The following is a 115343-nucleotide window of genomic DNA, read 5'->3' as shown; positions in this document are numbered from 1 at the left end:
TTGTAGCCCAGTAATAAACTCGTAGCATTTATAATAAAGTCGCTACTATCCGACCGCACCAAGTTACAATAAAGTCTTTACTCTCTATCCCTCCCCAAGTCTGCCCCATCAACGATTTGGGGAAAACAAGAGTATTAAATCTTTATTATAACTGGAGAAAAACGTGAGAAAAAACGTGGGGAAAAGCCTGAGAAATCGGTCAAAATGAGACGATAATCGTGCGGAAATCGTGATTTGTAGCAAGACTTTTTTTAACGGGCAACGGTGGAATGCGGGTTCGCGGGGTGTGAAGTAGTAGTGAGTTTATTATTACTGGACAGATGAAACAGTGTAGTAAAATCATTGTTTTCATCGGATTCTTTGATATGGTACAGACTTTAAAAGTCAATGTAACAGCCGCCGAAAAACAGGCTTGATGTAAATATAGGCCGTATTACTGCCTAATTGAACAGAAGACGCCGGGATGTAACACCCAAATAAACCCGTGCTATAACAAATAAACCCCTGCTAAAATCGTAATAAAGTCGTGATAAGACAGGGTGAAGGTATGAATCAAGAGCTTGAAATATCAAAGAAACAGCCCTCTAAAGCATAAAATTAACCGAGTGAGATCCCTGGTAACATTTCAGATCTGACTCGGTTTTTCCTTATAATAAAAGTCAGAGCTAGGAACGTTTCAAAGTGCGGCGATGAATCTCCGCAACACCTGAAATCCCTGCAATTACCATTATTTCCCCAATTGTAATCCGACCCAATAAAAGATTTAGCAAACTTCACTTCTAAGTTCATTACAAAATATGAGGATATTGACTCTACATATATTAACGAAGATCGTGTTCTTGGTTTAGATACAACAGCTCTAGAACTAAATATGAAGTATGGAAGTCAGAATAGAATCAGCATAAATCAAATAAGTAAGCGGAAATTAATGGGTTTCATTGATTATGCGACGTCATTATATCAAGAAGATGATAAGCATGAGTAGTAGATGCTCTTTAAGAATTGATAAGAAATAAACACAAATCCGACACGAATAATCTTGGCGTGTTGCTTATTTATACGCTCGTTAATTTTTTATGGAACCTGATAACTGGACGACAATTATCGAGACAGAAGAATAATTTGGAACAGAGTCAGAATTAAAAAAGCTTGGATCTTTTATTTGTAGAATTAAGTCGTTATATGGAAGGGAACAGAGACCTCTTTGGAGAATATTTACTTATAGCTGTTAATCGAACTTTAGGAGAACATTGCTAGAAGTTCTGATCGGGATTGATCAGAGTCAAGTGAAGGAAAACCTCAAGTTCGCTTTGATGAAGATGAGTTGAAGGGTAAATAGAGTATATGCACTCTCATCGATTTTTCGTTTAATTATGGTCAATTCGTCGAGGAGGAATTTAATGATGATTAAAGAATTACAGTTATGTGATCCAGAAATAAAAGGATTACAATATCACGCATATCCATTATCAATAATTGGTATGCACAAACAGTTTAACCCTTGGTTTTATTCTCAATATATACAACTATATTGTAATGATAATATGTCGAATGAGTTTTTTCTTGATTTTTTTACATATACATATTATGACGCCTCCAATGTGTTGATGGATATCTATAAAATTCCTCGAGAGTTTACGAGTAATAATGATCAAACTATTATAGACTTTCTTGAAGAATCATTAAAAAATGATTATTACATTACTCTTCATTTAGATGAATATTACCTAAAAGATAGGTTTGTTTATGGAAAAGTGCATAATTGTCATGATATTCTTATAAGTGGTTTTAATAATAAGGATAAAATGTTTAAGGTTAGTGGTTACGATAGAAATATGATTTACAAACATACACATGCTAGCTATCTTGAGATTGAATTAGGATTCAGTAACGTCCAGTTTATAGATTGGCAGGATCAATCAAAATTTAGGGATATCTTTTTATTAAAACTTAAAAAAAATGAGAATATAGTATCTGATGATGTCCTTAATCTTAATTTATTGAAGATATACTTGAACGATTATTTAAATGGTTACAATTCATCTGAAAGAGGATTATTATTTGATAAACCTATTACAGGATTTAAGTTTGGTATTGATACTTATACTGAATTAAAAAAAGTATTACTTGCCTTTCTAGAAGATAAGCCTGCAACAGATATGCATTCTGTTATTAAAGCTGTATATCTGATATATGAGCACAAGAAAATAATGAAGAATAGAATAAAGTATTTAGAAGACTTAACTATCTTGCCATCTAGCTTTAAACTGTCTGAACAATACGCAGTAGTGGAAAATAAATCACTCATAATAAAAAATTTGATATTAAAATATCATTTAAAAAAACAAAAAGAGATTTTAATGAATATTTTAAACCTTTTAGATCAATTATTATCACAAGAGGTAGTTTTGTTATCCAACCTGCTTTACCATTTAGAAAAATAATATAAAGCAGTCATAAATCAAAGTTTATTTTTCACATCATAAACTGTAAGGATAATGCCTAGTAGAGCATCAATCCTTAATATGTAGTAAAGGCGCTAATTTTTAAGCGGTCTGAAAAAAGGAAAAAAAGAGCATCCAAGAAGTGATATGCTCCCCTTACGGTAGACAGGTGAAATAATGAAACCTGCTACCGTAAGGGGAGATTTTTTTGCCTAATAAAAAATATAGTGCTTCAGAGAAATTCATTATCCTTCATGAGATTGAAAGTGGCGAAATTGGTGTTAAGGCTGCAGTCAAGAAATACGGTATCCCTAAAACGACTTTGACGAAATGGCGTCGACGTTACAAGGTGTATGGTTACGAGGGCTGGAAAAGCGTACTCATAATCGAAGTTTGGATACCGTCAATTAACTTTGCACATGCGCAGCCAAACGGGGAAGACGATTAACCAAAAACGTGTGTACCGACTGATGAAGTTAAAGGGAATCCAGTCCGTCATCCGGAGGAAGAAAAAGAGATATGCAAGATCCACTCCACAGTAGGTAGCTGAGAACGTGCTAAACCGCAAATTCACTGCAGAGTATAATTTTCCGGGAATCTAGGATACATCGTGAAATAAAACTACAAAGATTCTTCGATTACTGGGATTACTTCTTACAGAGCTGCATGCGATAAAAAAAGGATGTTTTCTACAATTATCGATAAAAAAGTTTAAATAGAGACATATTTCATAAGAAAATAAAAAAATATGATATATAATAATATTATGAAAGATAGGTATTCAATTTTCTTTATGAAAGCGGTTTCGAAAGAGTGGAAGCTGAAGTCGTCATATTAAGGAACATCATGATTAAATATTCGATCAAAGGAAATAAAGACGATCTTCGCTTGATTATTTCTAGGCTATCCAAGGTTGCGGAAGAGTAGTTTCCGCTAACACGGGTGCATCGCAAGTGTTGAACGCATGGAATCGAGGAAAACAGAGGGGGAAAAGAGCTTCGTCGCTATACTTAATGGCTTAAAGTCTAAGTCATAGAAAATAGTCAATACTGCTCAGTAATACGTTAATAGGAGCGGATTGATGATGTGGAACTCTGTAAGCAGTAATGATAACTTGATCATGGACATGTTTGAAGTGGCTTTGCAATTGGAAGAACCATAGAAGCTGACGCATCTTGAATTTAACAATCAGGATCAAGCTTGGCACCTGCATTTGGATTTTGAATGAGGCGCTGTGTTTGCATGCCCCTTGTGTAGCGCTGAGTGTAAAGCCTCTGACAGCGATATAAAGCATTGGCGGCATCTGGATTTCTGGGACTGGAAAACCTTTATGCATACCAGAATGCCAAGGGTGAAGTGTACTTCTTGCAACAAAGCAACCCAGATCCGTCGCCGATAATGCTCAGTTTGCAGGTATCGCCAAGCAGGCCTTTGTAAGCTCGTTATCCGTGTGCTTCGTGACGGTAGTCAGCATTATTCGCCCAAGGAACATGATCTGCTGCAGCAACTGTTCCAAACCCTATTTGTTCTCCCACCAGCAGGGAACGTGAATAAAATCACAAATTTGTCAAAGAGTTTGCATTCGTTACTATTTTGCAGAGGTGTTTTTGAAATTATTTTGATAGATGAAGAGAGGGTATAAATATGGAGAATTTGCAATTGTCGATTGAAGATCAAATTAAAAGAATGATCGTTACAAAGATGGGATTGGATATTGCGCCAGAGGATATTGACGATAATATCCCTCTTTTTGATTTGAATGATGAAGGTAAAGGACTGGATCTTGATTCCGTCGATGCTTTGGAAATGGCTGTGGGCATTAAGGAAACCTTCGGTATCAAGCCGCAAAGCTCGGATTTGTCGGTATTCAACAGTGTAAGCAGCATGGCTGAAATGGTCCGCAATTCTATTGGTGAGAGCAGCCGATGACTAAACCGCGTGCAGTTGTTACCGGAATGGGAGTCATCGCACCCGGCGGCTTGGGCAGGGAAGCTTTCTTCCAGTTGCTGGTGGAGGGAAGAAGCGGCCTTCACAGCAATGAATTGCTGAAAAGGTTGGGTGCCAGAAGCAATGTGGCCGGAGGCATCGACAAGCCGTATAAGGAGACAGAAACGCCGGAGGATGACGAGAAGCTGATGTGCATGGCCTATTCAGCGATTGATGAGGCGCTGGCGGATAGCGGCTTGGGCAGATCTGAGCTTGAGGCGCTCGGGGCAAGAGGCGGTCTGTCTTTTTCCGCATCTGTAGCCGGTCATACCAGATTTATTAAATATGTTCAAAATAAAAGGGAGCAACGGGAGGACAGTCCTGACTGGCTGATTGATGTTCCCTCCTGTACAGCCATGATTGCTTCGCATACCGGAATTAGAGGACAGGCATACGCGACGATGTCTGCTTGCGCCGCCGGGACCGCCGGGGCGGGAATTGCGCTGGATGCGATACGAAACGGAAGCGCCGACTTGATGATTGTAATCGGGACGGATGCTATTCTGGAAAGTTCTGTAGCGGGATTTCATAGCCTGCAGTCCATGAGCATCAATGGCTGTACGCCTTTTGATACGGACAGGGACGGTCTTACACTGGGCGAAGGAGCTGCTGCCTTTATTGTGGAGACACTTGAACGAGCCGATTCAAGGGGAGCGCACATCTATGGCGAGCTGTTGGGATATGGACTGGGCAACGACGCCTATCATATCACAAGCCCTGATCCGGGGGGCGAAGGAGCCTATCGGACCATGAAGATGGCCTTGCAGGATGCCGGTCTGCAACCAGGCGATATTGATTATATCAACGCCCATGGGACAGCCACCGAGCTTAATGATGTAATGGAAATCCGCGCAATAACCAAGCTTCTTGAATCGGAAGAAGAACGTGCCCGAGTGTTGATTTCATCGACCAAATCGATTACAGGTCATTGCCTGGGAGCAGCCGGAAGTGTGGAGCTGGCTACGGTACTGCTGGCGGTAGACCGCGGTTTCGCACCGCCAACCGTTGGACTTAAGCAACCTTCGGAAGAATTTCAAGGATTCCAAATTCTTAAAGACGAGGGTGTCAAGCGGGATATCCACTATGCGATGTCCAACTCTTTCGCTTTTTCCGGCAATTCGGCCTGCATTATCGTTGGAAAGATGGGGGCAGTATAAGGATGACGACCATTGACATTGCCAAAGGACTGCCTCACCGGTTTCCGTTTGTAATGGTAGATAGAATTGTGGAAGCGGAATATATGAGACGATCCAAAGGTTACAAGAATATAAGCTCCAATGAACCATGGGTAACCGGCCATTTTCCGGATGAACCCGTCTATCCCGGGGTGCTCATGATCGAAACGATGGCGCAAGTAGGCGGTTTTATTTTTCATAACCCCGAAGAGCCGGAAATAAGCAGACGATTGTACTTATGTGCGGTTAACAACGTTAAGATTCTTCATTGGGTAGTGCCCGGGGATGTTCTTATGGTGGAAGCCGAGCTTTCGGAAACAATCGGACACTTTCACCACATTAAATGTACCGCCAGCGTGGATAACCGGGTAGTCGTTAAAGGAGTTGTGACATTGGCCGAGACGCGCTAAGGAGATGAAATTCAGCGGCGGACTGTCAGAAAAGCAGGCATGTTGTCCGGACAGATTTCATAAAATTGGGAGGGCTATATGATAAGAACTTTTGTTACGGCCGTAGGTGCCATAAGTTGTGCCGGTTCCAGCGCGGAGGAGTATTGGGAGGGAATTAATGCTGAATCGGGAATAAGCCCGGATCAACTTAAGTTGCCGGTTGAGATCCCGCCAAATATTGAAAGCAGGATGTCCAGGCGGATGGACCGCTTTTCACGGTTAACCTTAAGCGCTTCCAAACAAGTGTTGGAAAACTATTCAATGGAGCCGGAGGAAGTTAAGCAAACGCGGACAGGAACGGTTTTTACAACCGGATATGGTCCGGTGAACTCAATCCTTGAATTCTCCAACCAGTTGCAATCCAATGGAGTTGATTTGGTCAGCCCTACCGTCTTTACGAATACGGTGCTTAATTCGGGGCTCGGCCATACTTGCCTGAATTTGAAGTTAAAGGGCGCAAGCACACTGTTGATGGGAAGCAATGCGATTGCCGTGGCCTGCGACTTGCTCAGAAGCGGCAAGGCGGATGCTGTCATATGCGGCGGAGTGGAGGAGTACTCCAAGGATCTGAACGAAAGTTACCAGTTGAAAGAGTATATTTCTAAGGATAACGATTATTTGTGCCGACCGCTCGACAGAAGCAGAAGCGGAACAAGGATGACGGAAGGCGCAGGAATATTGATGCTTGAGAACGAGCATGCCCTAAATCAATATCCGGAGCGTATCATATGTGAAGTTTTCGGGTATGCAAGCCTTGCTACCGAATTTTATCCTGCAAAAGATCGTGAGCCTGCAGGTATGGCTGCTGACTTTATTTCGATTATGCGCACCGCACTGGATCATGCCTCTCTGCCTGCGGAGGATATAGACGGACTTCTGATGGCAGCCGGAGGAGGACGGAATACCGATAAGGCCGAAGCCGTGGCCATCCATGAAGTTTTCGGACAGCGGGCCGCTTCTATTCCCGTATCTTCAATTAAGGGAGCGATAGGTGAAACTATGGGTGCTTCGTTCATGATGAGTGCGGCAGCAGCCTCGCTGGCCGTTGGCAAGGGCTGCATGCCTTTGACCGCAGGCTGTATGGAACCGGACCCTGCTTTGGAACTGGACGTTGTTCATGGACAGCCTCGTCCTGGAAATTATCGATATTTAATGGTCAACGGTTATGATGTGAGCGGTTGTTTGTACAGTGCCATTCTTGGCCGGGTGCGGAAATGAGAGGAAATATGAGGTTTGAAGGGAAAGTCGTCCTAGTTACTGGTGGAGCCAAAGGAATTGGATTGGCTATAGTCCAAGCTTTTGCAAGTGAAGGGGCAACTGTGCTCTTTACGTACAAACGCAGCGAAAGCGAAGCAGCCCAACTGACAGCAGGGTTGCGGGAACAGGGCAGGCAGGCAAAAGCCTATTCGCTGGATGTATCGAAGCACGAACAGGTCATTTCAGTGATGGACGAGGCTGTACGGGAATTTGGCGCTGTAGATATTTTGGTTAACAATGCAGGTGTTACGGAAGACGGCTTCCTGATGCTGATGGACGAATCTTCCTGGGACAATGTATTGGATACCAATCTTAAGGGTACCTACAGCTGCTGCAGGGCAGTACTTCCCTCCATGATCAGTCGCAAATCCGGAGTGATCGTGAATATATCTTCCGTATCGGCCGTGGTCGGTACTTCCACCCAAACGAATTACAGTGCTTCCAAGGCAGGCATGATCGGATTGACCCGCGCGCTGTCCAGAGAAGTAGCCTGCAAGAATATTCGTGTAAACGCCGTCGCTCCCGGATATATCGTCACAGAGATGCTGGACAAAGTCCCCGAACGAAAACGGAGCCGTTTTGTCGACAAAATTCCTTACGGCCGGTTAGGAGAAGCGATTGAAGTAGCCAATGTGGTCATGTTTCTGGCCTCGGATGAGGCCAGCTATATTCATGGGCAGGCCATCGTAGTCGATGGCGGAATGATTTAAACAATACGGAATGACCGACAATTTACGCACAGGAAGGGGAATAAGTGTTGCAGGGGCAGTCACAGCTTGCCGACGATTTTGACGTCAGATTTCATCGGGTACTGGAAGAGACAGTGGAACAAACGGTAGACAGAAGTGTAATGGAAGTGGATCTTCCGAATTTGGGCTTCAACTAGCTGTCTTTCGTCAAGCTGATTGTGGCCATTGAGAATGAATTTGATGTGGAGTTTGAAGATGCGGTTCTGGATATAGGTAAGTTTTCGACTCTGCAGCAGCTTAAAAACGTGTGTGATAAGAAGTGGTTGAATGGACAGGACCATACATCCGAAAGTTAATGTACGTTGAAACCGAACTTTTTAAAAATTCATTATGACCGAATAGGTGACGGGATATGGCAGTTGATAAAAAGAATTCTACATTTTCTGAGACACGACGGCTCTTTGTTTTTCTTAAGCCTTATAAGTTTTGGATATCGGTTAAATTGTTCAGTACCGTTGTGAATGCGGCAAATGATATCTTCCTGGTGTATCTGATTAATTTGCTGGTCAATTCCTCATTAGCGGGCGATAAGAACGAATTAATCAGATTCATCTATTTAATGGTCGTGTTCATTGCCATCGGAATTATTGTTAACTTTCTGGACACCTATTCATCGGGCCGGTTTAGCGCATACGCAGCCAGGGATATGAAGAACGAACTCAGCTCGCATATTGACAAATTACCGGTCTCTTATATAGAATCGCACCACTCAGGGGATATCATCTCCCGGGTAACCAACGGTATAAACGCTATCGAAAATTTTTTGAAGGACGATCTTGCAGCTATTTTGTTTCATACGATCCGCTTAGTCGCTTGTATTGGCATATTGCTGTACATGAACTGGCAGTTAATGCTGGTTTGTATGCTTGCATTTCCGGTTATGGCCCTGTTGACGGGGAGAATCAGCCGTCCGCTTAAGGAGTATTCTTCCAGGCTTCAACGCAGTATGGCAAGAACAAACTCAGCGGTCCAAGATACCATAGGCGGAATTTACATCATTAAATCCTACAATTTAATCCGGATTTTATTGCGGAAATTTGAAGCCGTGAATCATGAGATGCTGGAGGATTCCATCGTCATTGAGAAACGGAAAGCTCTGATAGGTTCGGTGGGTGTGATTGTCCGAATGGTTCCTTTTTTAATTTTTTTCCTGTTTGGCAGTTATCTGGTTTTGCACGGGCATTTTACAGCCGGCGGCTTCGTGGCTTTTGCCCAGCTTATTGATTATCTCGTAGAGGGTGCGGGAAACCTGCCCAGATATATCGGTAATTTTAAAGTTGCAGCCGGAGTTTCGTCACACTTGTTCGAAATATTGGATGAACCAACCGAAAGAGCCGGAGGGATCCGTCCAGATTATATCTCTCCAGAGTCTCCAGCCTTGGAGCTCAGGAATGTTTCTTTTTCGTACGATGGGCAAAAAAAGGTGCTGGACGATATCAGTTTCACATTGCCGCAGGGTAAGACAGTGGCGCTGGTTGGGGCAAGCGGTTCCGGTAAAACAACCCTGTTTAAATTGTTATTGGGATTTTACGACTATCAAGAAGGGGATGTGCGTTTGTTTGACAGCTCTTTAGCTGATTGGGAGCTTTCAAATGCGAGGTCCATGATATCGCTGGTATCGCAAGACACATTCTTGTTCACCGGCAACATATTGGACAATATTACCTGCGGGAAAGAAGATATCAGCGCTGAGGAAGTAGAACGGGCCACCAGGATAGCGAATATTCATTCATTTATTGAGTCGTTGCCGGAAGGCTATCAGTCGATTGTCGGCGAGCGAGGGACGAAACTGTCAGGAGGCCAGCGGCAGAGAATATCGATTGCGCGTGCCATCGTAAAAGATGCTCCTATTCTTTTGCTCGATGAGCCCACATCCGCACTCGATGCAGAGTCGGAAATGCTGATTCAGGAAGCACTTAACCGGATAATGAAGTTGCAGACCGTACTTGTTATTGCACACCGGTTGTCCACCATTATCGAAGCCGATCAAGTTATCGTCTTGGAAAATGGACGGATTGTCGAGATTGGCACCCATGATGAGCTGCTGTCCAAAGACGGCGCGTATAGAAGGCTGTATCATAAGCAGTTGAACAACCTCGGGGATTCCCCGGCATTACTTGAAGGGGAAGGGGCATAACGGGCATGAGCCAGAAGTCGGATATTTCAAGGTTGTTCCAGTTAATCAAGCCGAGGAGAAAATCATATCTGTTCGGGTTGATCGGGTGCAGCCTGGTTGATGCTAGTGTGCCTATTGCCATGGCCCTGGTGTTGAAGAAAGTGCTTGATGCCATTACTGACAACAGCATGGGTACCATCTGGACGATCAGTATTCAGTTTACCGTTATCATAGTTGTTCTGTGCCTTCTTAATCCTTTCTTCAATTACTTGCTGGGCGTAACCGTCAAACGAATAATGACAGACCTTCGGCAGTCTGTCTTTTATCACATGGAAAGCCTGCCGGTCGCCTACTACGAAAACACGCATAGCGGCGACAGTATTTCAAGAGTCAACAATGATGTAGGAACCGTAGAGTATGCATTTACCGGGCATATTCGCCAGCTTCTGACTTTGGTGGTTACCGGGATTTATTCTTTGGCTACTATGTTTTTTCTGGATTGGCGGTTTGCTTCCGCCATGACATTAATGGGCCTAATTTCAAGCTATATTAATTCCCGTTTTGCCAAGCCATTGCGGAAGATCAGTGATGACATCCAAAGTTATGCCGGCAAGCAAATTGAGCGCTTGAGCGACTTGATATCGGGTACACAGGTAAGCCGAATTTTTCAAATACTGGACCGGATGAATCAAAGCTATAGGGAAGCGAACGAGCAGTCAACCAAGCTGTCTCTCAAACGCACGGTCAGGTTGGCGGTACTTGGGAGCACTAATTATTTTTTGCTGTGGATCAATAACGGCGGTGCCTTCATTCTCGGTACGTTAATGATTATCAATGGACAGATCACCCTCGGCACTTTGATTGCCCTGGTTCTGCTGTTGAAGGAAGTCACGAACATGTTCCGCTATCTGGGCAATATGTGGGCGAATCTGCAGGTGTCGCTAGCCGGGGCAGCCCGTGTGTTTGAGCTGCTGGACTATGCCAGTGAGCCTGAAAAGTACCTGAGAGAAGAGGCTCATGCCGAGGAACAAGCAAACAGCTTCATAGAAATTCGGAATGGAGCGTTCGGTTATGCCAAGGACAGCATAGAGATTGATCAATTAAGCTTTAAGGTGGAGGAAGGACAGGTAGTGGCATTGGTAGGTCCAAGCGGCGGCGGGAAAAGTACGATTCTCAAGCTTCTGCTGGGTTTCTATCCTCTTAAGGAAGGGCAGATGTGGGTAGCAGACCAGAGATTTGAAGACAGTACTTTGCCTGAAATGAGAAGCAAGATGGCCTATGTGTCGCAGGATGCCTATTTGTTCGAGGGGACCATTGAAGAGAACATCCGTTACGGAAGGATGGACGCTACCTTTGAAGAAATTGTGGCGGCTGCCACCGCTGCCCATGCCCATGAATTTATCGTAAATCAACCCGATGGTTATGGAACAATGGTGGGGGAGAGGGGAACCAAACTTTCCGGTGGTCAAAAGCAACGAATTACAATTGCCCGAGCGTTGCTGAAGGATGCGCCCATTCTGTTGCTGGATGAAGCGACTTCTGCATTGGATTCGGATTCAGAGCAGGCAGTCCAGCAAGGGCTTGAGCGCTTAATGGAAGGCAAAACAACTATTGCGATTGCCCATCGGCTGTCCACGATTATGCAGGCGGATGTTATCTATGTAATTGAAAACGGACGAATTGTGGAGCAGGGCAAACACGATGAGTTGCTGAAAGCCGGAGGAGTTTACAGTTTCCTACACAACACACAGGCAAGAAACAAAGAGCCGAAACAGTTCGTCTCCTGAAATAAAATTCGCGGCACAGTTAGTGGTCTTCCTATCAAGGGGTGAATATTGAGTTATGGATAGAATCAGGCTTTTTTCCTTTCCATTCGCCGGAGGTTCCTCTCTTTACTACTTTAAGTGGAAAAGAGAACTGAGTGACTTCATCGAGTTCATACCCGTTGAGCTCACGGGAAGAGGAACCCGGCAGAATACACCTTTATATGAGACATTTGCGGAAGCAATTGATGATTTATATGGGCAGATCGACAAACAGGTAGGCGATGGCCGGTATGCTTTTTTTGGCCACAGCATGGGAAGCCTGCTGGCGTATGAACTGTCATACCTGCTGAAGGAGCGGAACCGAAGAGAGCCTGAAGTCATGTTCATGTCGGGCAGATGGCCTCCCCATATTAAGAGAACAGACCTGGTTGATCCCGAAACTCCGGATGAGCAGCTCAAAGAACGGCTCCTGGAACTTGGGGGCGCGACACCGGAACTATTCGAGAACAAGCAGTTGACGGATATGTTTATCCCTATTCTGCGTGCGGACTTTAATCTGATGGAATCGTACGTATATACCTATAACCGTGAACCTCTATCGTCGGCAATCAATGTGATGACAGGAATGAAGGACTGGGATGTTAATCAGCGGGATTTAATGGAATGGAACCGGCATACGAACGGCACATTCTCGCTCCACAAGTTCAAAGGGGGGCATTTCTACATTAATGACAGCTTTGAAACGGTCATTCAGCATATCAATCGTGTTCTTGGCGCGGCCGTGCAATAGAGAGACCCGGGGATGCGGGGCTGCCTGCAGACTGAAAATCCATTAATGATTTGGGGTAGAGTCATGAATAGCTATCGTCATTTGTATGATATCTTTATGGCGAATAAGGATATTGACGAACGAGGAGTTACCTTTATTAATGATATTGATCAGGAACCGTTTGTATCATACAGCAGGCTTTATGAGCGTTCCATGAGTCTGCTAAAAGGCTTGCAGGAATTAGGGATTCAGCCCGGGCAGGAGCTGTTGTTTCAGCTTGAGGACAATCAGTTGTTTCTTGAAGTGTTCTGGGCCTGCATCATGGGGCGGATTATCGCCGTTCCGGTTACGGTGGGGAACAACGACGAAACGAAGCTGAAGGTATGCAAAATTTGGCGGAAATTAAACCATCCGTATTGGATTGGGCCTGGGAATATCCTTGAGGGTTTGGTCAAGTTCGCTGCAGACGTACCTGAATATGTCGTAGAAGTTGAGGAAATGAAGAGTCGATATGTGAATCCTGTACAATTGAAGGGCAAGGGCATGGCGGTTGGGCAAGAGCCAGACCCGGAGGACATAGCGTTTATACAATTCTCTTCAGGCTCGACGGGTGATCCTAAGGGAGTTGTCCTCACCCATTTTAACCTGATCTCCAATTTGAAAGCACTGGAGCGGGCTTTGTTCATGAAATTGGGCGAGAGAGTCTTAAGCTGGATGCCGCTAACCCATGATATGGGGTTAATAGCTGTGCATCTACTTCACTCCCTTACTCAGGCCAGTCAGTTTATTATGCGTACAAAGCTGTTTATTCGAAATCCGATCATGTGGATAGAGAAAACGCATCAGCACCGGATCAGCAAGCTTTTCTGTCCTAACTTCGGATACAAGTATTTTCTAGCCTTTTACGAACCGGAGCATGATTACAAGTGGGATTTATCGGGTGTGAATTATATCTGCAACGGAGCAGAGCCCATTTCCACGGAGTTATGCGAGAAATTTATAGAGCAATTGCAGGGATATGGTCTGAATTTTTCTTCCATGAAGGCGGTATACGGACTCGCGGAAGGGACAGTCGGTGTTTGCGTCACGCCCAGCAACGAATCATTCCAGCATGTAGCGCTGCACCTTGATTCGCTGCAGGTGGGCAGTCCTGTCCGGTTCCTGGAGCGCAATGATCCGGACAGCCTGCTGTATGTCGATGTTGGCTATCCAGTCGAAAGCTGCGAGCTGCAAATTGTCGGCAATGACGGCGAGAAGCTCGGAAGCGACTCGGTCGGCCATATTCAAATCAAGGGGCCAAGCGTTACCGCTGGTTATTATAATGATCCCGAAGCTACGCACCGAGCCATGGCACCGGATGGCTGGCTGAGCACAGGTGATTTGGGATTTCTACGGGAAGGACGGCTTGTTATTGTCGGCAGGCAAAAAGACATTCTGTTTATCAATGGACAGAATATCTTTCCTCATGATATTGAAAGGCTTGCGGAAGAGGTGGAAGGGGTCAGAGCTTGGAATGCGGCGGCTTGCGGGGCACGGCATCACTCCAAGGATACGGAAGAAACTCTCCTGTTTCTGCTTTACAGAAGCAAGGATCTGGAGGAGTTCAACATACTTGCGGAGCGGGCCAAGCGGTATATTCATCACAAAATGGGCGTATTCATTGACCAGGTTATTCCCATCAAGTCGATACCCAAGACCACCAGCGGTAAAGTACAGCGCTTCAAGCTGGGAGAACAGTATGCGGCAGGAGAATATGATCATTTGATCTATACTCTTGAGAACTTAAAGGATGAACAGAATAACCTTCTGTCTACAGAGCAAATACTGGGCCGGATTTGCCATGATATTCTTGGTCGGGAGATGACCGGTGATGATCATTTTCATGAAATCGGAGGAAATTCCCTGCTTCTTACCAAAATAACGGATGAATTATTGAAAAGACACCATATTGAGGTGGCTGTTGCCGATCTGTTCAAATACCCGACGATTTCAAAGCTGAGTAGGTTTATTGATCGAGGCGGGGAGCGGACTCTGCCGACCATAGGGTTACCAGCAGAATACTTTGCAGCTGAAGGAAACCAGAGTGAAAGCTATGAAACTTCACTTAACAAGTATGATAGTGATGTTTTGAAATTAATATCCGCAGAGACGGGGACGGATATACAGCATGTTATGCTAGCGGTCTTGCTCCATTTATTGAAGGAAATTTCCGGAGAAAACCCTGTCTCCGTACAGGTTGCGGGAGAAGATAAACGCTTTGTTTCCATTGAGATTGATTTTGCATCTCTGGATACGCTGGAAAGTCTGGTCCGGTTGGTTAAATTCAGAGCTGATACGGCTATAGAATCTGCTGAATGGTACACGATCAGAGATCTCGAGGATGCTCTGCCTGCTCGGGATAACCGAATTGTTCCACTTGTCTTGAGTTACCGGGTGGAGGTTAAGGATCGCCGCCGCCTGTACGAGAGATTTGATCTTGTGCTGGAGTTCACGGAACAGGATGGGCATATCGACGTGGCTTGTGACTTTAACCGCCGACTTCTGAGTGAAGAGAAAGTCAGAGAAGTATGTGCCCAGTATGTTATGCTGCTGGCCGCTATCGCAGAAAATTACCGGAATGTCTCTGTCTAAGCGTAGAAGAGGGGGATGAAGTTGAAGACGAATTTATTGAACCTGACTCAGTTGAAGCTTAAAAGCCAGGATGAACTATCCAAGACGGTGATTAAAGAAGTTTCCAATCAAGACATCGCCATCATCGGCATCCATACTCGCTTTCCCATGGCCCGGGATACGGATGCTTTCTGGCAAAATATTATTAACGGCGTGAGCTGCGTCTCCGAATTTCCGGAAATACGGCGGCAGGATGCCGACGGATACCTGCATTTGACGGACAAGCAGACTGATTCCGGCACTTATTTAAAAGGTTCCTATCTCGAAGATATCGATACGTTTGACTATTCTTTTTTTAATATCCCCCCCAAGGAAGCGCTGCTGATGAACCCCCGTCAGCGGTTGTTTCTGGAGGCGGTCTGGAATGTGTTCGAAGATGCCGGATACGGTGCGCAGCATTTAAACGGAAGTGATACCGGGATTTATGTAGGCTATATCGGCGACGTGGAAGGTTATGCCTATCGGGAAATGATCAAGGAGATCGACCCTTCCCTGCTGCCGGCTTCAGTACCGGGGAACTTGCCCTCGATAATCCCAAGCCGGATTTCCTACCTCCTTAACCTCAAGGGCCCTAGTTTAACAGTTGACACTGCCTGTTCATCATCCTTGGTGGCTGTCGATTTGGCCTGCCATGCCCTACGGAGAGGGGATTGCGAAATGGCAGTGGCGGGAGCCGTCAGGATCAATTTGCTCCCGCAGGACGTAGAACATGCGAAACTGGGTATTGAATCTACTGATTATGAGACCCGCACTTTTGATCAGACGGCTGACGGCTCAGGCATGGGGGAAGGTGTAGCCGCCGTGCTGTTGAAGCCGCTGAGCAAGGCTAAGAGGGATGGAGACCATATTTACTGCGTGATCAAAGGCAGTGCGTCCAATCAGGACGGTGCCTCCATGGGAATAACGGCCCCCAATCCTTCTGCGCAAACCGAAGTAATGCATCGAGCCTGGCAAAATGCTGGAATCGACCCAGCCTCCCTGGCGTATATTGAGACGCATGGTACAGGAACCAAGCTGGGCGATCCTATTGAAATTGAGGGAATCAACAAGGCTTTTGAAAAATACACGGATAAAAAGCAGTTTTGTGCCATCGGTTCAATAAAGTCCAACATAGGCCATTTATATGACTGTGCAGGCTTGGCCGGGCTGATCAAGGCGGCGCTTGCGCTAAAACACCAAACGCTTCCTCCAAGCATTCATTTTATGAATCCCAATAAACAAATTCCTTTTACCCATTCTCCGATTTATGTCAACACTCACCTCAAGCATTGGGAAGCAGGAGATGCACCCAGGCGCAGTGGTGTAAGCTCTTTCGGATTATCCGGTACGAATTGCCATGTGGTCCTGGAGGAATATCTTGAACAGCCTATAATACTTGAACCCAATCCATCTCCAATGGAGCGTATTATTCCCATCTCGGCCAAAAGTGAAGATGCACTGCTTAAGCTTTTGCAGCATTATCGGGAGTATCTCTCCACGGACAGTCCTGCAACCTTCAACGATATTTGCTATACCCTGGCAAACGGGCGGGACCACCATTCTATCCGGATTGCGGTTACGGCTGAAGGAATAGGAGATTTGCTGTGCAAGCTTCAACAACTGGGCAGCACAGCACCTGACCGCTTCTCAGCTCCTTGGTTCTTCTATGGGACAGCAGCACATGTTCGCAATGCTGATCTGGATAAGAACGCAGATCTGCTGTTGCAGCAAATGATCTCCGCGGGTGATACGGAGCGTTCCGATCTTCTTAAACAGCTTGCTGGAATGTATACAGCCGGCGCTGAAATGGACTGGTCCCTCCTCTTTCGCGGTACCAGAGCCAGAAGAACCAACCTCCCGGTCTATCCGTTTGACCGGAAACGTTGCTGGCTGCCCCTGCCGGGAAGTAAGGCATCCGGTGCTGAAGACGAGCTTTATTACGCCATGGAGTGGATTGAAGAAGCTGCCGGAGCATCTGTCCGTTCCTTGAGCGGTGAGACGATTATGGTTATCGGCGAATGGGAAGAATTGGCCTGGAAACTCGAAGAAGAAGGAGTCAGGTGTATTAGGGTCACACTGGGGGCGGAGTATCGTGTTCTCGGCCCGCAATCCTTCCAGATTGGCGGCGGAGAAGAAGATTACCTGAGGCTGATGAAAGATATCGGGCATTTATCGTATACGAGAGTAATCCATTTGTTGTCGCACGGTCTATCCGGCGCAGTCCGTTCAATGGAGGAACTGGCGGAGAGCCAGAGGCGCGGAGTGTATAGCCTCTTCCATCTGACGAAGGCACTTCTGAAGAGCAACCGTATCGGACAAGGGTTGGAGATGATGATCGTAGCCGGTTGCGTGAATCGGGTTACCGGTGCGGAAAAGCAGTTGAAACCGGAGCACTCGCCGCTGCTTGGACTTGGCAAAGTGATTGGAATTGAGTACCCGGAAATTATCTGCAGGGCACTTGACCTGGATGAGTGCGCAACCGCCACTGAAGTCGTGTCGGAACTTGGAAGTAATAAACAAACGTACCAGATTGCCTTCCGCGACGGTAAACGGTATGCGGAGAAGATGAAAGCTGCTGATCTGCATCATGCCCCAGACAAGCCTATTGTCCTGAAGGAAGACGGAGTATATGTCATTACGGGAGGAACCGGCAAGCTGGGACTCCTGACAGCACAGCATCTGGCCTCCAAGGCAAAGGTCAATCTGGTACTACTCAACCGGACGCCGCTGCCGGAACCTTCTGTATGGGAGGATATCCTTGCAGGAGATGGAAATTCCAGGCTGCAGGAGAAAATAGGCAAACTGCAAGCCATCGTTTCGGCCGGAGCCCATGTGGAATGCATTGCGATAGATGTCGCTTCCATGGATGAGATGGGACGGACGATGGAAGAACTGCGGCAAAAATACGGGAAAATCAACGGCGTCATTCACACGGCGGGAGTTGCGGGAAGTGGATTCCTGATCCGCAAGAGCATTGAGGATTTCGCTGGGGTCCTAAATCCCAAAGTGATGGGAACCTGGGTTCTTGATAGGGTAACGGAACAGGACAAGCTTGATTTCTTCATCCTGTTTTCGTCAGGGATCGCTTTGGGAGGCGAGCTGGGACAAAGCGATTATACCGCGGCGAACTGTTACCTGGATGCCTTTGCAGAGTATAGAAAGTCGCTTGGCAAACCTGCGCTGTCCATCAATTGGGTTGTCTGGGAAGGGGCACGGATGGCGGAAGGCAGCAGCGAAGCGATTGATGGTATCTTCAAGGCTTTGCCGTCCGGCAAAGCGCTGCAGGCGCTGGATACGGTGATCGTCAAGGACATAAATCGAATTCTGATCGGTGAGCTGAACACGCTTAGTAAAAGTGGAATGGAACTGTTCAGCGAACAGGCTGCGTTTCATTTACCAGAGAACATGCAGCGCATGCTGAATAAGGTCAAAGGTCAGTCAGGCCAACTCATTCCGGAGCAATTCAGCCGTGGCAAAGTCAAACTTCTTGGCAGTGCCTCGGGAGATTACTCGGAAGTTCAGCAGATGCTGGCTGTGCTGTACCGAGAAGTACTGGGATACGAGGAGATCAGCATTCACGACAGTTTTTTTGAACTCGGCGGGGATTCCGTGCAGCTTCACCGGCTGCATAAATTGCTGAATCATGAGTTTCCCGGACAAACATCCATTGCTGATTTATTTACTTATTCTTCCATATCCAAATTGGCGGCATACCTGACCCGGCGGGAAGAAGTGCCTACCAGAATTGGCAAGCCCGCCGGAAAAGTTAATTCCGATAATGAAATTGCGATTATCGGGATGTCAGTACGTTTTCCCGGTTCCTCCACAACCGAACAGTACTGGAATAACATTGTGAATTCGGTTGATTGTACCGGACCGATTCCTGATGAGCGCAGGGCTTATTTGGATCAGTATTTGGCTAGTACCGGCCAGGACCAGAACGGGCATCCCGGTTATATGGATTGCGGCTATGTTGACAGCATTGACGAATTTGATTATCGCTTCTTCCGCGTCTCTCCCAAAGAGGCCAATCTAACCGACCCTTGCCATCGACTGTTCATGCAAACTGCATGGCACGCCTTGGAGGATGCAGGTTATGGAGGGAAACGATTGCGGGGAAGCCGCACGGGCGTTTATACCGGATTTGCCAATGTCATTCGGGACTCCTATCAAAAGATACTGACCGATATCGATCCCGTCATCATGTCGGAATCAATCGTCGGCAACGTTTCGGCTATGATCCCAAGCCGGATTTCCCATCTGCTTGATCTGAGGGGGCCAACCATGGTGGTGGACACAGCCTGTTCCTCTTCCTTGATTGCCGTGCATCTGGCGAGCAATGCGATTAAAAACGGGGACTGCGACATGGCGCTGGTCGGAGGGATCAAGCTGTTCCTGATCCCACTTGACCATGACCATTACAAGATCGGCATCGAATCCACGGACGGAAAAACCCGGACGTTCGACGCCCATTCGGATGGAGCCGGCTCAGGCGAAGGAACGGCTGTTATTGTGCTTAAATCACTGGACAAGGCCAAGGCGGACGGCGATCATATTCACGCCGTAATTAAGGGCAGCGCCATTAATCAGGACGGGGCTTCCATGGGGATTACCGCTCCGAATCCGCGGGCGCAGACCGATGTGATCCTGCAGGCTTGGGAGAAAGCGGGAGTCCATCCGGATTCGATTGCTTTCTTTGAAGCTCACGGTACCGGAACGGAATTGGGTGATCCGATTGAAATCAACGGTCTATCCCATGCGATTGAAGCCTACACCGATAAAAAACAGTTTTGTGCGATTGGTTCGGTCAAATCGAATATCGGGCATTTAAATGAGGCGGCGGGAATGGCTTCGATCATAAAAGCCGTAATGGCGGTGAAGCATCGGGAGATTCCTCCGACGCTCTACTTCCAGGCTCCAAATCCGAAGATCAATTTCCACGAGTCTCCGTTGTTCGTCAACACTCATCCGAGAAAGTGGGAACAACAGGAACAGCCGATGAGATGCGCCATCAGCTCCTTCGGCCTAAGCGGAACCAACTGCCACATGATTATCGAGGAATACAGAAGTCCGGAAGCTGCTGTCGCAAGACAGCAAACCGCTGCTCATTCTGGCGAGATTCTAACTCTGTCCGCAGTCAGCAAGGGCTCCTTACGGAAGCTGGTTGAGGATTACAGTGTCGTTGCCGAGAGCATCGGAGATGAGCTGGAGGATATTTGCTATACAGCGAATACAGGAAGGGGTCATTATGCATACCGGATTGCGCTCACCGTCAAGGACAAGGGCGACCTGAACCAGAAACTGAAGCTGTTGGCTGCGCAGGAGGATTATGGGGAACTTTCGGCAGATGGCATACATTTCGGGGTTCATCGTGTGGTAAACCATCCACGAAGCGGCGGCAGAGCATCCAGTGACATTACGGAATCGGATAAAGCGGAGCTGAGCCGCCGAGCGGAGTCGGCCATCCTGTCCAGGATAGGTCCACAGATGGACAGGTTTGATGTGGAAGAAATCTGCCGATTGTATGTGCAGGGTGCAGATATTCTGTGGGAACGTTTGTACGAAGGGACTGCGCATATGAAAGTGCGCCTTCCAGTGTATCCGTTCGAGAAGAACAAATGCTGGGTAGAATATCCCGGCATCAGAAATAAGAGAGCGGTGGAGACCGGCAATGCCTGGGTTCCCGCCGCGTATACCATGGGTTGGAAGCGGCAGAACCTGCCTGAGGCAAAATCTGTAGGGAACAAGGCAAGTGCAGTGTTGGTCCTGAAAGACAAGACTGGTTTCGCCGACAGGTTGGCCGAAGTGCTGCGGGCTGAGGGGAAATTGGTTCTGGAAGCGGATATGCCTGAGATACCAGCAGGACAGGACCAGGCGGAGGCGGAAGTGGCTGTGCTGGAATACTGCCAGAACCTCCTTCTAAGGACGAAGGACACAGGTATCGCACAAATCATTCACTGCACAAGCTTGACGGATACTGCCGTCACGAGTCTGAGTGAACTGGAGGAGAGCCAGAACCGTGGGGCGATCGGGCTGTTCCTGCTGATGAAGAACTGGGCAGCCAGCAGCATTGAAAATGATATGGAATTCATTCTCCTGTCACAATACGTCAATCGTGTTACGGGAGCCGAACGGAGCCATCATCCGGAGAATGCTCCATTGTTCGGTCTGGGTCTGGCACTGTCAAAGGAATTTGCCAATGTGAAATGCCGCTGCATCGATATGGATGAGCGGATGCTTCTTGATCTTGACGGTCTCTTGTCCGAGTTAAACTCGGATGCGAAGGCAAGGCAGGTGGCCTACCGTGGCGGTGAACGTTATATAGAAATCTTTGATGAATGCAAAGATATGACTTCACCGGCAGATGGGCAACCGGTAGTGAGAGAAGATGGTGTTTATCTCATCACAGGCGGTACCGGCGGGATCGGACTGGAAACGGCCAGATGGCTGGCTACCAGGGGCAGAATCAAGCTGATACTTGTCAATCGTTCTGCAATGCCGGAACAGGAAGAGTGGGATGGAATAATAGAGCGGGCCGAAGACCGGAAGGTCTGCGGGCAAATCGCTATGATCCGGGAGATTGAAGCCGCAGGTTCAGAGGTGATTCTGTACCAGGCCGACATTACCAAGCCGGAAGAAGTATCGGCGATGCTGGAGGTAATCCGTACCCGCTGCGGCAGGATTAATGGAATTGTACATGCCGCCGGAATCACAAGAACGGAACCTCTCGCAGAGAAGAGTCTGATTACGTTCCAGCAGGTCATCCGTTCCAAGATTTATGGTACATGGCTGCTTGACCGGCTGACTTCGCAGGATCAGTTGGACTTTTTCCTGATGTATTCTTCTGTCGGGACGATGTTTGAATCTGCCTGCCAAAGCGACTATCTTGCCGCCAATGCATATCTGGACTCTTACAGCTCTATGGCTTCCGCTGACGGCCGGCGAAGATTGACGGTCAATTGGACGACGTGGAGAGACAAGGGCATGGCCGCGGACAACAGCTTTCAGGCTGACACTATCTTCAGGACGATTGCTCCGGGCCAGGCAATGGATACGTTATCCCGGATTTGGAACCAACCACTGAATCGTGTGCTGATCGGAGAATTGAATCTGGAGAGCAGAATGGCATTGTGGCTGCATAATTATCAAGTTCAACTCTCTGATGGAGTCAAGGCAAAGTTGGAGGATGCAAAGGAACGGTTGAAACCAATAAGCATACCTGATGCGCAGGCGCAGAAACAGACGACTGTCACTTTGGTCGGCAGCGAGCATCAGACCTACAGCGGGACGGAGCGGACAATAGCGCAGGTGTGTAGGGAGGTTCTGGGGTTTACGGAAATTGATATCCATGAAAATTTCTTCGAAATGGGTGCGGATTCATTGATTATCCGGCAAATACATCAGCGGTTGAGTAAATTGTATCCGGAAGAAGTGGCAATTACTGACTTGTTTGAATATCCGACCGTGCATAAAATATCCCTTTATATCCAGCAAAAGTATAAAGGGAACCAAAAGATGATGACGGAAGAATTACAGGTTTCCGCAAACCCGGAGCCGTGTTTGGAAGAGCAGTTGAACCGGATATTTGACGACCTGGATATTGGTGCTCTGAATGTTGATCAGGTGCTATCAAAGCTGGGCACCACAAAGAGGTGATAAGCATGGAGAAGGCTTACAAGTATTTGGTGGAAGGAGTTCAGGATAAAAAAATTGACAGGCAAGTGGCAATTGATCTCATCAAGCTGCTCGAAGCAGAAGGGAGAGCGCCAGCGGGGGATGTTGCTGTCATCGGCATTGCCGCCAAGCTACCGAACGTTAGGGACATCGGAGAATACTGGGAAGTCATTGAGAATGGATTGGATTGTGTCAGCGGTTTTCCGGACTCGAGAAGTGCTGACATTACCCGTTATCTGTCCTATAAAGGCATGTCCGGGGAAGAAATTCAATACAGTAGAAGCGCCTATCTGGAAGAAATCGATAAGTTTGACTATAAGTTTTTCAGGCTCTCCCCTCGCGAAGCCAGTTTAATGGACCCTTGCCAAAGACTATTCCTGGAAACAAGCTGGCAGGCAATCGAGGACGCTGGTTACGGCGGTTCCAAATTGGAGGGCATCAAAACAGGGGTTTATGTGGGATACGCAAGCAATCTGCGGGACATGTATGCCAAGCAGATTGAAGATGTGGATCCTGCAGGACTTTCGGTCGCCATGGTTGGCAATTTGACCGCAGTGATTCCGGGCAGGCTCTCTTATTTGCTCGATCTGAAGGGAGCAAGCATGGTGATCGATACCGCCTGTTCTTCCTCCCTGGTAGCTATAGACTCGGCCTATCAAGCGTTGCGAAACCGGGTATGCAGCATGGCTGTTGTCGGAGGCATCAATATTAATACGATGCCGCTGGACAAAGATTATTTGCAGACGGGCATAGAATCAAGCGATGGCGTTTCCCGCACGTTCGATGATCACTCCGACGGTTCAGGTGTGGGGGAAGGCATAGGGGCTATCGTCTTAAAGACGCTGGATGATGCAATGAAAGATAAGGACCACATCTATGCGGTTATTAAAGGAACGGCAACGAATCAGGACGGAAGATCGGCCGGAATCACCGCACCCAATCCGCAGGCGCAGACTGATGTGATTCTCCAGGCTTGGGAGAACGCTGGAATAGATCCTGAAACTATTGCTTATATGGAGACGCATGGCACAGGAACGAACCTGGGCGACCCGATTGAGATTCAGGGAATCCAGTCGGCATTTCGGAAACATACCAACAAGAAACAGTTCTGTGCGGTAAGTTCTGTCAAAACTAATATCGGGCATTTGAGCGAGGCCGCCGGGATCGTAAGTGTCATAAAAGCGATTATGGCCTTGAATGAGAAACGGATACCGCCGTCCATTCATTTCAATAAACCCAATCGATCCATTCCTTTCGAGGATTCGCCGGTTTATGTAAATACGAAATTGCGGCCATGGGAAGCCGGGGAACATCCGAGAAGATGCGGTGTCAGCGCTTTCGGCATCAGCGGGACCAACTGCCACATTGTCCTGGAGGAAGCGCCTCCAGTGGCAATTCGGCTACCAGAAGATTCCTTTCCCCGACTCTTTACCCTATCGGCCAAGACAGAAGAGGCGTTGTTCCATTTAATCGAAGAGTATAGGAACTTGCTTGAACGGAACAGTCAGCTTCATTTGGACGAACTATGTTATACCGCAAATACGGGAAGAGGGCATTATTCGTACCGGTTAGCCATCATTTCAGACAGTACGGAGGAGCTGCGAATCAAACTTGCGAGTGTCAGTCCCGGCCAGCGGGGATCCGGAGTCTATTGCGGATATCACCGAGGAGTTGACCGCGTCAAAGAAGCAGCCGTCAAGGGGAACTCTCCGGAAAACGAGAGTGAAGAATTAAGGGCATCTGCTCAGGCCGCACTTACTACTTATTGGCTGGATGAGGCACGGTCAATTCGTCCGCTGGAAGAATTGGCGCAACTGTATATTCAAGGTGCGGAGGTGGATTTTGAACTTCTGGCGGGCAAAGAGAAGCCGGCAAAAATCCCGCTGCCTGTCTATCCGTTTGAGCGGAGCAGATGCTGGATTGATATTCCAGATGGAATGCAGGAAGCGGCAGAACATGCAAGAGGCGGCTTCTATTCGCTCCGCTGGGTTGAGGAAGCCTCGGCACAGAACGGTGAACAGTGCCCGATGGGTGGAGTGCTTCTCCTTAAGGATTCTATCCACTCCCACTTTGTTCAGGAGATGGCCGACAAGCTACGAATACAAGGACATAAGGTAATTGAAACAACCTTGGGAAATGCGTTCGAAAGAATTGACGAATGCACCTATACCATTTCGAACTGTGAGGAAGATTACGACAGGCTGGCGGAGGAAACCGGCCAGCATCCGATTACGCATATTCTTCATATGACTGCACTTGCGGACCGAGGGCCGATGGACAGTCTGGAGTCTTTGGAGAAGAGCCAGCAGAGCGGCTTGTACAGCTTACTCTACTTGACACGGTCGTTGATGAGATACGACAGGAAGACAAAGCTGCATCTGCTGATATTCACTGCCAACCTGCATTCCGTCACGTTACGGGAGGCGGAAATCCGTCCGGAATCGGCTTCGCTGGCCGGATTGGGAAAAGTGATATCACAGGAATACTCCCAAATGATTTGCAAAGCGATCGATATTGACGAAAGCACGCCTGTTGAGGCAGTGAGTCAGGAATTGGAGTGGTTCAGCAACCAATACCAATTGTCCTACAGGGATGGCAAGCGGTATGTTCAGGAATACGGAGCGGCTGATATGCAACGGTCAGAGCCGGTGAAACTGCACATCCGGGAAACTGGTGTGTATGTCATTACGGGCGGCACGGGCGGAATTGGGCTTGAGACTGCGAAGTATCTGGCCTCGAAAGCACCCGTGACAATCGCCTTGATCAGCCGGTCTGGACTTCCCCAACGCGCCTTGTGGCCGTCCATTCTGGTCGAAGGACAGGAAAGCGAACTGGCTGGTAAAATACGAACCGTTCAACAGATTGAAGCAGCGGGCTCCCATATCATTCCGATCAGTGCAGATGTAGCCGATATGGCCGAAATGGCGGGAATTATCAGCGGTCTGAGAGCGGAGTTTGGCCGGATCAATGGTGTTCTTCATGGGGCCGGCGTAGCGGGTGCAGGCTATCTGTTCAAAAAGGATATTCAAGTATTTGCGGATGTGCTCAGACCCAAGATCGCCGGAACATGGATTCTGGACAACCTGACACGGGAAGATGAGTTGGATTTCTTCGTTATGCATTCTTCCGGTGTTTCATTGGTAGGTGAAGCCGGCCAGGGCGATTATGTGGCGGGCAACTCGTATTTGGACGCATTTGCCGACTATCGGAGAAAGAAGGGCTGCCATGGGTTGGCGATCAACTGGGTATCCTGGAAGGATGCCGGCATGTCCGTCAGGTTTGGAATCAATGTGGATTCCTTTTACAAGGCGATTCTTGCAGAGGATGCTATCCGTGGGCTGGATATCGTCCTTCAACAGAATATATCCAGAGTGCTGATTGGAGAAATCAATGAAAGTCCGGAATATTTGTCCTTATTTACAGTCCTTCCCTTCAATCTGAATAAGGAGATGCAGGAGCGGAATATGCGCCTGTTGGAAGGAAATACGGCATACGCCAATTCTTCGGTAATATCGAACGGCAACTATGATGCGGCCCTTGTGGACAAAGGCAAGCTGATCATTCTGCCGAAGGGGAAAAATCCTGTCCGCAAGACGGCTCAGTCCGCGCCGGTGACGCTCCGGGGAAAGGAAGGGGAAGGGTACAGTAACGAAGAACGGGAACTGGCCAAAATATTCAGCGAAATTCTGGGTTACCCGGAAATCGATATCCAGGACAGTCTGTTTGAACTGGGCGGAGACTCCTTGCTGCTGATGCGGATTCACAAGCTGGTTGATAAGCAGTATCCCGGCAAAGTCACGATAACCGACATGTTCGAGTTTCCTTCGGTTCAGCGGCTTGCCCGGCATATCAACGTGCAAGAGGGGCCGCCTCCACCTGTGGCAATCAAGGATATTCCGGCGGAGACCAGAGATATATTTGGAAGGCTGGCGGAAGGAACACTGAGTCTGGAAGATGCCATCAACGCAATCGAGGACCTCTAAAAGAAAGCGGGGTAGAATCGTGCAGAACAACATCTATAATTTTATAGTTAATCATACGACAAACGGGAAGATCGACAAGGAAACTGCTGTTAAGATGATTTCAATGCTTAAACAGGACGGAACAAAGGTGGAAGATGATATTGCCGTTATCGGAATGTCCGCCAGATTGCCCGGGGCCAAGGATATCCACGAATACTGGAGGAATATCGAGAACGGGGTTGACAGCGTCAAGCGGATTCCACAGCAGCGGCGTCAGGATATGGAAGATTATATCGAATTCATGGGAATGGATGGAGAGAAAGCGGTCTACCCCGAATATGGGTATCTGGAGCATATTGATGGCTTCGACTACGAATTTTTTCGTGTGCCGCCCATGGAAGCAAGCTTGACCGATCCACATCAGCGTATTTTTCTGGAGCAGGCCTGGAAGACGCTGGAAGATGCCGGGTATGGCGGAGAGCGGCTATCAGGGAGCAAAACTGGCGTATATCTTGGATATGCGCAGAGTCCCAAGGATTTGTATGCAAAAATTGTATACGATATTGATCCAACACTGGTGCCCATTTCGACGGTCGGCAATATGCAGGCGATGGCCGCCAGCAGAATCTCCTATCTGCTTAATTTGAAGGGACCTGCATTGGTCGTCGATACGGCCTGCTCCTCGGGGCTGGTTGCGATAGAGCTTGCCTGCCAGGCAATCAAACAGAGACAGTGTGACATGGCGATAGCGGGTGGGATCAAATTGAACATCATTCCGCTGGATGACGAGAATATGAGAGCCGGAATTGAATCGAGTGACTGGAGAACCCGGGCATTCGACCATGCTGCGGATGGCTCCGGTATAGGTGAAGGCGCTGGTGCCGTGCTGCTAAAGCCCTTGAAGAAGGCTCTTAAAGACGGTGATCAGATCTATGCGGTCATCAAGGGAAACGCCGTCAATCATGACGGAACTACAGCAGGCATTACAGTTCCGAATCCGTCCTCGCAATCATGGGTGATCCAAAAAGCTTGGGAGAACGCCGGAATTGATCCGAAGACGCTGAATTACATTGAAACCCATGGAACCGGCACGAAGCTTGGTGATCCGATCGAAATTAAGGGAATCGAGGCGGCGTTCCGTAAATATACGGACAAAAAACAGTTTTGCGCGATCAGCTCTTCCAAGACGAATATCGGCCATTTAAGTGAAGCGGCAGGAATTGCAAGTTTTGTCAAAATGGCGCTTGCGCTTAAATATAAGAAGCTTCCCCCGACTATGTATTTCCAGAAACCGAACAGTTCCATTGCATTTGAAGATTCCCCTTTGTATGTCAATACAACATTGCGTGACTGGACTACGGATGGGCATCCGCGCAGGGGAGGAATCAGCGGTTTTGGCATGAGCGGTACAAACTGCCATCTGGTGCTGGAAGAAGCTCCGGAACGGGCATATGTATCCCCTTCCCCAGGATCAGAAGTATTTACGATATCTGGGAAAAGTAAAGATGCTCTGCTGACCCTGCTCCGGGAATATGATATCTACCTTGCACGGGATCACGGCCCTGCGTCTCTGGCGGACATCTGTTTTACGGCCAATACTGGCAGGGCCGCCTATTCCTACCGACTGGCGATTATCGCACAAGACCTGAAGGATTTGCACGGGAAAATCCGAGCCTGTATGGAAGCTGAAATTGAAACGTTCAAGGCTCCATGGATGATCTATGGCTGCCATAAGGTTGCACGTGCGAACAGCAAACCGAAGGTCGGCGAGATTGAGGAGCAGGATAAACGCCGGCTAAGCCTTGAAGCTCAGCTGAGGATGGAGTGGTGGCTTGAATCCGGCAAGGTAGCGGAAACTGAACTGAAGGAGTTATGTTCGCTGTATGCCGCGGGCGCGGATATCCTATGGACCGGGCTCTATGGAGGAGAGCGGCGGCGGGTCAGTCTGCCGGGCTATCCGCTGCAGAACTCCAGATGCTGGGTCCAGTATCCCAAGACAGATACATCCGTGGAGACCTATAGAGAAGACTTCTATTTTGAACCGGTGTGGGTGAAGGAGGAAGTTCCATCCAGGTCCCCAATTGGCCTGGAAGGAGGAGTGCTTCTCTTTGGCGGCAAAGAGAAGCACTCTGCCCTTGCCAGGCATCTGGCAGCCGAATGCAGAAGCGGTCAGAGGGCGGTCATTACTGTTTCCCTGGGCGATGAATTTATCAGCCATTCCCCTGAGACGTATACCATTCGTAATGTGCCGGAGGATTATTCGCGGCTGCTGGAAGAGATCGGAAGCGGTAGCCTGTCGCAGATTGTACATTTGCAGGCATTGGATGAGCATGGACCGGTCACCAGTCTGGCGGAACTGGAAGCGAGCCAGAGCCGTGGTTTGTATAGCTTCTTCTATCTGTACAAGGCACTACTGCTGGCAAAGACGCCGGAGAAGCTGGATATAACACTTCTTACCGGTTATGCCCATGAGGTTGACGGCTCGGAGCAGGCGATCAGACCGGAGAATGCCACGCTGGGCGGCTTCGGAAAAGTGCTGGCGAAAGAGCACCCGGAATTCAAATGCAGGAGCATCGATATTGACCGGGAAACCGAACCGGAGATCGTAGCTCGTGAAATTCTCGCCGGGTCAGCCGCAAGGTTTTACAGTACTGCATTCCGCAGGGGCTGCCGTTATACTGAGCAATTTATGCCAATCGACATGGATGCCCGGCCGGATCAACCCGTAACCATTAAGAATCAGGGAGTATATGTTATAACGGGCGGAGCTGGGGGCATTGGACTGGAGATTGCCAAGTCTCTTTCAAACCGTGCACCCTCGGCAGCCCTTGTACTTATCAACCGGACTAAGCTGCCGGAGCGGGCGCAATGGGAAGTTACCCTGGCTGAAGGAACGGATTTGCGTACGGTCCATAAGATCAAAAGCATCCTCGAAATCGAGGCTTCCGGTTCCAGAGTCAGGCTGTATCAAGCTAATGTCTCTGACGAACGGGAGCTTGAAGCAGTGCTTACCGATGTTCGCCGCGAATTTGGACGCATCGACGGAGTTATTCATGGGGCCGGGCTGGCGATAGATCAGATGCTCGCCGAGAAACGGGAGGAAGTCATGCGGGAGGTGCTCCTTCCGAAGGTACAGGGCACTTGGCTGCTGGACCGATTGACGGAACGGGACAATCTGGATTTCTTTATCCTGTTCTCGTCGGTCGCCACTGTTTTCAGTGGTGTAACCCAGGGGGACTACGTGGCGGCCAATGCTTACATGGATGCGTACACCCATTACCGGAACAGACTTGGGAAGAAAACCTTGACAATCAACTGGACGACCTGGAAGGAGACGGGGATGGCTGCAGCAACAGGCGCTGCCATCAATACCATTTTCAAGACACTCTCCACGTCACGGGCGATCGAAGGATTTACTGCCGTGCTGGACAAGCAAGTGCGTAGGGCACTGATTGGTGAATTCAATTTTGACCGCATGGGCATTTCACTGCTGGAGAGATCCGGTGTTGCCCTTTCGGATGAGCTGCAGCTTAATTTGGAGAAACACAAAAAGCAGTTCAAAAGTACAGGGAAATCCGCCAGTTCCAAAGCAGAATCTCCGTCGGGCGAGGTTCGGCTGACTGGACGCGACGGAGCAGCCTATAACGAAATTGAGAAGACTATTGCCGGTATTTGCAGAGAAGTACTGGGATACACGGAAATTGATATTAACGACAACTTCTTTGAGCTCGGTGCGGACTCGATTCTGCTGATGCGTATCCACTCGAAGCTGGATATGGTCTATCCTGGATTATTGACAGTGGCGGACATGTTCGAGTATTCCAATATCTTGAAACTCGCTGAATACATCCTTCAGAAAGATACTTCCGTTGCTCCTGCACTGGAGCATATCTCTGGACGAAAGGAACATCCGGCCGAAGGAGATATTGCCATTATCGGAATGTCCTTCCGGCTGCCGATGGTTGAGACCAAGGAGGAATTCTGGAGTGCCATTCAAACCGGACTGGACCACGGAAGCGCCATTCCCGAGCAGAGAAAAAAAGATATCGAAAAGTTTATCAAATTTAAAGGCTATCCGCTGAACGCGATTGATTATGAGCCTGGAACCTATCTGGACGAAATAGACAAATTTGATTACCGGTTCTTCCGGATGTCTCCCAAGGAAGCCAGTACCACAGACCCCAATCACCGCTTGTTTCTACAGACAGCCTGGCATGCCATAGAAGATTCGGGATACGGCGGCCATAAAATTTACGGCAGCAGAACCGGTGTATATCTGGGTTTTGCCTCCAATATGGTATATTTCCACCGTTTGATCAGCGAGGTGGAGCCGGAGTCAGAAGGGGCGGCTATGATTGGGAATACCGCCTCGGTGGCCACAGGAAGGGTCTCCTATCTATTTGATCTTAAAGGGCCAAGTGTAGTTGTGGATACTGCTTGTTCCTCTTCTCTGGCCGCTGTACATTTGGCATGCCAGTCCATCCGAAGTGGGGATTGCGACATGGCTATTGCCGGAGGGGTCAAGCTGAATCTGCTGCCGATCTTCCGCAAGGGTGCTCCAAGAGGAATTGGAATGGAATCAGCGGACGGTAAAACCCGGCCGTTCGATCATTATTCGGACGGAACCGGCGCGGGAGAAGGTGTGGCCGCCGTTCTTCTGAAGCCGCTGAATCAGGCTGTTCAAGACAGGGATCATATTTACGCGGTGATAAAAGGCACCGCGTCCAATCAGGATGGCAGCTCAGCGGGCTTGACCGCCCCCAATCCGGCCGCCCAGGAAGAGGTAATCATCAAAGCGTGGGAGGATGCGGGTGTCGAACCCGAAACCATCTCCTATATGGAAACTCACGGAACAGGTACGCAACTTGGAGATCCTATTGAAATTCAGGGGATACAGAGCGCCTTCGCACGGTTTACGGCTAAAAAGCAATTTTGTGCGGTGGGGTCCTCAAAGTCCAATATCACCCATCTGGCTGAGGCTGCAGGCATCGCAGGTGTCATCAAAGCAGCCTTGGCTCTGAAAAACAAGGAACTGCCGCCCAACATATTCTTTAACCGGCCCAACCGCAAAATTGATTTCAGCAACTCTCCGATTTATGTGAATGTCACACGAAGAAAGTGGGAAACGCCGGGGTATCCGAGAAGATGCGGGGTCAGCGGCTTCGGCATGAGCGGTACGAACTGCCATGTGGTTATGGAAGAGTATGCGGACATCCCGCAGCAGAACATATCCGGGATGGCGGAAAAACCGCGAATATTGACGCTCTCCGCAATGAGTGAAACCGCCCTGCGACAGCTGGTCATCAAATACAGGTCCCTGGAAATCACGCCTGAAAGCGGTTCTGCACTCCCCAATGTCTGCTATACCGCGAGCACCGGGAGAGGACATTACGCATACCGTCTGGCACTGATCGTAAATGATGAGGAAGATATGAAGCAGAAGCTGACTGAACTGGATGACAGCGGAATCGGACAGCTTGACCGGCCGTGGCTGTATTACGGCTATCATAAGTTGGTTTCGGAATCGAAGGGCAACAAGACGGAAGGCGAGATTACAAAACAGCAGCGGCTTCAATTGAGCAAGCAGTCCGGTCGGCTTGTGACCGGATATGTGGACGGAGGACGGCAGGAAGATAGCCTCCTGAAACAAATATGCGAATTGTACATTCAAGGAGCGGATACTGACTGGGAACAATTCTACTGCGGAGAGGAATTGTACCGGGTAAGTCTTCCCACGTATCCTTTCGAGAAGGAAAGATGCTGGATTGAAATTCAGGAATTTGAGGATGAACCGGAAATTGAGGCTGCCTCCGACGGCATGTATTTCTCGGGTGAATGGACACGGCAGGAGGTGCTACCGGCAGAACCAGTCAGTTCTCTTGCTCCGGTGCTGATTTTTATGGACGAAAAAGGCAGGGGACAAGCACTCGCTGCACAATGGGAGCGTCTGGGGATAGAAGTGGTAAAAGTGTACCTGAGCGGCAGCTATGAAAAGTTGGACGACCAATGCTATCGGGTTGACGGAAGTGTGGAGGATTATTCCAGACTGCTGAAGGACAACAGGAAAAAGAGCTGGAGCAGGATCGTGCACTTGTTCAGCGTCGTCCCGGGAGGGACAGCCGACGATTGGGATGGCTTTAACGAAATGCAGCGGAGAGGGCTCTACAGTCTTTTCTATTTCACCAAGGCGGTAGCCCAGGTGGGATTGGCGTCGGCAACGGATATGGTGCTTATCTCCGATTGTACGGATGTTGTAACCGGCCGGGAGCAACGTGTAAATCCATGGAGCGCTTCGCTGTTTGCCCTGGGAAGGACGGTCCGGCAGGAGATGCCGAATCTGGTATGTCGCTGTATCGATATCGACGAAGCAACAGGCATCGAAACGCTGCTTCGCGAGGTTATGGCTACTCCAACTCTCTATCAGATTGCGCTGCGCGAGAATGAGAGATATGCCGAGATGTTCAGAGGATTCAAGGCCGAAGAGGTGCCGCCCCAAAAGATTGAGGTCAAAGAAAGCGGAGTCTATCTGATTACAGGCGGAAGCAGCGGTATGGGGATTGAAATGGCTAAATATTTGACAGCGGGCAGGAATGTCAATATTGCCATGGTGAACCGTACCCTGATGCCGGATAAACGGATGTGGGATGAAATCGTCGGCAATAACAGCCGTATGGACCGGAAAATTATTCAAAGAATTAAAGCCATCCGTGAAGTAGAGGCGATGGGTGCCCATGTCGAATACTACGGTCTCGATGTGGCGAATGCGGAGCAGATGGAGCAGCTTATTGCCCAATTAAGAGAACGCTTCGGCAGAATTAACGGGATTGTACATGGTGCAGGTGTAGGCGGGGACGGCTTCCTGTATGCCAAAGACGAGCATGTCTTTAATGAAGTTGTCCATCCCAAGGTGCTTGGCACACGGATTCTGGATAAGCTGACGGAGCAGGATCAGCTGGATTTTTTCATTATGTTCTCCTCCATGAGCGCTCGCTTCTCCGTGCAGGGACAGGGCGATTATGCTGCCGCCAACGCTTTTCTCGATGCCTATGCCAGATATCTAAGCCTGCAGGGGCGGAAGGCCCTATCCATCAATTGGGTTGCGTGGAAGGATACTGGCATGGCCGTTGAATACGGAGTCAATGCGGATGGCGCATTCAAGGCTATTCCTACAGGAAAGGCAATGCGGGGATTGGACAAAGTGCTCAACAGCAAGGTCACGAATGTCTTAATCGGAGAGCTTAACTACAGTTCGGATATTCTATGGGAGCTTGGACTCGTGCCGCAGCTTATGGAAGCACCTATTGAAGCAGCCGTAAGCCGGTCCCGGAAGAGATGGGAATCCAGACAGCAGGCGTCACACAAGAATATTGAGGGAGAAGTCAGGCTGACCGGAAAGGATGGAGAATACTCCGAATTAGAAGCCAAGCTGGCGGAAATTTACTGCGGGGTATTGGGTTTCAATGAAATCGATGTATATGACAATTTCTTTGAGATCGGAGGAGACTCTATTCTACTCGGCAGGATACACGCTTCTCTGGAAAAGGTATATCCCGGCAGGGTCCGGTTGCTGGACTTGTTCGAATACACGTCTGTCCAGAAGCTGTACCACTTCCTTAAGGATTCGGAGGAAAGGGAAGAGGATCTGGGAGAACAGGAATCCGTGACCTATGACAGGGAAATGGCCGAGGGTCTGAAGCAGGTAAGTGTGGCAAGCGACGATCTGGAAGAAGACACAAAACGCCTGATGGAGGAACTTGAGAAGGGAACTCTTTCGATTGAAGAGGCCATGGGCCGGTTGAACCAAGCGGGTCAGAAGGGCGGCTCGGGGGATTATTGAGCGGGAGCAGTACGATCTTGAAACGCTTGGAGGTTAGCGAAAATGGATAAGCTTTACCACTATATTCTTAAAAGAGCCACGGAAGGGAAAATTGACAAGGAAGATGCGGTCCGAATGGTAACGATGCTCCGACAGACTCAGGCGGAAAGAGAAAAACCGCGGAAGGAAGACATCGCGATTATCGGGATGGCTTCGCATATAGCGGGTACGAATTCCGTTGAAGAATTCTGGAGCAGTATTGAAGCGGGAGTTGATTTGACGGGCTCCTTTCCTGGAGCGAGAAGCGCAGGAATTGACGGTTACCTGTCCGACAAGCTGGATGGCCAAGACTGGGAGGTGAAATATCTCCCCGGTGCTTATTTGGAAGATATTGAATCGTTCGACTACGGCTTCTTTCGGATTACGCCCAAGGAAGCGAGTCTCATGGACCCTGCGCAGCGTGTGTTTCTACAGACCGCCTGTGAGGCTATTGAAGATTCGGGCTACGGGGGCGGTAGGCTTGCCGGAAGTGATACCGGCGTATATGTCGGCTACTCCAGCAGTTCAAGCTATCACAATATGATCCTTGAAACGGAGCCGGAATCAGCGGCAACCGCATTGACGGGCAACATCGCCGCCCTGCTGCCTAGCAGAATCTCCTATCTCCACGATTTGAAGGGGCCGACGATGATACTCGATACCGCCTGCTCTTCATCCCTGGTCGCCATCCATTTGGCCTGCAGTGCGATCAACAACGGCGATTGCCGGATGGCGATTGCCGGCGGTATCCGCATTAACCTGCTGCCGCTTGACAACGCGGGTCTTAAACTGGGCGTCGAGGCTGCAGATGGCTGTACCCGAACATTTGATTCCGCAGCAGAAGGTGCAGGCTGGGGAGAGGGTTCGGCGGCTGTCATCTTGAAACCGCTCAGCAAGGCCAAGAAGGACGGAGACCCTATCTATGCTGTCATTAAAGGGAGCGCTGTGAATCAGGACGGGGCCTCCATTGGAATCACCGCTCCCAATTCGGCAGCTCAGGCGGAGGTTCTGCTGAAGGCATGGAAGGCTGCCGATATCCGCCCGGACACTCTCTCCTACATCGAAGCGCACGGAACAGCGACAAGACTGGGAGATCCACTCGAAATCGAGGGGCTGCACCGAGCGTTCAGGAAGCATACCGATAAGAAGCAGTTTTGCGCTATCAGTACTGTGAAAACAAATACAGGGCATTTGTATGAATGTGCCGGGCTTGCCGGGGTTATTAAAGCGGCAATGTCCCTAAAGCAACGGAAGATTCCGGCGTCCGTCCATTTCAATATGCCGAACCGGACGATTGAATTCAACGAGTCTCCCATATACGTGAATACTCACACCCGGGAGTGGCAGGCTGCGGAGCATCCACGCCGGTGTGGTGTCAGCGCATTCGGGCTGAGCGGGACTAACTGCCATATCGTAATGGAAGAATATATGCCCGACCTGCAGTATGAAGACGAATATGCGGGCTTGCCCAATGTTATTGCTTTGTCGGCCAAAAGTGAGGTTTCGCTTAGAGGTATAATCTCCCGCTACGGACAGTTTCTAAGCAAGGCGCCGGACCTTCCCTTGAGGGACTTGTGTTATACGGCCAATACGGGAAGAGGCCATTACACCCACCGCGCTGTTGTCATCTTCAAGGATTGGGCAGAGTTAAAACACAGCATTGGCAGGCTGTCAGACAGTACTCCGGAAGAAATTCGGGATAACGGGATTCAGTACGGCCGGCACAAGGTGGTGTCCGGCAACAAGCGAGAACTGGGTAACAATGAAATCAAAGAGGCGCGCCGCGCGGAAATGACCCGGACTGCTGCCGTGATGCTGCGGCGGTTCCGTGAGAACGGCAAGTCAGACGAGCAATTGCTTCAGGACATATGCGGGCTGTATGTTCAGGGTGCCGATATTCCTTGGGAGGAGCTGTATCAAGGAGAACAACGCGTTAAAATCAATGCCCCTGTCTATGCCTTTGAGAAACACCGCTGCTGGTTGGAAGCTCCGCAGCGGAAGACGGCGGAATCATCAATGGATGCTCCCTTCCACGCGATGCAGTGGCGTAAGGACTCTGGTGTGTCCGAACTTTCGGACAATCTGGGGACTGCCGTAGTCTTCAAGGATTCCGGTGGGGTGGGGGCATTCGTCATTGAATGGCTGCGGGCGCAGCGCAGGCCGGTAATCGAGGTGGAAATGAGCGACGGGGCTAGGGAGGAAAAGTCAGCCGGTACCGGATGTGAGGAAATCGGCAATGCCTGCTACCGGATTGACGGTTCAAGAGAAAGCTATAGCCAGCTTTTAGAGGAAATAAAGGATGCTAACGTCAGCCGGTTCGTTCATTTGTCCGCTCTGGACACGGACACCGGAGATTGTACGCTGGAGGCTTTGAAGCTTGGGCAGCGGCGAGGTGGTTACAGTCTTTTCTATTTGATAAAGGCGCTGGCAAATGCCGGGTTCAGGCATTCTGCTGAGCTGCATGTGCTTACCCGCAACACTTTGGAAGTGACCGGCGATGAGACTATTCTCCGTCCCGATCATGCACCGCTTTACGGTATGGGCAGGGTTATCGCCAAGGAAATTACGAATATAACCTGCAGGTATATCGATATCGACGACACTACCCCGGTGGAAAGGCTTTTGCAGGAGATTCTGTCGGCCAATGACTCGTATGCGGTTGCTTTTCGGAAAGGGGAACGGTATACGGAATTATTCACCGAGATTGCTCTGGATATGCTGGGAGACGGCAATGTGCCTATTCGTGAGCAGGGTGTATATATCATAACAGGTGGCATGGGCGGCATAGGCCTGGAAACAGCCAAATATCTTGCTTCGCAGAACAGAGTGAATTTGGTCCTCCTGAGCCGCACTCCGGTACCGCTTCGCAAGGAATGGCAGGTTGTGCTGGAAAGCCGGGAACCGGAGAAGGTCAAGAAGCGGATCCGTACTCTGCTGGAGTTGGAGTCGATGGGGGCTACCGTGGAATGTGTAAGCGTGGATGTTTCCGATTATGCGCGGATGGAGCAGGTTATCGCCGATTTGAAGAACCGCTTTGGCGCGATCAACGGAGTTATTCACGGTGCAGGCATTTCAAATGACGGGCCTCTGGCCGACAGGGGCGATGGCATGTTCGAGGCCATCTATTCCCCCAAGGTGTATGGAACATGGGTACTGGATATGCTGACGCGCGATCAAGCCATGGATTTCTTCATTATGTTCTCCTCGGTTGCGACGATGTTCAGCGCTTTCGGGCAAGGGGATTATGCAGCTGCCAACGCCTATATGGACGCATATGCCTCTTACCGGCAGAAAAAGGGTCTACGTACTCTCAGCATCAACTGGACGACGTGGAAGGAAACGGGGATGGCCTTTGACAGCGGCCATGTATATGACACTATTTTCAAAACCATACCAACGACGCAGGGAATCAAAGGATTTGAAGCCTTACTGAACAGCGGCTTCAGCCGTGGATTGATCGGAGAGGTTAATTATGGGGGAGCCGGAGCTCTACTGCTGGAACGCTCGGGGGTTGCCTGCTCAGAGCCGATTATGCGCAAAATTGCCACCCGGAAAGAAAAGAAGCGTCCTTCATCCGCCAGAAGTTCGAACAGGCAGACGGAGGATCAAGGAATTGGCGTTGCAATGCTTGGCCGCGAAAGCGGCGAGTACACCGAACTGGAGCGCAGACTGGCCCTATGCTGCAAGCAGGTATTCGGGTTTGCGGAAATCGATATTTATGAGAATTTCTTTGAAATGGGTGCGGACTCACTGGTACTGATGAAGCTGCAGGGAGAAATTGAGGCACGTGCGTTCGAAATGGTGTCCCTCAGTGAGCTGTTCGAATATACGACCGTGTGCCAGCTGTCCGAATATCTGCAATCCAAAACGGGCCTCCGGCCTTTGGCCGTCCCCGGCAAGTACCCGGTTCTGCAACTGGCCGAACAGAAAACGTATTATCCTGTCTCCCATGCCCAGAAAAGAATGTTCCTGGCTTACAAGAGGGAGCCGCTATCGACCGGCTACAATCAATACAGAGTTTCCGTGCTGGACTTCCGGGTAGAGCCGGAGCGGGTGGAGCTGGCCATCTGTCGGATGATTGAAAGGCATGAAGTGCTGCGGACCGCTGTAAGCAGCAGGGATGGCGAAATTGTCCAGTACATCCTGGATCATGCGGAATTCAAGCTTGCATATTGGGAAGTGGATGAAGCGGATGCGGTGAATATTATTCACGGATTCAAGCAGCCTTTTGATTTAAGCGCACCTCCATTATTCCGCTTGGGGCTGGTGAAGGTCAAGGAGGATAAATACTATCTTCTGTACGATGCCCACCATATCATTACCGATGGTGTATCCATGGAGATTTTCATGCGTGAGTTCGCACAGCTGTATAAGGGTGAAACACTGGCTGCCACCGCCTTTCAATATAAGGATTACGTGGAATGGCAGCATCAGTTCATGCACTCGGAATTTATGGAAACGCAGAAAAGATATTGGGAGCGGATGTTCGAGAATGGCATCCCGTTGCTTCAATTGCCCACGGACTACCCGAGAGTGGAGCATGCCGGCTTCGAGAGTGGCATGATTACACATTATGCGGATCGGGGGTTGAGCGAGAAGGTGAAAAATCAGGCAGGCTCTGCCGGCTCCACTCTTTATATTCTGCTACTATCGGCATACTCGGTGCTATTGTCCAAATATACGGCGCAGGAAGATATGGTCATCGGCTCTCCGGTTACGGGCCGTCCCAGCCGGGAACTGGAGAGAGTCCTGGGGATGTTCATCAATATGATCGCTATGCGCGTGAAGCCTATGAAGGAGCAGCAGTTCCGGCATTATCTGGAGCAGGTAAAGTCAATTGCAACAGGAGCGTTCGACAACCAGGACTATCCGCTGGATGCGCTGATTTACGATTTGCATGTTAAAAGAAGCATGAACCGCCATCCTTTGTTCGATACCGTGTTTGTGTTTCAGAACGCACCTGCCATTGACCGGACGAACGGACAGCCATACGGAGAGATCTACAATCTGACGGATTATGATCTGACGCTGGAAGCGCAGGAGCAGGACGGGCAGTTACAGCTCCGGCTGGAATATAACACGAAACTGTTCCGGAAGGAAACCGCGGAGCGGATGATGCAGGATTACCTGAGTGTATTGGAAGGGATCGCCGAAGGCATGGATATTACAATCCAGGACATCGAGTTGTGGAGTTCCGGTTCGATTCTTCCGGGGCGTGAAGAAACCGAAGATGTGACTTTTGACTTTTAATCCTGTAATGATGGAATTCAAAAGTAGGGGAATGGAGGGGAATGGATGTGACGCTGGATTCCTATACCGAGAATATTCTTTTATCCTCGGGAAAGTGGAAGGATGAACGGGAGTACTGGCTGACCATGCTGGGGCCATCCCTTGAAATGAGCGGTTTTGGGGCCGATCTCAGAGAGGGAGGAGCGGATGGCCGTGGAGCTTTAGTCCGGTACTTATTCCCAGGGGAACTGACACAGAAGCTGCTGCAGGTCTGCCGACAGTCCCAGCAAGGTATATATACGTTTCTTGTAGCCGGTGTTTTGTATGTGCTGCATAGGCATACAGGTGATTCTCCCGTTGTTGTCGGTATGCCGCCGGGTCAAGCGCATAGTGGAGCAGGGAGTCCGGAAGGATTGATTCCTCTAAAGGCAGAGGTGAATGAGCAGCTTTCTTTCAAGGACTTTCTGCTGTCTGTTAACCGGACTGTGCAGGACGCCTGCAAGCACGGCAGCTTTCCTTTCGGGGCGATGGTCCGGATGCTGAATGAAGAACGTGAGGCTCCGGTGCCGTCATTCCGCACAGTGGCCGCTCTGAACACACTGCATGGTTCCATTCGGCGGGAGGATGTTCAGGCCGATGTGCTGTTTCAATTCTTTTTTGGCAGCGACGGTCTTGGTATAGAACTGCACTATAAAGTGGAATTGTACTCGGAAGGGTTGATGAGAAGGATTCATGCTCATCTCGCTGCTTATCTGAAAGAAGGATTGCAGAATCCGGGAATGGCGCTTGAGGAGGTCTGCATGCTCCTGCCGGAGGAATATGAACGGATGGAACGGGTGTTTAACGAAACAGAGCTCCCGTATGCGCATGACAAGACCATTCACGAACTGTTTGACATTCAAGCACTGAGAACGCCAGATCTTCCGGCCCTACGGTTCAATAACCGGGAAATGACGTATGGGCAATTAAAGGAACGATCTGACCGGCTTGCATTCCAACTTAGGAATAGAGGCCTCAAGCAAAATGAAATTACAGCCGTGATGATGAATCGTTCGATGGAAATGATCGTTTGCCTCCTGTCTGTGCTGAAGGCGGGCGGGGCTTATCTGCCGATTGATCCAACCTATCCGCCAGACCGGATCAGCCACATGCTGGCAGACAGCGGGACAGGCATATTGCTTACACAAGGGGAATTGGCAGGGGGGATCGCTTTTGCCGGGGAAGTCCTGGATATTAATAGAGCTGAGGTGTCTCCCGAGTGTGAAGAGGTGGTCTGGAATGTGAACCGCCCCGAAGATGCTGCATACCTGATATATACCTCTGGCTCGACGGGGCTTCCCAAAGGTGTGCTAATTTCGCACCGGTCCGTTGTAAACTTTATCGCTGGTATTACGGATGTGATTTCCTTCAAGGAAGGCAAGACAATTGCTGCGGTCACGACAATCTCTTTCGATATTTTCGTGCTGGAGACTCTGCTGCCCTTGACCCGGGGGCTGAAGGTGGTCATCGCAAACGAAGAGGAGCAGCAGAATCCTGGCTTGCTGAAGCGGTGGCTGGTGCATAACCGGGTAGAAATGCTCCAGACCACACCCTCCCGCATGCGGATGCTGCTGAATGAGACCCGCGGGTTTTCGGACAAAGATTATCTAACAGATATTATGGTAGGCGGAGAAGCCTTTCCTGATGAATTGCTGCACCAGCTCCAGGAACGGTTCGCCGCGGCCAAAATCTATAACATGTATGGCCCTACGGAAACAACAGTCTGGTCATCCGTCAAGGATGTGACCCAACTGAGCCGGATTAATCTGGGAAATCCGATCGCTAATACAAGAATGTACATTATCGACGGGTTGAGAAGACTGACACCGATTGGTGTAGCGGGTGAACTATGTATCGCTGGTGATGGAGTGGCTGTCGGGTATTGGAAACGGAAGGATCTGAACGCCGAGAAATTTATTGCCTGTCCGTTTGCCGGCGGCGGCAGGATGTACCGGACAGGCGATCTGGCAAGATGGATGCCCGGTGGGGAGATTGAATTCCTGGGACGCATCGACCATCAGGTCAAGATCAGGGGCTACAGGATTGAGCTTGGGGAAGTAGAAGCGGCACTCCTGAGTTTCCCGGGAGTCAGTGCTGCCGTTTGTGTCGCCAAGGCAGACCGCGAAGGCAACAACCTGCTGTGTGCTTATTACGCTGCACCGCAACCGGTACCGGCGGATGAGCTGAGAACCGCCCTGTCCGGCAGTCTGCCGGATTACATGCTGCCGTCGTTCTACATCCGGATCGAGCGGATTCCCTATACGCTTAACGGAAAAGTTGACCGCAAGCTGCTGCCGGACCCTTATTCGGCAAGCAGCGGCCAATATATTGGCGAGCCGCCTACAGGCGAGCTGGAAGAGAAGCTGCTTGCCATCTGGAGGACAGTGCTGGAAGCGGAGGAAATAGGCGTCACCGATGATTTCTTCAATGCGGGCGGGCATTCGCTCAAAGCTTTGAAGTTGGAGGTGGAGATGGAAAAGGCGGGTTACTCCTTTGAAACCGAAGATATTTACCGGTATCCAACGGTCAGGGGATTCCTGAACCGGACACAGGAGGCGCCGAAGTTCTCCTCAATACAGTCGTCGCCGGTTCTTGCGGCACAACCGGCCGAATTTGACCGGGAAGGCGCGGTATCCATTCCGCATGCCGAAAGGATGAACCCGTTTAATGAATTGTTTTATAGGGAGTGCTTCTACAATTCCCTGTTTCCCGTTGTCCGCTACTATCAGCGGAGCATCATACCGTTGCTCTTCAATGATACGATTCTTTTCCGATATGACGAAGCGGCCCGGCATTTCATGGTGGAATACGATGCCGCTAAGCCGCTTGATGACCTGCTGAAAGACCTGGGCATCGGCATGACGACCAAAACCCCCGGCGCTTTTGTCGTACAGGAATTGAAAGCCTCCCTCCGCGGTGGCAAACCGGTAATCATGCGTATCGACTGCTATTTTGCCTCTATCCGGGCTGATACGTACCGGCAGAAGCATTGGCCGCATTCATGGCTCGTGTTGGGCTACGATGACACAAGGCAAATGTTCTCCATCATTGAACATGACCACATCGAGAATTTAACTTATCAGAAACGCTGGGTAAGTTATGAGGATGTTCTGGAATGCCATGCGGGGTATATGGAAGTTTTCGGAATGGATAACAAGCCGGCGTATTACGAGTTTTCCGGCAGCGTCGAAGCTGGCGGTGAGGCTGGCCTGTCTTCGGAAGGACTTATGACAGAACTACTCTCGTCGATGCTGGAGAAACGCTTTTTGATCGGCAGTGGCTGGAAGGCGCTGGAGCTGTTCGCAGATGGTGTGCGGAGTGCTTTGATGGAAGACCAGCTGATTCAGGACTACTCTGGAGGTTTGACGGATGCGCTCAGTCAGATTGTGAATGCCAAACTGGCGGATAAATACCGTTTTGATTCGTTGCTGGACCGGTCGGAGGATTGGAGAATCGCAGTCGACCAGAGTCTGGAGCTCTGGAAGTCCATTCGAGCCAGGATCGTAAAGGCGATTTACTCGGGTCGGATGAGTCCAAAGGCGGCGGAATTGCTGAAGGAACAATTGCATTTAGCACAGTCAGTGGAGGAGCGATATCAGGAAACCCTGTTCTTCATGCTGACCCGGTACTTCGGTCAACTTAATTGATCATATAAAAATCCCAAGGAAAGAAGTTGATTCAGCGGTGAAAGTTGGAGTCATCGGAGCAGGTGTAATGGGCAGCGGTGTGGCCCAAAGCCTTGCCCAGTCGGGAATTTCGGTTGTGCTTGTGGATGTCAGTCAGTTGAAGCTTCAGCAGTCGAAGGAGGAGATAGAGCAAAATCTGCGCTTTCGCACCTTATTCGGTTTCTCCGGAGAGCTTGAGCCCTCGGAGCAGGTTATGGGACGGATCGAATTCACTGTGGAGCACCGTTTATTGGAGGATGTAAGCTTCGTCATTGAGAACGCAACGGAACAGTGGGAAATCAAGCGTGATATTTACGAACTGATTGACGGCATATGCAATGAGGACTGCATCTTTATGGTGAACACCTCCTGCATTCCCATTACCAGGCTGGCAGCTCTGACCAAGCGGCAAGATAAAGTTATCGGCACCCATTTTATGAATCCTGTACCGGCCAAACAAACGGTTGAAGCCATCCGTGGATATCATACTTCGGAGACTACCATCCAAGCAGTTAACGAGCTGATGGGTCAAATGGGCAAGGAAATGATTCTGGTCAATGACTATCCGGGATTTGTCTCCAACCGCATTTCTCATCTGTTTATGAACGAAGCGGCATATGTGGTGCAGGACCAGGTCGCTTCCGCAGAAGAGGTGGATGAGATTTTTAGAAAATGCTATGGACACACGATGGGGCCGCTGGAAACAGCCGATTTGATCGGTCTGGATACCGTGGTTCATTCGCTGAATGTGCTCTATGAAAGTTACCAGGATTCAAAGTTCCGCTGCTGCCCGCTGCTGAAGAAGATGGTTGACGCCGGACTTCACGGCAGAAAAAGCGGCCAGGGCTTTTACATGTATTAGTAAACATTGGGATCATACCAAAATAATGATTGGGAGTGTTCAAAATGGAAGAATCAAAAGTCAAAATCAAAAAATTTTTATTGCGGTTTTTCCGCAAGCGTGAATTAGAAGATGATGAGGATATTTTCGCGCTGGGCTTTGCAAATTCACTTTTTTCTATGCAGCTGGTTATGTACCTGGAGAAGGAATTCTCTTTGAGAATTGACAGCAAAGACATGGATTTGGACAATTTCAAGACCGTTAACCGCATCGCCGGTTTGGTTAAAGACAAGAAGGAAACCTGCCAGAACTTATAAAATAAAATATCGGGGTGATAAGGAAATGATAATCGAATTAACACCGGAGCAACTGAAATGGCAAGCTGAATTCAGAGATTTTGTAGACGAAGAGATTGTGCCGTACGCCGAACTGAACGATAGAGAGCAGCGGATTCATCCGGATGTTATCCAAAAAATGATTGAAAGCGGGTACCTGGGCTCCATGCTGCCCAAGCAGTACGGCGGAATGGAACTGGACAACATTACGCTGGGCATTCTTAACGAAGAGACCGGACGCGGCTGCTCTTCTGTAAGAAGTCTGCTGACGGTGCAGGGAATGGCGGCTTTGGCCATTCTACGGTGGGGCACGGAAGAGCAGCGGAATTACTGGCTGCCCCGGCTGGCATCGGGGCAAACTCTTGCCTCCTTCGGGTTGACCGAGCCAAATGTCGGGAGCGATGCGAAGAGTATCGAAACAACAGCGGTTCTTGATGGAGAGGAATATGTATTGAACGGAAGGAAGAAATGGATCACCATGGGCCAGATTTCCAATTTGTTCCTGATTTTTGCCAAGTGTGAGGGCAAACCTACGGCATTCCTCGTGGAGAGTGAAACTGTAGGCTTCACAGCCACGCCGATGTCGGGGCTGCTCGGCGCAAGAGCTTCCATGATTGCTGAACTAAGCCTGGACAACTGCCGGATTCCCCAGGGGAATCTGCTCGGCCAGGTCGGTATGGGATTGTCGCATGTTGCATTGCCTTGCCTTGATTACGGAAGATATACGATTGCCTGCGGTTGCGTTGGACTGGCACAGGCCAGCCTCGAAGCCTCGATTCAATATTCAAGTGCGAGAACCCAGTTCGGCAGGCCAATCCGTGAGAACCAACTGATTCAAAAGATGATTACAGCGATGTCTGTTAATATCAAAGCAGCACGGTTGCTCTGCTATAAAGCAGGATATTTACGGGATGCCGGTGATCCGGACAGCATCATGGAGACCTGGGCAGCTAAATATTTTGCTTCTACTATGGTTAACCAAGTCGCCAGCGATACGATTCAGATTCACGGTGCGAACGGCTGCCACAGCGACTATCCAGTGGAAAGATACTACCGGGATGCCAGAATCAATGAAATCATCGAAGGCACCACGCAAATGCACGAAATGCTGATCGCCACCCAGGAAGTCGTTACGGTCCGGCGTGCGCTGCGGCGCTCCGCCAAGCAGAAGAAATCGAAGGAGGTGGATACCCATGACGTCTTCCATTAAGGAGAAGCAAAGAACGGCCCTGCGCAAAATTAAATGTGTGGTCTGGGACCTGGATCATACGATTTGGGACGGGATTCTGATTGAAGATACCAGCGTTCGGCTCCATTCCCATATCACGGATGTAATCAAGGCGTTGGATGAACGGGGCATTCTGCAATCGGTGGCCAGCCGCAACAATCATGATCTGGCGATGGCCAAATTAAAGGAATTCGGCATCGATGATTATTTCATCTATCCGCAGATCAATTGGAACAACAAATCCGCTTCCGTTCAAGCGATTGCTCATTCCATCAATATCGGCATGGATACCATCGCCTTTATTGACGATCAGCCTTTTGAGCGGGAGGAAGTCAACTTTCATCATCCTGAAGTGATGTGTATCGACGCCGCCGAAACCGGACGGATGCTGGATATGCCCGAACTTAATCCTACTTTTATTACTGAAGACTCTAAAAACCGCAGAAAAATGTACATGAGTGATATTGTGCGCAACAAGGTGGAGGAATGCTTTGATGGTTTCCAGGAGGAGTTTCTTTCTTCGCTACGGATGGTATTCACCATCAATCCGGTAGAGGGAGACGACCTGAAGCGTGCGGAAGAGCTGACGGTAAGAACCAATCAGTTGAACGCGACGGGCTACACCTACTCCTATGAGGAATTGGATGCCTTCCGCCATTCGCCTAGTCATAAGGTGCTTATCTCAGGACTGGAGGATAAGTACGGCAGCTACGGGAAGATTGGGCTGACACTGCTGGAATGCAATGATAAAGTGTGGACCCTGAAGCTGCTGCTGATGTCCTGCCGAGTCATTTCCAGAGGGGTTGGCAGCGTGATGCTGAATTATGTGGCCAAGCTTGCCAAGGAATCCGGCGCCGTTCTGCGGGCCGAATTTGTCCCGACGGAGCGCAACCGGATGATGCTTCTTGCTTACAAGTTCGCCGGGTTCAAGGAAATTGGGGAACAAGACGGACTGATTCTGTTCGAGCATGATCCGTCCCAAATCCAGAGTATCCCGGATTATCTCACCTTGATTAGCCATGTCTGACGGAAAGTGTCCCTCATTATAAAAAAACAGGAGGAATAAGCAATGGAAAAAATCGCTTTTCTGTTCCCAGGCCAGGGTTCCCATTATGTTGGAATGGCTAAAGGATTATATGACCAGTATGAGATTGTCAGGAAGACATTTGAGGAAGCCAGCGATATCCTCGGGTACGACCTGGCCAATCTGTGCTTTGAAGGTTCGCTTTCCGAATTGAGTCTGGCGAAAAATGCCCAGCCGGCCATTCTCGTGTCCAGTGTGGCCAGCTTCCGCGTCTATATGCAGGAATTCGGAATTGTTCCGCAGTTCCTCGCCGGACACAGCCTGGGCGAATATTCAGCGTTTACCTGCGCAGGAGCGCTTCGTTTTGCCGATGCCGTACAACTGCTGCATGAACGGGGAACGTTAACAGATGAGGTGGCCGGCCGCGGCATCGGCTCCATGACGATCATCGACAATGTGGAGCGCAGGCTGGTCGAGGAGGAGTGCCGAAAAATGGCTGAGGAAGGCCGTGATGTATGGTTGTCCTGCTATAATTCCCCTTCGCAGACGGCAATCTCGGGCGAAGAGGACGCCGTTATGGAGCTGGAAGGCAGGCTAACGGATCAAGGCGGACAGATTACCCCCTTGCTCGCCAGTGCTCCGTTTCACTGCAGCCTCATGCAGCCCATGTCCGATATATTGGCCGCCAAGCTGGATAGTCTCAATTATGGTTTCTTTAAGTACCCGGTGGTTACCAACTACAATGCCCAGCCGATGGCACATCCCGAAAAGGTGGCAAAGAATCTTGCCCTTCACCTCACCAATCCGGTCCAGTGGGAACGTACCATGCAGTATTTCAAACAAAAGGGTGTAACACTCGCCATTGAAATGGGCACCAAGAATGTATTGACCAAAATGGTTCATGCGAATGTGGATGGAATAGAAGCCCTCTGCTACGGCTCCAAGGAAGATCGCAAAAAAATCGAGCAGATTCTGTCCGCCTACCCTGGCCTGAAGAAGCATATTCCGACCATCATTACGAGATGTCTGGCGGTAGTTGTAGCCACGCCGAATCAAAACTGGGACAACGAGGAATTCCAGAACAAGGTGGTCAAACCTTACCGGGAAATTCAGGACATTCAAGACCAATTGGAACAGGATGGCGCGAAGCCGAGCCTGGATCAAATGCGGAAAGCCCTGGACTTGCTGAAGGGCATTCTGGAAGCGAAAAAAGTTCCGATGCAGGAACAATCGCGCTGGTTCCATCAAATTATCGACGAGACCGGGATGTATTATGAGTTGAAGGATTACCTTGCTCCGTCGCGGGATATGGTCGAGGTTCCGTGATTGAGGTTTACACCATCCGAGTCAATGAGGAGGAGGGGATTTCGTGGAATTCCCTCCTTCTGAATTATGTTTCAGCGGATAGACAGAAGCAGGCGAGCCGCTTCCACAGGCCGATCGATGCCCACCGGTCCGTGATGGGAGAACTGCTGACCCGCCTGGCTGCTTGCCAAAACCTGAGAATATCAAATCAAGAACTGGCATTCAGCAAGAATGAATACAACAAGCCGCTGCTGAGCAGTCCACCCGGCTATTATTTTAACGTATCCCATTCGGGGGACTGGGTTGTTTGCGCATTTGGCAGCGATCCAGTTGGAATTGATATTGAATGCATCAAGCCGATAGACCTCTCCGTCGCTGGGCGGTTCTTTGCTCCTAGTGAAGCCGAGGCGCTGATGGCGAAGGAAGGCGAAGCGGGATTAATCTACTTCTTTCAGCTTTGGACGCTGAAGGAGAGCTATGTGAAGGCGGTAGGGAAAGGGCTGTCGATTCCGCTGAATTCGTTTCACTTCAGCATAGGAGAGGGAAACCGGATTTGCGCGGAGTTTGAAGAGGGAGCCCCGCATGCCTGTTTCCGGCAATGGTTGATGGATGACGAGCATGTCCTGTCTCTATGCACCTTGGGTGAAATGGAATACCGGGTCAACCGTCTGGACTATGAGATGTTAAGCAGCGTCCTTTCTTTGCTAGATAGGCATCATGCCTGATGATATAGATCAGCCTCGGACGAAGCTGCTACTTGGAAGCCGAAGGAGTGTGGAACAATGTTATTACAGGATCAAATAATTGTCGTAACGGGTATAGCCAATGAAAAGAGCATCGCCTGGGGAGCCGCCAAGTCACTTCATCGCGAAGGAGCCAACCTAGTCTTCACCTACAGAAGAGACAAATCGCTGCGCAAATTATCCAGATTGCTTGAGAAACATAATATAACTCCGCTATGCATACTTCAGTGTGATGTTTTGGATGATGACAGCATCGCAGCTGCCTTTCATCAGATCGAAGAGCGTGTCGGTACTATTCATGGACTTGTGCACTCGGTAGCTTATGTTGATGCCGGTCAGTTGCAGGGCCGATTTGTGGAATCAACGAGAGAGGGTTACCTGATGGCGCAGAATGCCAGCTCGTATTCGTTGGTGGCTCTGGTGAAGCATGCTCAAAGATTGATGAAGGAAGGCGGCAGTATCGTTACCCAAACATATCTGGGTTCTGAACGCGTCATGGAGCACTACAATGTCATGGGTGTCGCCAAAGCGGCATTGGAAGCAAGCGTCCGCTACCTGGCGGATGATTTGGGCAAGCAGGGAATCCGGGTTAATGCCGTATCTTCGGGGCCAGTACTCACCTCTGCCGCATCTGCCATTCCCGGTATTAACGAATCTTTATCCACCATTGAACAGAAATCACCGCTACGGCGCAATGTGGACCAAGATGAGGTTGGGGACGCTACAATGTTTCTGCTGAGCCCGCTGGCGCGGGGCATCACCGGCGGAATAATCTATGTGGATGCCGGATATCACATCATGGGGATTTAGAATCTCGGGGTTTTATACGAAAATCAAGGATCGGTTTCGCACTAACCGCTCCTGTGCAGAAGCCTCTTTTTATATTTCGCCAGCCGACTGGAATGCTAGGTACAATCTATCAAGCCGTAATTTTTTGGTTTTTGTTATTTTCAAATTATGCAAGTGTATTTTAGGCTCAATCTCAAAATCAGTGCTTGACTATCCACCCAACATCCGATGGCGGTTACATTCAATGAGAATGCCTTCTTTATAACGGCTGCGATTTTGTGTGAAATAATGGCGGTGTTGAAAGGCCTTAATGTGATTGTGACGACCTTCTACCGTCGCGTTTGTCCATCGGCATTGATGGTAGTTTACGATTTCCACGTTCCAATTGCGCATCGTCTTTAAGGTGATGCGGACAGCAGGATGATCGAGTTCCAGTCCAAGTGAGTGGTTTTCCGATTGAGGTACTGTCATGGAAGGATTGAATTTTTATCAGTATTCAAAACTGGTCTTACGTTAATGGAACACATGCTGAGAAGCGGTTATTACAGGAACTGAATGTTTACTTGGGGAGTCTGATGGTTAGAGGGATTCCATGGGAGCATTGTCCTAGCAGTTACCCTTGAGGGACATGGATTGGGTAAATCCTGCATTCTTTACTTTCTGTTGAAACACAGGATGAGTGTAGTGCACGCCTTGATTTGAGTTTAGAACTGCTTGTGGATGTATATTGTAATCTAAAGATTGTTAGGAGCTGCTCTAACATCCTCTATGTTTATGAGAATGATGTTTTAGATTACATAAAGATTACATTTAGAAATGAAAGAGTTTCTGTTATATCAGGACCGTTTAAGGACTAGAAGGAAGAATAAAGAAGATTGAGAGGCATAAAAAGAAGCAGATACTGTTTGATTTTCTAGGAACTAAAAAGACTGTCGATATTGGTATCGATATTATTCTACCTATAACATTAGACGATGATTCAGATGTAAAACTATCGGGGGGAATAAAAATAATGGATATCGAGATGAGAATAAAAAATATAATTATTGAGATTTTAGAACTACCATCCGATAGTTCACTAGATAATGAACTGGTTAATATAGGATTAAATTCACTAAGCTTTATTCGTTTAGTTGTTAGTATTGAAAAGGAATTTGAAATTGAAGTTCCAGATGAATATCTATCCATGGAGAAACTTTCAACAATTGATGAGTTGACTCTTTTTGTTTGTAACCATGTAAGTAAAACAAAGGGATTTAATTAAACTTTTTCATTTGGGAGAAGCAATAGGAAAACACGCCTGTTGTACTAGTTTAGCGCGGCGCCGCTGTGAGGTGGGAAACCATTGCTTCATGCCCTTCCTGCACAAGGGCTCTTGAATTTTTTCCACCGCATACACACCGCACCAGTGGGGTAGCACCCTCACATTTATGCTATGATCCTATAAAAATAGTGAAAGCCCCAAATTATGCGAACCTGCTGCATGATTTGGGGCAAAATTAATTACGAGTGCGAACTACTCTGTATCAATACATGGTCCGTATGGTACTTATGCTAGGATTTCTACGCGTTCCTTGAGGCTCACAAGTTCGATTGGGTCACCAAAGAAAAGCGAAATACCGCGTTGTTTCGCAAAGTCATTGAACCTTGTACATTAGATGCACTTATTGATGACCTCATCAAGACGCGAAAGCAGTTACTCGATTTGCTAGAGGAAAAATACAATGACACTACGAATTCTATTAAGATATAGACAGGTCTGAAATTGTTTCATCTGATTTGCCAAAGGAATCTGTCAGAACGGAAGCTAGGGGCATTCTGTAATCGTTTCTTCTCACTGGAGCGGTAATCAATTAATTTTTGCCTGTATCTGAAAAGTTCCTGAGCATACGGATTTCCTCATAGAGAATGTATTTGGAAGGTGTAATATCAGATCATGGAAATATTAAACAAATTAACTAGAATTAGAGCTCCCAAAAAATCAAATACGAAAAAAATCGTTTTCTCAATAGTATATGCTTTTATTATTGGGGCCATTTTGGGTTTAGTAGCGAAACTTGTGGATAGTCCCGGCGTAAACCCTATATTTGACAATATTGGATCGCGCCTTGGCGTGTGGGTATTTGTGGCAACGCTTTTATCGGTCTTTAGCGATTCGCCCAAGCAAGCGGCTGTAAAAGTATTTACATTTTTTGTGTCGCTACTTACAGTTTATTATGTATATACAGTGTTCATATTGCATTTTTTTCCGCAAAAAGTCATTATTTTTTGGAGCATATGCGCGGTGCTCTCACCTATTTGTGCATATATTATGTGGTACGCGGGTGGGAACGGATTGCTCTCCAATACTGTGGCATCCCTCCCGGCGGCGGTGTTGCTTTCAGAAGGGTATAATTTACGTAATGCGTACTTACCCATACACACACATTATTATTTAATTCCATGGATGCAGGGAATTTATTTAATCATGATAATCATTTTGTTTCTCTCTATCGCAAGAAAAGGAAAAAGATGGTTTTTTATGCTTTTTATAACGATTGGATTATCTCTTCTTTTAATATATTTTAATGTTCTCGGCAGTATATTTGGTGGAATGAATGGCTTTTTTTAGTTTTCTTCTACGCTAGCTGAATGGAAGCATTATTAGAACCTAATTTTGAAGGTCTGAGGGCGTACTATAATAGACGCCCTGACCTATCCTACGTCCGAATAGTATGGTTCCTGTAAAAGTGCAGGAACGGTAAGACCTTCAAGCAAGAAGCCTTCTATGTCTCCTTCTATATGAGTTAGAAATAGATTAAGAAAGTCGGCCGTTTGTGCTTTTACTGCCGCTGCTATCCTCACTTTTTCTTTTCTCTCAAGCTTTTTCCACTCTCGTTTTCCGTTAGTGATACTTTTTAGTAAGCATCTAAATCCTGTTATCTCATGCGTATTAGGAACGAAGCGGTATCCTGCGCCATTTTCGTAAAGTCTTGCCGCTCCGTAGTAGATGGTTGTATCTACTCTGCTAATGCTGATACTTGTTGGCGGTGGGCTAGTAGGTGGGTAGCAGGGGGCATAGTTTAGCTAGGAGTACACCATTACCTATTTTTCTACTACAAATAGAAACATAGAAGCAAGAAAGTCGACCTTTAGGTCGGCTTTCTTGCTTCTACAGGATTGCTGGGATGCGTCTAATCTCTGCGACCTGCTTCATTGATTGGGCATCTTCAGAAAGTAAAACAGCTAGGTGAAGTAGCAACGAAGGGTTGGGTCTTGCGATGGACACGCATAAATAAAAATCTATTTACAAAATTCCCCATTGGATGTACAGTTGTATACACAGGTAACCAACCGTACAAGTATTCGATTGTTAGATCGGGAAGGCGGTTTTCGATGAAGACGACATTAGATGGATCTCAGCCGATCTTTCAGCAAATTGCCCAAATGATTATGGATGAGATTGTAGAAGGACAACTGAAGGAGGGGGAACAAATACCATCCGAGAATGAATTGTCGCGTTTTTATAACATTAACCGGGCGACTGTCCGCAAAGGCCTTCAGGAATTGGCGGATAAAGGGATTATTTATAAACAACGCGGCATCGGCATGTTTGTAGAGAATGGAGCAAAGTTGCAATTATTAAAGGAACGGCAGAAGCAATATCGTGAAGAATATATTATTCCATTACTAGAAGAAGCGAAAAAAATTGGTTTAAGTGTGCAACAAATTGTTCAATTGATCGAGGAGGAGAATGGATGATTCGTGTGAACGAGGTAACCTTTTCATATGATAAAGTTTCAGTTCTGCGAGGTATCTCATTCGAAGAGAATGAGCCGGTGATCGCGGGATTATGGGGGCGTAACGGTACTGGCAAAACAACGCTGATGAGTCTTCTTGCTGGTCATGGGCGGCCTGATCGTGGAGCTATTGAAATTAATGGTTCAGCACCGTACGGCAATTCTGCAATTGTGCAGAATATATGCTATATGCAAGAGGATCATCCGTTCAGTATGATTTGGAGCGTGCATGACGCTCTTCGATTCGGGCGGTACTTCAACGCCAATTGGGATCAATCTACGGCAGACAGACTAGTTAAAACTTTCAAACTGGATGAAAACAAGAAAATATCCAAGCTGTCAAAAGGGATGAAGTCTGCGCTCCAGTTTATTATTGGACTATCAAGCCATGCGAGTGTGACGATACTTGACGAGCCGACGAATGGTTTGGATGCCGCAATGCGGAAACAAATGTATCAAGCATTAAGAGAAAGCCACGAAGAAATGCCTCGTATCATTCTGATTTCCACGCATCATATCGAAGAAATCCAACCACTATGTGATACTCTGATTGTTTTACACAATGGTAAGCTGTTGCTTCATCAACCGATTGAAGACCTCCGCGAGCAAGGAATATGGCTAGCCGGAGAAAAAAACACGATAATGAGCGTCGTCAACGGCCATAGGGTGCTAGAGCAAACTACACTCGGATCAAAAATCAGAGTCATGCTTGATGTTCCATACGCGAAGCAGTGGAAGGAACGAGCTCATACCCTTGGATTGTCGATTGAAAAAGTGGATTTACAGGATTACTTGCTGAATATTACAGAGGATGCGGAGGTGATTGCATGAGTTCATGGAAGGGTGTATATCGGCTAGTGTTTGAGGATTTATATTGGTATTTTGGAAAATTACTACTACTGTATATAACCATCCCATTGACTATAGTATGGATTATCCTTGGAATTTCCTTCGGTCTCAACGACACTACGATTGCTGCGATATCAGGGCCAACCTATTTCTTTATTGCCGGATTCTCAATTTTTGGCTTCAAGCAGCTTTTTGCACTTGCAATAGCATCGGGAAGTACGCGTGTACAATTCATGAAAATGTTTTACTGCGTAGCTTTGACTTTAATCTCATTGACCATATTGTGCCTGAATGTTTGTCAATATGTGCTGGTGACCGTGTATAAGCAATATATAGTTGAAGCGCAAATCCTGCATCCTGCGAGATTATTTCTGAAAGAGTATCAATTTTTCCCTTATTTGTGGGTAGACTTGATGGTCAGTTTAGCTTTATTCGGACTTACTTTTCTCGTAAATACAATCTTGTACAGGGTGGGATTCACGCGCGGTTTAGTCATGTTCATGTCCGTGACGATCATAGGTTTATTTCTATATTACGGAAAAATCCTCTCAAGCATATTCAATTGGTTTTGGGTCGAGATGAATGCCATGGAGATGGTTACTTTAATTGGGGCGGTAAGTCTGGCTGCTTTATTCGCAACGTATCCGATGATGCTCCATGCGCCATTGCAACCTAGGCCGAAGAAAGGGAGGTGATCGTTGGAAAAAAGAGTCAGGGGTTTCATAGAAGGGAGAAATTAATATGACAACGAGTCCCAGCAGCAGTAAAAAAGAGTTATCACTAGAACAACATGAAGAACTACTCAAATTATTAAAAGCACGCTTCGAGAAAAACATGGACCGCCATCAAGGTCTTGAATGGGCTAATGTACAAACAAAACTTGAAGCTCAGACAGAAAAATTATGGTCGCTTTATGAAATGGAGAGAACTGGCGGCGAACCGGATGTCGTTGAGCATGACAATAAGACGGACGAATACATTTTTTACGATTGTTCAGCGGAAAGTCCTAAAGGTCGCAGAAGTGTTTGTTACGATCATGAAGCGCTGGAGTCCAGGAAACAACACAAGCCAGAAAATAGCGCTATTAATATGGCGGCTGTCATGGGCATTGAGCTTTTAACGGAAGAACAATACCGGGAACTCCAGAAACTTGGAAACTTCGATTCGAAAACTTCGAGCTGGGTGAAAACACCTGATAGTATTAGAAAACTCGGCGGGGCTATCTTTTGCGATCGTCGTTATGACACTGTCTTCGTGTACCATAATGGAGCAGAATCCTATTACGCTGGTAGAGGGTTCCGTGGCTCACTAAGGGTCTAAATACTGGTGGAGGCTGGTTGCCGCATACTTCAAAGACGAATAGGCTTAAGAAAGCTTTTAAATCTTCGCAGAAAAAATATAGAACCATGTTAAGCAATCGAACACTGCTGATTTACTTGGTTTTCAAGGATATAGAGAAAAAAAGAGTGTCGGCAATTATCGTCGACACTCTATTTTTGCGTTTGTGGGGAAACAGGTCTATATATATACGATTTCCATTATTATTGTCCGGGACTGTAATTTGTAAAAACACTTGTCAAAATAAGCATCGATTAAGATTTAGTCTGCAAAATGAGCCTGTACTAAATTCGCCTCAAGATAGTTAACTTTTTGGGGGTGAATTTTCTTATAATATTTGGATATGTTTCCGCATACGGTGCGTGTGGGAACACAAATAGAATCAACATCTATTCCCTCCTGCAAATCCTTATGCACTTAATCTCAACTGTTTTAAGCTTCAGACCACCCGCAATTTAATAAATCATCGTACTCAAGTTTTTTCCTAACAACGCATTAAATGTCGACCATTGTTGGTTTACTATTAGCGAAGTAAGGAGGTTTTCCGAAATAAAATTAGAAAGATATCTAAGAGGCTTTTGGAAACTAAGGAGGTAGTGTTATGGAAAAAGATCTTTTGGAACAGCTAAACCTATGGCATGAAGATGATGAATTTGAAAAAATAGTAGACAAGATTGCGGAAATTCCCGAACAGGACAGAGACTATGATTTAGTCGGCCATTTAGCGAGAGCATTAAACAATCTGGAACGTTACAATGAAGCATTGCAGCAGCTTTTGATGATCAAAACGTTAGGCGAACATGATCCTCTTTGGCATTTCCGTGTAGGTTACGCCTACTACTACCTATCGCAATATGAGGACGCAGTAACAGCATTCGAAATAGCGAATAAACTTGATCCCGAGGATGAGGATACTTCGTTGTTATTGAAATGGAGCCGTCACGAGGTTGGCCTAACAGACCGTCAAGAGAACTCAGTGACAGTGCAGCCAAAAGCAATTGCTTCGGTGAAGAATGATATTGAGGCGAATGAGATGCTTGAACAGGAAAAGGACTTTGGTTTTGCCCGGGTGTACGCTGTGGAGCTAAAATACAAGCAGCCGCCGAAGCTGGACCGAAACCTGCTTTACGAGAAGATGGAACTTTACACGGGTAAGGTTGATCGCGGAGAACATCATCCGGATGCCGCGGGACTTGCTGTGTGGGAAGCGAACAGTCAGGAAGATCAGAATTTGCTGCATTTTTTCCATTTGAATTATATGGTTGAATATAAGGAAGGCGAAATGCCGGCGCAAACCAACCTGATGGATACAGAAAGCCGCCCGGTTACGGACTACGAGACGGCCATTCAGCAGTCCTGGCATTGGCAGGAAGCCGCTCAAGTCGTGAGTGATTGCGAGCACTCGCTGCTGTTGATCGACATGATGGCATCGGGACTCGATCCCAAATCGCGGTTGCAACTGTTCACCGGCTCGCTGCGGGCGGTGCTGGAAACGGTGCCTTGCGACGCCATCTATTTCCGGGAAAGCGACAAGCTCGTCGAACCTAGCGCTTACCTAGCGGCGATTGAAGAAGGAGAACTGTTATATGGTGCGCTGAACATTCGTTTTTATAATGTTGAAGGCACAGGCAGCGGCCGCCCTGAAGGTCTGATGGATTCATTGGGACTCGCCGCGCTTGGCATTCCGGATGTTCAGTGTCATTATTACGATCTGGAGCCTGATGAAGTAGCCGGGAATTTGCTTAATATCGCCTATTATTTATTCGACCGCGGGGACGTTATTGTCGATGGAGAAACAGTTGGTTTCACCGAAGAGATGCGCTGGCGCTGCGAACACCAATACGGGCTGGCCGCACCGCACCGGGTTGTCATCGATATAGATCCGGGGGAACCTTATTATGCCGGAAGACAAGGCGCAGAGCAGTCGTAACCAGCAGTTACCCATTGCTCAATTATTAGAAAATCCATACGTTGCATTTTTTAATATCACGAGTTGTTCTCACTGATCACTCGTCACATGTGGAGTGTTGCTCACTGTTAGTGCGGAAGGACAATTAAATCGGAGATGTATACTATACATATAAGAAGTTTGTTAATGTATTCATACATCATGACGAACACCATAAGAAACAAATCGAAGCCTTTCTAGAGCAAGAGAAAAGTGCATAAGACATAATCCCCCTACCACCAAATGGTAGGGTTTTTATCATGTACAAAGAAATCTGATAAGCTAGAGCAAACACATTCCCTCGGACACGTACATGTTTGTTTTCACTGTCTACTCAGCACATGTAGAGAGTGTGGTATTGGTGTCAAGAAAAAATTAAGTTATAGGTGAAGAAAAATTTATATTAGGTGGCGTGTAGTCATGATAAAAGATTGGCACTTCAGAGACGAAACTTCCATATGTCTTTTCAGAACTGTTGGTGTATTATTGCGGAATAATAAAATTCTTGTTCAATGCGATGATGGTATATATGCTTTACCTGGAGGGCATGTGAAAATTGGTGAAACTTCAGAAGAAGCACTTATAAGAGAATACAAAGAGGAAACAGGGGCAAAAATCATATGTGACCGGCTTCTTTGGGTGGAAGAAACATTTTGGGAATGGGGCAATAAAGATGCTCATGGAATCGTTTTTTATTATCTAATTTCATTAGAAGACAATACCGATATACCTGATGACTGTTTTATATCGCAAAAAGACAACTGCAATATTATGCTAAAATGGGTTTCGATAGAGGAAATGAAACAGCTACATATTTACCCAACTTTCATCAAAGAAAAAATCGATAATATTCCAGATGGCATAGAACGCATTATTAGTTTTGAATAGCGTATAGCATATTTTATTTAGGTAAGTTTACCAGTGAGCGACACTCAACACACGTGGAGTGCTGTGTGTCGCTGGAATTGGCGGAGGATGATGAGGCTGAACTTGATGATGACAATTGATAATCCAATTATGATTGATTTTGGAGTGTGAACAAAAATGGCGAGGCAGTCTGAAGTAGAAGAAGTATTGAACAGCTTGTCCAAAGAAGAACTGATTCGTATCATTGTCCAAGTCGCTGGAGAGGATGATACGTTTAAAAACGGACTTTTGGTCAAATACGCTAAAGGTGATTATTCTCAGCAGATTCAGTCATGCAAAAAACTTATTGATTCCATTGTAAAAAAATACGTCGGTAGAGAACACTATATCCCTTACAGAGAAACTAATAATTTTGCAATGGATATGCTTGCCTTGCTGGAGAACACAAACGGAGCACAGGATGAATCGTTGGCTCTGGAAATCGCTTTATTGGTGCTAGAAGAAGGAGTGGCTGCGTTTCAGTATGCGGATGATTCGGACGGCGATATTGGCATGCTGGTGGAAGAAGCTTTGGAGCGAATTCAGGAAATCGCCAGCAGCCTGGAGCGACAGGATATCTCTGCCCGGGAGAACTTTTTTGAACGTCTGTTGAGTATGAGCAAGAGCGGAGTTTTTCAGGGATGGGAGGATTTCCAGACTGCATTATTCCATATATGTGCCGAATTCGCGGATGTGGAGAAGCTCAGAGAACAGTTGATGGGGGCGATTGAGAATCAAATCGCTTCCAATGCCAATGATGAGTACCGAGAATATTCAAATGAAGCACTGCTCAAGATTTTATTCCAACTCATCCAGGATTATGGCTCCTCAAAGGAAGTTGATAAGTTTGTGCAGGAGCATATCCATTTTACATATTTCCGGGAGTGGGCAATTAAGGAGAGCATGAAGAGCTTAAACTACCGCCGCGCTATCGAATTATCTGAAGAAGGAGAACAGCAGGACAAACAATTTCCCGGTTTAATTTCCAAGTGGAAAGCCGCAAGATATGAAGCCTATAAAAAGTTTTCCCTCAGGCAAGAGCAGGGGCTGCTGGCAAAAGAACTTTTGCTGGGTGGTGACTATTCTTATTATCATGATCTGGAGTCTCTGTTCGAAGGGGACAAAGAAGAGTTCTACCGCGGCATCATTGCGGAACTGAAAGAGTCTAAGAATTGGAGAGCTCGGAAGGTGTATCTTAATCTTATATCAGACAAAAATGATATGGAAGAAATGATGACTTATGTAAGGGCCAATCCTTCCGCGATAGAAGAATATGCCACCCGGCTGTCTGCAGATTACCGCGAGGAAGTTGAACGGATTTATAGCAAGCATATCTATCATGCTGCCGGTTCATCTTCAAACAGAAAAGAGTACCAGAATGTATGCGCCATGCTTAAACGTTATAAAAAGATAGTCGGAAAAGTAAGTCAGGCAGAGATCATCCTTCAATTAAAAGCTCAATATAATAGGCGGCCGGCTTTTCTGGATGAGCTGGCGAAGCTCAAGTAAAAGAGGCCAACTGCGGCCTCTTTGTTCTTGACAGGATCAATGTTTATCTCAAACAGATTCTTGTACAACTGCATATTTTACAATAGAGAATGCTATAATGATAACAGCAGGTAAGGCTATTTTGAGTTAGTTATAAGATACATGGATCATTCTGAATTTATTGGGAGAAATGTAAATGGAACATAGAACATTGTTAGACCTTTTACAGGAAGAAATGAAGATGGGACTCAAGGGTGGTCTGTACCATCAGACCCAAATTAAGCTTGCTTATAACTCTAACCGTATCGAGGGCAGTCGGTTATCCGAGGATCAGACACGATATATTTTTGAAACCAATACAATAAACGTAGAGCCGGAAGAGACAGCAAGTGTTGACGATATTATTGAGACGGTGAACCATTTCGCATGTTTTGATTATATGTTGACTCATGCAAAGGAAAACTTGTCAGAAGAGATGATCAAGGGATTCCATCGAATTTTAAAAAGAAATACTTCGGATGAAAGAAAAGACTGGTTCCGCGTTGGTGATTACAAAGCCAGGTCCAATGTGGTAGGAGATATGAAGACGACTGCTCCGGGAAAAGTGGCAAGTGCTATGGGAAAGCTGTTGACCGCGTATCACCAAAAGCCAAGTATATCGCTGGAGGACATTGTAGATTTTCATCATGAATTTGAGAGCATTCATCCTTTCCAAGACGGCAACGGTCGTGTCGGCAGGATCATCATGTTCAAGGAATGTCTGAAAAATGATCTACTCCCCTTCATCATTGGCCATGAACATAAGCTATTTTATTATCGAGGACTTAAGGAGTACCGTTCAGAAAAAGGATACTTGATGGACACCTGCCTGTCGGCACAGGACAGATATGAAGCCGAGGTTGCTTATTTCTTTCCTCATCTTATTTCTACAAAATCGTTAAAGGAGTAAAATATAATTTGTCGAATTCTATACTATGCTATTTTGAATATTAGGTATTGCAAAAAAGTTTAGTGATGCCGCCCTAAGCCAGTGATAAATCGACATGAAAAAAGACACTTTCAGCAGTTAGCCAAGTGTCTTTTTTTCATGCTTATCTTTCTGAGAAGTAAACAGAGATTCATACATGGAATGCAGTTAAGATCACTACAACTTTTGAATATGGCCTATTTAATCTTCTTAGAAATATACAACAATGTCGAGATATTTGATAGATTACCGATAGTAGTTTACAAATCTGATTTTCTTCATGAGGAGCTTCCAAGTGATTAAAAAGGGGAATTAAGTCGCTGACAAAGCGGCTTTTTTTGTCGTAAAGCCACCTATATATGAGAGGTGAATCACATGACCAGAAATCGGGTATGGATCACGTCGTGTTGGACATGAATGTGAACGTCGAGTGTGTAAATATGTAGAATACATCTGATTGGACACTTTGACCCCGGTGCAAAATTTTTTTGCCTAATTTGCCGTAAACTACTTCATCTGTCGTAGTAAATATTGTATACTGCAATTACTACGACAGATGAAGTAATGAAGGGGGAGACCATTTTTGATCAGCAGTGATGTTATACGTGGCTATAATGATACGCTGATCCTCTACATGCTGCTGGACGAGGAATCCTACGGGTACGAGATTTCCAAAAATATTAGGCAGTTGACGCAGGAGAAGTATGTCATGAAAGAAACAACGCTGTATTCCGCCTTCACCCGGCTGGAGAAGAACGGATACATTGAATCCTTTTACCGGGATGAGAGCCTTGGCAAGCGACGCACATATTACCGGATTACTCCGCTGGGTCTCGCTTATTACATGGAGAAATGCGAGGAATGGAAGGTAACGCAGGAAGTTGTAAACCAATTTATCAGGGAGTGGTGATAGAGCATGGAAACGATCATCGTATATCTGGATAATATGTTTGCCGGTCTGCCTAAGACCCCGGAACTGGAGCATCTGAAGCAGGAGTTGCTGTCCGGGATGGAGGAGAAGTACCTGGAGCTGAAGCGGGAAGGCAAGTCGGAGAATGAGGCGATCGGTATCGTCATTTCGGAATTCGGCAATATTGAGGAGCTGACTGCCGAGCTTGGCATTCATCCAGCTGGACCGGAGCATGCTGTGCCTGTGCTGACGGAAGAAGAGGTTTACGCCTATACGGCTGTCAGACGCAGCTCCGGATTATGGACCGGTCTCGGCGTTTTTCTCTGCGCAAGCGGAGTGGCACTGCTACTTGTTCTTGATACACTGTTCGAAAATAATACTATTATGTCTAATAACGGTTCGATGGAAATGGGCACGATGCTGGGGTTGGTCGGAATGTTCGTGCTGATCGCCGTGGCAGTCGGGATGTTTATTCACAGCGGAATGAAGCTTGAGCGCTTCAAGAGCCTGGAGCAAGGCTTTCAGTTGTCCTATGCGCTCAAAACCGAGCTTCAGCGTAGCCAGGTCCTTTACGCTCCGACTTACCGCTTTTCGCTGATTACGGGTGTCTGCCTGTGCGTGGTGTCGCCGGCATTTATCTTCGCGGCTGCATATGTCAACGATGACTTCACCCCTTATGGAGTCGCAGCCTTTCTGCTGATCGCGGCTGTGGCAGTGTTCCTGTTCGTCTATTATGGGAATATCCAGGGAGCTTATACGAAGTTGCTGAGGGAATCACACATCACTGCAAAGAAGAAGGAAGAGGAACGGATTATGGGAGCTGTGGGGGCTGTTATGTGGCCATTGGCGACGGCGATGTTCCTGTTTACAGGCTTTGTCTATCATCGTTGGGACGTAAACTGGGCCATATTCCCGATTACCGGCATCCTGTTCGGCATGTTCAGCAATGTCTATCATATCCTGAAGCGCAAAAATGTCTCCTGATTGTATCGATTTAAAATATGGATGAGAGTATTTTGTGGCGAAACCTTTCCATGTTATATGGAGAGGTTTTTTTGCATGCTTTCTATATCAAACTATATGAGATATGTCAGCAATACTGGCAATAAGAGCATGTGTAATTGTATTTAATGAGAAGTAAGATGATAGTACAATTACAAATATTTAAAATTTTTGATATAGTTTTAATAGTATGTATCGATACTAACGGATGCGGGAACTGTCTTCTGTATGAGAGTCCAAAATTTCGAGCAGGATATATTGATCAGGGGAACAAAATAGAATATTTGAAGGGAGAAATTAATATGACAACGAGTCCCAGCAGCAGTAAAAAGGAGTTATCACTAGAACAACATGAAGAACTACTCAAATTATTAAAAGCACGCTTCGAGAAAAACATGGACCGCCATCAAGGTTTTGAATGGGCTAATGTACAAGCAAAACTTGAAGCTCAGACAGAAAAATTATGGTCGCTTTATGAAATGGAGAGAACTGGCGGCGAACCGGATGTCGTTGATCATGACAATAAGACGGACGAATACATTTTTTACGATTGTTCAGCGGAAAGTCCTAAGGGTCGCAGAAGTGTTTGTTACGATCATGAAGCGCTGGAGTCCAGGAAACAACACAAGCCAGAAAATAGCGCTATTAATATGGCGGCTGTCATGAGCATTGAGCTTTTAACGGAAGAACAATACCGAGAACTCCAGAAACTTGGAAACTTCGATTCGAAAACTTCGAGCTGGGTGAAAACACCTGATAGTATTAGAAAACTCGGCGGGGCTATCTTTTGCGATCGTCGCTATGACACTGTCTTCGTGTACCATAATGGAGCAGAATCCTATTACGCTGCTAGAGGGTTCCGTGGTTCACTAAGGGTCTAAATACTGGTGGAGGCTAGTTGCCGCATACTTCAAAGACAAATAGGCTTAAGAAAGCTTTTAAATTTTCGCAGAAAAAATATAGAACCATGTTAAGCAATCGAACACTGCTGATTTACTGGGGTTTTCAAGGATTTAGAGAAAAATAGAGTGCCGGCAATCATCGTCGACACTCTATTTTTGCGTTTGTGGGGAAACAGGTCTATAGGTGTAAAGCGACCAAGAGTTCTAAGGTTAGTTCGAAGTATTAAAACGTTGGGCGATCAGTTTCTATTACGAATATTTGTAAAAACACTTGTCAAAACAAATGCCAGTTAAGATTTAGTCTGCAAAATGAGACTGTACTAAAATTCGCCTCAAGATAGTTAACTTTTTGGGGGTGAATTTTCTTATAATATTCTATAGGGGGCTATATCCAGATTCATTGATGAAATATGCAATCTTTTATAACTATTTTTTTATAAGGCCTATTAAGCGGAATAGGCAAGGAGGCATATATGAAACCAATCACAGAAGTTGCAGCACGACTGGGCCTTGCGCCGGATCAGCTTGAGCTTTACGGAAAATGGAAAGCGAAGCTAACCGAGGATGTATGGGCATCCGTCTCGCAGCGGCTGAACGGAAAGCTTATCCTCGTTACCGCCATGAATCCGACGCCGGCAGGTGAAGGCAAGACGTTGACAACGATCGGGCTCACGCAAGGATTGAATCGGATTGGACGGAAGGCGGCGGCGGCTCTGCGTGAGCCATCGCTCGGACCGTGCATGGGTATGAAGGGTGGCGCCACAGGCAGTGGCAAAGCCCAGATTGTGCCGGCTGAGGATATTAATCTGCACTTTACGGGCGATATTCATGCGATTACATCAGCGCACAATCTGCTCGCGGCACTCATTGACAACCATATTCACCAAGGCAACGCGTTGCGTCTTGACCCAGCGCGCATTGTATGGAAAAGGGCGCTCGATATGAATGATCGGCCGCTGCGCCAGATCGTAATCGGCATCGGCGACAACAACGGCACCGTGCGTGAAGACGGCTTCCTTATTACGACCGCTTCGGAAGTGATGGCGGTGTTGTGTTTAGCTGAAGATATGGCCGATTTGCGGGCGAGGTTGAGCCGGATCGTCGTGGCGTATGACATGGACAAGCGGCCGGTGACAGCGGGCGAGTTCCAGGCGGTTGACGCGATGTGCGCTCTGCTGAAGGATGCTATCCATCCGAATTTGGTGCAGACGCTCGAAGGCGACCCGGTGTTCGTTCACGGCGGACCGTTCGCCAACATCGCTCACGGGTGCAGCAGCATACGGGCGACCCGTCATGCTCTCAAGCTGGCCGATTACGTCGTGACAGAAGCGGGATTCGGCGCCGATCTAGGCGCGGAAAAATTCATAAACATCAAGTGCCGCCTGGGAGGACTGCATCCGTCGGCTGCGGTCATCGTCGCGACCGTGCGTGCGCTGAAATACAACGGTGGTGTGCCGAAGCAGGAACTCTTGACGGAGAATACCGAGGCGATACGATCTGGATTCGGCAACTTGCGGCGCCACGTGGAGAACATGCGAGGTTTCGGCGTACCGGTAATAGTCGCTATTAATCGCTTTGCGGCGGATACGGAGGCAGAGCTGGCGCAGGTTGCCGATCTCTGCGCAGAGCTTGGCGTGAAGGCGATTCTATCGGACGCTTGGGAGCGTGGCGGTGAAGGCTGCCGCGAGTTGGCGCAGGAAGTAGCCGCGATGGCCGACGGATCGACGGAGGATACGTTCCAACTGCTCTATCCAGATAATATGCCGCTTGCGGAGAAGATTGAGACGGTCGTTACGCGTATTTATCGCGGAGCCGGGGTTAAATATCGCCCGGCTGCGAAGCGGGCGATACAGGAACTGGAGCGGCTAGGCGTGCGTGACCTTCCTGTCTGCATGGCGAAGACGCCGTATTCGTTCACAGACCGTCCCGCCGTGCTCGGGGCGCCAGAGCAGTTTACGATTGAGGTGCAGGATATCCGCTGGTCGGCCGGCGCGGGATTCGCCGTCGTGCTGACGGGGCAGGTGGTCACGATGCCAGGGCTGCCCGCGGAACCGGCGGCGTGGCGCATAAGGCTGGATGAGGCGGGACATATCGAAGGCCTGAGCTGATATGGCGAAATTATTATCAAAGGGAAGTATGGGGAAATAAACTCAAATCACTTCATAGGAAGTGGTTTTCAGATAGTAGAGGTAGAGAAACCCGATGTCTTTTTCAAAGACATCGGGTTTCTCATTTGTTTTACGGCATGTTTCTCATATTATTTTGCCAAGCTACTAGCTAATTGTTTTTCTTTCCAGATCATCGTAATTACAAGACCAATCAACATAATGACAGCAGCAAAGAGATACGGATAGTTGATGTTTACATCAAATAACATTCCGCTTAATGCGGGCCCGACGATATTGCCCAAGCTTGTATATGTTGAGTTCATTCCAGCGACAAATCCTTGTTCTTGTTCAGCCGTTTTTGATAAATAGGTCGTTAATGCTGGTCGCAGCAAGTCAAATGCGAGAAAGATGAAGCAAGTTACTAGCAAAATGGCTAAATAGCCGGAGATCATGGTGGATACTACCGCAAAAAATACGCCAGCAATTAAGCATATCTGGATGAGTTTCTTTTCACCAAGTTTATCTACCATTTTACCAAACAGAAAGACCTGAACCACAACCCCGAAGATTGCACTTATTGTAATAACGGTTGCAATGTCGTTTGGTGTGAAACCAAATTTATGATCTGAAAACAGACTAAATACGGTTTCATATGCTGATAAACCAAAGGCCAGTACAAACACAATAATAAAAGCAATAATGTATTGTGGATGAAGGGATCGTTTAAGATCAGTTACAAAGCTGGTATCTTTTTTGAGCTGATTGATTTCCAAGAGCTGCTGTTTGGTTAGCGGCTCTTTTAAAATAAATAGGGATGAAATACATGTTATTAATGCGAAGCCAGCAGCAAAGTAGAATGGGGCACGCACACCCAGCTCAGCAATAAAACCTCCGATACCTGGGCCAATAATGAAACCGATACTAATAGCAGCAGAAATATAACCCATCGCTTTGGGCCTTTCCTCTACTGAGGTAATATCTGCAACAAAAGCAGTTACGCCTGGCATAATAAATGCACCACTAATGCCACCTAGAATTCTAGATAAATAGAGAACGGATACGTGTGTGCCTAATCCAAAGATCAGCTCTGATATACTGAAGAGTAATAAGCCGATTACGATCATTTTCTTTCTGCCATAAGTGTCAATCCATCGTCCTGCAAGGGGAGACATGAGTAATTGTGCAAACGCAAAGGCTGCCATAAGATAACCCATCGTTTGGCCTGATAGATGCATAATATTCATAAAGGATGGCATAACAGGGATGATAAGTCCGACCCCTAGAAAAACAATGAATATATTACTTAGTAGAATGAGTAAGACTGTTTTTTGTTCTTTCAATGGTTTCTTCATGAAGCAATACCTCTCTCTGTAAATTCATAGCTGTGAAATACCTCTCCCAAATACAGTTGGAATATTGAGCTCGACACAAACATCTGCTACAGACTTGGTCTGTCCTGAATGTATTTCACCGTCTGTTTTTTGAATTCTTCATTGTAACGCTGCCGTTGGTCCCCCATCAAGGACAGCTCTTTCTTTCGTTAAGTGATATTATCCGTGTCTCTAAACGTTGTGTCCACTGTTTATTCTGGTTTTAGAACAAGCTGCTCGCAACACTTTGGATTATCTGTAAGAGGTTGTTCAAAAAGTCCACTTTTGATCACGAAGTGAATCAAGAAGTGGGCTCGGCATCGAATCTTGAATTCAGCCGGTCCTAAGCAAATGCTTACGATGTATGTTTCCTCCGGAAACATCTTAGGTGCTCACGTACCCAAAACAGCTGATGCTTCCGAAGACGTTTTCTACGAAAACGTGCACCTCCGCTCCTCAGTACCTAGCTTCATCCAACTCAAGCGTTTTGAAAAAACGCACATCGGAAGCATATGCTTCGGTGCTGAAAAGCGACCTTTTTGAACACGCACTATAATGGAAAATTTAGTATCAGGAGTAAAAACCAATTATCAAGCGCTAAAAAACAATGCCGTCAAATATACTGTTCAAACTAGTACAATTACAAAAATATTTTAAAAATTTGTTATAGTCTTAATAGTCCGTATCGATACTAACGGATGTGGGAACTATGGAGTCTGAGCTGAGTTAAATTATTGAACATTGTACCTCCGAAGGAAGTGATAAACTATGAATTTAGAAATGGTTATGCAGGAGCTTGAAGCTCTCAGCAAGGAAAGAACCAAGAAAATTTACGAATCCAATGGCGCGCACGAACCGCTATTTGGCGTGGCTACAGGTGCTATGAAGCCCATAGCCAAGAAAATTAAAAAAAATCAGCCTTTGGCTGAGCAGCTTTATGCCACAGGGAACTACGACGCAATGTACTTTGCCGGCATCATTGCAGACCCAAAAGCAATGACTGAAGACGATTTTGAGCGTTGGATGGATATGGCGTATTTTTATATGCTGTCTGACTATGTAGTTGCGGTAACCTTGGCAGAAACAGATATTGCACAAGAAGTTGCCGATAAATGGATAGCAAGCGGGGAGGAGCTGAGAATGTCAGCGGGCTGGAGTTGTTACTGCTGGCTTTTGGGTAATCGCCCGGATGGTGAATTTTCCGAAAGTAAACTAGCCAATATGCTTGAACTTGTGGAAAAGACGATTCATGATTCTCCCGAACGAACTAAATCCGCTATGAATAATTTTATTTACACAGTGGCGGTATCCTATGTGCCGCTGCATGATAAGGCGGTCGAGACAGCAAAGGCAGTAGGCCAAGTAGAAATCAAAAAAGACAAGAAAAAAAGCAGTTTCCTGAACGCTTCCGAAAATATTCAAAAGGCAGTAGATAAGGGGCAAATTGGTTTTAAACGCAAATATGTAAGGTGTTGAAGTATTGTTTTATCGCAAGAAACGATTTGGGCAGTGGCTAGGAGAGATGGGGACGCGAGTGATACTATTTTAATAAATTTGATGGATGCGATATAACAGGGCACACAAAAACAACTTACTTATTTAAACCAAGTAAGTGAAGAATATACTTTTAATTATTCTCAAATCAATCAAATGGTACATAATAATAAATTGTTGAGTGCGGGTATATCTTTAGTTCTATTTTGATTGAAGCGGTGATCCGTTTCTTACCATGCTGAGGATTATTCTCAAAGAAATCAATTAGGTATTATGAAGGCCAAGGTTATCTGCGATTTCCAATTATTCAGGTTTAATATTATAGGTTTTATATTTCAAAAGGAGGGAATGTGATGAGTGGGACCGAAGCACTAGGTAATAAGCATCGCAAAATCACAAAAGGAGTGCAACTAAGAAAATGGCAAAAACTTATTATGCTGAAGGGCGACAGCTTGCGTACATATTGAGAGGCTTGTTCATATTAATTGGATTAGCAATTTATTTTAATATGCCAGGGCTTCATTGGGGTTTCTTCTTCGGTATCATTATTGGTTCCGTTTTAGTGGGAGAAATTCTCGGAGCAGCTTGGACTAGAAAAAGGCGTAATGATAAAAAGCATAAATCTCGTTCCACAACCAAAAAATCTATTCAGGCTCAGGGAAGACGAGCATCGAATATATGTCGTTCAGATGATATTATTCTTACGAGCAGATTGGATAATCTATCTGGGGCAGAGTTTGAACGTTTGTTAGCTCTATATTTTCGAGATCAAGGCTATATGGTGAAGGAAGTTGGTGTAGGTGGTAATGATGGTGGAGTCGATCTCGTGATTACGAATCGCCGTGGTGAAAGGACAGCGGTGCAAGCCAAGTGCTATGCTGACCATAATCTTGTACCCGTTATGACAGTCAGAGAATTAGTGGGGGCTAAAAGAAATCATAATTGTATACTATCACTGCTCGTAACAACGTCCGATTTAACGGCGCCAGCAAAAAAAGAAGCAGAGCAGTTTAAGATAGATTACTGGCACGGCGCTCTAGTTGAGCAGAAACTGAGAGCATGGGGAAGGTGGCAACCAACCAAAAAGCCGAGAACTGTGATGAAGAACAAGACAGCTTCCACTACTGGCACGAAAACGAAGAAAGCGGGTTATTAGTATCGCGTATCCTGTAATCAGAATCCGGCAAGCAATTTTGTAACTATTGAATTAGCAGAGATAATTAAAAGATCCACCTCGCAAAATACGAGGTGGATCTTTTGGGTTATAAGAATAATGATCGCAGCTTAAATAGAGCGGCAATTAAGACTCAGTCAAATACCCATAAAGTTTGCTCTCCACCGAACGCTCCAGTATCAGATTCATATGTACAACCGAAATGGAGTCCCCATTTTTATCGAACATAGAAGCCTGGACGGCACTTTCTTGATCCGGATGTGCTTCCCAAGATAATAAAACTCCGTTCCCTCTGCATCGTCCTTTTTACAAATACCTGAAGGTCAATCATCCAGCTGTCAGCCTCAATAATGCTTCTAACTTCTTCGGATTCAAGCGTCCGACTACTTCTTGTTGACCACTTCAGAACTTGAATTAACAAACTCCTCTTGATAATTAGTACTTGCTTCGACCTCTTCATGTTTGTGATAGGTTACGAAGATTGTTATTCCGCGCCTCTTTAAATCTGCCAGATGAGACTTGAGCATGTCTAGTCCACTCTCTGTTATAAATGCAACGGAGAAAATAAACGATCGACAGTGATCGACTTCTTCCAATAAAGGGGTGATCACACAATTACTGGTCTCTGTGTTGTTAAACAAAAGCTTAGGCTTGTACTCTTGTCCAAAGATTCCTGCTCATGATTAATGAACGCCCAGCTTAAGGAGTTGTTTAATTGTTGAATGGGATTTTCCATTTTATTTGATCAGCTTCTCTTGAAATTTTGTCACAGCGGGTATATCAGCAGGTGCCCAATCCAGAGACATTAACTCATCTGGTGATAGCCAGGATATCGCCACATGTTCAGTCAATGTAGGCTTTCCGCATCAGATGACAATAGAAAGTAGTCAGATGGACAAAGCCAAAGTCATATTCATATACGGTGGTTTCTATCGCTTCTCCAATCTCAATAATGCAATCCATTTCTTTCTCGAGGGAAAAGAACATAAGTTCCTAAACTTGCAGCGATGTGATACTATTTATATAAGAAGTTTGTATAGTTAAATTACTACATTTTAATATGTAGGATCTACAAGATAAGTTATCTTAAATAGAAAACTTCTAACTAAATAAAATATATCAAATAAATATAAACCTAGGTGGGAATATGGCAAAATCTCCTTTACGATATCCAGGGGCTAAGAAAAAGGTACTAGATAGATTTGTTCCCTTCTGGAAAAAAGAACATGTAGAATATAGAGATGTTTTTGTAGGGGGAGGATCAACTTTCTTCGGAAAGCCTCCTGCTTCACAAAACTGGTTAAATGATTTCGATAGTGAAGTTGCTGAATTATATATTGTTATGCGTGATCAGCCAGAGGAACTTTGTCAATTAATAATGGATACTAGTCCAACAGTTGAATTATGGCGTGAAATTAAGCAACGTGAGTATCATACGTCTCTTGAAAAAGGTTTTCGAACTTTTTTTTTGAATCGAACTAACTTCAGTGGTATCTTGAAAGGAAACCCAATCGGTGGAATACACCAAGAAAGTAAATATAAAATTGATTGTCGATGGAATCCAAAAGCGTTGTGCCAACAAGTTCGAAACTGTCACCTTATGTTGCAAAATATTCGCATAACATCATTAGACTTTGAAGAAGTTATTCAAGAACAAGGGAACTCTGTTCTTATGTACTTAGATCCTCCGTATTACCATAAAGGTAATCTCCTATATAGGGTTGGAATGAGTAATCAAGATCATGAGCGCCTATCAGCTTGCTTGCAAGAAACTAACCATCATTTTTTTATCACTTATGATGATTGCGATGAAGTAAGAGATTTGTATGAAGATTGGGCATACCTATATCCAGCTTCATGGTTCTATAGCAGTTCCAATAAAAAAACTAGAGAAATAGGGAAAGAGCTATTTATTTCAAACTATCCAATTGAGGAACAACTACAACTGTCACTGTTACAAAAATAATGGGTAGTTGAGTCCAATAAAAATAGGGGTTGCTTAGAGTGTATCAGGTAATATTTGATAGGCTGCGTCAAGCAAGAGTTAATTGGCAAAATGAAGAGGAGCTTCGTATAGGATGGATTAGAGAGTTTTCTCAAGCTTTAAATATTGAAATGCAAGCCGAGCGTCAAAGACAAGACTCTAGTTATAATAATGTGATAATTGAATTCAAATCACCAGGCCTTTTTCAAGGGAGACAAAGCAGTTCAGCCTTTATACAAGCAATGGATGAACGTTTAAAACCGTATATTTTGCGTAAAGCTTTAAATGAAGGGATTTCGCCAGAAGATTATATTGGAATAGCTACTGATGGTGATCATATTTGTTTTGCAAGAATTAGAAATAATAACATTACTTATGGTGATCTTCTTTCCTTCTCTTTAGCTTCTGTAACGATGGTTGGAACTGCTTTAGTCGACTCTTTTAGACGTGCAATAACTGTTTCTAATTTAGTAGATGACTTTGGAATGTCATCAAATATAGGTAACCAACTAATGCAAACATTAGCTGATGTTTTAAGTTTCAGCATTTGTCAAAGGGAAAATAATAAAATAAAAATGATTTTTGAAGAATGGCGAACGCTATTCGGCCAGGTTGCTGACTTAACAGACGGACAACGATTACGAATTGGGGAAGTAATTCAATTTCAATTTCCCCCAGTATTTCCACAAGATTTGGTGATACCGGGTAGTCTTTTTATTATTCATACCTACAACTCTCTTATTATTAAGCTGTTAGCGGCTGAAGTAGTTTCTGCTCACGGCTTAACAAGTAGGGGTGTGTTTGCCCAGACATTAGCTACTTACTCTGATGACAGGTTAGTACATGATTTAGATGAACAAATTGAAAAGGGGCTCCTTTTTGATTCTGCTGGTATTAAAGGGTTCATTGAAGAAGCTATTTTTAGTTGGTACATAGATTCTTGTGACCATACTGAGTATAAAACAACCATACTAGCATTAATTAGAGAGATTTTGATAAAAATATCCTTTTATAGGTCTGATACACTTACTGAGATGAGAACTCATGATGTTTTAAAGGGCTTTTATCAAAATCTTGTTCCTGATACTTTAAGGAAATCATTAGGTGAGTTTTACACTCCTGATTGGCTTGTGGAATTCACGCTAAATAAGCTTGAGTCGCCCCAATGGTTAAGAGACCGTATTTTGGATCCCACTTGTGGATCAGGATCATTCCTGCTTGGTGTGATCAGACGTATTAGATCATATGCAGTTGAAGAGGGTATTAATGATGAAGAACTAATTGAGATATTGACTGGGAATGTATGGGGATTTGATCTTAATCCGCTGGCAGTACAAACATCGAGAGTTAATTATTTGATAGCTATTGCTGATTTACTGCAATCTTCTCCAGGGAAAATAATTGAATTACCTATACTACTTGCAGATGCTATATATTCTCCTGCTCGCCAACCAAATCAAAACGATGAAGTTGTTACATACACAATAGGTAGTGAAATAGCGAACTTAGAGATCAGAATACCTGCAGACTTGGCATTTGATCGAAAAAGATTGGATCGAATGTTTATGATAATGAGTGAGATGGTTAATAGGGAATCTAGCTATATACAGGTGAAAGAAAGATTGGTGTCAGCTGGACTTATAAATAAAGAAGAAGCTGCACGTTGGGATACGCCTTTATGTGATACATATAACCAGGTCTTAGAACTTCACACAAGAAACTGGAATGGAATATGGTTTAGAATTGTACGGAATTTTTTCTGGTCCATTACAGCGGGTTCTTTTCAAATAGTAGTGGGAAATCCACCTTGGGTTCGTTGGTCGAACCTTCCTGAATTATATCGGAATAGAATAAAACCTACGTGTAGGCAATATGAAATATTTTCAAGCACACCTCATCATGGTGGAAATGAGCTAGATGTTTCAGGGATGATTACTTATACTGTAGCTGATAAATGGTTAGACAATGGAGGGCAGCTTGTATTCGTTATAACTCAGTCTCATTTTCAAACTCCCTCTTCTGAAGGATTTAGGAGTTTTGCAATTAATGAAGTTGATCGTCTGATACCAATTTCGGTAGATGATTTTAAAGCATTAAAACCATTCCAAGCAGTCAACAAAACGGCTGTTGCACATTTTAGAAAGAAACGAAATCTTGATCCCGTATATCCAATACCTTATGAGATATGGGATGCGAAGACCGGCAAACCAAAACTTATTCCCTCCGATATAACTTTAGAAGAAGTAAAGACTAGAATCCAATCAGTACATTTAGAAGCAGTTCCAGTTGGCGGGCTACGTTCTCCATGGAGTATTTTACCTCCAGGACGTTTTCAATCTTTTGCTAAAATAGCAGGTGTTAGCACTTGGGTTAATGGCAGAAAAGGAATTACAACTGATTTGAATGGGATATATTTTGTCCGAATCATTAATCAAAATGAAACATCAGGACTTGTCCAAATTGAAACTCGACCAGAGGCTGGGAAAAAGGATATTGGACCTACTCAGAAATTTTGGATAGAGCCTCATATGCTTTATCCATTAATTAAAGGTGCTGGTGATTTTAATGAAAACATGTTAGCTATTGAGGAAGACTTATATGCCATTGTCCCAAACCTTGGAGTTAATAGAGAAGCTTGCAATGAAGCAGAATTAGTATTAGATAGTATAGCCACTAGGACAAAAAGCTATTTCAGTTATTATGAAGAATTATTGCGTTCAAGATCTACCTGGAGACGCTATCTAAAGGGAAAACCATATTATACTATTTATAATGTTGGGAGTTATGCTTTTTCTCCATACAAAGTTATTTGGGCAGAGCAATCTAGAAGATTTAAAGCAGCAGTAATTACAGAAAAAAATGTCCCATTGATAGGTAATAGACCATTCGTACCTGATCATAAAGTGTTTTATGTTGCATGTTGGAATGCTAATGAAGCATACTATCTTTGCGGTCTGCTAAATTCAAACATCGTAAGAGAATATGTGGAATCTCATGTCGTATCAATAAATGTAGGGAATATCTTCAAGCATATGAACCTAAAGGAATTTGATCAGAGCAATCAAAATCATCATGCGTTATCCAGATTTGTAGAAGAAGCGCACCAAAATAATAATGAAGAGTTGCTAAGTAGAATAAGGGATCTTGCGGATCACATACTATTAGGTAATTAGTTAGAATTGATGCTGTCAAGACATTTGTTTGCTTCATCTGCGTTAAGCTACTTGAATAAAAAATAGTCCCCTCGAAAAGTTGTGTCGGGAAAAGCCCTCAGTGTCCTGTTAGTTGTTGTACCTCTCAATAGAGTGTAAAGTGGTTTAATAGAGAGGCTGACTAGAGTTCGAATGAGCTAACTGGTATGGTGAGATGATGGCCGTTCTTGTGACCAATGGAGATCGTATCCCTTATGTTAGACCAATGGATTGCGGAGATTCGGGGTGGTAGTGATCATATGTCAGAACGTAAACACACGTAACACTAATGTTATCTTTGGAGATGTTACCTGTGTCTTGCGGGGGCGTGAAGTCATCCATAACTAAATCGGTAACGTGAAGTTTGTTATCTCTGCACGTTCGTTCTATCAGGTGAACCCGGCACAGACTGAGATTTTGTATGGCAAAACGGTTAAATATGCCAGGCTGACCGGAAATAAAACGGTTATCGATGCCTACTGCGGTATCGGTACGATCTCATTGTTCTTGCGGTATGGACCATGTGGAGTTCGAGGTAGGAGCTACTGAGGATGTGATTCCGGCTGGAAAGCGCAGGGTATTGAAGCGGATGTAAATCGTAGTGGACCCCACCACGCAAGGGGGGGCGATCCTCGGTTGCTGAGACGATCCTTGAGGTGCGGCCAGTGGATATGTTTCCGTGGACGGTGTTTGTGGGGATTTGTGTGTTCCTCACAAGAAATTATTAAATAAAGCCACATGTAATTGTTTTTTGGACTCAAGCGTATAGTACGCTTGGGTCTTTTAATTTGTTGTGCGTTAGGAAAGCTAGGCACAACTAGCTAGTGAAAGTACGATTGAGGTAAGAGTCAAGTCGCTTCGTATTGACGGGCAGCTGGTAGAGAGACCATAAGGCTGAAGAGCCCCATGACAAAGTAACTTTGCGGAGTGCGAGCAAGTCATCCGAGCGTAACATGAAGTGAATTCTGCCGTACCTGTCAAGCTCAGTGACGGAAGAGAAATAGTCTTCTCGACAGTTATTTAAATAGGTTTCGGTAAACGGTCCGAATGGTATGGTCATCATATCGAGCAAATGGGGGCTCGATGCCACTTTAGTCTGCAAATAATTAGGTCTTTTGGCAGGGATCCCTCTATCTGAAGTCGAATATTGCTATTTATCGAAGCTGTAGACTTATGGCATCACTGAAAGCATATCATGAATTTTAAGGAGTCTATTCAGATGGAGAACTTGGATCAAATCATTGGGTACTATATTGAAAATAAGGATGAGAAAAGTGCTGAGGATATCGGATTTCTGAAAGAGAACATCGTCGGTAGATCAAGCAATGATATCTCTCAACTACTCGCAAATTTTTTGCCAGATGAAACGGGTGGACTTGTGGCCATTTCTGGATTTTATTATCAATTTTTGGTGGCAATAGAATATATGATTGAAATGCTTGAGGGAAAGTGGGACTACATCTTTATTGAGCACCTTGATGACATTGTTGTTGGAAAAGAGAATACAGTAAGATTCATTCAAGTGAAAACCAGTGAAAAAGTAAAAGTTGACGTTACAGCTAGCCCGGCATCTGGATTATACAGTCGATCACAAATACAAGGTGGAGCGGCGAGAAGAAATAACAGTTGGATCGATAAGTTGATATCCAAAGCCGAATTACTTAAGTCAGAGGATGGATTTATTACACAGTTCCAGTTGTATTCGAGCTACCATTTTTTAAGAACTAGAGACTATGACTTTGATATCTACTCGGGAAACAAAGGCTATAACATGGATGTTCCGATGACGGATCACCTGCTGTCAAAGTGCATAGAACCCGTATGCGATAAAAATGGAGTGAACTATGATTATCAAACAAAGTGTGGAGAAGCACCGAATAAATTGCTAGGAAGGTTTTACTTACATACGGGTGCGGGGCTTCATGAGTTGGAGGTTTTTAAAGATCACTTGTGTATGAGCCTTAGTAAATGGTTGTTTCGTGACATCGGCGACCAAGTTCGTATTCGGACTGAGGATTTGAATGAACTAATCGGTCATTTGTGTACGCAATGCAGCTATAGGAATAGTGCCGATCGGCTGCTCATCACAAAGGAAAAGTTGGAAGAGATCTTAGCAAACATGAGAGAGAGAACTTTAGCGAGTATTGATACAATTGCTGAAAGACATGGGAATATGATGGTAGCCAGTCGAGTTATTGATTCAATTGTATCTGAAATTGAAGATAGTGGACAGTCCTCTCTCTTGAAAGACAATTTGTACACTTATCGAGAGTACTTTAGAAAATGGGTTGAAAATGGTGGGAATATTCGTTCTCTAATTGATAGGTATGTCGAGGGTACAATTAAAAGTTCAGCATACACAAGAATTGGAGAAATGAATCGAGAGAGAAGGATACAAGATTTTTTTAGCATTGTGCTTATATTAATGATTGTTAGAAATTCTTTGTTGGAATTTACGGATTCCAAGAGTTTATTAACAAAAAAATGCAGCGCGTCTAATCTGCTGTACTCATTTTTGAGCTTGGAAACGAGAAATAAATTTGAGAATGGTGTACAAAAACTCGAATCGATAATACTTCAATCAGATGTTAATGAACATCTGAACTTATTAGATAAAACTTTACGAATTATATTTCAAAATTATACCGATAGAAATTTTACCGAGACTAAAAGACAGGAAATCAGAGGTATCCCAGAAATTCCTTTAGAAGGATTTGAAGATACTCCTCCCTTAAATAAAGTAACCCTAATCGTTGATGTCATCCCTGGTAACGAGATGAAAGAGGCGTTTTTCGAGGCAATAGATGAAACAACAGATTTTCCGCAAAAAATGCAAGAAATTTTGAACAAGTTTTGTAACGAGGTGAGATGATGGATATCTTTAATGCAACGCATAATCGGTTACTTCAGAATGGTTTTAATGAACATGGTAGCGAAGCGATTGAAAAATTGAGTGCGTCACTGTATAAATCTTCTGTATATAATGTGATTTTGAAAAGATTGCACTACAAAGAGGAAATGAAGTCCACAACTTCATTCTCGCTGCAAATAAGATCACTATTAGTCGAGTACAATTTCAACGTTTGGAATACATATATTTTATTTTGTGTGGATCAAGATATTGATTTTGAAACTAACTATAAGATTGAGCGCGATACAAAGGCACTACGTAAATACGCTATAAGCAATGAATTTGATCTAAATCGGATTCCATTTTTAGATGAGTTTAGAGTGATAAAAAAACCAATTAAAAATGAGGTAAGTATAGAGGAGAACAATGAATACCTAAAGGAAATCATGCATTACCTGGAAAAGAATGAAGGGCGACAGAATAAACTCAATTCAGATCAAGTGGAAAACTTGATAGAAAATATACTGAAGATGGTGGAGTTGCGTTATGAAAATCAATAAAATAACTCTTGAAAACTTTAGAAATTATTATGGTGAAGTTTCATTCGACCTCACGAGAAAAATTACGATTTTGCACGGGGATAATGGTTTTGGGAAGAGCTCTTTTTTCGATGCAATTGAATGGGGATTTACAAGCAAGATTTCACGGATGAATGGTAGCGATGCAGAGATTAAACGAGATATATTTAATAAGCTTTGTACCCATCAAGAGAGTGAGACACTTTCGGTTTGCATTGAATTCGGAGGAAATACACTAACACGTTGGTTTACTGTTACTGGAAATGAATACGGAAATACGCAAGTGACCTTGGTGGACAGTGAAGGAAAAACATATCGGGGGCAAGTTGACGTAGAGACCTTTTTAAAGCAAGGAACTTTGGACGAAACCAGCTTTGGACGCGGTAGTTATGGGCAGCTTATCAAACAAACGTATATACTATCTCAAAGTCAGGTTACTGATTTTGTGATCTCAGAAGACCCTTCTGAAAGGTTTCGAGCCTTGGCCAATATCATGGGATTTAAAGCGCTATTAAATGAATCTGATAACATGAAGAAAATCTACAATTCTTTAATAAAAAATTCTAATGCGATAGATAATGAGATTACATTAAGTAAAAACTTAATTCAGAGTAAAGAAGAAACAAAAAAGAATGTGGATATTTTTGATCTCAGCTCCAAATTGTTGAATATTGGTATTGTTGAGGTTGATAACCGTATGGATGTTGAAATTAAGCAATCACAAGAACAAGCTATGACTCAAAAAATTAATGCAGAGTCATTCATCGAATTGTGCAATGAGTTGAATTTGGAACGCTTCGAAACGGTTAGTAGGATTGTACAGTACATCTCCGAGAAAGCAGCAATTCATGAACATTTGAAAGCTCAAGGTGAAAATATAAGAGCGTTCTTGAGGAGAGTAGAACAGAAAATCAATGCTCTTAAAAATGAGAAGGACAACATTCAGAAGTATAATGAAACAAGAATTGCGATTCAAGAAAAGGAACATGAACTTGCTTCTTATGGACTAAGCAATCAAAATGTAGACATCGTAAAAGAAACGCTCAACACTTTGAGGAAGCGAGCTTCTTCTTTAGAGTTCGCGTTCTCCTTTCATCCCTCGATAACTTTAAATGTAGAACAACAAAAAAGTATACCTGTTAACCTGGAACTTCTCGAAAAGAGAAGTGTTATTCTGGGAAAAAGAAAAAAAAGATGGTCCGCATTAACAGAAAAATTATCTCTTATTATACAAGAGAATAAGGATAAAATACTTCTTCAGCTGATTGAAAATATCAAGGACATTAAGAATTATGTTGTTGTAAACAGTCTGGATAGATGCCCAGTATGTTCTTCTGTTCCTGAAGAAAACTTGGAATCTTGCATCGAACATAATATTTTGTCTTACACAACAAAGCTCGAAGAGGATACTACTTATGTTGAGAAAGTTATTTCATTGAGAAATACGATTTTAAAAAAGTTAACTCAAATTGATGAAAAAACAAATGAAAATACCAGTAATATAACCAGGCTAAATTTGGAATTAAATCGTTTCGTCGATGAGTATAACAACTATAAAAATAATGCCTTGTTTTCTGAAGAACTTAGTCTCACTTCCGAGGTAGAATTAAAGAAACAGTTAAGTGATGTACGAGGGGAGATTGCCTTACAACAGAAAATCGTCGAATTAATAATTTCTCTTAGTAAATTGCAAGAGGAATTCAAAGGTTTTGGTAATACAGTGTCATCTAAAAAAACACGAACCACGGAAGAAGTTGAGCAATCGATTGTACGAATGAATAGAGCAAATAGTAGAGTCTTGTCGTATCGAAGCAAGATAGAAGGTGATATTAAAAAGTTGCATTCAGAGATTCAAGATCATGAAATTATTATCAAACGTCTACAACCATATGTGGAGCCGCGACAATATGATGTTCCAATTCAGCAATTGATCTCAGAACATCAAGATTCGATAATACACAATACGCGGAAGTTAAGTGGTTTGGAAGATATTGCTCAAATGCAATATGCTATCAAGCAAAATCATGAAATTCAAGCACAGATTCAAGAACTAGAAGGGACAATCGAAGCAAATGTCCGAAAGAAAGAAGAAGTTGATAAAATTGCTACTTCACTAAATAATCACATGATGCAATTATTCGACTTCTTTGATTCTGATGCAAGAGATTATTTAAATAACGACAACTCACCTATACAAAAATACTATAGATACCTGAATCCGCTCCCTTCCAATAATCTCATTCAATTTGATGGTGCGGACGAAAAATTGTCCATCAAGGTTGTTTTTGATAATGGTAATGGAGAAAGTAATGCTCAAAATATACTCAGTTCCGGACAACTGAATGTTCTTGCTATATCCATATTTTTAGCAATTAATGAAGCACAAAATATCAACTCTCTTGATTTTATCGCAATTGATGATCCTATTCAAAATATGGACGATATAAATCAATATTCCATTTGCGACGTGTTAGGTCAGATAGATAAACAGATTATTTTTTCTACGCATGATCTGGATTTTGTTAAGCTCTTTTTGAAAAAAAATGAATACAAAAAGGAAGAGATACAAGTCTTCAATTTCACGAGTCCTTTTCTGAATCAAAGCAAAATACAGCATTTTTGCTATGAATGAATGTAGATTTTGATAATTCCAACCAGTGATCGATTAAAGGAGAAGTTTTTTGGATTCGAAGTGATCTCTGACATGAAAAGCAGCCTAGACTTAAAAATTCAGATATTTTTAATAATATTTATTCATCTAATTTCATACTTGATACTATTAATAATGCCGAAATCAAATCTATTTCGAAAGGTAATGCGCTAGCTCTCTTACAAACAGCACAAAGTTTCATGGCTATTGAATTAAACAGTGAAAGCCGAACTCCTTGCAGGGCATATAAACCCGCGCCCGTCAAACGGGTAGAAATTCCTAAATCCGGAGGCGGTGTGCGGCTATTAGGCATCCCGACCGTAATGGACCGCTTTCTCCAACAGGCGCTTTTGCAGGTGATGAATCCAATCTTTGATGCCCACTTCTCATGGTATAGCTACGGCTTCAGACCAGGGAAGCGAGCACACGACGCGGTGAAACAAGCCCAAAGCTACATCCAAAGCGGAATACGATGGACAGTAGACATGGACCTGGAGAAGTTCTTTGACCGAGTCAACCATGACATGCTCATGGCGAGGATTGCACGAAAGGTAACGGACAAGCGAGTCCTGAAACTGATTCGCAGCTTTCTGAACGCCGGAGTCATGACAGAAGGAGCGCTGGAGCGTACGGAAGAAGGGACACCACAAGGTGGCCCTCTGAGTCCGCTACTGGCAAACATTCTGCTGGATGATCTGGACAAAGAATTGACGAAACGTGGACTTCGATTCGTCCGCTATGCGGACGACTGTCAGATCTTCGTGGCAAGTAAGCGCGCGGGTGAACGTGTATTAGAATCGGTGAATCGCTTTGTGGAAGGGAAGTTGAAGCTGAAAGTGAACCGGGATAAAAGCGCAGTGGACCGACCTTGGAATCGCAAGTTTCTGGGTTTTAGCTTTCTGTCTAACAAACAGGCAACGATTCGTCTAGCCCCAAAGACAATCTCTCGTATGAAAGAAAGAATTCGGGAGCTCACGAACCGGACGTGGTCTACATCGATAGAAGAGAGAATTTCATATTTAAACCAATACCTCATGGGATGGATTGGATATTTCCGCATTGCCTCAGCAAAGAAACACTGCGAAGCACTGGACAAGTGGATTCGGAGAAGATTGCGTATGTGCCTCTGGAAACAGTGGAAACGAGTGAGGACACGCATTCGAGAACTGAGGGCGCTGGAACTGCCTAATTGGGTGGTTTTCATGATGGCTAACTCCCGCCGAGGGGTGTGGGAAATGTCCCGGAACACAAATAATGCCCTTCCGATTTCCTATTGGGAAGCGAAAGGGCTGAAAAGTTTACTTTCTCGTTATCTGGAACTTTGTTAACCTATTGGAACCGCCTAGTGCGGACCCGCATGCTAGGTGGTGTGAGAGGACAGGGGCTAGCCGCCCCTTCCTACTCGATTATCACTATGATTAGTCACGTTATAACCCCTTAGAGAAAGCAGGCTGCTTTTACCAGGATACGATTCTTCTTCATATCAGTTGCCCTTAAGAATATATGAATTTATCCCTGCATTTCTTGGATAAAAACCTGCTTCACGTCAGCTTATTGCTATGCAACAGGGCACTAGAATCCAAGCTAAACGCCTTATATAAGGCAGGAGAGAAGGAAGCTTATCTCAAATATTTTACTATAATAGTTAGCTTTTAATCGATTTTATAATCTTTGGTGATAACTCTAAAAAAGCTGATCGGAATCCGATCAGCTTTTTTAACTATTTCCATCAATTCGCCTAAAAATTTCATTTAGTATATTTCGGACCATCTCAATATCTTTTGAATCACGTTCTCTCAATAAAGAGATTATATCTTTTAAATTTGACTCCTCTGTTAATTCTTCCTGTTCTTTCAAATATGTAAAAAGCTCATACACTCCAACATCTAATGCACTAGCAATCTTCGCCAGATTCTTCATGGAAACATTACGCTCGGCTCGTTCAATAAATCCTATATAACTTATATTGAAGCCAGCCTTTTCTGCTAATGCTTCTTGAGATAATCCTCTTAATTTACGAAGATCCTTTATACGTGCTCCGACTAATTTTAGGACATCAGACATCGTTACACCTCTCTTTAATAGAAGTGTAGGGAATGTTTTGATTTGTAATAACACATAAATAATAAGTTATTTGAATAAATTACTACTATACGGTAATATTGTGTGTAGTTTGTATTTATTTATTCATCCTAAGTGAGTATTTATTGCTATATATTTACTCTTTTGGTGAACTGAGTTAGAACTACTTCTTATGCACCTGCAATTTTGGACAGACCAATAAAGGAATTCAATCGCAGCTGGGGTATCGCCAATAACCGAATAGGAGCTGACGTATGTGAATAGTTTAACCTCCATCGATGAATGCAGAGATAGCAAAGATAGGCTGTTAAAAATTCAGGAATCCTCTATTCATTCCAAATCAATGATTAAGATGCAGCATTTCGTACAGATCTATATGAACTCAGCAGCCCGGATGATGCATTCCATCTCTGCTCATGTATGTATCTTGTTTAGTGAACGCGCTTTAGGATGCATGCTCAAGGCATTGTATATGAAGGAGAATAATTGCATGTTTTCTCCATCTTACTTTTCGCTTCAGGATATCATCCAGCTAACGGGACAGAATTCCATCCCGGATTTGGATAAGGTGATGTTTATTCATACCCTTAATTTTGTGGTCGGCTGCAATGATGCTTCAATTTTTCAACATATGGATGCCTCGCAGCTTCAGAAGCTTCTGAACCGCGTGGACGATGTGCTGATTCACTTATCGGGTAGAGTAGCATCCAATCCTTCCGAGTTGTATCGCTCGATTTTTTAATGGTATGATAGACCTTCACCAAGGGCCAAATCAAACTAGTCTGGCACTATAGGTATCATTGCCATAAATCTGCCGCGAAATACTGGTAGTCAGGCTTTGAGAACATAGGAGGATACATGTCCTGGAGCAAATTAAAGCAACAACTGGAGAGCTTTCTCTCTCCTGCGTTAAATGGAAGGGTCGAATACCGGGCAACCAGTTATCGTTATCTACCTGATAAATCCGGAATTTGTTATCTTGCAGTAGATAAAAAGAACGTACTCAATATGAGTGATACAACTGGCTCAATCAGATGGTATCAGACGGAGCAGGAAATTAAGAATGATCCGGATATCCAAATTCCTATCAACAATGATGAAATTGAAGCGATCAGAAAGGATACCAAGGGGACCGTTCCCGAGGAGCGTCTTAAAGTCATTGCGAGAAGCAGAAAAATTTCAGAACTTGCAAAAGAGCTTTTGTCAGCACAGGCCGCATTAAGTAAATCAAATTTTGTCCTAGTAGCTACTACGTTTTTGTCGATTTCTATAGATGAAAGCTTGGAGAGTAATGATATCTTATTGAATATTTTAGCTTTGGTGGACAGACGAGTTGGTAAAAAGCGAATTTTAAACATGGCCGAGAAGATGAAGTTAAAGCATCCAATTGTGCAGTATTTTTATGAACTACGGCGCAGTACGTTGTGAAAATGAACTTGCATTGACGGGTCACATCGTTTTAGGAGAGCTTTCACTGCTACGATTAACATATACTGCCGTTTGATTTACGTTGCTTAAACATGCTATAAGTGAAGAAAAAGCAAGAGCATGAACAGGTTGTATTTACCATTTCGGATAAAGATTTTTCCTGGTATTTATAGAGGGGTATTTGATATGACGGATAATTTTTGGCGCGATTTACCACGACCTTTTTTTGTACTGGCGCCCATGGAAGATGTGACGGATGTGGTGTTTCGCCATGTCGTAAGTGAAGCAGCCAGACCGGATGTGTTTTTTACGGAGTTTGCGAATACAGAGAGCTATTGTCACCCGGAGGGGAACCATAGTGTGCGCGGACGTTTGACTTTTACAGAGGATGAACAGCCCATTGTAGCCCATATCTGGGGAGATAAGCCGGAATACTTTCGTCAAATGAGTATCGGCATGGCGAAAGAAGGGTTTAAAGGCATCGATATTAATATGGGTTGTCCTGTAGCGAATGTAGCAGAGAATGGGAAGGGGAGCGGCCTGATCTGCCGTCCCGAAATTGCAGCGGATATTATCCAGGCCGCAAAAGCCGGGGGACTGCCCGTCAGTGTAAAAACAAGGCTCGGTTTTAGTAGCGTAGACGAATGGCGCGACTGGTTAACCCATATTTTGAAACAAGACATTGTTAATCTGTCCATTCATCTGCGGACAAGAGAGGAAATGAGCAAAGTAGACGCTCATTGGGAACTGATTCCGGAGATTAAGAAACTTCGTGATGAGGTGGCACCAGATACACTGCTAACCATTAACGGGGATATTCCTGACCGTCAGACCGGCCTCCAGCTCGCCGAACAATACGGTGTAGATGGAATTATGATTGGTCGTGGTATTTTTCATAATCCATTTGCGTTTGAGAAGGAGCCGAAGGATCATAGCAGTGAGGAATTGCTTGATCTGCTACGGCTGCATCTGGATCTCCATGATCAATATTCAGCACAGGAGCCACGTTCATTCAGACCCCTTGCCCGCTTCTTCAAAATATATGTCCGTGGATTCCGAGGGGCAAGTGAATTGAGAAATAGCTTAATGAACGCAAAGTCAACAAGTGAAGTACGTGCACTGCTCGATGAATTTGGAAGCAAGGATCATGATGAGGTAGATGAACACGAAAATTAAATGGACAGGCTGGAGAAACAACAGCGCTCCAGGAGAACAAATAATATTTTTGGAAAACATGGCGGACTTGGCTGTGTTTTTTCTTTTGGAAAATCTCAGCAGTCATTCTAGCTATAGCTTTTAGCTATAACTAGTTATATTTTTTTGGTATTTATTCTAACTCCTATCCACGTGATATGATCATCGTATACAACGAGGGGGTTATTTACATGACTGATAAGTTCCAGATCGTAGGAAGTTTGTTGCGGCCCGAAGAGCTGCTGAAATATAAAACGCAAATTGAACATCGTGATGATATCCAGTATCCTTTTTATGAGAATTTTGAAGGGTATGCCGAGTGCGAGACAGAGGCGATCAAACAGGTCGTGAAAAAGGAAATCGAGCAGAACCTGTCGGTTATTACGGACGGCGAATTCTCCAAATCGATGTGGCATCTGGATTTTGTATGGGGCTTTGGCGGGGTTGAGCGTTATATCGCTGAGCATGGCTACTTTTTCCGGGATGTTGATGGAACATCGAAATATGAAACACGCAAAGATATTGGATTGCGCATTACTGGCAAACTGAGCGGAAAGAATCATCATTTTATCGGGCTGTTTAAACAGCTGCAAGAAACGGCTGGCGACCAGCAAACGAAACTTTGTGTACCGTCTCCTTCCCATATTTTCGGTGAACTTTCCTGGTCGGATAACATTGGCGGTACGGATGCTGTTTATCAGAACAAACAGGAGCTCAAAGCGGGTCTTGTGAGCGCCTATAAGGAATTCGTGGAGGAATTTGCTGCGGTAGGCGGCAAAATCCTGCAATTCGATGATTGCTTGTGGGAGCTGTTTGCAGACGACAACCCGAACTCTCCGTTTACAGGGGAGCATATTAATCAAGCGGAAGTACAGGGTCTCGCCACCGAATTTATTGATATTAACAATACAGTGATCGACTTCGGTCATAGCCTCGGCTTGAAAATGTGGACACACAACTGCCGGGGGAACTATGATTCCCGCAACATGGGCGGTGGATCTTATGCGAAAATCGCCAACTTGTTCCTGAAGCAATTGAAATATGATCGCTTCTTCCTGGAATGGGATGATGATCGTGCGGGTTCGATTGAAGCACTGGAGGTTTTCAAGGACAGACCGGAAACGGAGATTGTTCTGGGCTTGCTGTCTTCCAAAACAAATACGCTTGATGATGAAGCACGCGTAATCCTTCTGCTTGACGAAGCATCCAAAATCATTGATAAGGATCGTCTGCTGCTCTCGCATCAATGCGGCTTTGCATCCTGCGATGGCGGTAACGAGCTAAGCGAAGCCGAGCAATGGGCGAAAATCGATCAAGGTCAACAGATTGCCAAGCAATACTGGAATAACTAAATTCGGATATGTATCATCTTGAGCTAAAAGGGATGACTCAAAGGGTCGCTTATGGACCCCGAGAGGCATCTCTTTTTGTATGCAGCGTTTTGGCCCCGTTCAAAAGAAGAAACCCCGAATCAGGGCGTGAATATGGATTGTAGGCTGCAAAGGCCGATTCCATAGGCTAAGTCGGTTTGAAATGTCGCATCGAAAAGGAGAAGCCTTCGCTTATGAAGAAGTTATATACTTCCAGAAGAGCTTGCGTAAATCGGTTACGGAGAAATTTTGATCGATTATAAGAACATGAGGGGAGAGGAAATGTTGACATATAACAATGATCTGATGAACAAAGAGCAATTGCTCATGGAGCTGGACTCGCTGGGTTATTCGGACAGGATGAAGCGAATGGCGCTTCTGGGGCGCCAGCATAAAGGAGATGCGGATTATTCCGCGCTGCTCGTAACCTTGCTAGAAAGCGGCACCGCCTATGAGGCGCATCTGGCTTTGACTGGTGCCGACGTAGTGAATGATGCTCGTGCGGTTTTGTTTGCCCTGAAGCATTCTAAGGCAGGGGTCAGAGGGCGGGCGGCTGGACTGCTGCCAGAAGTGATTACAGATCCGGACTTTTCGGTTGAGTCCGAAATCGATCTGATGTCGTATCATTGCCGACAACAATTGCTGCGGAGCATCTTGAATACATATCGTCAGGATTGGGCGGAACGGCTGTTGCCGCTCGTGCTTGACCGGTGGGGGGCACAAGAAGCGTCCTTATTATTGGCCGTGTGCAGCGAAGAGACGGTTCGCAGCAGGCTTCCTGAGCTGGGGTATGCGTTACGCAATTGGCGGCTCCTAACGAAGTACTATCCCGATCTTGTTGCAGCGTATTTCAAGAATGCTTTGCAGAACGCAACGCATCGGGAAAAGGTCAATATATGGTGGACGCTCTCATCGGCGATTGAAGTATTGAGTGTTTTAAGACCGGCGATCGTGTTGGAATGTGCGCTTACGCTTGGGCCGACGGATATGATTCATCCTGTACTCAAGCAGCAATTGGGCATTCTGATTCAGGCCAGCCCTGAAGACGTATTCGAACTGCTGACACGTGAGGAGACACGGGAATATCTTCTGAATCATGGCGTTCCGGCAGGCGCTTTGAAGAAGAGAAAATGGTTTACCACAGCGCAGTGGACCACACTGGCTACATTGCTCGCAGATCAGCCTGTGCATCTAGCCAAGGTGCTGGATACCCTTGCGCCGTCTTGTCGCGAAGCGGTGTTTGATGCCGCTTATAAGGAAGACGAGCGGAAGACACGCATTTTCCCTATGCCGCTACTGGATGTACTACCGCATCGACTGCGTGACAAGGAAGCTGCTCGCATGCTGGAACTTCGCAACATTCGTGATCATCGGGATGACATGCTCGAAACGACGGCGCGCCGTTTAATTGTTAACGCCAGGGAGAAGCTGGAGCAAGCCGTCCAGGTGTCTAATAGCGATGAGCGTGCTGCGGCCTACGCCCACCTCGTTCGGAGTACAGCGCTATCCCGAAGCGGAATGAATGAGACGCTGCGCTTCCTGACTCGAATCAAGAACGACCAGGATCCGGTTCGCTGGCAAGTTATGGTCGAGCTCTCAAACTGTCCTGCTCCAATGTTTAAGGAAGAGCATGTGAATGATCTGACTGTGCTGGTGGATAGCGTGGTTGAAGCCAGGGACACTTCGTACGGGACAAGGTCCGCCACGGAGAAACTGGCTTTTGCCATACTGCGTGAACATGCATTGGAGCCGAAGGGCGATCTATTCAAGTTCGCTTTGAGAACGTTTGGAAGATTGACGATGCGGGATGGTCAGTTTGCGTTGTTCTCCATGGATTGGGATAGCATACCAAGTTCTGCACTGGAAGCGTTGTTCGATGAGATTTATGCCTTTGGTGTAGAAGCGAACAAGCGCGAAAACGTAAGTGTGGTCCTGCGTATGGCTGATTTGTTCGGAAAAGCCGTGGATCGATTGCCGAAGCTTCAGCTTCTGCTGGAGGAACTGCTGAAGGCTAAAACGGTATCGCCGCAGGCGGTCCATTATTGGCTGGCACCGTATGGAACTCGGGATGCGAGGGTTAGAGAACTGCTGGACAGAGACCCATCCTTCATCTCATTCCACGACGTATTTATGCATCTGCATCTGAAGCGTCAGGAGTGGTTGGACCCGTTCATCTCGGGGAAAATCATCAAAGGCAAGCATTTATCGGGAAAAACGATTTATGTTGTGCCCGCCTATAATGGGTTTCATCGGTGGCTGCCGCGCCAGCAAAAGGCATTAGCTTCCCTGCTGGAACGGGTGGCATTGGATGCCAAACGGAGTTTCCATGAACGTGCGGCGGCGATGCGGAGCTTGGCAGTCATGCCGGATTATTGCTCCGATCAACTGGAGGTCCTGCTGCAGGATCAGGAAGTGCATGTCGTCGAGGCAGCGCTCTACGCATATTCGTTATGGGAAGAGCCGGAGAAGGCACTTCCTGTATTGCTGGGCAACCTGGATGGAGACCGTGCTCGGGTCGCCATGTACTCGATCCCCAGATGCATGCGCAGGGTGAGCCCGGTGATGTTGACATCTATGCTGTCGGACCTGCTGAATCGGGAGAAATTGAAAATCACGGTTAGAAAAGAGGCCATCCGCCTGCTTGGAGCTCATAAAAGCAGTGAGAGCATGACGCTTCTCATCCGGGAATACGAGAAACCGAATGTACACAAAGATGTGATGATCGCCATAGGTCACGCTACCAGACAATGGCTCGATGATGAACGCAGCTGGACCATGATGAGTGCCATGGCAGCTTCTCCGCAGCGTGATATCGCAAGAAGCCTGCTTAACCAGTATTCTGGCGGACTTCCCGTGGAGGCTCGGCCAAGGTATTTGCAATTGATTATCGAGATCGCAGGACATGCCGATGCTGTTGTGGCAAGAGAGGCTTTCCAAGCTATGAGCCTTTGGGTGAATGGAAGTGAGGAGAAGGTAGCGGCTTCCGCCAGCAGAGTGATTCTTGATTTGGAGGATAACGCCAGATGGAAGGCCGCGTTGGATACCCTCATTGTGGCTAGTCGTGACGGGAAGGTGAATGATCGGGTCATTGGCGTTTGCACACAGTTGGCCGACACGGAGACGAAGGCCGAATGGAATGCTGCACCGGAGAGAGACCTTCCAGAGCGGCAGCGTCTAGTGGCATTGATTGACAAGCTGACCTCGTTGCCTCCCAATGCAAGATGGGTGCTCGTTCCTTTATATACGGGCATGATCGATGCTCTTAAATCCAAAGAAACCCTGAGATCAGCCGTGATCAAGTTATATTTAGCGATTGTTGAATGGAACCAGGCGGATAAGGCTGCCCTGCATTTGGACCCTGTGATTCAAATGGTGGACACGCATCCGCATCTGTTGGATTACGCCTACAGACAGATCGCTCGGGCAGCCAATGCCAGCCAGGCGTATTGGAGACCGGAGAGTATTCTGGAACTGGTGGACAATTTGAGAGACCGACAGCCGTTAGCGGCCCAATATATCGGTCTTTCTTTACTGAAGGTTGCGGGAACATCTTTATTGTGGAACCAGGCTTGTACCGACCGTTTAAGAGCGTACCGGAATCATGAGCATGAGGCGATTCGTCTGGCGGCACTGGATATTTGGACCGTGCTTGAATAGAGCTGTCATTAGCGATCAAAGAGAAAGAAGAAGCATAATTGAAATTGGCGGTACAGAATTTTGTCTGTACCGCCATTTCATTGCGAGATCTCAGATCTGAGATTAAGACTGTAGGAGAGACATCTTTTGTCTATTGGATATCATGGAGTATCGAAAGGGAGTTGGTTACTCGCGGTAGTTATGGGTAGATCTTTAACTCCTTGTGCAGATCGTATAACATCTTTCCAAGTGGTTTTGTTTTCATACTCTCTTTTGTTATTTCAGGACCAAAGATCATTTTTTTGATTTCTGAATCAGTCAATTCAATTCTATCCAGCACCTCTTGAAGTTCATCCTTTTGCGTTTCGTTGTACATCTGCTGCTTTTCAATTAACTCCAGCACTTCAGTGCTATGGATTTGATATGCCTCGCGAATTCTCATACCTGCAATATTGTGTTTTATACTCTCATTTGCCTCTAACAAAATCCTCATGTCTTTGGAAGTAGTTCCTTGATAAGAGAATGTTATATCTTCAAACCAATTAATAGAGCTATCAAAGGGAGAGGCAAACGCCAATGACTTTTTTCCCTTAACTCGGTTGCAATTGCCGCAGACAGGAATGAGGTTATACAGACAGATCGAGAATAAGGGGAATGATGATTTACTAAAAAAGTGATCTAACTGTGCGCCGGAGACATTCTCTGCTCTAGAGTTGATGTAGTCCCTATTGCAATAAGGACAGACGGTGAGACCAGCGTTTCGTACTATTCTTACACGTAAAGATGCTTTCTCTTTTTCCGAGTCTGCAATTCGTGGGTAAGAGTCATGGATAGCCTTGTACAATGGCTTCATAGGAAGGTCTGCCTCGCTTGAATTGCAAAAACATTCTTGCCTCATATATATGATCCTTTTATTGGTAGCAAACGCTTCTGCTGCTTTCAATTTTTCTAAAGGTGCAAGTATCAAGGATTTGAATTCATTTTCACTGCCTTTAAAGAAAGTAGTCGGTAAATATTTTTTACAGCTAGCCAAGAGTTCCTGTTGCTCAGAAGGTTCTATATTTTTTTTAACGGCGTTCCAATATTCATTTTCAAATTCTTCGGAATACAATCCAAGTTGTATCATTTTCACTCGTCCTCTTTTAACAATGTCATCTTTTTGATCTTCCGGTCAAGGTCATCTCTTTGCTTTAACAATAATTCTAATTTGGAGTTTTGGAACAATTTTTGGTTAAGCGTGTCCAGCAACTTGTCTCTATAAACAGGTTCTCCGATTTTATGAATTAAATGGCGTACTTTTTCAAAATAATTCACAGGTGCTATAGGCGTTTCATAATAACGACTCAACACTTCATCGATATTGACATGATCATCTTCAGTAGAACTAAGCCATTTACTAATATCCACAATTAATTCTCGGCTATATTCGCCTATGGTATAATCCATGAAAAAATTTTTTTTGAGGAGTTTGTGTATATTTTGGCCAAAGGTTTGCTCAAAATCCCTATCATCCTTAGAAAGATAAGTGATATCCTCGCTCAGAATATCAGAAATAATAAACGGCGAATTTGTCGTAATAACCACTTGAATTTTAGAACCTGAAGTGGTGCCATGTACAAAATCAATGAGCATTTTAATATATTTACGTTGCCATTCAGGATGGTAATAGAGTTCTCCCTCATCAATGAACAAAAGCGCGGTTTCTTCTTCTTGTAGTACCTCATCACTGCTGAATACATTAGCTCCAATTAGAGGTTCCAGACGTTCTGAGTATTTCTGATGACCTTCCAAAAACCAATAAAGCTTAGCTAGAAAAGAAAACTTAGCATGCTGCCCCGAGGAGAAGTATTCCAGTTTGGCATCAGGTGCTGTAAGAAACGGCTTTAAAGCTATAAGATTCTCGTTAAAATCAGTCCCCAGAAGTATTCTATCGTGCGGATCAGACAATTTGCTTTTCACAAGAAATTGCCTATCTTCCGGAATATCGAAATACATTCTCATTTTTTCTTTTGCTAAATGGTCTAAAAGCGCCAGTTGGTAACATAAATCCTTATTGACTGTTTTATTTGAATTCTCGTCTCTATTCTTGTCTCTTGTCATCTCTATAGCTTTTCGTTTTTCAATAAAACTTGAAGCTTCTGAATAATCGGCTTGCTTAAAATTGCCTAGAGACTTGGCTATATTCTCTTCTTTACTTTTATTGGGTCTTGATGCCAGTTCCTCGATACTAAAAAGGCTATCTTGATTAACGCTGAGCATATTTGAGAAATATACGACTTTGCTCAATTCATGGGCGCTTGCATAAGCTTTGTTATCAAAAGCTTTCGCTGTAGCAGTCGATACGTCATTAATATTTGTCAAATAATAAGGCTGACTTCCTAAGTGGAACACCACAAAAAATTCACTGCCTTTGTCCACAATATTATAGGCTTCATAATCGGATTGGCTGACACGCCCCTCCTTACAGGGGATCAGATTGTCAGTAATCAAATGAATGAGCCGGAAGAAAGTGCCTCTTAAAAAATCTACCGTACTGGTCTTCCCGGTTCCGTTCTTACCCACGATACATGATAGTGAGTGAATCCTTTTTCCATAAAAATGTGAAATATCAGGTGATTCCGATTTGACTTTTAGTTCATTGGTATTTTTGTCAAAGGTGAATTGATGATCAAAATCTAGCACCTGTTCATTCATTCCTCTGTAACGATTAAGATAGAGAAGAGAAAACGTCAATGGCTTATATGTATATTTCGTTTTCTTACTGTTGTTTTCGTTAACAAAATCCAGCATTTTTTGCTCTGTTTCTCTTGAGCGATAGTTATCTAACATCCAATCGCCGTAAACGAATTTAAAATTGATCTCAGTGCCTGGATTATTCACATAACTTATTGAAATCTTCTTTTCGGCAATGTTCAGACGCATGTTCATGACTACTTCTTCAGCTACAATAAATTGTCGATCCGTAGAACATTCATTTGTCCAATAAGCATAAACATGTTCTGGATGATCGTTAATAATCAGTCCAATCTTATCTACTGCCAGATTGTCCTCAAGATGGAGATAGTTCCGTATAAGATCTTTCTGGTTTGCATAGGTTTGATATAGACCGTAATTCATGGAATTTGCTAAAAGTAGACTGTCCAAATAACTGAATTTATACGTTTGTCTCTCTTCTTCATTTGTTATAGAAGCATTGTCAATAATCGTGAAAACTTGATGTCGATACACTTTTTCGTTAATAATTTTATAGAGTTGATACTTTTGCAGCAATTGGTCGATAATTTCTAAAGGCAAGCGGCCTATATTCTCACGAATTAATTGAATACCTTCAAATGCATAACCGAAATCGCTTGGCGTTCCGGCATTGGTAATATGTCGAAAGAGCGCATTGACGATATCATCCTTATTTTCTAATAAGCTATTATCAGTAGGGTAATATTTGCAGAGTAACTCGATCGCTATCTGATTGTCGGTGAAGCTCCCATAGAAGTTATTGTAAAAATCAACCAAACCTGAATAGAGTAATTTTTGTATGGATAAATCCTTCAAAATCTCCTTCGCAGATGTATTCCCCGTATTCTCAAGAGTAATGTAAAAACCATAAGCAACATGCCTTTGACGCAGCAAACGGATATAGTTTATCTCATCCTTAAGCTCATTGTGACATGAAATCATAGATATCATCAGTTTTTTAGCAAAATGCATCACATTATTTTCATATGTATCTGTCACAAAACTCTTGGAATTCTCTTCTTTTATAGCCTCTTCTTCCATATCAAATACATTATTGAGAATGGTTAAGAGTTGTTCTGCATCCACATCGTCAATATTTTCTAACAGTTTACGGCCTTTAGGGACATCGTTTTTAAAATAATGTATGGTGTTCTTAATGCGATTTAAACATTTTGGTTCCAAACCGGTTCGCTCCTTCTAATGTTTAGCCATGTTCAAACTGTACTTAATTAGTGCGAATAATTGAGGCTCAGAAAAAAGAAACTACGCCTCGCTAAATTTTTTTGCTGGATCAGACGCTTGCATGATAATTCAAGTAGTATTTAGGTCCTACTAAACTACAACAGTGTACACTGTAAGGCTGAATTTTTCTATATACGATGTATAAGTTGTGCCTGCTAGCGAAGGGTTTTTATTTCGTTTATACTGATAGAGCCAATTTACTTGAGGAGTTGTCTGACGAATCATGAACAAAAAAGAAGTCGCCAATATACGCAAGCAATTTAAGCTGGATCACGATTTACTGAATATTTACGATATTCTCAATGTCTATATTACGAAGGAAACGAATGAAATCTATCACTGGGAGCGCCTGCCGTTCGAACTGGTGGATCGGGAGAAGCAAGAGTTATACATGGGTAATTTCAAAAAACTGCTGACCGGCGAACTGGATCAAAAATTGTTCGAATTGAGGTTTCAGGAAGCAGCGGAGGAACCGGCGCAGGTACTGCTTCACCAAGCTCTCGTGTCGGGTGATCCGGAAGAATGGCAGGACTTGATGCTGATGCTTGTGGAGAGAATGCTGACGGATGCCAAATATGAGCGGGATATGGTGGTCACGTTCGTTCGGGGACAGTATTATTTGCCGACCAAGGCGAGAAACGATGAAGCGGAAGAGAGCGAGAAGAACGAGGTGTTCGCCCATCCGTTCATTTTATGCAGTGTGAATTCTACGGAGAAACAACGGAAGACTCTCTTGTTCGATTATGTGGAGAGGGAGTTCAAGTACAATGTCATTGTAGATCCGATTATCAAGTTAAGTACGCCGGAGCAAGGATTCCTGTACCCTAGCGTGACGGACAATTATTCCGATGTGAATCGTATTTTGTATTGTACGGGAAAATCGAATTTTCCGGATCCGCATTTTGTCGAACAGGTCTTGAACGGAGAAAGATCCGTGACGGCACTTGAAGAGCGAGCGATCTTCGAAGATATCGTCAAGGAAGTGGCCGGCGAACAGCTCGATTCAGCCACCATTGCACAGGTGTACGAGGAAATCAACCGGGTGATCGAAATTAACGAAGAGACGAAGGAGGAAGAACCTCCGAAGCTGGATTATAAAGATCTGGAGCGCGTACTGAACGCAAGCGGCGTAGAGGACGTGACGACCGAGAAGGTGGAGCGGGCATTCGAAACAATTGTGGACAACAAGAACTATGAAATGAAAGCAACCAGCGTCATGCCGAAGTTTACTTCCAAATCCATTAAGATCGAAACCAAGGTAGCTACGATTTCGGTTAGCCCGCAGGATTTAAGGTATGTAAAACAGGTGAATTTCCAAGGTAAACGCTGCATCATGATTGAAGTCGACGAGGATGCCGTCATCGAAGGCTTTACGCTTAGTACAGAGACGTTATAGACTCGTTCATCGTACAAGATTTAGCGTATTAGCAGGCGATATTGTTGAGTTGGAAGCCTGGAGAAAAGCTAGGTTTAACATGAGTAGAAGAGGCTTGTGTTGCAATTTCGGATGGGAAGCATAAGAGTCATGTAGGTGTTGTTCACCTATATGGCTCTTTTTGTGTTAAGTATGCTGCGGGAGAAGCGGCGACAAAGACGATAACTCCTTCTGAAGACCGATACGCAAATACATTGGCTGCAGGAAGCCACATCCATGAGGTGGGATATGATGGATACATGGAGTATAACTAGCGGTTAGCGAGCTGCAGTAGTTCTTAACAAGAGGTTGGGAATGGCGGGCAACCCATTTCAGAAAATTTCAATACGAGGAGATGTAAGAAGTGACAACGTTAATCGAATTCAGAAACGTAACCAAGGCATATCAAATCGGTGAAGTGACGATTCGCCGAATTTGAATGCGCTGGAGAACGTGGAATTTGCGACAAAGGTATGTAAGGACCATCTGGACGCCAGAGATATTTTGTTGGACTAGCGAATCGCATGAAAAACTTCCCTTCCCAGCTCTCTGGCGGCGAACAGCTTCGGTTTAAAACAACCCCGGTAGCTCCCTTGGAGAAGCCGGGGTTGTTTGTGTTTTCTTAAGCTTGGAAGAGGAGGTGCGAAGCAAGAGAAGGCCGAAAAGGCTGTTTTTTCAAAAACGCTATCATTTTTGATTCGTACATGCCTGTACGAAAGCTTGATATCAAACTGTACGATAATGGAGGGTACTTATGAAATCAAGTCGTCATCTACTTCGCGCCGAACCACACGTCCCCGGCGATGCCCCGGACGTACGTATCTTGACGCCGTATCGGCCTGCCGCAACGTTAGGCACGATCGCCTTGATTTCCGTATCCTCCCACGACGCGATGTTGGCGCCGCTTACAGCCGTTGTTCCGAAATAAACCGTTCCGGCCGTGCTGCCGAAGCCAGTCTTCTTTTTTGCTGACAAATCGCTAACTGTTATTTAAGGTTCATTTAATATTCGAAGGGTATACTTACGCATAACTGCTAATGAAGGAGGATGCATTCATGAGCAAACCGCGCATCGAGGAATGGACTCAGTTGCGAGCGCTTGCGTTTCTGGCTATCGTTATGCAGCACTCGATCGCCGAGTACATTTACAGAGCCGATATTGAACAACCCGACTCCATTATGCTGACAATGGTATACCATTTGACCCGTTTTGGAACCCCAACATTTGTGTTTTTGTCTGCAGTTTTGTTGTTTTACAATTATGGCGAGTATGGCAAGAAAATGAGTTATTTCAAATTTATCTGGAAGAGGCTTGGGGACGTCTATGTTCCTTTCCTTTGCTGGACCTTGATTTACTGGTTGTATGTTCACATATTTTCGCCTTCGTTTTGGCAGAAGGGTGGACAGGATTGGGGAAGCTTGCTGAAAGAGCTGGTCATCCCGCAAAACGGCTATCAGCTCTGGTTTATTAATATGATCATGCAGTTTTATATTTTCTTTCCCATTATGGCAGCGGTTTACCGGGGCGTTCGCGGCAAGCTTCACTCTTTGAGTGAACAGACTCGCAGCCGAAGCATTTTCGCGATCATAACTTGTACAGGCTTATTTTATTACGGATTGTTGTATCTATCATATTATCAGATGGGCCCCTGGGCAGAAGCGCTCGGGAGACCTTGGTCCGATTTGCTGCAGTACCGCAGCTATTCCTTTCTTATGTACGGGTTTTATTTTGTGATTGGTGCGGTATGTGCTGCAAACGTTGAGAAGTGGCGGACGTGGTGCACAAAGCTATTGCCATGGAGTGGACTTGTCTTTCTTGGCATGTATATCCGGCTTGGCTCTGATGTGCTGCGGGGTTCGGGAGAGGTCGTGAACCTGAATATTTCCACGTATCTCAAACCAGCAACCTTTATCATTATCATAGCGCAAATGCTGCTGTTATACGGTCTTTTGACCATGATGAAGAGCCGAAATAAAATGTTTTTGCGGCTGCTTTCATGGATCGGAAGGTATTCATTCGGAGGATATCTCGTACATGCCCTGGTTATTTACATCATCGCGAATTTTACCCGTCCTTTGGAGCTTGGAGGAAGCCATTTGAAGTTTACGCTGTTGACCTTTATGCTGACCGTGACGACATCGCTTGGAATCAGTTACATGTTGTCCCGTATGCCCGGTTCGCGCTGGATCGTCGGAGCCAAAAGGCGCGTGCCAAAGGAGGACGAATCCGAAGCGGAGTTTCGCGCCAAGGCCGCAATGTACTAATGGTTAAAATAAAAAATGCGCAAGTTCCGTTCATGCGGAGCTGCGCATTTTTTGGTTGTTGACGGCATGATCCCATCAGGCATAGGGATACGATCCAGATTCAATTTACCGCACCGGAGCTTAACCAAACAATTGTAGATATGAAGGTTCTGGATATATCCACACAGTATTCGAATCCGTCGTTCTACAGCACACCAAACTATGTGAAGAGCTGGGTATAGACTACGATCCTTCCTCGTTGTTAGTGAGCGTCCATAGCGCTGCAGATCTGGCGGGCGTTCGCAGCTTCTTTGAACAGGCCCCGCAGGTGGATACCATCGCAGACAAAATGATCTCAAGAAATCGTTGAAGGGTGTGGAGTGAATATTCCCACAAGCGCGTATCAAGAGATTACGGCTTAACCTGTTGTTCGAGGTGGTGCAGGAGCGGAGGATCGACCCGCGATGATGGCAAGGAAAGTCTGCCCATTCGGGCACTCTTTTTTGGTGCCCTTCTCCGCATATCTGAGTGTACGGGCAGTAGGACCTTGATCTATAATAGGGGACGTGCATGCAATGGCAAAATTCAATCGTCAATGGAATAGGAGAACAGGATGAACAAACAGAAAATGGCCGTCATCGGCTTAGGTCACATGGGCCGGATTATGATTCACCGATTACTGCCCCAATATGGTGAGAAGATCGAATTAGTCGCACTTTGCGACAGTGATGAGTCTAGTTTGCACAGGGAAGTCGAAGCAGCAGGAATTAGTCCCCGTCTGTACACCGACTACCGCCAGCTGCTGAACGAGGTTGCGCTTGACCTGGTGTATATCGCGGTTCCGCCGTCCCTGCATTATGACGTTGCCCAGATCGCATTTGAGAAAGGCATCCACGTCTTCTGCGAGAAGCCGCTTGCTAACAGCTTAACCGAAGCCCGGAGCCTGGTGGAGCTGGCAGAGAAGGCCGATGTGCTCCATGCCGTTCATTTCTCGCTTCCGCTCGACCCGGCCGTCCTGAAGCTGAAGGGATTAATTGAAGAGCAGGCGATCGGCCAGGTCCTCAAGATGGATCTATACCTGGAGTTTCCGCAGTGGCCGAGGTCTTGGCAGCAGAATCCATGGATCACCTCAAGACAGCAGGGCGGATATCTGCTGGAAGTTGGCATTCACTGGATCCAAATGATCCAGCAGGTGTTTGGTCCGATTACACATGTGAAGAGCGAGATCGAGTTTCCGCCGGATTCGAATCAGTCCGAAAGCCGTGTCCGGGCCGTTTTGCGATTACATAATGATATCGAGATTCACCTGTCTGGAACCGACCAACGGGAAGGGGAAGAACGTGTCTCCCTGGTGGTCCAAGGTGAGGAAGGAACCATGGCATTGGAAAACTGGCGCAACCTGTTCAGAAGCGGCAAGGATGCCGATCTTCAGCCTGTACCTGTGGACGACGTCGTTAGTCCGCTGCCGATCCTGAAGCAAATCATTCAGATTTTGAACGGAGAGCCTGGTCTCATCTATAATTTCTATGACGGGTATAACGCACAAGTTGTATTGGAAGCTCTGCGTAAGCCGGGTGAGGGCTTTACGGATTTAAGACCTCAATTGATGGGGGCTAAGCAGTAGAATTCTCGTGAACAATCGGAAACCGACCGCGGACATGAGGATAATATAAATTAAGAGGGGTGAGAACCCCTCTTTTGTTATTGTACCTATGTAGATGTTAAATGTCTGTAAAAGATGTGGAATTACGTAGCATGCAAAAAGTAACGCAGTCGGATTAGGCTGTGTTACTTTTTGTAATGTGGACGATTGCTAACGAAACAAATCGTTATAGCAGATATCGAGGACATATTGATTGTTTTCTCTCTATATCGATTTGTTCATTGATATAATGATTCTGGTGATGGCGAGGAAAAAAATGAAATACAGAATTCACGTTTATGCATAGGGGGTTGAATTATGGATGCTAAAGAAGTCAGACAAAATATCGAACAGATCAGAAACTCCAGAGACTTATGGACAGAGTTTGAATATCAAGCTCCAGACATAAACTATGTCAAACGGCATGCAGCAGCAGTTGCGATTCAATATGATTGGAAGCCTGAGGATTACGATTTAATCAAATTTTTAATGGAGAATGAGGTTGAGAGCAGGATTCATGATCCTTACCAAGGTTGTGGGGACTCTTTAACTCTTATTTCTTATTTGTTAGCAAAGTTCCGCAGGCCGGAAAATATATGGCTTTTTGAGAAAGCCAAATGCGCAAATTTTGATACATATTGTGGGTATTTTAATGAATTTATTTTTTCTGCCGGAGTTGAACTGACTTGCAAGTACCTTGAGGGGTTTGAACTTACCGAATCCAATAAATATCTGTTCGAACATAAGGACCAATTGAATTCACTTTTATCAGAGCAAGATATAGAAGATTTCTTTCATAGAATGACCTTATGGTTTCCCGATAGCATGGAAAAAGAGACAACTGAGAGTTTATTAGCAATGGCTATAGATTTTGACGACCTCGAAGAGGCTGAGAAACTTTTTGATCTCCTGGAAAAGCAAGCCGAACCTGACCTGAAGGCATTATATTATAGAGCTAAAGAATTGAAGAAATATGAAAAGGCCATTTTTTATAAACAGAAGGAATTAGAGTTGACTACTGACGCTCGGGATAAGGTATCATCCATCTTAGATATAACGGAACTGCATATTTTGAATAACGACTACATAAAAGCTTTTGAATCAGCACAATCGTGGGAACGACTTCTTACGCAATTTGATAGTTGGCAATACACCGGATTAGGCAGATCTATGAGTGAATCCTGGTTTGATATCTGTCTTGGTTTTTATAAAGAAAAGGATATCATTAGTGCACAGTTATGCTACCGGAATGGTGATTGGATGCTAAGAAAAACAAATCATTTTTATTTAAACGTTTTAGAAAAGGCGTTTGCCTGCAGCAAAGCTGTTGGGGATAGGAAGGGTATTCGTTTTTATAAAAAAGCAGTTAATAAGGAACAAAAAAGCATTGATAAAATGTTCAAAAAACGATGACATGGCTCTCGAATCGGGCGGATGTACAGTTGTGCCGAGTCCATGAAGAGATGAGCATGGGGTGATTGGATGATGATATTGTATGGGGCGGAGCATCACTTGCTGGTGATATCCAATACCATTGATGCGGAAGAACATAGGCATTCTTTTTTACAGTTGACCATTTCTTTGGAGGACGAATTTGAAATTGATGTAAAGGGACAAAGCTTGAGTTGCTCCGGCATCATTATCAATTCCAACGTGGTTCATCGGCTAAAAGGAGCGGGACACCCTTTGATTCTTCTTCTGATGGACAGCACCTCTGAGATGGCGGCAAGCTTTAAGCGATATATAGAGGGGCGGAAATATCATGTATTTCCTACTGGGATGATGAAGAACATTCGCGAATTTGTGCAAAAAGAGTATCCTGGCGTTAAGGATACGGACAGCTATCTTTCTTTTCTGGGACAACTCATGAAGCTATTGGGCGTGGAGCATGTAAATACAGCTATTGTCGATCCGAGAATAAGAGAGTTTATACAGCTTATAAAAGATTGCACTGACTCCGAGCACTCCGTAAGTCTATACGCCAGGCAAATGGGTTTGTCCAACAGCAGATTGTCGCATCTCTTTAAAGAAAATACAGGCATATCGCTTAGCGGATACATGCTGTTGCACAAGCTTCAGAAGGCAACTTATTTTATTTTTAAAGGGCTCAGCATTACGGATGCGGCTATGGCGGCGGGATTTGACAGTCCGTCGCATTTAGCCGCCACGAGCAAGCGGCTGCTAGGAATGACGGCGAAGGATATTCGCAAAGATAGCGTATTTTTAAAAGTTTCCTGCCTGCATTAACCGTACAATTGGTGCAGGAGGTGTTTCCAATGAGAGCATACTTGAAGGAAACGGAATTGCTGAACTATTCTCATCCACTGATCCGGCAAGTCATTCACAGTCGCAAGTGGGATCGTATGCCCAGGAAGGAACAAATTCTTGGCATTTATAACTACGTCCGTGACGAAATCCTGTTCGGCTATAACAGGGCGGATGATATTCCGGCATCGGAAGTATTGCAGAATGGCTATGGTCAGTGTAATACAAAGGGTGTGCTTTTTATGGGGTTGTTAAGGGCCGTGGGAGTGCCTTGCCGTATGCATGGATTTGCCATTGATAAAAAGCTGCAAAAGGGAGCGATGAAAGGGTGGTATTACCAACTGTCGCCCCGGGAGATCGTTCACAGCTGGGTTGAAGTGCTTTATGAAGGCAAGTGGTTGAATATCGAAGGGTTTATACTGGATATTCCCTACTTGACCAAGCTTCAGCAAAAATTCGGACAGTGTACGGGTTCATTTTGTGGTTACGGCGTTGCTACAGATAATTTTCAAAACCCGGAAATTTATTGGAATGAAAACGATACCTACGTCCAAAAGGAAGGAATCGTTCGGGATTTTGGGATTTACGACAGTCCCGATGCATTCTTCTCCGTTCATCAGCAAGGGCTCAGCCCGCTCAGGAAAACGATCTATAGCCAGGTCGTTCGGCATCTGATGAATCGGAATGTTAATCGCATAAGGCAGGGGTAATAACTGTTATTTGGATAAAGAGAAATTGCGTGCTTTAATTACCGCGATTGAAGGATTTGAACACACCTGAAGTCTTTTTTAATCCCTGTTTGTAAAAACTGACCTATCCTAAACCAGTTCACTGGGCGATAGAGAGCGGGAGGGAAGAAAATTCACTGAAGGAAAATGTATTGACCCGTCATACTTAAGTAAATTAGTAATGAGTCTATCGGAGTAGCCTTTTTTAGAGGTTGCTCCGTTTTTTTTGCTAGCAAGTCGAATTAACAATCGTAATTAGAGGCGGTTCAGTGCTGAAGCGGCGGCGAGATCAAACTCCGTCTGGAGACCGAAGCCAAAATACATCTACTGCAGGAAGCAACTTCTCTTGCTTGGTATATTATGGAATCAGAGCGTGAGGAGGTCGATTACTAGTGATCTAAGACCTGGGTGCCAGTCGGAATCACCTACGGACAGGTCCAAGATGCTATATAGATTGAACTAAAGAAAGGGATACTTCAACGAAGAAGGCGGAATTATTCTGGAGAAGCGCAGCGTGCGCCTAAAAGCTTTCCAAAGGAAAGCTCACATCGGAAGCATAAGCTGTCCCCAGATTTCAACGTTATATAAAGACATGAAAGAAATCTGGGGGCAAGAGCGATCGTAAGAATAATCCGCATTCGTAGTGATGCTCAGGCTACGAATCTTTAGTTCAACTTATATAGAAAGAAATTCAATTTGATTATTTCCATCTCTTTGAGAAACTGGGAATCGCGTCAAACCAAGCTTTAAAAATACGATACGAGGAGATGTAATAAGTGAAAAAGCTTATCGAATTCAAAGGAGTAACGAAAGAATACAATGTAGGAGAAGTGTCAATCAAGGCCCTTAATGGTGTGGATTTTTCCATATCGGAGGGAGAATTCGTCGTTATTTTGGGAGCAAGCGGCGCCGGTAAAAGTACGATTTTGAATATACTTGGCGGTATGGATACGCCTACCTCAGGTCAAGTGTTAGTTGGCGATCAAGAAATAACAAGATTGAGCGAAAAAAAATTAACAGTCTATCGCGGTGAGAAAGTTGGATTTGTATTCCAATTCTATAACTTAATTCCGAATTTGAACGCTCTAGAGAATGTTGAATTTGCCACTGAAGTATGTAAAAACCATCTGGATGCTAAAGATATTTTATATAAGGTTGGATTAAAGGAGCGTATGAAAAACTTCCCTTCCCAGCTCTCTGGAGGAGAACAACAAAGAGTTGCAATTGCCAGAGCTGTTGCAAAAAATCCTTTACTTTTACTTTGTGATGAACCAACCGGAGCTTTGGATTATGTGACAGGCAAGTCGGTCTTAAAGCTTCTTCAAGATTTGAACAGGGAAACGAACAAGTGTGTCGTTTTGGTCACCCATAATTCCGCAATTGCTCCTATGGCGGATAAGATTATTAAGGTTAAAAGCGGAATGATCGAGAGCGTTACGATTAATGATGAGAAACAAAGCGTTGAAGGGATTGAGTGGTAATTATGAAATTATTTTCGAAGTTATTAAGGAATGTAAAACAATCGATCGTTCAATTTATAGCCTTGGCTTTGGTTGTCGCAGTGGGCGCTTTTTTCTATGCGGGGCTGAATAGTTATAGCAATAAGCATCGTGCTTATACGGAGGCTTACTTTAAAGAACATCATTTAAGCGACTTAAATGTATATTACGGTCAAATTTCCAAAGACGATGTGGCTGGTTTAAATGTAATTGAAGGCATCAACAAAATAGAAGGACGTTATACCTTTGATGCGACGCAAACCTTTGAAGGTTATAAAGCTTCATTAAAAATCCATTCGATTCCTGTAAACAATGAAATCAATACGCCTACTATGATTGAGGGCAGTATTCCGTCAAAAAAGAATGAGGTCTTATTAGATTCCCATTATGCCAAAGAACATCATTATCAGGTCGGCGATCAAATCCGTATAAATACGAATGGAAGAGATGTTACGTTTACCATTAGCGGCTTGGGCGAGAATGTGGAATATATAAAAAAGAACCCCACGCAAGACCATAAGACTCACGGAATCGCTTATATTGCCGAAGAGACAATACCTGAAATCCGGGACGGCTTTTACTATAATGAAATCATGATTGATGCTCAAGAAGGTTACGATATTGACCAATTAGGCAAATCAATTGAAGGACAATCCAAACATCTTCCTTATTTAGACCAAGCAAGTAAGGAACGGACTTACGGTTATTCTCAAATAAAACAAACGATATATAACAATAGTATGATGAGTAAGGTTATACCTTTAGTTCTCTTTTTGATCTCCGCAATTATCCTGTTTCTTACCATGTCGAGGACAATCGATTCTGAACGAAATCAAGTAGGTATCATGAAGGCTTTGGGTGTAAAGAACCGAAACATCATGCTTCATTACATGGGATACCCTGTACTGGTAGGTATAGTAGGCTCAATCATAGGTTGTGCCATTGCCGCTACTGTATTCATTCCACTAGTAACTGCATCGAGTGCAAAGTCCTACACTCTGCCTGACATTACATTTTCACTTTCTTGGTTTTCGATTATACCGTCCATCATCTTTTCCAGCGCTTTTGGGATCCTGTCCGTATACTTAAGCGGCAGAACGATATTAAAAGAACGTGCGGCTCAGGCGATGCGTCCTAAACCGCCAAAGAAGATGAAAAAGCTGCTTATAGAAAGAGTTCCGGGTATTTGGAATCATATTTCCTACAGTTACAAGCTCATTTTGAGAAATATATTTTTAAATAAATAAAAAGCTTTAGTGAGCTCCATTGGCGTTGTTGTAAGCACAGTGTTATTGATAACTGCTTTGGGCACGCAATCGGCCTTGCTAAAAATAGCGAACCAAATCGAGGATGTTTATACCTACGATATACGAGTAGATTATAAGATCGGAACATCTTCTGATACGCTACAACTACCCTCCGATATTAAAAATAGTTATTTTACATCCACCTTTCCTGTTGAATTCATCAAAGGCGGTGATAAAGAAAATGCCACTTTAGTTGTGACTGAAAAAGAAAACAATCTCATTCATTTCTTTGACGAAAATGACAATCAGATATCTTTAGAAAATAATGGTGTGCTGGTACCCAAGTCTTACGCCGACAAATATCATATTGTAGAAGGGGATACCATCCCAATAAAGTTCACAGCACCAGAGCTTAAAAATAAATCTGTGGATATGAAGGTTTTACAAATATCTACACAGTATTCGAATCCCTCGTTTTATAGCACACCAGACTATTTAAAGAGCTTTGGCATAGACTATACTCCAACCTCGCTGTTAGTTGAAGCCAATAGCTCAACCGATCTTATAAGCGTCCGTAACTTTTTTGAACAAGATCCTCGTGTAGATACAATTGCAGATAAGAATGATCTAAAGAAATCAGCTCAATATATTTTGAAACAAAACAGTTTTATATTTATCATGTTTATCATTTGTGCCGTCATACTCTCCTTTGGCGCCATATATACGATATCTTCCATAAACATTTATGAAAGGAATCGTGAGCTTGCAACGCTTAAGGTATTAGGCTATCAAAAAAATAAAATAAACAGACTTATCTTTTTTGAAAACATCATACTAACCACCTTTGCGGTAATTGTAGCTTTACCGATAAGTGGCTATTTTTATACAATTATTGTAAAGGCACTGTCTAGTACCCATCAACAAATCCCAGATAAATTAAGTATTTTTATAATGCTGGTATCTGTTATGTTTGCATTCTTACTCACCATTCTCTCTAACTTATTACTTCGGAGAAAAGTGTCTCAAATCAATATGATTGAATCATTAAAAAGTGTAGAATAAAACTTTTAAGGTGAAGAGACAAAAATGGGAGTACTAGGATTTATTATCCTGATACTCCCACATAAATCAAAAGTCGATTACCCATTCAGATCCTAAATCTATATAAGAACTAATTGCTCATTTAAAAGACGACTTGAACCCATTTTTATTCGTTCTAATTTATTGAAAAAGTCAGCTTGCTCTCTTATATTCATCTCTAAATTCGATTTGATTTGGAGATGATAATTAATTGTCAAAATTGAGTATCTTTTTTCACCTATGTATTTTTCATTAATGCGTTCAAAAATATAGCTATTTTCTTCAAAGGGAATAGTCGTATATTTTATTTTCTGTGTTTCAATGTTATTTAATTCTTTTCTTAAGGTATCAAAATAGTTAGTTTCAAGTGCCTGTCGTTTTTTACTTAAATCATTAAGTGAGTCTTCACTTGTAATATAGACCGTATGGTATTGTTCTTGAACAACAACATCTTTCCTTAATGATTTAAATTGATAACGATCATCGCTATCGCGAGATACATATTTACTATATTCTCTCATTACGTAACCTATATCACTCAAAGCATTATTAGGAGTTACTTGCTCAAATGCCTTAACTAAATATATTTCCCTCTCAGATAACGGATTTCTTTCCTTGATATCATCAACATGAAAATTGGTAAGTTCATAACAAGCTACTAAATGTACTATAGGCTTATTAAGATCTGTTCCTAAACCATCTTTATATTGAATAATTCCAAAACATTCAATGTCATGTGTAGATTCCTCAGGCGAATCCTCATCATAAATAAAACCTTTAATATCTCCCATAACATAGCCAGCCTTATTCTGCGTGCTAATCGAAATTGTTACACTTTGTAAATCTTCCCCTCTATTATTAACAGATTTTACTTTTGCAAAAATACTTCCACCACTATCGAGATACTTCGCTAGTAATGGTGTGAATTCCTTTGGGACATACCCAATAGATTTCCTATTAGATAGGAATACCTTAATAGCATTTGAATCATACTCATTGTTTGGCTCTCGAACTAAATAAATTGTATCTCCATCAGTAGCATATCTTCTAATAATATTTGGACGATCCTCAAAGGTGACTCCAGATACATTAAATTCAATTTGCATAAAATCCTCCTAAATACTTATTTACTAATTTTACTATTATACTATGATACTTCTTTTATAAATTGGAGATTTATCAATAATAAGTACTAATCCGTGATTTTTGTACGTGTAACAAACGTCATAAATTGATTCAGGTCGTTAACAGGGGCTCTGCTTGATGGCAGCGCCTTTTTCTACATATCTGAGTGTACTGGCAGCAGCGCCTGATCTATAATAGGGACGTGGCATTCAATGGTAAATTCAATCATCAATGGAATAGGAGAACAGGATGAATAAACAGAAGATGGCCGTCATCGGCTTAGGTCACATGGGCCGGATTATGATTCACCGATTACTGCCCCAATATGGTGAGAAGATCGAATTAGTTGCACTTTGCGACAGTGATGAGTCCAGTTTGTACAGGGAAGTCGCAGCAACAGGAATTAGTCCCCGGCTGTACACCGACTACCGCCAGCTGCTGAACGAGGTTGCGCTTGACCTGGTGTATATCGCGGTTCCGCCGTCCCTGCATTATGACGTGGCCCAGATCGCATTTGAGAAAGGCATTCACGTCTTCTGCGAGAAGCCGCTTGCCAACAGCTTGACCGAAGCCCGGAGTCTGGTGGAGCTGGCAGAGAAGGCCAATGTGCTCCATGCCGTTCATTTCTCGCTTCCGCTCGACCCGGCCGTCCTGAAGCTGAAGGGATTACTTGAAGAGCAGGCGATCGGCCAGATCCTTAAGATGGATCTATACCTGGAGTTTCCGCAGTGGCCGAGGTCCTGGCAGCAGAATCCATGGATCACCTCAAGACAGCAGGGCGGATATCTCTTGGAAGTCGGCATTCACTGGATCCAAATGATCCAGCAGGTGTTCGGTCCGATTACGCATGTGAAGAGCGAGATCGAGTTTCCGCCGGATTCGAATCAGTCCGAAAGCCGTGTCCGAGCCGTTTTGCGATTACATAATGATATCGAGATTCACCTGTCTGGAACCGATCAACGGGAAGGGGAGGAACGTGTCTCCCTGGTGGTCCATGGTGAGGAAGGAACCATGGCGTTGGAAAACTGGCGCAGCCTGTTCAGAAGCGGCAAGGATGCCCATCTTCAGCCTGTACCTGTGGACGACGTCGTTAGCCCGCAGCCGATCCTGAAGCAAATCATTCAGATTTTGAACGGAGAGCCAGGTCTTATCTATGATTTCTATGACGGGTATAACGCGCAGGTTGTATTGGAAGCTCTGCGTAAGCCGGGTGAGGGCTTTACGGATTTAAGACCTCAATTGATGGGGGCCAAGCGGTAGAATTATCGTAAACAATTGGAAACCCACCGCAGGTAGTATAATGCCGTGATGAAATCGGGGAATGGATGAATGGAGAATGGGGAAAGGCCCAATCCATCAGCCGTTCCCCGATTTTATGAATTTGTAGTATGAGTTTAGTCATACGTGCAACGCTATTACTTTAGTTTTAGAGTGAAATGCAAGATAGCGATAATAAGTCGGCACGAACAAAATGATTGGAATGGTTATAAGCATTCCAACAATGAATGGGAGAACGGTTCATATTAACCTCATCTCCGCGTTCAGCTGCTGTAATCGAAGCCTTCATTCCGCACAATAGTTATGCGTCTCTTTCCATTTCTCTAATCGACTCGGCAACCTTCACCATCATGGAACATTCAACCCTCTTGCGGAAAACATCACAACTAAAGTCGTAGATGCCGTTGATGGAACCCGTCGCGTGCAGGGCATTGGCAGGACAGCCCCCGCTGCAGTAGAGTTTGGCCCAGCAATCCTTGCATTCCGGCTTCGAGTAGCAGTTGCTCTCTTTGAATTGGCATTGTAGTTCTGGTCGTGTGATACCATCCCAGACGTTCCCCATGCTGTACGCTTCATCACCGACGAACTGGTGGCAAGGGAAAAGTTCACCCCAAGGAGTGACAGCGAGATATTCAGTTCCTGAACCACAGCCAGAGATTCTTTTCTGGATGCAAGGGCCTTCCGAGAGGTCAAGCATGTAATGATAAAAGGTAAACCCGTTACCTTGTTCACCGCGCTCAATCATTTCTGTGGCGAGAATTTCGTACTGTTTGTAAATTTCCGGGAGGTCCTCCTCGGTAAGTGCATAGGGCTCCCGCGGATCACAGATGACCGGTTCCATCGAAAGTTTATCAAAACCAAGGTCTGCGATATGGAATATATCATTGGTGAAATCGACATTATTACGAGTGTAGGTTCCTCGTACATAGTATTCTTGGTCTCCGCGTTTTTGGACGAACTCCTGGAACTTCGGGACAATATGGTCATAGCTTCCTTTTCCGTTAACGGTTGTGCGGAGCCGGTCATGAACCTCTTTTCTTCCATCCAGACTGAGTACGACGTTGTACATTTCCTTATTTAAAAATTCGGTGACCTCGTCGTTCAGCAGCATACCGTTCGTCGTGAAGGTAAAGCGGAACTTCTTCTTATATTCTTGTTCTTTGCTTCTGGCATAAGCTACAATCTGCTTGACGACTTTCCAGGCCATAAGCGGTTCGCCGCCGAAGAAGTCAATGTCAAGATTCCGGTGATGTCCTGAATTTTCCAGCAGGTAATCGATAGCCCTTTGTCCAACCTCATAGCTCATGATGGCCCGATCGCCGTTGTATTTTCCCTGACTAGCGAAGCAATAGTCGCATGATAGATTGCAGGTGTGCGCGACATTGAGGCATAGTGCTTTTACATAAGTTTTTCGATTTTTTAAATTAATGGAAAGGTCTTCATACTCATCCTTGGTAAAGAGCTGTCCAGTATCTTTAAGCTCCTCAATGGCCGCGATGGTTTCTCGAATGTCTCTCTCGGTAATACCCGAATCGTGTTCATGCTGCTCCAGCATGAGTGTCAGGATTTCCTCCGGAGATGTATGCTCATAAAGCTCAATGATTTTGTATGCCAGATCATCAACAACGTGTACCGACCCACTGTAGGTATCAAGCACGATGTTGTATCCGTTAAGTTGATATTGATGAATCATCCTTGCTAATCAAGCTCCTTTTACCGACAAATAAAACCGGTTTAAAAAATAGACGCCCATCTACAGAGCAGGTGGGCGGTGAACATTTTCGAATCCTATTTGTTCATTGGGTTCTCACAGCGCTGGTTGGCAACGCCGCAGGAAGTCTTACAAGCGGACTGGCAAGATGTCTGGCATGCGCCACATCCGCCGTGTTTTGCGGTATCCATCAGTTTGCGGGTGCTCAGTGTTACGATTCTTTTCATTTGAATAACTCCTCTACCATTTCATTAGTTCAACAATAACAAGATAATATTGTGAATGAATTCACTCTACTACTTTGAACATGGTAGCAACTACTTCGGATGTACATCAATCACATAGGTCACACTAGATCAACTAAAAAGCAGATTACTATAAAATACACCTCAACGACCACGACAAGGAATACGATTACACAGACAGAAAAATTGATATAAGAAAGAATACTGTTTAGAATCGGTAGCAGCAGATTTTGAGGAGTTTTCGTTTGCAGTTGACAGTACATTATTATTCAAGCATTTCTGTACATGTTTAGATTAGCATTTGTACTCAAACGGAAGGATTGTATCAATAATACTCTTGGAGCCACTATTAATATGGTAGTGGCTCACCTCTGTCATAAGTGGATCACCGGAGTGGGTTAAAAGGATGGCGGAGGTGGGGCTAACCTATGTACTTCTTCATTTTTATACATATTTATTATAAAATTGTACAGAGTTCTCCTAATAAGATGTTATATTGAATTTTTAGGAATTTAAGATTTACAAATCCGATATTCTTTTTTGTGATAAATTATTTTATGTAGTGAAGTAGAGGTGAATCATAGGTGAAGCAGGTGTTGGTAATTAAGAATGAACGGTCTTTAGCAAAGAAAATCGTAAGCGGTCTAAAGCAAGAAGGCTATTTCACTTTGACACTTCACAACGAAAACAAAAGTTTAAATATAGTATATGAGCAAGATTGGGATATTATCGTATTAGATTGGGATTCATTGAGTATATCTGGACCAGAAATTTGCAGACAAATACGAGCTGTTAAAACGACACCGATAATCATTGTGACCGACAATGTGTCCAGCAAGGATTGCATAGCAGGATTACAAGCAGGAGCAGATGATTATATAAGAAAACCATTTGTGAAAGAAGAATTAGTAGCAAGGATAAAAGTTATTTTAAGAAGAGCGGACGGTATCCAGCCAAACGAGACTTATTTTTTTCGGTTTAAAGATCTCTTCGTTGATGCATCCAGCAATATTGTGACAAAAGGTGGCGAAAATCTCCCGCTTACTAAGCGCGAGTCTGACTTACTTGTATTTTTAATCAAGAATAAAAATAAAACATTGAGCCGTGAAATGCTTTTGAATCAGGTTTGGGGATATGACGTAGCAGTCAACCCAAATGTAGTGGATTTATATATTGGGTATTTAAGAAAAAAGCTAAAGTGTGAGAAGAAAGACCGATATATTCAAACAATCCATGGCAGGGGCTATTCAATGATTGAATAGTAAAAATAAGAAAATAGGTAAAGTACAATTTGTCACAGTAATCAATATCAAACATAATTGAAAAAAAACGAGTATAAACAGTTTCATCCAGTTTTGCTCGTTTTTTTGTTCTATAAAATCCGATAATCATATCAACTCACATCCTTCACAAGATTTTCACATAATTAATGACTATACTAATCCACAGAATGCTAGAATGAAAATGATTATCAATATCGATTGAATTGGATAGCAATTACTATCCAATTCAAATCTATAGGCTTCATCATTTTCAAAATAAATCACATTATAAGGAGTATATGTATGAAAAAATCTATGTTTTTAAACTTAGTTGGTATTATGGCAGTTTTGACTTTGATGTTAGCAGCTTGCTCAAGTCCAAGTAATGAAAGCAAACAAGAGTCAAAGCCTACTGAAGTTAATGGAAGTGAAGCGGTTGCTAAGCCGAAGACGGTTGAAATCACTGATGCCCATGGAACTGTTACTGTTCCTGTAAACCCAAAGAATGTAGTTGCCTTGGATAATAGAACTTTTGAAACTTTAGCTGATTGGAAAATTGAACTAGCAGCTGTTCCAAAGGATGTAATGCCTGCGGATTCACCATATGTAAGTGATGATTCAGTTCAAAATATTGGGAATCATCGTGAGCCAAATCTTGAAATTATAGCAGCAGCAGACCCTGAACTTGTAATTGTCGGTCAAAGATTTGCTGACTATTACGAAGATATAAAAAAATTAGTGCCAAATGCAACTGTTATTGATCTTAATGTTGATATTTCTGAGGAAGCTGCTACACCTGGGGAAAACTTAGTAAATGGACTTAAAAATTCTACAATTGCTTTAGGTCAAATTTTTGATAAAAATGAAGAAGCTAAACAATTGGTAGCTGATTTTGATAAAGTTATCGAAAATGCTAAATCTGCTTATAATGGAACAGATACAGTTATGAGTGTTATTGTTTCTGGTGGGAATATTGGTTTTGCAGCTCCTCATTCTGGACGTGTTTGGGGACCAATGTATGAAATTTTCGGTTGGGTTCCAGCATTAGAAGTTGCCGATTCTTCTACAGATCATAAAGGTGATGAAGTTTCTGTTGAAGCTATTGCACAAAGCAATCCTGATTGGCTTTTCGTATTAGATCGTGATGCTGGAACATCTGATGCAGGTAAATCAGCTCCTGCTCAGGATGTTATTGCTAACGCACCTGCTCTTCAAAACACAACTGCTGTTTCTAAAGAACAAATTATTTATGCACCAGCAGATACTTACACAAATGAATCAATCCAGACTTATTTAGAGTTATTTGAAAACCTTGCAAACACTTTAGCTAAGTAGTGTAAAGGAGTATAAAACGGTGCCAAAAAATATAACTTCTAGGGTTGAGAGTTTTTCTCAACCCCAGTTTTATAATTACAATAAAATATGGACAAAACCTTTTATATTCGCGGTTATAGTTGTTATTATTTTAGGCATTATATCACTGTTTACTGGAGTTTATGATATACGTGGACAAGAGGATGGAATGGAGATGTTTTTCATAACTCGTGTTCCAAGAACAGCTGCATTAATGCTTACTGGAGCTGCAATGGCAATGGCAGGACTCGTAATGCAACTTATTACACAGAATCGTTTTGTTGAACCTACTACAACAGGGACTATTGAATGGTCGGGTTTAGGACTGCTTCTTGTTTATTTATTATTTCCTGCCCCAACTTTAGTTCTAAGAATGACTGGTGCAATCATTTTTTCTTTTATAGGAACTATGATTTTCTTTTTATTTTTACGAAGAGTTAAACTTCGTTCGTCTTTAATTGTTCCGATTATTGGATTGATGCTTGGAGCAGTTATTTCTGCAGTGTCCACTTTTATGGGACTCCTTTTTCAAATGACGCAAAGTATTGAAAGTTGGTTTGTAGGTTCTTTTGCGCCCGTTCAGGTGGGAAGATATGAATATTTATGGCTAATTGTTATCATTACTTTGCTTATTTTTCTTTATGCTAATAGATTGACTTTAGCTGGACTAGGAGAAGATGTCGCAACAAGCCTTGGAGTTAATTACAATAGGATTGTTCTTTTGGGGACTGCCCTTATTTCTGTTGCAGTTGGAATTGTTGCAGCTGTTATTGGAAACTTACCTTTCTTGGGTTTAATTGTCCCAAACATTGTTTCAATGTTTAGAGGCGATGATCTTAGGAGTAATTTACCTTGGGTATGTGTGATAGGAATGGGGACTATAACTGCCTGTGATATCATTTCTCGAACTATTATAATGCCTTTTGAAGTACCTGTTTCTTTAATACTTGGAACAGGGGGTTCAATCGTGTTTATTACTATTTTATTGAGACAAAGAAAACCAAGGAGGCAACGATGAACACATTGCA

The 115343-nt window shown here is 44.9% G+C and carries 74 protein-coding genes and 6 pseudogenes (2 of these 80 running past the window's edge); 70 read left to right on the top strand and 10 right to left on the bottom strand.

Annotated features, from left to right (window positions below):
• The 27 genes from rlmD to AC2TF5_RS23475 form a co-directional block, all read left to right on the top strand.
• Positions 1-6: the 3' end of a 23S rRNA (uracil(1939)-C(5))-methyltransferase RlmD gene (rlmD, locus tag AC2TF5_RS23605; protein WP_491299548.1), read on the top strand. Its footprint begins 1518 nt before the window's first position; 6 of the gene's 1524 nt are visible here — the last part of the coding sequence; its start codon lies off the left edge, out of view; its stop codon occupies positions 4-6.
• A gap of 1394 nt (positions 7-1400) precedes the next feature.
• Positions 1401-2444, top strand: a complete 1044-nt coding sequence (locus AC2TF5_RS23600; RefSeq protein ID WP_491299547.1) for a hypothetical protein — start codon at positions 1401-1403, stop codon at positions 2442-2444.
• 208 nt (positions 2445-2652) lie between these two features.
• Positions 2653-2892, top strand: coding sequence for a transposase (locus AC2TF5_RS23595; protein ID WP_491299546.1), 240 nt, complete (start codon positions 2653-2655; stop codon positions 2890-2892).
• Entirely contained in the window at positions 2864-2986 is a 123-nt protein-coding gene (locus AC2TF5_RS23590; protein ID WP_491302977.1) for an IS3 family transposase, read from the top strand. The genes AC2TF5_RS23595 and AC2TF5_RS23590 overlap by 29 nt, the downstream gene beginning before the upstream one ends.
• A gap of 692 nt (positions 2987-3678) precedes the next feature.
• Complete coding sequence (locus AC2TF5_RS23585; protein ID WP_491299545.1) at positions 3679-3843, top strand: transposase family protein; 165 nt, start codon at positions 3679-3681, stop codon at positions 3841-3843.
• A 245-nt stretch (positions 3844-4088) separates the two neighbouring features.
• Positions 4089-4373 (top strand): acyl carrier protein, encoded by a 285-nt coding sequence (locus tag AC2TF5_RS23580; protein WP_491299544.1) that lies wholly within the window; start codon positions 4089-4091, stop codon positions 4371-4373.
• Entirely contained in the window at positions 4370-5587 is a 1218-nt protein-coding gene (locus tag AC2TF5_RS23575; protein WP_491299543.1) for a beta-ketoacyl-[acyl-carrier-protein] synthase family protein, read from the top strand. Before AC2TF5_RS23580 ends, AC2TF5_RS23575 begins: the two co-directional genes overlap by 4 nt.
• A gap of 2 nt (positions 5588-5589) precedes the next feature.
• Positions 5590-6015: a 3-hydroxyacyl-ACP dehydratase FabZ gene (fabZ, locus tag AC2TF5_RS23570; protein ID WP_491299542.1), complete on the top strand. Its 426-nt coding sequence runs from the start codon at positions 5590-5592 to the stop codon at positions 6013-6015.
• A gap of 78 nt (positions 6016-6093) precedes the next feature.
• Positions 6094-7272 (top strand): beta-ketoacyl-[acyl-carrier-protein] synthase family protein, encoded by a 1179-nt coding sequence (locus tag AC2TF5_RS23565; RefSeq protein WP_491299541.1) that lies wholly within the window; start codon positions 6094-6096, stop codon positions 7270-7272.
• An 8-nt stretch (positions 7273-7280) separates the two neighbouring features.
• The gene (gene fabG, locus AC2TF5_RS23560; protein WP_491299540.1) at positions 7281-8021 is read left to right on the top strand and encodes a 3-oxoacyl-[acyl-carrier-protein] reductase; all 741 of its coding nucleotides are present in this window, start codon (positions 7281-7283) and stop codon (positions 8019-8021) included.
• Between the two features lie 47 nt (positions 8022-8068).
• Positions 8069-8197: a hypothetical protein gene (locus tag AC2TF5_RS23555; RefSeq protein WP_491299539.1), complete on the top strand. Its 129-nt coding sequence runs from the start codon at positions 8069-8071 to the stop codon at positions 8195-8197.
• Positions 8198-8412: 215 nt separating this feature from the next.
• Complete coding sequence (locus AC2TF5_RS23550) at positions 8413-10197, top strand: ABC transporter ATP-binding protein (protein WP_491299538.1); 1785 nt, start codon at positions 8413-8415, stop codon at positions 10195-10197.
• Between the two features lie 5 nt (positions 10198-10202).
• Entirely contained in the window at positions 10203-11963 is a 1761-nt protein-coding gene (locus AC2TF5_RS23545; RefSeq protein WP_491299537.1) for an ABC transporter ATP-binding protein, read from the top strand.
• Positions 11964-12018: 55 nt separating this feature from the next.
• Positions 12019-12732: a thioesterase II family protein gene (locus AC2TF5_RS23540; protein WP_491299536.1), complete on the top strand. Its 714-nt coding sequence runs from the start codon at positions 12019-12021 to the stop codon at positions 12730-12732.
• 63 nt (positions 12733-12795) lie between these two features.
• Entirely contained in the window at positions 12796-15342 is a 2547-nt protein-coding gene (locus tag AC2TF5_RS23535) for a non-ribosomal peptide synthetase (protein WP_491299535.1), read from the top strand.
• Between the two features lie 21 nt (positions 15343-15363).
• Entirely contained in the window at positions 15364-23016 is a 7653-nt protein-coding gene (locus AC2TF5_RS23530; protein ID WP_491299534.1) for an SDR family NAD(P)-dependent oxidoreductase, read from the top strand.
• 5 nt (positions 23017-23021) lie between these two features.
• The gene (locus AC2TF5_RS23525; protein WP_491299533.1) at positions 23022-27017 is read left to right on the top strand and encodes a beta-ketoacyl synthase N-terminal-like domain-containing protein; all 3996 of its coding nucleotides are present in this window, start codon (positions 23022-23024) and stop codon (positions 27015-27017) included.
• A gap of 19 nt (positions 27018-27036) precedes the next feature.
• A complete protein-coding gene (locus AC2TF5_RS23520) occupies positions 27037-34833 on the top strand; it encodes an SDR family NAD(P)-dependent oxidoreductase (RefSeq protein WP_491299532.1) in 7797 nt (2598 codons plus the stop codon).
• A gap of 42 nt (positions 34834-34875) precedes the next feature.
• Complete coding sequence (locus AC2TF5_RS23515) at positions 34876-40101, top strand: SDR family NAD(P)-dependent oxidoreductase (RefSeq protein WP_491299531.1); 5226 nt, start codon at positions 34876-34878, stop codon at positions 40099-40101.
• A gap of 41 nt (positions 40102-40142) precedes the next feature.
• Positions 40143-43766: an amino acid adenylation domain-containing protein gene (locus AC2TF5_RS23510; RefSeq protein ID WP_491299530.1), complete on the top strand. Its 3624-nt coding sequence runs from the start codon at positions 40143-40145 to the stop codon at positions 43764-43766.
• Positions 43767-43833: 67 nt separating this feature from the next.
• A complete protein-coding gene (locus tag AC2TF5_RS23505) occupies positions 43834-44646 on the top strand; it encodes a 3-hydroxyacyl-CoA dehydrogenase family protein (RefSeq protein WP_491302976.1) in 813 nt (270 codons plus the stop codon).
• 44 nt (positions 44647-44690) lie between these two features.
• Positions 44691-44942 carry an acyl carrier protein gene (locus AC2TF5_RS23500; RefSeq protein WP_491299529.1) on the top strand — a complete coding sequence of 84 codons (252 nt, stop codon included), beginning with the start codon at positions 44691-44693 and terminating at the stop codon, positions 44940-44942.
• A gap of 25 nt (positions 44943-44967) precedes the next feature.
• Complete coding sequence (locus tag AC2TF5_RS23495) at positions 44968-46170, top strand: acyl-CoA dehydrogenase family protein (protein WP_491299528.1); 1203 nt, start codon at positions 44968-44970, stop codon at positions 46168-46170.
• Positions 46154-47215: an HAD-IIIC family phosphatase gene (locus AC2TF5_RS23490; protein ID WP_491299527.1), complete on the top strand. Its 1062-nt coding sequence runs from the start codon at positions 46154-46156 to the stop codon at positions 47213-47215. The genes AC2TF5_RS23495 and AC2TF5_RS23490 overlap by 17 nt, the downstream gene beginning before the upstream one ends.
• Before the next feature lie 42 nt (positions 47216-47257).
• Positions 47258-48538, top strand: coding sequence for an ACP S-malonyltransferase (gene fabD, locus AC2TF5_RS23485; protein WP_491299526.1), 1281 nt, complete (start codon positions 47258-47260; stop codon positions 48536-48538).
• A complete protein-coding gene (locus AC2TF5_RS23480; RefSeq protein WP_491299525.1) occupies positions 48535-49242 on the top strand; it encodes a 4'-phosphopantetheinyl transferase family protein in 708 nt (235 codons plus the stop codon). Before fabD ends, AC2TF5_RS23480 begins: the two co-directional genes overlap by 4 nt.
• 57 nt (positions 49243-49299) lie before the next feature.
• Positions 49300-50070, top strand: coding sequence for an enoyl-ACP reductase FabI (locus AC2TF5_RS23475; protein ID WP_491299524.1), 771 nt, complete (start codon positions 49300-49302; stop codon positions 50068-50070).
• Between the two features lie 189 nt (positions 50071-50259).
• Here AC2TF5_RS23475 and AC2TF5_RS23470 read toward each other — a convergent pair.
• Positions 50260-50487 (bottom strand): annotated as a pseudogene (locus AC2TF5_RS23470) (transposase); the annotation flags it as partial.
• Between the two features lie 574 nt (positions 50488-51061).
• On the opposite strand from AC2TF5_RS23470, the gene AC2TF5_RS23465 reads away from it, so the two are divergent.
• From AC2TF5_RS23465 to AC2TF5_RS23400, 14 genes are all read left to right on the top strand, one after another.
• Positions 51062-51313 (top strand): acyl carrier protein, encoded by a 252-nt coding sequence (locus AC2TF5_RS23465; protein ID WP_491299523.1) that lies wholly within the window; start codon positions 51062-51064, stop codon positions 51311-51313.
• Between the two features lie 672 nt (positions 51314-51985).
• Positions 51986-52660, top strand: coding sequence for a DUF6518 family protein (locus AC2TF5_RS23460; protein WP_491299522.1), 675 nt, complete (start codon positions 51986-51988; stop codon positions 52658-52660).
• Positions 52661-53424: 764 nt separating this feature from the next.
• On the top strand, positions 53425-53790 hold the full coding sequence (locus tag AC2TF5_RS23455; protein ID WP_491299521.1) for a GntR family transcriptional regulator: 366 nt from the start codon (positions 53425-53427) through the stop codon (positions 53788-53790).
• Positions 53787-54659: an ABC transporter ATP-binding protein gene (locus tag AC2TF5_RS23450; RefSeq protein WP_491299520.1), complete on the top strand. Its 873-nt coding sequence runs from the start codon at positions 53787-53789 to the stop codon at positions 54657-54659. Before AC2TF5_RS23455 ends, AC2TF5_RS23450 begins: the two co-directional genes overlap by 4 nt.
• Complete coding sequence (locus AC2TF5_RS23445; RefSeq protein WP_491299519.1) at positions 54656-55372, top strand: hypothetical protein; 717 nt, start codon at positions 54656-54658, stop codon at positions 55370-55372. Before AC2TF5_RS23450 ends, AC2TF5_RS23445 begins: the two co-directional genes overlap by 4 nt.
• Before the next feature lie 46 nt (positions 55373-55418).
• On the top strand, positions 55419-55997 hold the full coding sequence (locus AC2TF5_RS23440) for a DUF4256 domain-containing protein (RefSeq protein WP_491299518.1): 579 nt from the start codon (positions 55419-55421) through the stop codon (positions 55995-55997).
• Positions 55998-56616: 619 nt separating this feature from the next.
• Positions 56617-57945 carry a DUF4261 domain-containing protein gene (locus AC2TF5_RS23435; protein ID WP_491299517.1) on the top strand — a complete coding sequence of 443 codons (1329 nt, stop codon included), beginning with the start codon at positions 56617-56619 and terminating at the stop codon, positions 57943-57945.
• A 438-nt stretch (positions 57946-58383) separates the two neighbouring features.
• Positions 58384-58851, top strand: a complete 468-nt coding sequence (locus AC2TF5_RS23430) for an NUDIX hydrolase (RefSeq protein WP_491299516.1) — start codon at positions 58384-58386, stop codon at positions 58849-58851.
• Positions 58852-59007: 156 nt separating this feature from the next.
• Positions 59008-60378, top strand: coding sequence for a hypothetical protein (locus AC2TF5_RS23425; protein ID WP_491299515.1), 1371 nt, complete (start codon positions 59008-59010; stop codon positions 60376-60378).
• Positions 60379-60553: 175 nt separating this feature from the next.
• Positions 60554-61306 (top strand): Fic family protein, encoded by a 753-nt coding sequence (locus tag AC2TF5_RS23420; RefSeq protein WP_491299514.1) that lies wholly within the window; start codon positions 60554-60556, stop codon positions 61304-61306.
• 601 nt (positions 61307-61907) lie between these two features.
• Positions 61908-62234, top strand: coding sequence for a PadR family transcriptional regulator (locus AC2TF5_RS23415; protein ID WP_491299513.1), 327 nt, complete (start codon positions 61908-61910; stop codon positions 62232-62234).
• A gap of 6 nt (positions 62235-62240) precedes the next feature.
• Positions 62241-63218, top strand: coding sequence for a permease prefix domain 1-containing protein (locus tag AC2TF5_RS23410; RefSeq protein ID WP_491299512.1), 978 nt, complete (start codon positions 62241-62243; stop codon positions 63216-63218).
• A gap of 320 nt (positions 63219-63538) precedes the next feature.
• A complete protein-coding gene (locus AC2TF5_RS23405) occupies positions 63539-64117 on the top strand; it encodes a DUF4256 domain-containing protein (protein WP_491302975.1) in 579 nt (192 codons plus the stop codon).
• 494 nt (positions 64118-64611) lie between these two features.
• Positions 64612-66246 (top strand): formate--tetrahydrofolate ligase, encoded by a 1635-nt coding sequence (locus AC2TF5_RS23400; protein WP_491299511.1) that lies wholly within the window; start codon positions 64612-64614, stop codon positions 66244-66246.
• Positions 66247-66395: 149 nt separating this feature from the next.
• On the opposite strand, the gene AC2TF5_RS23395 is transcribed toward AC2TF5_RS23400, so the two are convergent.
• Positions 66396-67598: an MFS transporter gene (locus tag AC2TF5_RS23395; protein ID WP_491299510.1), complete on the bottom strand. Its 1203-nt coding sequence runs from the start codon at positions 67596-67598 to the stop codon at positions 66396-66398.
• Between the two features lie 786 nt (positions 67599-68384).
• On the opposite strand from AC2TF5_RS23395, the gene AC2TF5_RS23390 reads away from it, so the two are divergent.
• Both AC2TF5_RS23390 and AC2TF5_RS23385 read left to right on the top strand, forming a co-directional pair.
• On the top strand, positions 68385-69092 hold the full coding sequence (locus AC2TF5_RS23390; RefSeq protein ID WP_491299509.1) for a DNA alkylation repair protein: 708 nt from the start codon (positions 68385-68387) through the stop codon (positions 69090-69092).
• A 436-nt stretch (positions 69093-69528) separates the two neighbouring features.
• The gene (locus tag AC2TF5_RS23385; RefSeq protein WP_491299508.1) at positions 69529-70266 is read left to right on the top strand and encodes a restriction endonuclease; all 738 of its coding nucleotides are present in this window, start codon (positions 69529-69531) and stop codon (positions 70264-70266) included.
• Between the two features lie 235 nt (positions 70267-70501).
• Here the strand turns inward: AC2TF5_RS23385 and AC2TF5_RS23380 are convergent, their stop codons facing one another.
• Positions 70502-70744 (bottom strand): DUF3427 domain-containing protein, encoded by a 243-nt coding sequence (locus AC2TF5_RS23380; RefSeq protein WP_491299507.1) that lies wholly within the window; start codon positions 70742-70744, stop codon positions 70502-70504.
• 277 nt (positions 70745-71021) lie between these two features.
• Positions 71022-71259 (bottom strand): annotated as a pseudogene (locus AC2TF5_RS23375) (NUDIX hydrolase); the annotation flags it as partial.
• A 172-nt stretch (positions 71260-71431) separates the two neighbouring features.
• Between AC2TF5_RS23375 and AC2TF5_RS23370 the strand changes: the two are divergent.
• The 7 genes and pseudogenes from AC2TF5_RS23370 to ltrA all read left to right on the top strand — a co-directional run bounded on the left by AC2TF5_RS23370 (position 71432) and on the right by ltrA (position 82866).
• Entirely contained in the window at positions 71432-72250 is an 819-nt protein-coding gene (locus tag AC2TF5_RS23370) for a DNA adenine methylase (protein ID WP_491299506.1), read from the top strand.
• Between the two features lie 38 nt (positions 72251-72288).
• The gene (locus tag AC2TF5_RS23365) at positions 72289-75441 is read left to right on the top strand and encodes an Eco57I restriction-modification methylase domain-containing protein (protein WP_491299505.1); all 3153 of its coding nucleotides are present in this window, start codon (positions 72289-72291) and stop codon (positions 75439-75441) included.
• 187 nt (positions 75442-75628) lie between these two features.
• Positions 75629-76187 (top strand): annotated as a pseudogene (locus AC2TF5_RS23360) (class I SAM-dependent RNA methyltransferase family protein); the annotation flags it as partial.
• A gap of 491 nt (positions 76188-76678) precedes the next feature.
• Complete coding sequence (locus AC2TF5_RS23355; protein ID WP_491299504.1) at positions 76679-78331, top strand: dsDNA nuclease domain-containing protein; 1653 nt, start codon at positions 76679-76681, stop codon at positions 78329-78331.
• A complete protein-coding gene (locus AC2TF5_RS23350) occupies positions 78328-78870 on the top strand; it encodes an ABC-three component system middle component 1 (protein ID WP_491299503.1) in 543 nt (180 codons plus the stop codon). Before AC2TF5_RS23355 ends, AC2TF5_RS23350 begins: the two co-directional genes overlap by 4 nt.
• Entirely contained in the window at positions 78857-81520 is a 2664-nt protein-coding gene (locus AC2TF5_RS23345; RefSeq protein WP_491299502.1) for an AAA family ATPase, read from the top strand. The genes AC2TF5_RS23350 and AC2TF5_RS23345 overlap by 14 nt, the downstream gene beginning before the upstream one ends.
• A gap of 218 nt (positions 81521-81738) precedes the next feature.
• A complete protein-coding gene (gene ltrA / locus AC2TF5_RS23340; protein WP_491299501.1) occupies positions 81739-82866 on the top strand; it encodes a group II intron reverse transcriptase/maturase in 1128 nt (375 codons plus the stop codon).
• A 388-nt stretch (positions 82867-83254) separates the two neighbouring features.
• On the opposite strand, the gene AC2TF5_RS23335 is transcribed toward ltrA, so the two are convergent.
• Positions 83255-83602 (bottom strand): helix-turn-helix domain-containing protein, encoded by a 348-nt coding sequence (locus tag AC2TF5_RS23335; protein WP_491299500.1) that lies wholly within the window; start codon positions 83600-83602, stop codon positions 83255-83257.
• 274 nt (positions 83603-83876) lie between these two features.
• Between AC2TF5_RS23335 and AC2TF5_RS23330 the strand changes: the two genes are divergently transcribed.
• From AC2TF5_RS23330 to AC2TF5_RS23310, 5 genes are all read left to right on the top strand, one after another.
• Entirely contained in the window at positions 83877-84362 is a 486-nt protein-coding gene (locus AC2TF5_RS23330) for a hypothetical protein (protein ID WP_491299499.1), read from the top strand.
• 116 nt (positions 84363-84478) lie between these two features.
• Entirely contained in the window at positions 84479-85048 is a 570-nt protein-coding gene (locus AC2TF5_RS23325; protein WP_491299498.1) for an SF0329 family protein, read from the top strand.
• A 186-nt stretch (positions 85049-85234) separates the two neighbouring features.
• The gene (locus AC2TF5_RS23320) at positions 85235-86224 is read left to right on the top strand and encodes a tRNA dihydrouridine synthase (RefSeq protein WP_491299497.1); all 990 of its coding nucleotides are present in this window, start codon (positions 85235-85237) and stop codon (positions 86222-86224) included.
• 209 nt (positions 86225-86433) lie between these two features.
• Complete coding sequence (locus AC2TF5_RS23315; protein ID WP_491299496.1) at positions 86434-87594, top strand: uroporphyrinogen decarboxylase/cobalamine-independent methonine synthase family protein; 1161 nt, start codon at positions 86434-86436, stop codon at positions 87592-87594.
• Between the two features lie 300 nt (positions 87595-87894).
• Complete coding sequence (locus AC2TF5_RS23310; RefSeq protein ID WP_491299495.1) at positions 87895-91269, top strand: HEAT repeat domain-containing protein; 3375 nt, start codon at positions 87895-87897, stop codon at positions 91267-91269.
• 178 nt (positions 91270-91447) lie between these two features.
• Here AC2TF5_RS23310 and AC2TF5_RS23305 read toward each other — a convergent pair whose 3' ends face one another.
• A complete protein-coding gene (locus AC2TF5_RS23305) occupies positions 91448-92374 on the bottom strand; it encodes an HNH endonuclease family protein (RefSeq protein ID WP_491299494.1) in 927 nt (308 codons plus the stop codon).
• Between the two features lie 2 nt (positions 92375-92376).
• Complete coding sequence (locus AC2TF5_RS23300; protein WP_491299493.1) at positions 92377-95163, bottom strand: ATP-binding protein; 2787 nt, start codon at positions 95161-95163, stop codon at positions 92377-92379.
• 283 nt (positions 95164-95446) lie between these two features.
• Here AC2TF5_RS23300 and AC2TF5_RS23295 point away from each other — a divergent pair, with 283 nt between their 5' ends.
• The 10 genes and pseudogenes from AC2TF5_RS23295 to AC2TF5_RS23250 all read left to right on the top strand — a co-directional run bounded on the left by AC2TF5_RS23295 (position 95447) and on the right by AC2TF5_RS23250 (position 107323).
• Positions 95447-96619 (top strand): DUF4317 domain-containing protein, encoded by a 1173-nt coding sequence (locus AC2TF5_RS23295; RefSeq protein ID WP_491299492.1) that lies wholly within the window; start codon positions 95447-95449, stop codon positions 96617-96619.
• A 447-nt stretch (positions 96620-97066) separates the two neighbouring features.
• Positions 97067-97206: pseudogene (locus AC2TF5_RS23290) on the top strand (ABC transporter ATP-binding protein); the annotation flags it as partial.
• 486 nt (positions 97207-97692) lie between these two features.
• A complete protein-coding gene (locus AC2TF5_RS23285) occupies positions 97693-98901 on the top strand; it encodes an acyltransferase (protein WP_491299491.1) in 1209 nt (402 codons plus the stop codon).
• Between the two features lie 74 nt (positions 98902-98975).
• A pseudogene (locus AC2TF5_RS23280) lies at positions 98976-99246 on the top strand (ABC transporter permease); the annotation flags it as partial.
• A gap of 247 nt (positions 99247-99493) precedes the next feature.
• Positions 99494-100504 (top strand): Gfo/Idh/MocA family protein, encoded by a 1011-nt coding sequence (locus tag AC2TF5_RS23275; RefSeq protein WP_491299490.1) that lies wholly within the window; start codon positions 99494-99496, stop codon positions 100502-100504.
• A 336-nt stretch (positions 100505-100840) separates the two neighbouring features.
• Positions 100841-101935: a hypothetical protein gene (locus AC2TF5_RS23270; protein ID WP_491299489.1), complete on the top strand. Its 1095-nt coding sequence runs from the start codon at positions 100841-100843 to the stop codon at positions 101933-101935.
• Between the two features lie 69 nt (positions 101936-102004).
• On the top strand, positions 102005-102769 hold the full coding sequence (locus AC2TF5_RS23265) for a helix-turn-helix domain-containing protein (protein ID WP_491299488.1): 765 nt from the start codon (positions 102005-102007) through the stop codon (positions 102767-102769).
• A gap of 29 nt (positions 102770-102798) precedes the next feature.
• Positions 102799-103497, top strand: coding sequence for a transglutaminase-like domain-containing protein (locus tag AC2TF5_RS23260; protein WP_491299487.1), 699 nt, complete (start codon positions 102799-102801; stop codon positions 103495-103497).
• A gap of 794 nt (positions 103498-104291) precedes the next feature.
• Positions 104292-104996 (top strand): ABC transporter ATP-binding protein, encoded by a 705-nt coding sequence (locus AC2TF5_RS23255; protein ID WP_208915719.1) that lies wholly within the window; start codon positions 104292-104294, stop codon positions 104994-104996.
• Between the two features lie 2 nt (positions 104997-104998).
• Positions 104999-107323 (top strand): annotated as a pseudogene (locus AC2TF5_RS23250) (ABC transporter permease).
• A 98-nt stretch (positions 107324-107421) separates the two neighbouring features.
• Here AC2TF5_RS23250 and AC2TF5_RS23245 read toward each other — a convergent pair.
• Positions 107422-108447, bottom strand: a complete 1026-nt coding sequence (locus AC2TF5_RS23245) for an HIRAN domain-containing protein (protein WP_491299486.1) — start codon at positions 108445-108447, stop codon at positions 107422-107424.
• 268 nt (positions 108448-108715) lie between these two features.
• Between AC2TF5_RS23245 and AC2TF5_RS23240 the strand changes: the two genes are divergently transcribed.
• Positions 108716-109726, top strand: a complete 1011-nt coding sequence (locus AC2TF5_RS23240) for a Gfo/Idh/MocA family protein (protein ID WP_491299485.1) — start codon at positions 108716-108718, stop codon at positions 109724-109726.
• Between the two features lie 319 nt (positions 109727-110045).
• Here the strand turns inward: AC2TF5_RS23240 and scfB are convergent, their stop codons facing one another.
• Positions 110046-111437: a thioether cross-link-forming SCIFF peptide maturase gene (scfB, locus tag AC2TF5_RS23235; RefSeq protein ID WP_491299484.1), complete on the bottom strand. Its 1392-nt coding sequence runs from the start codon at positions 111435-111437 to the stop codon at positions 110046-110048.
• Between the two features lie 95 nt (positions 111438-111532).
• Positions 111533-111682: a six-cysteine ranthipeptide SCIFF gene (gene scfA, locus AC2TF5_RS23230; protein ID WP_208915715.1), complete on the bottom strand. Its 150-nt coding sequence runs from the start codon at positions 111680-111682 to the stop codon at positions 111533-111535.
• A 602-nt stretch (positions 111683-112284) separates the two neighbouring features.
• On the opposite strand from scfA, the gene AC2TF5_RS23225 reads away from it, so the two are divergent.
• The 4 genes from AC2TF5_RS23225 to AC2TF5_RS23210 all read left to right on the top strand — a co-directional run.
• On the top strand, positions 112285-112962 hold the full coding sequence (locus AC2TF5_RS23225; protein ID WP_491299483.1) for a response regulator transcription factor: 678 nt from the start codon (positions 112285-112287) through the stop codon (positions 112960-112962).
• Positions 112963-113265: 303 nt separating this feature from the next.
• Positions 113266-114297: a siderophore ABC transporter substrate-binding protein gene (locus AC2TF5_RS23220; protein WP_491299482.1), complete on the top strand. Its 1032-nt coding sequence runs from the start codon at positions 113266-113268 to the stop codon at positions 114295-114297.
• A 19-nt stretch (positions 114298-114316) separates the two neighbouring features.
• Complete coding sequence (locus AC2TF5_RS23215) at positions 114317-115333, top strand: ABC transporter permease (protein WP_491299481.1); 1017 nt, start codon at positions 114317-114319, stop codon at positions 115331-115333.
• Positions 115330-115343, top strand: partial view of an iron chelate uptake ABC transporter family permease subunit gene (locus tag AC2TF5_RS23210; RefSeq protein WP_491299480.1) — the 5' portion only. The gene runs 1051 nt beyond the window's last position; the window shows 14 of its 1065 coding nt (coding positions 1-14); the start codon lies at positions 115330-115332; the stop codon falls past the right edge of the window. Before AC2TF5_RS23215 ends, AC2TF5_RS23210 begins: the two co-directional genes overlap by 4 nt.

It is taken from the genome of Paenibacillus sp. JNUCC 34 (assembly GCF_058269055.1).
The sequence above is the reverse complement of the archived record's forward strand: the minus strand, read 5'-3'. Positions and strand labels throughout refer to the sequence as shown.

Bases quoted from the DNA above. Each gene is read 5' to 3' on its own strand.
- AC2TF5_RS23245 (WP_491299486.1), bottom strand. From the start codon at position 108,447: ATGCAAATTGAATTTAATGTATCTGGAGTCACCTTTGAGGATCGTCCA.
- AC2TF5_RS23580 (WP_491299544.1), top strand. From the start codon at position 4,089: ATGGAGAATTTGCAATTGTCGATTGAAGATCAAATTAAAAGAATGATC.
- AC2TF5_RS23390 (WP_491299509.1), top strand. From the start codon at position 68,385: ATGAATTTAGAAATGGTTATGCAGGAGCTTGAAGCTCTCAGCAAGGAA.
- AC2TF5_RS23600 (WP_491299547.1), top strand. From the start codon at position 1,401: ATGATGATTAAAGAATTACAGTTATGTGATCCAGAAATAAAAGGATTA.
- AC2TF5_RS23350 (WP_491299503.1), top strand. From the start codon at position 78,328: ATGATGGATATCTTTAATGCAACGCATAATCGGTTACTTCAGAATGGT.
- AC2TF5_RS23440 (WP_491299518.1), top strand. From the start codon at position 55,419: ATGACAACGAGTCCCAGCAGCAGTAAAAAAGAGTTATCACTAGAACAA.
- AC2TF5_RS23510 (WP_491299530.1), top strand. From the start codon at position 40,143: ATGGATGTGACGCTGGATTCCTATACCGAGAATATTCTTTTATCCTCG.
- fabG (WP_491299540.1), top strand. From the start codon at position 7,281: ATGAGGTTTGAAGGGAAAGTCGTCCTAGTTACTGGTGGAGCCAAAGGA.
- AC2TF5_RS23420 (WP_491299514.1), top strand. From the start codon at position 60,554: ATGGAACATAGAACATTGTTAGACCTTTTACAGGAAGAAATGAAGATG.
- AC2TF5_RS23395 (WP_491299510.1), bottom strand. From the start codon at position 67,598: ATGAAGAAACCATTGAAAGAACAAAAAACAGTCTTACTCATTCTACTA.
- AC2TF5_RS23335 (WP_491299500.1), bottom strand. From the start codon at position 83,602: ATGTCTGATGTCCTAAAATTAGTCGGAGCACGTATAAAGGATCTTCGT.
- AC2TF5_RS23540 (WP_491299536.1), top strand. From the start codon at position 12,019: ATGGATAGAATCAGGCTTTTTTCCTTTCCATTCGCCGGAGGTTCCTCT.
- AC2TF5_RS23285 (WP_491299491.1), top strand. From the start codon at position 97,693: ATGAGCAAACCGCGCATCGAGGAATGGACTCAGTTGCGAGCGCTTGCG.
- AC2TF5_RS23430 (WP_491299516.1), top strand. From the start codon at position 58,384: ATGATAAAAGATTGGCACTTCAGAGACGAAACTTCCATATGTCTTTTC.
- AC2TF5_RS23315 (WP_491299496.1), top strand. From the start codon at position 86,434: ATGACTGATAAGTTCCAGATCGTAGGAAGTTTGTTGCGGCCCGAAGAG.
- AC2TF5_RS23435 (WP_491299517.1), top strand. From the start codon at position 56,617: ATGGAAAAAGATCTTTTGGAACAGCTAAACCTATGGCATGAAGATGAT.
- AC2TF5_RS23495 (WP_491299528.1), top strand. From the start codon at position 44,968: ATGATAATCGAATTAACACCGGAGCAACTGAAATGGCAAGCTGAATTC.
- AC2TF5_RS23515 (WP_491299531.1), top strand. From the start codon at position 34,876: ATGGATAAGCTTTACCACTATATTCTTAAAAGAGCCACGGAAGGGAAA.
- AC2TF5_RS23220 (WP_491299482.1), top strand. From the start codon at position 113,266: ATGAAAAAATCTATGTTTTTAAACTTAGTTGGTATTATGGCAGTTTTG.
- AC2TF5_RS23455 (WP_491299521.1), top strand. From the start codon at position 53,425: ATGAAGACGACATTAGATGGATCTCAGCCGATCTTTCAGCAAATTGCC.
- AC2TF5_RS23345 (WP_491299502.1), top strand. From the start codon at position 78,857: ATGAAAATCAATAAAATAACTCTTGAAAACTTTAGAAATTATTATGGT.
- scfA (WP_208915715.1), bottom strand. From the start codon at position 111,682: ATGAAAAGAATCGTAACACTGAGCACCCGCAAACTGATGGATACCGCA.
- AC2TF5_RS23505 (WP_491302976.1), top strand. From the start codon at position 43,834: ATGGGCAGCGGTGTGGCCCAAAGCCTTGCCCAGTCGGGAATTTCGGTT.
- fabD (WP_491299526.1), top strand. From the start codon at position 47,258: ATGGAAAAAATCGCTTTTCTGTTCCCAGGCCAGGGTTCCCATTATGTT.
- fabZ (WP_491299542.1), top strand. From the start codon at position 5,590: ATGACGACCATTGACATTGCCAAAGGACTGCCTCACCGGTTTCCGTTT.
- AC2TF5_RS23565 (WP_491299541.1), top strand. From the start codon at position 6,094: ATGATAAGAACTTTTGTTACGGCCGTAGGTGCCATAAGTTGTGCCGGT.
- AC2TF5_RS23400 (WP_491299511.1), top strand. From the start codon at position 64,612: ATGAAACCAATCACAGAAGTTGCAGCACGACTGGGCCTTGCGCCGGAT.
- AC2TF5_RS23460 (WP_491299522.1), top strand. From the start codon at position 51,986: ATGGAAATATTAAACAAATTAACTAGAATTAGAGCTCCCAAAAAATCA.
- AC2TF5_RS23490 (WP_491299527.1), top strand. From the start codon at position 46,154: ATGACGTCTTCCATTAAGGAGAAGCAAAGAACGGCCCTGCGCAAAATT.
- AC2TF5_RS23260 (WP_491299487.1), top strand. From the start codon at position 102,799: ATGAGAGCATACTTGAAGGAAACGGAATTGCTGAACTATTCTCATCCA.
- AC2TF5_RS23265 (WP_491299488.1), top strand. From the start codon at position 102,005: ATGATGATATTGTATGGGGCGGAGCATCACTTGCTGGTGATATCCAAT.
- AC2TF5_RS23380 (WP_491299507.1), bottom strand. From the start codon at position 70,744: ATGAAGAGGTCGAAGCAAGTACTAATTATCAAGAGGAGTTTGTTAATT.
- AC2TF5_RS23305 (WP_491299494.1), bottom strand. From the start codon at position 92,374: ATGATACAACTTGGATTGTATTCCGAAGAATTTGAAAATGAATATTGG.
- AC2TF5_RS23450 (WP_491299520.1), top strand. From the start codon at position 53,787: ATGATTCGTGTGAACGAGGTAACCTTTTCATATGATAAAGTTTCAGTT.
- AC2TF5_RS23270 (WP_491299489.1), top strand. From the start codon at position 100,841: ATGGATGCTAAAGAAGTCAGACAAAATATCGAACAGATCAGAAACTCC.
- AC2TF5_RS23275 (WP_491299490.1), top strand. From the start codon at position 99,494: ATGAACAAACAGAAAATGGCCGTCATCGGCTTAGGTCACATGGGCCGG.
- AC2TF5_RS23310 (WP_491299495.1), top strand. From the start codon at position 87,895: ATGTTGACATATAACAATGATCTGATGAACAAAGAGCAATTGCTCATG.
- AC2TF5_RS23475 (WP_491299524.1), top strand. From the start codon at position 49,300: ATGTTATTACAGGATCAAATAATTGTCGTAACGGGTATAGCCAATGAA.
- AC2TF5_RS23410 (WP_491299512.1), top strand. From the start codon at position 62,241: ATGGAAACGATCATCGTATATCTGGATAATATGTTTGCCGGTCTGCCT.
- AC2TF5_RS23355 (WP_491299504.1), top strand. From the start codon at position 76,679: ATGGAGAACTTGGATCAAATCATTGGGTACTATATTGAAAATAAGGAT.
- AC2TF5_RS23500 (WP_491299529.1), top strand. From the start codon at position 44,691: ATGGAAGAATCAAAAGTCAAAATCAAAAAATTTTTATTGCGGTTTTTC.
- AC2TF5_RS23545 (WP_491299537.1), top strand. From the start codon at position 10,203: ATGAGCCAGAAGTCGGATATTTCAAGGTTGTTCCAGTTAATCAAGCCG.
- AC2TF5_RS23465 (WP_491299523.1), top strand. From the start codon at position 51,062: ATGGATATCGAGATGAGAATAAAAAATATAATTATTGAGATTTTAGAA.
- scfB (WP_491299484.1), bottom strand. From the start codon at position 111,437: ATGATTCATCAATATCAACTTAACGGATACAACATCGTGCTTGATACC.
- AC2TF5_RS23525 (WP_491299533.1), top strand. From the start codon at position 23,022: ATGGAGAAGGCTTACAAGTATTTGGTGGAAGGAGTTCAGGATAAAAAA.
- AC2TF5_RS23445 (WP_491299519.1), top strand. From the start codon at position 54,656: ATGAGTTCATGGAAGGGTGTATATCGGCTAGTGTTTGAGGATTTATAT.
- AC2TF5_RS23550 (WP_491299538.1), top strand. From the start codon at position 8,413: ATGGCAGTTGATAAAAAGAATTCTACATTTTCTGAGACACGACGGCTC.
- AC2TF5_RS23295 (WP_491299492.1), top strand. From the start codon at position 95,447: ATGAACAAAAAAGAAGTCGCCAATATACGCAAGCAATTTAAGCTGGAT.
- AC2TF5_RS23325 (WP_491299498.1), top strand. From the start codon at position 84,479: ATGTCCTGGAGCAAATTAAAGCAACAACTGGAGAGCTTTCTCTCTCCT.
- AC2TF5_RS23575 (WP_491299543.1), top strand. From the start codon at position 4,370: ATGACTAAACCGCGTGCAGTTGTTACCGGAATGGGAGTCATCGCACCC.
- AC2TF5_RS23385 (WP_491299508.1), top strand. From the start codon at position 69,529: ATGGCAAAAACTTATTATGCTGAAGGGCGACAGCTTGCGTACATATTG.
- AC2TF5_RS23320 (WP_491299497.1), top strand. From the start codon at position 85,235: ATGACGGATAATTTTTGGCGCGATTTACCACGACCTTTTTTTGTACTG.
- AC2TF5_RS23535 (WP_491299535.1), top strand. From the start codon at position 12,796: ATGAATAGCTATCGTCATTTGTATGATATCTTTATGGCGAATAAGGAT.
- AC2TF5_RS23425 (WP_491299515.1), top strand. From the start codon at position 59,008: ATGGCGAGGCAGTCTGAAGTAGAAGAAGTATTGAACAGCTTGTCCAAA.
- ltrA (WP_491299501.1), top strand. From the start codon at position 81,739: ATGGCTATTGAATTAAACAGTGAAAGCCGAACTCCTTGCAGGGCATAT.
- AC2TF5_RS23405 (WP_491302975.1), top strand. From the start codon at position 63,539: ATGACAACGAGTCCCAGCAGCAGTAAAAAGGAGTTATCACTAGAACAA.
- AC2TF5_RS23240 (WP_491299485.1), top strand. From the start codon at position 108,716: ATGAATAAACAGAAGATGGCCGTCATCGGCTTAGGTCACATGGGCCGG.
- AC2TF5_RS23370 (WP_491299506.1), top strand. From the start codon at position 71,432: ATGGCAAAATCTCCTTTACGATATCCAGGGGCTAAGAAAAAGGTACTA.
- AC2TF5_RS23590 (WP_491302977.1), top strand. From the start codon at position 2,864: ATGCGCAGCCAAACGGGGAAGACGATTAACCAAAAACGTGTGTACCGA.